The organism is Bacteroides sp. BFG-637, assembly GCF_024793605.1.
GTDB classification, from domain to species: domain Bacteria; phylum Bacteroidota; class Bacteroidia; order Bacteroidales; family Bacteroidaceae; genus Bacteroides; species Bacteroides vicugnae.
Genome location: NZ_JANUPD010000002.1, coordinates 3633300 through 3748642, shown reverse-complemented (window position 1 = coordinate 3748642; position 115343 = coordinate 3633300). Strand labels below are relative to the sequence as shown.

Sequence of the window (115343 nt, the reverse complement as noted above, 5' to 3'; positions counted from 1 at the left end):
TCGTATTCTCATTAGCACTGAACTCTGCGTCACAGCACCACGGTTCATTCGCAGGTATACTATGCTCAGCAATTGTAGGTGGTGCCGGTGGTCCGATGATTGTAAGTACGCTGGCAGATGCAACATCACTTCGCACAGGTATGCTCTTTATCCTTGTTTTCGTAGGATATATCACCTTTATTGGTTTCTGGGCACGTCCACTGATTAATAACAAGACTATTCGTCTGAAAGATTTGTTCAAACAACGCTGAACAACAAAGCGATGAATAATAAAAGCAAAGTTATATGATGAAACAACGAATATCTATTTTCCTCTTGTTCACCCTTTTGCTATTCGCCAACGGGTATGCACAAAAAGGAATCATGCATCTGACTCAACAGACCTTGATGCATGAAGTCCGCGAAACGCCTTCGCCCCTGGACGGACAGCATATTACCGTCAATCCTCCGCGTTTTATGTGGCCGGATAAGTTCCCGCACCTCGGTGCCGTATTGGACGGAGTTGAAGAAGAGGACTACAAACCGGAAGTAACCTACCGCATCCGTATCGCACGCGACCCCGAATTCAAATCGGAAGTGATTACCGCCGAAAGAAAATGGGCCTTTTTCAACCCATTCAAACTCTTTGAAAAAGGGAAATGGTATTGGCAACATGCCTACGTTGACAAAGAAGGAAAAGAAGAATGGTCACCTGTTTATCATTTTTATATAGACGAACACATACGTACATTCAGCCCTCTTTCTCTACAGGAAGTATTAGCCAAATTACCCCAAACCCATCCCCGCATCTTGCTTGATACCGAAGATTGGGATAATATCATCGAACGGAATAAAAACAATCCGGAGGCACAGGCTTATATCCGAAAAGCCGATAAATGCCTGAACCACCCGCTGAAACATCTGGAAGAAGAAATTGATACAACCCAGGTTGTCAAGCTGACAAACATTGTTCAATATCGTTCTGCCCTGATTCGGGAAAGTCGTAAGATTGTAGACCGTGAAGAAGCAAATATCGAAGCCATGGTACGCGCTTACCTGCTAACGAAAGACGAGGTATACTACAAAGAAGGTATAAAGCGGCTTTCCGAAATTCTTTCCTGGAAAAACAGTAAATACTTTGCCGGAGATTTCAATCGTTCTACTATCCTGTCCATGAGTACTTCAGCGTATGATGCATGGTACAATCTGTTGACTCCGAATGAGAGAAAACTACTCCTAAGAACGATTCGTGACAATGGAAAGAAGTTCTATCATGAATATGTCAATCACTTGGAAAACCGCATTGCTGATAATCATGTCTGGCAAATGACTTTCCGTATCTTGAATATGGCGGCATTTGCTACGTATGGTGAGCTACCGATGGCTTCCACCTGGGTGGATTATTGCTACAATGAATGGGTATCCCGTCTTCCGGGCCTCAACGCTGACGGAGGATGGCACAATGGTGATTCCTATTTCCAGGTTAATCTTCGCACATTGATTGAAGTTCCCGCTTTCTACTCCCGTATCAGCGGATTCGATTTCTTCGCTGATCCGTGGTATAACAACAATGCATTTTACGTCATCTACCAGCAGCCTCCATTCTCAAAATCTGCCGGACAAGGCAATTCACACGAGAGCAAGATGAAGCCGAACGGTACACGAGTAGGTTATGCGGATGCCTTGGCACGTGAATGTAATAATCCGTGGGCGGCCGCTTATGTACGTACTATTCTGCAAAAAGAACCGGATATTATGGAAAAGACTTTCCTCGGAAAATCCGGAGATTTGACCTGGTATCGTTGTACAACCAAGAAAACTCTCCCCAAAGAAGGACATACTCTTGCCGAGCTACCCATGGCGAAAGTATTCAATGAAACAGGAATCGGTACGATGAATACTTCTTTGGGAGATATAGACAGGAATGCCATGTTATCGTTCCGCTCCAGTTCTTATGGTTCCACTTCCCATGCACTAGCCAATCAGAATGCTTTCAATACATTCTATGGGGGTAAAGCCATTTTTTACAGCAGCGGACATCGTACTGGTTTTACGGACGATCATTGTATGTATTCTTACCGTAACACCCGTGCACACAACAGTATTTTGGTAAATGGAATGACTCAAAAGATTGGAACAGAAGGATATGGCTGGATTCCGCGTTGGTATGAAGGAGAAAAAATCGCTTATATGGTAGGAGATGCTTCCAATGCTTATGGCAAAGTGACTTCTCCCCTATGGCTGAAACGTGGCGAACTATCCGGTACGCAATATACGCCTGAAAAAGGATGGGATGAGAATAAATTGGATATGTTCCGCCGTCATATCATCCAATTGGGAACTACCGGAATTTTCGTGATTTATGATGAGCTGGAAGGAAAAGAAGCCGTAACATGGAGTTACCTTTTACATACTGTAGAATTACCGATGGAAATACTGGAACTGACTAATGAAGTGAAAGTAACCGGAAGAAATAAAGCCGGTGGTATCTCTGTTGCTCATCTTTTCAGTTCGGCAAAAACGGAACAGGCAATGGTAGATACTTTCTTCTGTGCTCCGACCAACTGGAAAAATGTAACGAATGCACAAGGAAAAGCGGTGAAATATCCTAATCACTGGCATTTCTCTTCTACAACAGTTCCTTGCAAAACCGCCCGTTTCTTAACGGTTATGGATATACATGGAAATAATCGCCCGGATATGCAGTTAGTTCGCAAAGGCAATACCATTCAAGTAGGTGACTGGACTATCACTTGCAACCTTACGGAAAAAGGAAAAGCCGCTATTCACGTTAGTAATAAAGTGGAAAAAGTTTCCTTAAACTATGATGCAGGTAAAAAGGAAGGTGCGACGACTGTTATTGACCAAGTAAAAGGGAAACAAGTTAGTAAAGTGCTGACAGACTATTTGCCTGATTTTGAAATTTAATCAATGCTCTTTATATCAAAATCAGCCCCTTCTTTTTTGATTATCAAAAGAAGAAGGGACTGGTTTTATAGTTATACGGATTTATAAATCATAAATAGACAATCTCGGATATTTCGAATAAAGTCCGGTATTCTGCAACTCTTCCTTTTCAGGAATGCGGAACAGATAATATTTACTATTCGGAACAAAAGGAGTATTATCTGGTAAACTAATAATAGTATGTCCCTTAACCGATATTTCTTTGCCACCCACAGTAATCTTTCCATCATATTCCTTACGTTCCACTGATTGTTGGTTACGGATAAGGTCAGTCAAAGCAAAACCTTCACCCCACAATTCTTTACGACGCTCTTTCCATATTTCCTGTATCAACGCATCACCGGTTTCCGTAACTGCATGCGCAGTTTTACCTTCCTTCATACGGGCATTACGCAAAGTCTGTAACAACTGTTGTGCTTCACCCTCTTTACCTGCTAAATGAGCAGCCGCTTCAGCTTTAATCAAATACATCTCCGAAGTACGCATCAATACTAAATCCGCCAACATATTGTCGAGGTCTTTAAATATGAATTTCTTATTCAACATAGCCCAGTCTCCATAAGCTGTCTGTCCCCAATCGAATAAATCCTTACGGTAGTCACCATCTTCAAACTCTTCCTTGAAATAAGGATCGGCATTGAGGTTTGTATAACCATCGGATGTGCAATCCTTGAAATAAAACAGATAACAGGGCATATTATCGTCAATTGTACATGACAATCCCCACATCCACTCTTTATTGGTATAATCATTAAAGCCACTCTTATATTCATTCTCATTCATTAAATAAGAATTGATAGCTAAAGCATCCGTCGCATAATCATACGCCTTCTGCCAGCTACGAGCATATAGATGAGTACGTGCCAACAAGCCCAATGCAACAGAATAATCAATCTGATACTGGGCATTCGCATCATTCCCATGTGAATAGTTTTCAGGAATAAACAACAAGGCATCTTCCAAATCACTCAGAGCTTGAGCAAAAACTTCTGATACACTAGAAGCAGGTTTTCCTGTCAAAGCTACTTCGTTATCTGTTGGTTCAGTATATATTGGAGCGCAAACAGCATTCGGATCTTTGTCGATGGCAAAAGAATAATGTGTAGCCAAAATCATATATGCGTACCCACGTGTAGCCAATGCCTGTCCTTTGATCCTGGCCTTATCTTCTTTAGTTCCCGCCACATCGTCTATATACTTCAATATGCCGTTACAATTATTAATCGGATCATACATCAAATCCCAAAGCACGCCATTATACTCGCCGCGTGAATATCCGTTTGTCAGGTTATAACTGCCGGAGAAACCATAGCTTCTTGTTCTGACAGCGTCTGAACCGGCAAAATCGTCATTCAACATTATGGAACCCATACCAATAGATGCATAAGTGGAGCCCGTATTAAAGATATAGTTCCATGCGCCCCTCAACACACGTTCCGCATTCTTCGTATCTTTATATACATTCGGAGCATCCAATGAAGTGGTAGGAGTAGTATCTAAATCACATGACACCACTACACATACCATCAAAATAAGTCCACATACATTTTTAAGTTTTATCTTCATTGTTGTATTCATTTTAAAGTTTTACATTGATACCAAATGAAATTGTCTTCATAGCCGGATAACGGAAAGAAGCCATACCACTGACCGGCTGTTCCGGATCAAGTCCCTGCTGCTTACTGAATGTCAGCATATTTTCACCTTGCACAAATACGCTTGCATCTTTCAAAGTCAGTGGGTGCAACCATTTCTTCGGTAAGTTATAGTTGAGTGTTATTGTTTTTAAACGAAGGAAAGAACGATCTACCAGCCAACGTGTAGACGAGGAAGTAAACTTGCTTGTACCATCCTGTGTCAACCGGGGAATATTTGTATTTGTATTTTCTGGTGTCCAACGGTTCAAGAGTTCTTTACTCATACTATCTCCATTACCACCGTTTACTCTCATCAGCATCGTTATATCATTATTATAGATTTTTCCACCGATACCATAAGAGAACAACATAGATAATGACAGATCTTTCCATGTAAGATCTGACTGGAAACCTCCACTTAATTTCGGCAAAGAGCTACCAGCTTTTACCTTCTTATCAGAAGTCAGAGCCGAATAGTCATCTGTTAAATGCCTCATGCCGTCAGCATCATAATAAGCCCATTGCGCACTTCCGGTTTCGGGATCTACACCACCCCATTCATACAACCAAAAGTCATACAATGAACCACCCTGTACCCATTTCTTACTACCTTGCCACATTACTTCCGTGGGCAACTGCACTATTTTATTTTTATAAGTCGTCATATTAACCGACAACCGCCATGTCCAGTCACGAGTCAATACAGGTGTAGCATTTACAGTAAATTCCCAACCGTAGTTTTTCAATTTTCCAATATTGGCATCAATAGAACTAAAACCGGAGGAAAGTACTAAATCACGGCTGAACAGCAAATCTTTGGACGCACGGTTAAAGTATTCAATCGTACCATTGATGCGGTTATTCAAAAAACCGAAGTCCAAACCGACATTAAAGTTCAAGTTCGTTTCCCACGACAAATCAGGAGTTGCCAGACGAGAAGCGTGAAGAGTAGTCTCACCCAAGAAGCTACCGATACCGTATAATTCTTGATACGCATAATAACCCACATTATCATTTCCCTGAGCACCATAACTGGCACGAATACTTAGGTTTGACAGCCATTTGTCAGCAACACCTTTCATAAAAGACTCCTGATGAATTTTCCAGGAAGCCCCAAACGACCAAAATGTTCCACAACGATTGTCGGGATGAAAACGTGATGATCCATCAGTACGCATGGACGCCGATAAGAAATAACGCTGATTGAAAGCATATTCGGCACTTCCGAAATAACTAAGTAATTTATACTGATCGCTATTTCCACTGAAACCTGTCAATGTAGAAGCTGCGTCCGGTTCAAAAAAGCCATCAGTAATGACACCGGAACGTGATCCTCCGAAGTTGGAAGTATTGTACTCATAATATTCTTGACCTGCCATCAAACGAATATTGTGGAGTTCTTTGAATTTATGCTCCCAATTTACCACATTATTGAATGTCATACCTGTAGTCCGATAATTGCGCTTACTAACCGAACCTACCAAAGGTTCTTTTCCATAAGTGGGATTAGTATAATCATGCGAAAATTTACTGTTGTAATCTATGCTCAAAGACATCTTATAGGATAATCCCTTAATCGGAGCAATCTGCAAATATCCGCGTACCGAAGCCGCATCCCTCTTTATCTCATTCTTGTCATAGGGCATAGATTGAACAAAATTATAACCGCGGTAAGAACTCTTGCGATAATTTCCGTAATCATAGATTTTATTTCCATCGTCACCGAGCAAATACTCACCGGTATCGGGATTCCGCTCGTAAACCGGATAGAATGAAGGTAATGAACGTGCAGCCAATACAATATTACCGATTGCAGTATCATCCTGCTTCGGATAATCCTGAATAGAATGGGTACCCGAAACGTTCAAACCCACCTGTAACCAGTCACGCAGATCGGAAGTGATATTAGAACGCAATGTATAACGCTTGAAGCCAGAACAGATATATGCCCCTTGATCGTCCAGATACCCCAACGAGAAGTAATATTTCGTATTCTTACTTCCACCTGAAATTCGAGCACTTAAATCCGTATAGTGTGCGTCTTGCGTTAAAGCATCCTCCCAACTGTCGTCCCACAATGGTGTAGCTCCTGCCACCAATTTACCATCTACCCCCACCGGCTGGACATATTTGCTTCCATAAGGATTAATGCCAATAGCAGATATTAACTCGGATGAAGATCGCTGTGCAGCATCTTCTGCCGAATGACCATCGTTTATATATTTATTACGCATAGCTTCCCATTGCAACATAAAATAATCATTGGTACTTAACTGGTCATAATCTCTTACCGCACGACTTGAAAAACCGAATTTAGCAGACAACTCGATAACCGGAGCAGACTCGACTCCCTGTTTGGTGGTAATCATGATTACACCGTTTGCAGCACGCGATCCATACAACGTAGCAGCCGCAGCATCTTTCAACACAGTAATAGAAGCAATATCCTGTGAAGAAATGGAAGACAAAGCACCGTCGTAGGGAACGCCATCCACTACGTAAAGCGGAGTGGTAGATGCATTGGCCGAACCAATACCACGGATATAGATACTAGCATCTTCTCCGGGTTGTCCACTCGTTGAGAATGATTGTAAACCTGCCACACTTCCTTGTAATGCTTTTGAGACACTACTTACTTGTGATGACGCAATCAACTTTTTATCAACAACTCCGGCCGAACCGGTAAATGTAGATTTCTTAACAGTTCCGTAAGGCACAGTAATGATTACTTCATCAACAGCCAAAGAAGTTTCTTTCATCTCCACATTGATCGTAGTACGCCCTTTTACCGGAACCTCCATTGTTTCACAACCAATATACGAAAAGATAAGAGTTCCTTTACTATCCACTTTCAATGAATAATTGCCATTAACTGAGGTTACTGTGCCCTGCTGTCCATTGCTACCTTTCACAACAATAGTCACACCTGCCATTTCCTCTCCATGAGTAGAAACTTTTCCTCGTACAGTGACATCCTGCGCGTAGCTAGCCATACATAGGAAAAGAGCACATAAACAGCCGATACTTTTAATAAAGGCTACATTCAAATAAGAAAACAAAGAATTGGGAGCATGATAATTCATTTGCATGTTATTTATGGCTTATAGCCTCCCCGGATTGAGCAGTAAATAAAAAAAGGCATGGGAGTCTGTACTTCTGCTTATCCCGAACTCAGGCTCTCGCATTGCCCATCTACAAGGATAAGCAACACAGCTAGCCCACGCCAAGACGAGATATACAGAACATTATGCAAAGCACAATGTTTGATAACACATCCTTAGTGAACGCTTCCGTTGCCTTATCTTCTTGTAGATTTCAAATTTGCGAGATTTGAGTTCAGAAGATAACGTTTGGTAAACGCCTTTCTTAAATAAAAAAAACACCCCACCGCCCCCTCCGGAGCTAGCTGGATATCGCAAATATAGAAAGTTAAATTAAGAACTACAAACTTTATTTCACTTTTTTCCTTTCTATGAGCGTTTTGAACTAAATTCATAGTTACAAGGATTAATCTAACGCAATAGTATTTTTAGTAACTCTTCTTGGAACTGCTATTTTCTTCATTCCTATGAATTTACGTTCAACAGTTGTGGAACGTAAACTAGAATGCAGTTCAAAGTATTATTAGTAAAAAACAGGAAGTTAAATACTGCATTAAGACAGCTTACCTCTTACTAACTATTGGAAGCTACCATTTAGTTCATCTCCACTCCTATTAAAACATTTTTGGTGCAGTCGACCTACCCTAATTGTTTTTTCAAACATTAGTTCTTCCAAAAATGTTATATTTGCAAACTGGAATCAGATTAAAAAACAAAATATGAAATATATCGGAGCACACGTTAGCGCATCCGGTGGCGTTGAATTCGCCCCCATTAATGCGCGCGAAATAGGAGCAAATGCTTTTGCATTATTCACCAAGAATCAACGTCAATGGGTAAGTAAACCTTTAACGAAAGAAAGTATCAACCTCTTTAAAGAGAATTGTGAGAAGTACGGTTTCCAACCGGAATATATCCTGCCACATGACAGTTATCTTATCAATCTGGGGCATCCGGAGGAAGAGGGACTTCAAAAAAGCCGTGCCGCTTTTCTGGACGAAATGAAACGTTGCGAACAGCTTGGTTTGAAACTTCTAAATTTTCATCCTGGTAGCTCTCTCAATAAAATATCAACAGAAGATTGCCTGTCGCTTATTGCAGAAAGCATCAATCTTGCTTTAGAAAAAACAAACGGAGTGACAGCCGTTATTGAAAACACAGCCGGACAAGGTAGTAATTTAGGAAGCGAGTTCTGGCAACTGAAATATATCATCGACCGGGTAAACGATAAGAGCCGGGTAGGTGTTTGCCTCGATACCTGTCATACTTATACTGCAGGTTACGACATTGTCAATGAATATGATAAAGTTTTTGATGAATTTAACAAGGAAGTGGGATTCAACTACCTCCGCGGTATGCACTTGAATGATTCTAAAAAAGCATTAGGTACCCATGTTGACCGCCACGACAGCATTGGTGAAGGATTGATTGGCAGAGCTTTTTTTGAAAGATTGATGCAAGATTCCAGATTTGATAATATTCCGTTAATACTCGAAACCCCAGATGAAAATAAATGGAAAGAAGAAATTGCATGGCTAAGAAGTATGGAATAATGAGACAAAAAGAATGGAAAATACAAGTTATAGAACATATTTTTGAAAATTATTCAACTTTTCTATGATTGTATTGAATAATATATATATCTTTGCACCCGTAAGCTTTTGAACTTTAAAGAGCTTACGGGTTTCTTTTTAAAACAAAACGAACTAAATTATTGCATAAACAAAAAACAACACATATGAAGAAATTTTGGTTAGCATGTACAGTGATTATTGCAATGGGTGTAAGCAGCTGTGTAGACAGTGATAAAGACTTATACCAAGAAGCTCCAGGAGCAGAAATTAACCCCTCTAACTTTTCTACTATACAAAAAGTACAAGTAGAAATTGACTATTCTAATTCTGAATCAAGAGTTCCTTTCTCCATTTATGATGGAAATCCATTGATTGAAGGTGAAAACACTACTATTCTAAAAGAAAATGTTCAGCCATTAGATGGTGCATGGACAGATGAACAAGGCAAATTCACTACAACAATAGAATTGCCGGCTTATGTATCTAATGTGTATATCGTTTCTACATCACCTTTTGCCAGACAGGCAATACCCGGAAAAATAGTTAACGGTGTTTTAAAGGTATCAGACACAGATGAACAGCCTACGACTAGAGCGTCTTATAAAGAATCAACAAAATTTGATGGAAATCGGTTTAATAATCTAGGATGGAATACTAATCTCGGCTCATTTGATAAACGTAGTGGGGTTATTGATTATGCTTATAAAGGTAACGATCCTAAACTCACTTTGAGTAAATCTGAAATGAATGAATTGCGTACTACTGTAAATAAAGTATTAAATACATTAGGAAGTTGTCCAGAGGGATTTCGCACTCCTGCCGATTTATATGTTGAAAAAGACGAAACAGCCGTAGTTCTAACCGCATTAAAAGGATGGACCTGTTGGAACAGTTCATTAGGCTACTACTATTACCGACTTGACCAAGCTCCTGCTAGCCTGAAAGATGCAAAGGTATATGCTATATTCCCAAACACTCAAATGACTTGGAATAACGGAAGCCTTCAAGCTTCTCCACAAGGCGTAAAAGAAGGCACTGCTGTACAGCTAAAATATTTTGATGATCCTGAACATCCGGAAGGGACAAATTTCCCCAAAGGATATAGCATCGGTTTTGTTCTAGCATGTAACGCATGGAACACCTATTTTACAGGCTTCAATAGCTATACCCAAACCGCAGGATTTTATGCTAGCTCCACCAAAGGATTTAGCACTAAAGTGAATAGCAATATAGATGTACGTACGGCTATGTTTAAAGATAAAAACAACAACATTGCTATCGCTTTTGAAGATTTCATGGATGACCAGAACTTTACAGATGTTGTGTTCTCCTTAAAAGCCAATCCTGAAATCACCAATGTTCCTCCTGTAGATGAAGATTTAAATACAACCATCGAAAAGACAGGTGTATACGCATTTGAAGATGAATGGCCTAAAGCTGGTGATTACGATATGAATGACGTATTGGTTCAGTATACTTATCAAAAAGTTTTCAATATATATAATGAAATTTTAAGCGAATCATTTACGCTTAAAACTTTATATAATAAATCGACTGTATTTACTAACGGATTAGGTTTCACTCTTTCAAATGAGGGAAACGCACAGTCAACTGAATACTTTATTAGAAAAGAAAATGAAAAGGACTTTACTGTAGCTTCGGGAGCTGACAAATTTACTCGTGAAAGTAATGCAATCATATTGACTGATAACGTCAAAACAAACCCGAATGCCGAATATAAAGTAACATTCAAATACGGAGATAAAAACTCGAATAAAAAGCAGGAAACATCAATCGATGCATTCATATACCGTCCTAGTAAAGAAGGTAATCGCCTGGAAGTTCATTGTCCTATGAAGAAACCAACTTCTAAAGTCGATACTTCTCTCTTCGGACAATATGAAGACTGTTCTAAGCCTAATGAAGGCATTTACTATGTATCGGATCAAGAGAATATTTATCCTTTTGCATTCTACCTGTCAAATGCCAATGCAAATGATATTGCAGAATTAAAAAACTTCGATAAAAACGAGAAAAAACCTATCAGTGAAATCTATCCTAAATTTATAGACTGGGCTAAATATGGTACAAACCCCGATTGGTATAAGAAAAAATAAGTATTTAATATACTGAAAGAATAGCTGGAAGAATCTCTCTTTCAGCTATTTTTATATATCAAGGACCAGAATCTAAAGATGAAATACTTAATAAATATTCGCCATACTTACTAAAGGTTCATACAATTTTTCTATATCCTGTGAGTCCATTTCTATTTGAACCTGATCGCCAGGCATTAATTTCTGCCCCTTGGGAGGCCAGTTCTTACGATCACGATGTATATTAATGATCATACAACGTTCTGGCAAACGAAGTTCGTCCACCATCTTTCCATCCAAATAGGAGCCACTCATTACTTCTACAGATAGTGTATAACGGGGTTCTTCCGTAAATGCCGGTGAATGAATCATATCGTCATACAAAATAACATTAAACGGCTTGATCTGAAGCATTTCCGTAAAGTAATAAGTTAATCCCCCTACAACAATGGAAGGATAAAAGACTTCCAAATGCCCTGTAATCTCGGTTATTAGTACAATAGCTGTCAAAGGGGTGCGGATTACTGCTACAAGGAATGCAGACATACAAATCAACATGATATAGCTGATATTCTCATAAGCAATAACACCTTGTTGAACCATAATCAATCCTACTATTTGTCCAAGAAGTCCTCCCGTCACCAGTGTCGGGATAAAACTTCCTCCCGGTAAACCCGAAGAAAAAGAAAAAGTGCTAAAAACAAAATGCAATAACATCATGCCAACAATCCAGAGGATATGTGTGTCCGGATGCATAGCTTGGGATAACAAGAACTGTTCGCCTCCTCCGGTCAGATTAAACTCGGCCATAGAAATTAGAAAAGCTATAAAAAGCAAATACAGCATCTTCACGTATTCCGGATGCTTAATGCCAGGGTAAATACGTTTCACCTGAAGAGTGGTGACAGAAAAGAACTTTCCAAAAACAGAAACGACTGCTGCCAACAAAAGAAACAATTTCACTTGTCCCCAGAAAGTCATTCCCGGTACAATAGCATCAATATGAAAATAAGGATTAATCGGGAAAATCCAACTGGCAACTCCACCTGCCACTACTCCTGCCAGAAGTGTGGTAATAGCTGTTTTAGGTGCATCGAACCGCTCGATAGATTCGATCACCAACAATGACGAAGCCAATGGGGCAGCAAAAGCTGCCGCTAACCCGGCACCGGCACCAGCGGACAATAACTGTTTCCGTTCACCGCTAAGCACCCTCCCCCATTTGGATACCAGATATCCTACATACGAACCTATTTGTACAGAGGGACCTTCACGCCCCAAAGACAATCCGGTACTTAATGCAAGTATTCCACCTACAAACTTTGCCACCAATTCCAGAAAAGGATGTTTATAATCAACCCTCCCATTGATAACTCCACGTGTTTGTGGAATACCCCCACCGGTAATAAGCGGCATTTTCTTTACCAACCAGGATACGAATACAAGTATTCCCCACATCAAAAGAAAAAGAGGTATGTACCAATACCATTTGGGACGAGAATCAAAGAAATCGTGACGGAGATTAAAGAAAAACTGTAATAGGTAATGATAAGGCACAGCTACAAGTCCTGTCAGTAATCCTACGAAGATACTGACAAAGTACAGTCGGGCATCAATCAACTTCAGTTTAAAAATACGCCAACGACCTTTATCTTTTATCTTTCTTATCAGTCGAAACATTCAGCCAGCCTTACATTGTTTTTATACGTAGGACATACAACAATCAAAACCCTGCTGTGGTTTTCGAACTAATGAAGATTTAATTTCTAATTATTTTCCCATCATATTCAAACGAAGTATAGCATGCACCATAAAATAAGAACCCAGTGCATTATAATCAGTGTCACGAATGGCAGTAGCGGTTATCGTGCGTATCATGGAAATGTCCTGATGAAGAATATCATATATTTTGAAGCGGATTAGTAACTGTTTCCTCTTCAAAAAGGCTTTTGACAGCTGGCAGTTCCACATGAAATTTGCTTTGGCATAACCCTCATAACCATATCCGGTACGGAGAAAATAAGTCAAGTCATTATATAACTCCATCCCCCAGGGAAGATAAAGCTGCAATTCGGTCCCTGCCTGATAATCAAAAGTTTCAGTACGCTTCTCCCGTACGTCATTATAAGAATTGTTATAAGTCAGGCCAACAAGCCCTGTAAGTTCCATTTGGCGGGTACGATAAGTAATCCGTAGACGTTCGCGTCCCGTTAAATGCTGTACGGAAGTTTTCACCGGTTCTTCTTTATTCAAGGTTGTATAGCCATTCTGATTCCGGTATTGCAGATAGGAGTAAGTACGAAATATCCAGTTACGATTCTTAAAAGGGGTATTGAGAGAAAAAGAACCCATGGCCCGCCAATTACCATTCATATTGACCGGAGACGTAGTTCGTACACCAGTTTCACTATCATAAGTCACCTGATTGGTTACATTGTTAATGGTATTCTCGAACAAAGCGGTAGCTACCATATTTCGCTGATGTCTGGTATTGTAAGAATTGAAATTCAGCGTAAAAGTATTCATATATGAAGGCTTCAACGAAGGGTTTCCGACACGGATATTCAAAGGGTTGGTACGGTCGGTCACAGGTTGGAGATCACGTATATTAGGCTGTTTCCCTTTTCCCCTATACACAATTTGCAAACGGGTGCGTTTTGAAAACTTATAGCGGAAATTGACAGTAGGCGAAAAATTCATGACCGTTCTTTCCAACTGATCTTCGGGAGCATCACTCAACAATGAATGGCTAACAGACTTTTGAGGTTCAAAATCAACACCAATATTATAATTGTACTTTTTTTGCGAGGTACGTATCGCAAGATTTACTAAATGATTACTATATTGATTCTCAAAACGGTTACTGGATTCTTCATCAAAGTCAGGAGCAAACTCTTCCAATTCCTTATCCCAGTCATAGACAAAGCGATCAGAATTGTTCACTCTATACTGATAACTGTAACGCAGTTGCAGGAAATGCCGCCACGGTAATGGCTCTACATACACCAACTGCACCCGGTAATTGAATCCGTCAACATCATCCTCTATTTTCTGATTCTGAATCTTCTTCGTATTATTTTTGAAGTACCGGGTAGTAGAAAGGTTCGTCCGCTCTGTAGCTGAAGCATTAGCACCATAGTCTACCTTCAAAGCAACATTTCTCCCCAGACGACTCAATTTCCGACTAAGCTGCAACATCAGTGCCAGATTATACCGGGAATTATGATTAGTGCCGGAGGACTCTCTCTCATTCAGCAACACATCATTCCCCCACCCTTCCTGAAAGCCATTATTCTCTCTATCATTGGCTGCGAAACGATATTGAGGACGGAAAATCAATGTAGTAACAGAATCCATTTTCCATTCAAGAGAAGCATTGGCTACCAGTTCGTGATTCTGTTGCCGGCTATGACTTGTGCCCAGATTGATTGATTTATCTTCCCGGAGAAAGTTGTCGACTGTGGTGCGGCTATCTTCCAAACGATCGGTGCCAACATATTGAATATTTGAACGTAATTTAACGCGCTTCCAGTCATAAGTTGCATTAAGCCCCAATGAGCGGGAGGTAGTCAGTCCCATCCGGCTACGGATATTGCCTGTTGAACTGGAAGATTCATTCTGTAATTCCGAGAATCCCTGGTTATTGGTATTATTCAGATTCCCGATAATGGTTAATTGAGAGTTTTCACGAAAACGGTTCAAGGTATTGGCTAATTCATAACGGTCTTTACTTCCATATCCTCCCATAAAATTCTCCATCCAGCCCCGTTTCATATTTTTTTTCACAGACAAGTCCAGAATCATCTCTTCCTCTCCGTCATCTATTCCCGTAAGACGTGCCAAATCTGATTGACGTTCATACGCTTTTAACTTCTCCACCATCTCCACAGGAAGATTTTTAAGAGCGGCTTTCGGATCATCAGAGAAAAACTCTTTACCGTCCACCAAAATCTTTTTTACTTCCTTGCCATGTATCAGCAACTTACCGTCTGCATCTATTTCACCTCCCGGAAGCTGTTTTACCAATTCTTCAAGCATTGAACCTTCGGGAGTACGATAGGCAGAAGCGTTGAATACCGTTGTATCCCCCTCTGTCACCGCCATTGGAGCCTGCCCCACTACCACTGCTTCATCCAAAGCATAACTTTCCGGAGTCAGATTTATATCCCCCAATTCATAAGAAGAACTTTTGCTGGAAATGGAAACGGGATGAAAAACCGGCTTATATCCGATATATGAAACCTGTAATAATAAAGACTTCGCTTTAGTTGCATGATTAGGAATGGAAACGGAAAGTTGAAATTTACCGATAGCATCCGTAGCGCCGCCGCCCAACAATGTACTATCCGGTAAAGCTAAAAGCCGGACCGTAGCAAACGGTACCGGCTGATAAGTTTCAGTATCAATCACACGACCGGAAAAACGTTCTTTGCCGGACTGAGCAAAAACAGTCAAACTAATCAGTAACAAGACATAACAAGTAATCAAACGGTACTGAAAAGAATAAATATGGCTGTCTATGTTCAAATTGTGTTGATTTAGTAAAATAAAACTATAATAAAATAAACCTAATCTTTATTTCTGGTCTGAACGCGGACTACGAGTTCTTTGTCCCTGGTGGTGTCCTTGTCCAGGTTTCTGTCCTTTTCTGCGGTCAAACTCTTTCTTAAACTTATTAGCATTCATCTTTTCCTGCTGATAAATCTTCAGAATCTGCTTCTGCGAAAGTATCTTACTGAATTCATTGTAATACTTTTCACGAACATCCAGCATTTTACGGCTTTGAGTAAACTGATTCCGCAACATGGTTGCAATCTGGTCGTCAGTCATGGACGACCGTTCCTGCTTAGCATTGGCATCCGTCCCTTGTTTTTTCGCTTTTTCGGTTCTCGGTCTGGACATCATACGACATTCGCGTAACTCTTTCAGATATTTCTCATAAACCGGAGTAAACTTGGTAGCAGTTGCATCATCCAGCATCAGTATTTTCACCATCTGGTTAGTCTGCATCTGCACCATTTGTTCCGGTGTAGGGCGTTGTTTCTTTTCTTTGTTATCTGTATTCTGTGCAGACAAAGTCATCTGGCTTCCCATCAATAGGACAGCCAAAATTACATAAATAAATTTAGTCTTCATAATCTTCACGTTTAAAATAATAATTGAGTTACTTAATTCAAAAATATATCATTTTCAGAGAAGTTGACGAGCTCCTCCAACTCCTCATCCGATAGTTCTTTAATCCATTTATCTACAGATTCTGTACCATTAGCTAATACTTTCGAAGAAGACGTTTTCGCCTCATCTGCCTGTCTCAAAGATGGAACAAACAGAAATCCGATCAATACTGCCGCCATGGTAATCACCGTAGAAATAATCAGCTTCATGTGAGATTTCCGCTGTTGCTTCACTCCGGCGCGTTCCATCACCTTTCGTTGCACGTCCTCGAAGAATCCATCGGGGGTACGGTAAGGTGTCCGTTTACCAATATCGTCAAAATCAAAATCCTTTTTCATCATTCTATCTGTTTAATATATATTCCTTAATCTTCTCTTTCGCATAGTGGTAATTCACCTTTAGTGTATCCACTTTACTATCCAGTACACGGGCAATCTCTTCATATTCAAGTTCATCGTAATAACGTAAGTTGAATACAAGCCGTTGCTTTTCAGGCAAACTTAGAATGGCTTCCTGAAACTTCACTGCCAACTCATTTTCATAATCAATATAATCGGAAGCCTTCAACTTGCCCATCAACTCTTCCTGAACATCTTCTGCAGAAACAACTCCCTCATCTTTACGACCGTTCAGCAAGCGTAAACTCTCATTCGTGGCAATCCGGTAAATCCAAGTTGACAGTGAACTTTCTTCGCGAAATTGATCGATATGCCGGAACACCCGGATAAAGACTTCCTGAAGCACATCCTCCGCATCTTCATGAGATACGACCAGTCTACGAATATAATTATATATCGGTACCTGAAAAGATTCCATCAGCATCTTGAATCCCCGTTCGCGATTCGAGGCACAAGCTTCACGAATTTTATTCTCGTTTATCATCAATTCTTTTTCTAAGCTTTATTAGTTAGAACGCAGAAGAGCGGGGAAGTTAAATACGGGAATCCGCATTTTGCTTTTATTAACAAGAAAGAGTAAGAGAGAAGCTGCGCATAAGATATAGAAAGTGCCTCCATATCCTTTGTAAAGGCGATGAAGGCACTTTTAGTAGTTTATCTATAAGTTATAAACAAGAAAATGATTACCAGAACTTATTGTGTTCCACACTATATTCAAAGCCCACGGCTTTCAACTGATTCACTAATTCATCCTTGTCCACATTCATATCTTCACAAAGTTCGTCAAGTGAAGAATAACAATCACGTAACTTCATATTGATGACGCTGAACAACATCATCGGATCTTTTGGTAATTCCATAACATACAATCTTTTAAACCGGATGCAAAGGTACAGCAATCTCATTGAATGACAAAACAAATCAATCACCTATTTCTTCTATCTTCAAAGAGATCTTTTCTATCAGTTTACTGATTTCCTCTTCCAATGGGATCACGTTGAAGTCCTTCCAGAAGTTCTCATCATATTTGAAATTGGTGTCAGAGAAGATGGTACGGGTGGGCAATCTGTCTGTACGGGGAAATACGACCACTTGTTCGGTATCCACCTTGCAAGTAATCATCTCAAACCAGATATGAAGATCCCGGCTGCCGAACAGCATTTTTGTCCGTTTCACTTTGAAATGAAGATCTCCACGGATATGGTGTATGTAATAAGTCCCTTGCCACGGTTTATAAGAAATTGTATATACCACCTTTTGAGGAATCATTCGCACGTTACGCGTACGCCTTTCGACAAACATACCTGCCGCATAACAGCAAAGAGGAAAATAGTAACGACGAAAAAGTTCCTCAAACGCTTTCATGTCACCTCCTTTTATCTTTTTTAGTATGAGCAGTTCATCCAGCATCTTTATGATTGACCTCAAATATAAGAAAACTATCCCTGTTTCAATTCGATTGCTTTTTTAATTTATCCACTGCGTGCTCTAAAGATATCACTCGCTTTCTGGCTAAGCAGGCGACGTCCCTTCACCACCCTTACTTTGTCATGATTAGTATTTCTATTAGTGTAGGCTGTTTTGGACACATCGATCACAGCCTCCGATATACCAATATACCGACGCCCTTTCTGTACAGTCTCCCGATAAAATCCCGTCAGCATATCACGCTTATCACTATAATTTAGAGGAATCTTACTGATTGCCTTCTCTACAATCATACGTGGATTTTCAGCAAACACCACCACTTCATTCAGCAGGTTGGCATGAGGTGTCAGCCAAACCGTCAACTTAGAGGGTGTTTCTTTCTCCAGAGAGATATGATTATTTACATAACCTATATGTGAAATCTCCAGTTCGCGCGACGCTTCTGTTTTTTTGATTTTCAAAGCAAATTCTCCTTCCGCATTCGTCACAGTGCCGATATTACTGCCATGCACAGATACATTTACGTTCTCCAGAGCTTTTTTATTTTGCTTGTCTTTCACCATACCAACGATTGTTAGATAATCTCCGGCATCTCCTTGCGCCCACACAGGAAAGCTACAAAGCAGCAAACAAACTGACAGCCATCCAACCAAGTGTTTTTCTACATTCTTCATACTGATGCTTTTTAAAGGTAAATAAATTACGTTTCTATTTATAAGAGCGCTCAGACTGGAAATACCCTACAGCTTTTACAAAAAAAAAAAAAAAGAAATCATATTCCAATGTTATATCCGGGAATTAATAGTAAATTTCCCGGCAAATTAATGATAAAAGCAATCGCCATGATACGCAAATTAGACAAGACCGAATACGACCGGGCTACCTCATTAGCATTGGAGGTATATATACAATGTGGAGCGGAAGACTCCGATGAAATTTACGATAAGCAACTTCAAAGAATAATTCCCGGTAATCACTGATATAATTGTTAATTATGCTTGTGAATATGTATTTCATATAAAAATAGTTTCTACCTTTGCGGCGGTTATGATGAAGTACATATTTTGTATACTATTAGGCGTATTTCTGTGTTGGGGATTCCATCTGATTTCCGACGAAGCACAAGAGGCATACCGGTTAGAAGCCGGTAGTAACGGCATACAAACCTATTCCAATTCATATACCTCTAAAGCTAGCATTATACAACTGGATCAAGAACAGAAACTAGTCAAGACAAAAGAATACGCCGGAAAGCAAAATTACAATAACGATAACGGCGTTTTAAATCCATTTTCCTTCCGCCACCTCTCTCCCTTAAAAATACTAAGATTCAATATTCCTTCTGTCACTATCCGCATACTAAGCTCGCTAAAGATTCAACTTCCTCAAAATCAATGGACAGGTTTTTCATATTATACCAATCTTTTTAAATATTCCGATAGATATCATATCTATTCATTAGGACACATACTCATTTAGCCATTTTATATCTTTTTTCGGCATAGGACAATTCAAGTCTTTTATGCCCCACTTTCTGTTTGCATCCACCATTTGAGTGAAAAGAAAATTCACTATGGTCTGGAAGCCTATAACATTCTTTCATTACAATAATAACCAAAGTATATAAAATGGACTTTTTATTGGATTTTATACTTCATATCGATCAATATATGGTGATGATTGTGCGTGATTATCATGCCTGGACATACGCCATCTTGTTTTTTATCATCTTCTGTGAAACCGGATTAGTGGTCACTCCTTTTCTTCCCGGTGATTCTTTACTCTTCGTTGCAGGAGCCATTTCAGCATTACCCGATATGCCCATCAGCGTGCATATACTTGTCATTATCTTATTTGCCGCTGCCGTATTAGGCGATTCCTGCAATTACATGATAGGACATTTCTTCGGTCGAAAGCTGTTTAATAATCCCAACTCCAGGATATTCAAACAAAGTTATCTGGAGAAAACACACGAGTTCTATAAAAAGTATGGTGGGAAAACAATTATTCTAGCCAGATTTGTCCCGATAGTACGCACGTTTGCACCTTTCGTAGCAGGAATGGGAAAGATGAATTACTACTATTTTATGATGTATAATTTAGTTGGTGGTGCGCTCTGGGTTGCCGTATTCTGTTATGCTGGTTATTTCTTCGGCGACCTTCCGTTTGTGCAGGAAAATCTGAAGTTACTGATTGTAGTCATCATATTTATCTCTGTATTGCCTGCCATTATAGAGGTAGTACGTGCCAAACTAAAATCTTAAAAACAGCAAACTATAATCTGTATTCATTTGTTACTAATATAAATAGAGAAGAAAAAACAATTTAAAGTTTTTACACTTATGAAAAATTCTTTTTTTAGTCGGTTTACTCCAAAGGAGCCCAAATTTTTCCCTTTACTGAAACAGCTATCAGAAGTGCTCTGCGAAGCATCAGTTGTTTTAATAGAAAGCTTGCAACATGACTCACCTACAGAACGTTCGGACTACTACAAAAAAATCAAAGACCTGGAACGGGAAGGCGACAGACTGACGCACCTGATTTTTGATGAATTAGGTACTACCTTTATCACTCCTTTCGACCGCGAAGATATTCATGACTTAGCTTCCTGCATGGATGACGTCATTGACGGAATAAACAGTTGTGCCAAACGAATCTCTATTTACAATCCCCGTCCTATTTCAGAGAATGGCAAAGAGTTGAGCCGTTTGATTCAGGAGGAAGCGATCTATATATGCAAAGCCATGGACGAACTCGAAACATTCCGCAAGAAACCGACTCTTCTCCGTGAATACTGCTCCAAACTGCATGAAATCGAAAACCAGGCGGATGATGTATACGAATTCTTTATCACCAAACTTTTCGAAGAGGAAAAAGATTGCATTGAACTTATCAAAATAAAGGAGATCATGCATGAACTGGAAAAAACGACCGATGCCGCAGAGCATGTAGGCAAGATTCTCAAAAACCTGATTGTAAAGTACGCATAAAGCAAGCCGGAACACATGGAATTATTAGTGACTATCATCATTCTGGCTCTGATATTCGATTATATCAACGGCTTTCACGATGCAGCAAACTCAATAGCTACCATCGTATCTACCAGGGTGCTTACTCCCTTTCAAGCTGTAATATGGGCTGCTTTCTTCAACTTCGTAGCCTTTTTCATTGCCAAATATATAATAGGTGGATTCGGTATCGCCAATACAGTATCCAAGACTGTGGTAGAGCAATATATCACCCTGCCCATTATATTAGCAGGAGTTATAGCGGCTATCACTTGGAACCTGGTTACCTGGTGGAAAGGGATTCCGTCTTCTTCCTCACACACCCTTATCGGAGGTTTTGCAGGAGCTGCCATTATGGCAAACGGATTTGAAGCAATTCAGCTTAACATCATTCTTAAAATTGCAGCCTTTATCTTTCTGGCTCCTTTTATCGGAATGGTCATTGCTTTCGGTTTCACCCTGTTTGTCCTCTACATCTGCCGACGCGCACATCCCCACACAGCCGAGCAATGGTTCAAGAGGTTACAACTCGTATCCTCCGCCCTCTTCAGCGTCGGACATGGCTTGAACGATTCACAGAAAGTAATGGGTATTATTGCCGCTGCCATGATAGCCGGCCATTCAATGGGATTGGGCATGGGCATCAACAGTATCAATGACCTTCCCGACTGGGTTGCTTTTTCGTGCTTCACAGCAATTTCACTCGGTACGATGTCCGGTGGCTGGAAGATAGTGAAAACAATGGGAACAAAAATTACCAAAGTAACCCCACTGGAAGGAGTGATTGCCGAAACAGCAGGTGCTTTCACTCTCTACATTACGGAAATGTTGAAAATCCCCGTTAGTACCACACATACTATCACAGGAGCAATTATTGGAGTAGGTGCAACTAAACGCCTCTCTGCCGTTCGTTGGGGAGTAACCAAAAGCCTCATGACTGCCTGGATTCTTACAATTCCAGTCAGTGGACTCTTAGCTGCAGCTATTTATTATATTGTTTCCATCTTTTTATAGATGGAAACATATTATCTATCAGGAATGTTATAATAAATAAACCCACACCTAATGTCACACTTGCCAACTTTGATTGCCGACCTTGCGCTGATATTAATATCGGCCAGTATCATAACCTTGTTGTTCAAATGGCTAAAACAGCCTTTAGTCTTAGGTTACATTATTGCCGGATTGCTGGCAGGTCCTTATATTAATATTTTCCCTACAGTGGGAGATATTGAGAATATCAATATATGGGCAGAAATAGGTGTTATATTCCTGCTCTTTGCACTCGGACTGGAGTTTAGCTTTAAGAAGCTCATGAATGTAGGTTCCACAGCTTTTATTACGGCTATCACCGAAGTAATCAGCATGTTACTCATTGGGTATTTGGTGGGACAATTATTAGGATGGGGCACCATGAATTCCATTTTCCTGGGAGGAATGTTGTCTATGTCATCCACTACAATCATTATCAAAGCCTTCAATGATCTGGAATTGCGTAACCAACGTTTTACCGGTATCGTATTCGGTACTCTGGTAGTGGAAGACCTGATTGCTATCTTAATGATGGTGCTTCTTTCCACAATGGCAGTGAGTCAGGACTTTGTAGGTGAAGATTTGCTGATAAGTGTGCTCAAGGTCGTTTTCTTTTTAATCCTGTGGTTTCTCATAGGTATCTTCGTTATTCCGGCTTTTCTCAAAAAAGCAAAGAAGTTGATGAATAACGAGACTCTTCTGATTGTTTCTCTCGGTCTTTGTCTGGGAATGGTAGTATTGGCTACTTATACAGGGTTTTCAACAGCACTGGGAGCATTTATCATGGGATCTATCCTTGCCGAAACTATCGAGGCCGAACACATCGAACATATCATACAACCGGTAAAAGACCTCTTCGGAGCTATCTTTTTCGTTTCGGTCGGTATGCTGGTGAATCCGGCTGTATTGGTAGAATACGCCTGGCCTGTCATCATCATTACACTGGTTACCATTATCGGCAAAGCCATTTTCTCTTCGTTTGGCGTACTCTTATCCGGAGAACCACTGAATACTTCCATCAAATCCGGATTCAGCCTGGCACAAATCGGAGAGTTTGCTTTCATCATTGCCGGACTGGGTGTTTCGCTCAAAGTGCTTGATCCGTTTATTTCACCTATCATTGTGGCTGTATCTGTTATCACCACTTTCACGACTCCTTACTTTATCCGTTTAGCCAATCCTTTTGCCGAATGGCTTTACAAAATATTGCCTACTAAAGTACAGGAGACATTAGATCGTTATGCTTCCGGCAAGAAGACCATGAACCACGATAGTGACTGGAAGAAATTACTAAAAAACATGATTGGGAGAGTTGTTATCTATAGCGTACTGCTCACTGCTATTTGGCTGCTGTCGATACAAATCATTTATCCCGCCATCAGCGAAATGTTTGCTCCTGTCACTGTATGGATCAACCTGGTGATGTGTCTGGGTACTCTTCTACTTATGACTCCTTTTTTATGGGCGCTCATCTCCAACAAATACAACTCTTCGGAATTATTCCTGAAGCTATGGAGAGACGAGAATTACAATCACGGACGCCTGGTTTCCCTGGTTCTGGGACGTGTATCTGTTGCTCTTTTCTTTATCACTAGTGTAGTCATCAGCTACTTTAAACTAAACTGGGGAATAAGTGTGATTATTGCCATAGCCGTGGTAGCATTGATTCTTATTCTTAGGGAAGACCTCACGCAATATTCACGATTGGAAACAAGATTCCTTGCCAATCTTAACCGACGGGAAGAGGTAGCTAAAAAACGGCACCCGCTAAAAACAAGTTTCAATAGCGAATTCAATGATAAAGACCTTGATTTGACATCTATCCTCGTATCGCCTTATTCCGATTACATCGGCAAGTCTTTAGGAGAACTTTCATTCAGGCAAAATTTTGGAGTAAATGTCGTCGCAATCACTCGTGGCGATCTGAACATATATATACCGAAAAGCTCTGAACACATCTATCCGCAGGATAAATTGACAGTAGTTGGTACAGATACGCAATTACAGGAATTCAGAAATAGAATAGAAGATGTAAAAAATACATCAGATATGGATGCAGTGGATAAAAAGATAACTCTCCACTCTTTCACGGTAGACGAAGAATTCCGCTTTTTAAATCAGACCATCGCGCAGTCTCATTTAGGAGAGAAGCATGACAGTATTGTTGTAGCTATTGAACGAAATGACGAACTGATTCCCCTGGATAAAGACACAACTTTCCAATTAGGAGATCTCGTTTGGATTGTGGGCAACCGGGAAAAGATTAGAAAAATACTGTACTTAACGTAATTGGTATCTAAGCCAGAATGGAATACATCTGCTTTACTTATCTAACATTCTATTTACAAAGTGAGGACGTGTGAATGGCTTACTTGGTCCTACAGTTGATTTAGCACTGCGCGTTTGTGATTTATTCTGCAAATCAAATACGGCAAACTCCTCATAAGACATTTGTTTACCCAAACTTCTTTCCATTATTTTATCATATATCGCTTTACGGGAAGGAGCATCAAAAAATAAGCTACATTTTCATTACCTGAAAATTTATTCGACAAATTGTCCCCAAAAAGACGTACGGACTTTTTTTTTGAACTTTCCGATATAGAATAATAGTCATTCAAAAATAAAAAGGAAACGGTCATTTTAACAGATTATTCAGTTTTATCCTTACCTTTGTATGTAATACTGGGGTATTATACCCAAACAACAATAAGAAAACGATGCAGATACATAATAAGTTCAAATTATAAAACAATTTATTATATGTCAATATGGAGCAGACTCATAGGAATCAAGAAAACTGAGGATAGAAACAATGTCATCGGTAATAAAATTACATCAGTACCATTTAGTGCCCCAAACTATGCCATAGTAGATGTTGAAGTTGGCTTGAAAGATCATAAAATTCATGATATAGGGGCACTCCTACACGATGGCACGACATTCCATAAAACTTCCAAAGATGAATTGTTTGATTTTCTTTGTGATATAGACTACATCTGCGGTCACAATATCATTCATCATGATGCCAAATATCTGTTCACAGACAAAACATGCCGCTGGATTTTAGTTGATACACTTTATGTCTCGCCTTTATTGTTCCCGGAACGCCCTTACCACAGGCTTGTGAAAGATGACAAACTGATTAGTGAACAGATGAACAATCCGGTGAACGATTGCAAGAAAGCAAACGACTTGTTACTGGACGAAATAGCATGCTGGAATTCATTGCCGAAAGAGAAGCGCATACTATTCGCATCGCTACTAAAGGGCAAAAAAGAGTTTGAGGGATTTCTCAGCATAATGAATGCGGAGTATATCAATGAAGGAATACCTGAACTTATAAAAAAACTGTATGTAGGAAAGATTTGCCAACATACTGATCTTGACATGTTCATCGAACAATATCCATGCGGATTGGCATACGCATTGGCTCTAATTGATACTACTGATTATCGTTCCATCACTCCCGGATGGGTACTTTACAATTATCCGGAAGTGGAATTTATTGTAAAACTCCTGCGCCACACCAGTTGTCGGGAAGGCTGTGACTACTGCAATACGCAACTGGACGTGCTTCATAACTTAAAAATATTTTTCGGATATGAACGCTTTCGAACATACGAAGGCGAGCCACTGCAAGAACAAGCAGCTCAAGCTGCGGTAAAAGGCAAATCGTTGCTGGCGATATTTCCTACTGGTGGAGGCAAATCACTTACCTTCCAGTTACCAGCACTCATGGCAGGACGTTCTGTGCATGGGCTTACGGTTGTTATCTCCCCCTTGCAGTCACTAATGAAAGACCAAGTAGACAACCTTGCCGATAGAGGCATCACGGATGCCGTGACCATAAATGGAATGTTAGACCCCATCACAAGAGCACTGTCCATACAAAGAGTCCAAGACGGAGAAGCCTCACTTTTGTATATATCTCCCGAAATGCTTCGTTCAAAAACTATCGAGAAAATATTGATAGCACGCCATGTTGTAAGATTTGTGATAGACGAAGCGCATTGCTTTTCTTCATGGGGGCAGGATTTCAGGGTTGACTATCTCTACATAGGTAAATTCATCCGGGAATACCAGCAAAAGAAAAAATGCAAGAATCCAATACCCGTATCCTGCTTTACGGCTACGGCAAAACAAAAAGTAGTACAAGACATCTGCGACTATTTCAAACAAACATTGAATTTAGACTTAGAATTATTCGCATCAACAGCCTTAAGAACAAATCTGCATTATTCCGTCATACATGCCGATAGTGACAATGATAAATATTTAAAGTTAAGAGAACTTGTGGCTGAATCCAATTGTCCGACAATCATTTACGTATCACGTACCAAACGGACTGAAGAACTGGCAATCAAATTGACTCGTGACGGTTATAAGGCACTACCTTTCAATGGTAAAATGAAATCAGATGAAAAAATTGCCAACCAAGACGCATTCATGAATGACCAAGTACACATCATCGTAGCTACGTCTGCATTTGGTATGGGAGTCGACAAAAAAGATGTCGGTCTTGTCGTACATTATGACATTTCCGATTCGCTGGAGAACTACGTTCAAGAAGCAGGTAGAGCCGGTCGTGATCCCAGCCTCAGCGCACGTTGTTATGTGCTTTATAGTGACAATGATTTGGACAAGCATTTTATACTATTGAACCAAACAAAACTAAGCATCAGTGAAATACAACAGGTATGGAAAGCCATAAAAGACCTTACCAGACAACGTATGAAAGTCAGCTGTTCTGCATTGGAAATTGCCCGGCAGGCAGGATGGGACGATTCGGTATCTGATATTGAAACCCGCGTACGAACAGCATTAGCAGCTTTGGAACAAAGTGGATACTTGATAAGAGGAAATAATGTGCCTCACGTATATGCCACAGGCATCACGGTAAAGAATATGGATGGAAGCAAGAAAGCGTATATCAATGTCATTACTCTTCGACCGTGACGAAATAGAAAAGGCAGTCCGAATCATCAAATCATTGATATCCCAAAAACACATTGCCAAAGCCCAAGATTCAGAAGCAGAGTCGCGGATTGATTATCTGGCAGACATTTTGGGAATAAGCAAAAAAGAAGTAATATCCGTAGTGGAACGAATGCGACAAGAAGGCATATTGGCAGACAGCAAAGATATATCTGCCTATTTGCTGGATGCAGGTGACTCGGAACGAAAGTCGCAAACACTCCTCGAACATTTTGCAAAACTTGAACAATATATCCTCAGCCATATTCCTGACGAGTCTTTGCGAATATCATGCAAGCAATTGAATGACAATGCAGTAAACAACGGGATCAATACATCCAAAGAAAAAGATATTCGGACACTACTCTATTTCCTCACTATCAAGGGCTATACTCGCAAGAAAGAAGATGCGGTTCGCAATATAGAAATAAGTCGTCAGACAGACTTGGAATCAACCATCAAGCGTTTTGAAAAACGATTGGAAATAAGTCGTTTCGCCATAGAATGGCTATACAGGATCGCCTCAGATACGGAAAAGGAAAATTCACCCAATAAGGCTATCCAATTCTCTATAGTAGAACTTCTGAATCAAATAAAATCAAGGCCCCAATCCCTTTTCAGCGGACTTGATGACATTCAATTGGAAGACGTGGAAGAAGCACTTCTGTACTTATCAAAAATCGGTGCACTAAAACTTGAAGGCGGCTTCTTGGTTCTTTATAACGCCATGAATATCCAAAGAATAAAGGATAACAAATCAAGATACAAGCAGGATGATTACCGGATGCTCAACGAATTCTACAAGCAGAAGATTCAGCAAGTACATATTGTGGGCGAATATGCCAATCTGATGGTGAGGGATTACAACGCAGCCTTACGATATGTTCAAGACTATTTCCAAATGGATTACAGGAAGTTTGTCACAAAATACTTCAAAGGGGACAGAGTAAGCGAAATACAACGTAACTTGACGCCACAGAAATACAAGCAATTGTTCGGGCAGCTATCCAAACGTCAAATGGAGATTATTTCCGATAAGGATTCACGTTGCATTGTGGTTGCAGCCGGACCAGGCAGCGGAAAAACACGAGTATTGGTTCACAAACTTGCTTCACTTCTGCTACTTGAAGACGTAAAACACGAGCAACTTCTGATGTTGACATTTTCAAGGGCAGCGGCTACTGAATTCAAACAGAGACTCATGGAATTGATAGGCAATGCAGCCCATTTTATTGAAATAAAGACATTCCACTCCTATTGTTTCGACCTTTTGGGGCGGATAGGAAATCTTGAAGATGCAAAAAGTGTCGTTGCAAAAGCAGCCGAAATGATCTGTCAAGGAGAAGTAGAGCCAAACAAAATAGGCAAGACGGTACTGGTCATAGACGAAGCTCAGGATATGGGAGTCGAAGAATATACACTGTTAAGGGCTTTGATGGCCAACAACGAGGAAATGCGTGTGATAGCAGTGGGAGATGATGACCAAAACATCTATGAATTCCGTGGATCTGATTCCGACTATATGTACCGACTAACACAAGAAAGCGGAAGTAAATTTGTCGAGATGACCGAAAATTACCGCAGTGCACACCATCCGGTGAATTTTGCCAACGGATTCTTGAGAACCATTGATAAAAGAATAAAAAGTACGCCAATTATCTCCATGAGAAAAGAAGAGGGTTGGGTCGAAGTAACACGCCATCAATCAAAGTATATGTATCAGCCGCTCGTTGAAAAATTACTTCAACATAAAGACAAAGGTACTTCGTGTGTACTCACCCAAACAAACGAAGAGGCTGTTATCCTGATGGCTCTTTTGCGGAAACATGGCATAAATAGCAAATTAATACAGTCGATGGACGGTTTGCGCTTCTGGAATATGGCCGAAATAAGGTATCTCTTGCGGTACATAGACAAACGAGCAAAAACGCCTCTAATTCCAGAAGAATTATGGGAGGAAGCCAAACATGCAACCTTTTCTGCTTATGATGGTAGTCTAAGTCTGACATATGTAAAGCGTTGTGTAGAGCAGTTTGAACAAACCAACAAAGCAAAATACCTCTGTGACTTCAAAGAGTTTGTATTTGAATCATCGGTGGAAGACTTTTGTGATGTTTCAGGAGCAGAAGTAGTGGTATCAACCATTCATAAAGCCAAGGGTAGAGAGTTTGACGACGTGTATATACTAGTATCTGATAATTATTCAAAAGATGCCTATCTGATGCGCAAATACTATGTAGGAATAACTCGTGCGAAAAACCGGCTGTTTATACATACGAACGGTGACTGCTTTAATCGTTTAAGTACAGACCGATATTTTGTCGACCAACGACAGTATGACATGCCCGAAGAAATTGTACTACAACTCTCTCATAAAGATGTCTATCTAGGATTCTTCAAAGAACGTAAGCAGGAAGTTTTAGCATTAAGAGGTGGAGATTCTTTGAATTATAATGATTTCTTTTTGTATAGCTCATCAACTAATAAACCTGTAGCAAGGTTATCATTAAAAATGCAAGACACATTATCAGAGTGGGAAGAAAGAGGTTATAAGGTGAAATCCGCATCTGTACGGTTCATTGTAGCATGGAAGCCCAAAGATGCACCAAAAAATGAATCAGAAACAGCCGTTCTTTTAGCAGATTTGGTTCTTTCTTTGTAAGTCTAGATAATGCCAGTGGAAGAATAGAAAGACTTACTTAGTTTACTCATATTTATCTATTTATCCTTAGTGAATGTAACCATAAACTCTTTGCATTTACGTTTATCCGGCCGAGTGGCTGCAACAGAATACGGACTATATTTCTCGTATATATCAAGTCCACGCCCCATTGAAATTACCCAACCATTGTCGGTCTTGATACAACGATCGTGAAATTCACGGAAGTTATAATCAAACTCAATGCCATAGCCAATCATATCGTCTTTTATGTCATCCAGTTTATCTATGAGATCAGGTAACTTATCTTCTTCCTCATTGGTCACCAGATGCACTTTAAGGTCGTCTACGTCGCGGGTATCAATGAGCATCGTCAGAAACTCCATGAGATTCTTTACTTGCCAACTCGTTCGGATGAACGGGTCTTCAATCGTAATTTCAGTTGCATCCTTGAGATATTCGGCGAAGAGAGACTGATAAGTGACACCGGTCTGTCCCAGACGGAAGAACAGATTCTTTTCCTGCAAAGAAATGAATCTTTTGCGAGACTGCCGTTCTGAAGAAGGCTCTACTTGTATTGTTGTTTCAGTTCCTTCATTGCTCACCTTCTCCAAAGTCTCCACACTAATCTCTACACCATCCTTCTCACGTACATATCTGAACTTAGCAGGCTCTGCATTAAACGTCTCATCCACGATATACAACTGATCTTTGACGCGCTTTCGGCTTTCGGCAGCAAAGTCTATCAACTCAAATGCCTCTTCGTCCGTCATGTTACCATCCGGATAAATCAACTTCACCATGCCGGAAAATGTTTTCCGAATAGCCAAGTGATCACGTTCAGAAAGGGAACCATCAAACTTAGCATAATCCTTCAATAATGCTGTCAAATCTTTATTGCGCAGTTCGTGCATAATGGCTGCTATGTAATCGGTAATCAGACCGTATCCTTTTGAGAAGCTATCTTTCTTCAGCATCCTAATCTCCCAACCCGGGTTGTAGAGGTGGATACGATCTAAAAAAGCCCCCTTGATAAACGAGGTAGGAATTGATTCAAAAAGATGGCTATTCTTTAGCATATAAGGAACCGTATGCTTCGTGTTACCCACAAAGCAAATAGAAGCGGAAGCCTCATGCGTACCCTTACCACGATTGAATGATTTATTGGCCAGATAATTTTGCATGGTATCAATCAATACCGCATCTATGGCGCGACCTTTTTGCTGCTCAAATTCGTCCCAAGCCACTACATCCCAGTAGCCCACCAGTCCTAAAATCTCTTTATTACCGCTCATTTTAACAAACAGACGAGGACTGGTCACATCACCACCACTCACTAAAACACCGTATGGTGACAGCTCCTGAAAGACATGGCTCTTGCCAGTGCCTTTAGGCCCCAGCTCCATAAAGTTAAAATTATTCTCAACGTGAGGGAGCAGACGAGCTAACGAAATGAATTTCTCACGACGATTTAAGGTGTCGGGGTTCAACCCAACGGTATGCATCATGAAGTCCAACCACTCCTCCGTGGTAAAGTTCTTGCGTTTATCTATATAATCTTGAACATCTACATTGGATATTTGTACAGGCTTCAGGGTTTGAATTTCCCAGCGCACTTTAATATCTTCGCCTGATATATAGCCAATAGTGACGATACACCAAACACCATTTCCTGATAAGAGCTTGGGATTGTTTGTCACATATTGAGTGCCAATAGGCACATTAGTAAGACCTAAGTTAGCAAAATGAGCTTGGTATTCGTCCGCTTTTTCATTGAGAGTAACAGTCACCTTATCAATGATACGATGGCGACCCTGCTCACGGATTTTACCCTTAATGACTTCTGACTCCGCGCGATGCACATAATTGTTTTGAATCACTTGTCTCACTTTTTCCAAGCCTTCTTCTATGGTTGCTTCGTCATCACAGGCGCAATACTGCCCAAGCAGATACTCCAATACGTATGTAGGTACAGGGAGCCCTCCCTTTACAAGAAAAGCCAAATCTTTACGAACCACTTTACCTATGAAAGCATTCATTATTTTCTGTTGTAGTGTCATATCAAAAAACTTAATCACTAATACTTAAAAGTCTTGTTCTATCATTGTATTATTCTTCACCACTTCACGAATAAGTGGATTCAAACAGTCTTCTTCATCATACACACGTAGTTGTAGCATACCTGAATGTACTGAATGATTCAAGGTCAGCACAACCTCGTATACTCTATTATTCAAATTGATCGTATCAGCACTGTCAAGCATAATGGTTTGCTTTCCGGTTACGGGTGTATCGCCTTGATACACTTGACAAACGACCTTACGTTCAACTACCGTCATGGAAACCGCTTCGCTTTGTATCAATTGAAATTTCAATCTACTGCTTACCATCACGAGGTTGTGATCAACCAATGCCACACCCACTTTATTAGTCTTATCAGAGCGTTTCTGCGAACTATGAATCACGGGAATAAGCATTTCCTGCAAGGTCGCTCCGCCATGGGCAAAGCTGTATCCACCAGAAGCAGCCAAACGGTTGGTACCCATAGGTACTCCTATATATATAGGAGTCTCGGCTTTCATACCCGATACTTTGTCCAATGGCACTGTCACCACCCCTTCTTGCGCGCTAACTTGATCACTCACGTAGTAACGCGTTTTCTTCTCGATAATACCCGCAACCGTCACCGCATGTTTATCCTTCTCTGCAAATTCCACGTCATTGTAGAGAAAACCATGGTCGGCTGTCAGCACAACATTCGTCACATTCCAAGAGGCATGAAGACGACGAATCAGCACAGCGAGCTGTTCAATAGCCTTGCGACATGCCGCAATTACATCTCCGGATCCAGCCCCATGACTAGCAGCGTCAATTGTATCATGAAAAATATAGACTAACGGACGTTTAAATAGTTCACGTGCTGTCTTTTGATCTGCTTTTATAATTGTTTCGTAGTCCACGCAACAAGCCTCTTCTTTGTATTTGTCCACCTGTGCCGATCGACTCTCTAACGTATCTAATACTATGCCATCTACCAGCATTTCTTTATTCTTCCATATCAACGAAGTATGAGGCAGAAGAACCGGCTTGCAGTATTTGGTTTCAGTAGGCAGCATTGCCCGATAAGCAGATAGTTTCGCTATATGTTTCTCTTTAGCCAGTTCTTGCATTAGTTCCGCCGCCACTTCATAGCGTAGTGCATCAGAGATGATTACTACCTGCTTACTGTTGCTGACACATTCATTTGCATAAAAATCCTCTTGTTTTTTCAACGACAGGTCGTTAAAGTAGTTCCCTTTTTCTATCACACAGGTCATCCATTCCAGATTGAAGACATTGACCATACGTGCATACTCTCCATCAAACTGTTGTTTCAGTCCATTCAAACAAGTAAGTATAGGAACATCCTTTGACAACAATTCATGATATTCTTCCAATGCACAACGATAGAAGGTGTCAAGCCTATACAAGTCGTTCGTATAGAGTTGCACATAAGCTTCCGGAGTATTCAACTTCAAGCTGCCCAGTCCTCTTACCATTTCATAATAGAAGGCCATTTGCATCAAGAAGCTTATAGCTTGTTGAAGCACACTATCGGCAGGAAGTTTTTGGGAAAGCAAGCGCAAACGTTCTTGCATTTCTGCAGGTTCTGTCACGAGTTTGCTACCGGCAATTTCTTGCAATATAGGCCAACCTAATTCTTCCGTCAAGTAATAGAAGGAGGCATCCATACCATAAATGGTAGTCAGCTCCCTTTCACGAATATCAGCACCTAACTCTTTCATCACTTTCATGAATTTATCTACAAACTCCCGGTCATGTGTGCCCAGTTCATAGATACGATTCATTTGTTCAAGTGCTATACTGCTCTTTATTTTGTAAGCCTTGTAGGGATCATCGGCAATCACATCAAGAAGTTGGGTGATGCTATTATACTTCAAACTCTCCACCAACTCTTTCACCTTCGCCTCTTGGTTGGGTTTGTAACTGAATCCAAATATCTTAGTCAAACGCTCATCAACCGCTGTCTTGGCATCCTTGTTTCGCTCCAACTTATGATAGAAATCCAACCGTTTCTTATTTTCTGAATCCAATCCGAGTATGAACATTCTTATGATAATGTTTTCCCATTCCAAGAGTCTCTTTTCACCCAGATAAGAAGAAATAAAACCACAAAGCACTACATCCTCACTGAATGCTTCCGGCGTAAACCGGTCTTTCAGCATTGCATTTATCTTATTCGACATCAATTCACCGATATGGCGGCTGATAAAGCCTCGATATTTCTCTGGAAGTTTATATTGTTGCATGAACGCGGCATAATCTTCCTCTTTATATTCCATGTTAGCTTTCAACATGTCCATAAGAGGGAATCTGAGCTGCTGTTCCTCACTTATGGGATAGGTGCCTAACGGGAAGAGTAATACCACACGTTTCTCTTTCCATGCGTATTCAATGTTGTATTTAGTGTTGAACCAAGCTCCATCAAATACTTTATAGATATATTCAGTTTCCCACGAACAGTCTGCCAAATCATTCATAATGATATTCGCCTTGTCGAAGATGAAAAGCACATGCAACTGTGGGTTACGCTGAAAATAACTGTATATTCTTTCTTGAGTCATAATGATTGCTTCTTTTTATACTTTTGATTCATATCAAAAGGGTTATCGGGAATGGTTCGCTCCAAATACCCTGCATCTACTAATTCAGTAACATATCTTTTGATATTACTATTATGATATTTCACTCCTACCCTCTCAAGTATCTCCCGACTACTTCTCGGTACACTACAAAAGTTTACTATATCCTTTTGTTTATTGGTAAGTTTCATCTGATGAGTGTTAGGGCATTCATCAGAAGTGTTAGGGGTAATGTCTAAGTGCTCCGAAAAAGTGTTAGGGCATTCATCAGAAGTGTTAGGGGTAATGTCTAAGTGCTCCGAAAAAGTGTTAGGGCATTCATCGAAAGTGTTAGGGGTTATGTCTGATTGCTCTGAAAAAGTGTTAGGGGTAGTGTCAGAGTCAGCTAGATTACTATCCAAGTCTTTGTTCCTCTTTATGGTAGTTAGAAACTCATGTATCCGTTCATCATTCGTAAACTCTACTTGCACTCCTTCCTCCAAGGCACGTTGAATACCACTACCTGCACCTGTATAGGGAAGAAGATAGACATTGCTAAAAAGGAAGTTGTTACGGGGCATCGAGGTGCCATTGGTAATATCTTCTACTTGCAAGCCGTTAGGCAACGTGCCCGGACTGTGAATTTCCACTCTGTTATCAAAGATAAAGATACGTATGGGAACTTTCCAATTCAGCGAACGATGGACCAGTGCATTTACTACAAACTCCATCAGGCTCACGTATGGAATCTCAAGCTCGCCCAATGAATTGAACTCTTTTTCCACTTGTACATTCTTGAGGTTGCGAGTGAAGAAAGACATAATGGTCTCAAATTGGTGCAGAAGATTTCCTTCCATTATTGCATCGTTCACCTTGTCTCGAAAGACCTTGCCTCCAATAGAGTTACCGACATAGCTGATACACTTTGCTGTCATCACAGGTAACCAACGCTGGGTGTACTTACCAAACAGTAATATGGCAGCCACTGTAAGGCTCCCATCCGGACGGATAAAACGCAAGTTGCGCATCAGTTTATTAAGATCATGTCCTTTGGCAATCGCATTGGCTATCTCATCAAGTGACGCTTCCTGCAAAGCATCGCCAATCATTCCTTTTTTCTCCAATACCATAGCAAAACGGTTTTGCAGGAACTGCTTGATAGTGTCTTCATCCAAATCATCCAACGTGGCATCTCTAACGGCGGCTTCATCGGGAGTAAAACTACCGCACTCGGTCATCATCTCCGCCAACTCCGCATTATCAAAAACCTTACGCTTATCCGCTCCATTTTTCATCCACACGATACCTTTATTGTCATGGTAGGGCTTGTTAATTCCTTCCTTAATAGTAGCTATCACTACACTGCCGCCTTCAACGCTGACCGTATCTATCTCAAGTAGGATATTGGGCACCACATTCTCCGAAGCCATATTGCTCAGAAGATTGGTGGTTTCCTGCACTTCGGCATACGACAACGGATTAAAAGCTCCTGTCTTGTCGTTAATACCAATGACAAGTTGCCCTCCGCGAGCATTACTCATGCCAACCAGCTCACAGCCTATATCATATTTATCCAAGATACGTTCTTTGAACTGCACCTTGCTCACTTCGCCGAGGTCTCTGAGTTTCAGTATGTCTTTTATTGTCATCGTCTCCTTTTTTATACGTTTAAGATACTCTAAATTACTATTATTAAAATAGTTTCTTAATCGCATCTTTGATATTATTAGGAATTAGTTGCTCATCTTCCTTGTCTAAATGAAAAGCATGGTAAACATTTTCGCTTTCTCTTTTGAATTCGATGTATTGATTGTATTTCGCATCATAAAAATATAATGTTCTTAAATCTTCGCCTATCGCCTTTTTTAACAAGATACCAGCTTCACCCTTGCTACACATTAACACAGATACTTTTTCTCCTTTGTTTGAAGGATGTGCTCCTTTGCCAAATTCACCATGTTTAGGATTCAAATGAAATGTTCTTTGGGGAATCCGATTGATTTCAAACCATTCTGCTATAGACTTTATTTCAGCTTTCCCAACTTCAATTTCAAAGTCCTCATCATCACATTTTGTTTTAATTCTGTCTTCAGAGCAAGAAAATGCTTCATGATTTATCAACAAAAACGTACTTTCATCAGCTGAATCTTTTTTACGTTTTGTCAATTCACAGAGGGTATCATCCTTTATTTCCGTATGATAATAATAATAATTTTCAGTATCGCTTTGTTTTCTATCATTCCGCCAATTTTCGCCCCATCTCCCCATCAATACACGAAAACGAGTTTTTATATTCGGATAATAATCTTCGGCTATTTCAAATGGAAAAAGGAATGCCTGTACATTCTTTCCATCGTAATAACCATCATAATTCTCATTTTGAAAGAAATGAATCATTTCATCCAAACAGTTAACTATTTTACTGATATCTTCCATAGACATCACATCTACGGATTTTAGATAATGCGGTTTCTCTTCTACCTCTTTATAAGAAGGGAATATTATAAAAAGTTCACTGTGCTCCATTTTAGAATCCTGTCAAAGTTTTCAAATCAATGTCTATCTGGTCAAAGAAACCTTTTGGAGGACGTTTGATATGACCATTCTTTGAAATTTCTAATGGGTGAGAAATAGCCACATGCTGATGCTCTTCTCTGTTGAAATAATAAATGGATAAGAGTTCAGGTGTAATCAACCCATTACTCACAGCTACAAGGCTGCCATTAATGATATGGTCACTATGTGACTCTAAAATGATTTGGATACCATTAGCAACAGCTTTTGCCATCAGTTCCATCAGTATAGCCTGACCTTTAGGATGAATATGAGCTTCCGGATTTTCTATAAGAATGACAGCATCTTTCTGCGCACTCAGTATGGCTATTAAAATAGGTAACACATAAGTAACACCAAAGCCCGTATTGAGTGCAGTTATATCTTCAGTAATCGTATTTTCTTCTCGATTGAACTTGTATTTCAATTTAAAATCTTCACCCGATTGCTCAATATTAATTTTTATATTAGGAGAAATCATACGTAACCATCGTTCTACTTGCACAATCAACCTTAAATCGGGTGTTACATCATTTTTATCTATCAGAGCCAATTCCTTCACAGGAATATCCGTATTCTTATATTGCTCTAAAAAATGCACAGCATATTCGCACTGCCCCATAATTTTAGAAATCTGTTTCTTTGTTACCACTAAAGAGGTATCTCGATTATAACTTTTCTGAGGACCAAACCGGAAGGCACTCAAATACTGGAAATATTCATTGAATAATGAATACTTTGATAGAATATTCTTATCTACTATATTGCCTTTTACACTTGGCAGCAACGTATCCATTATATTATCCGGATAATTAAAAACATACGTCAAATCATCCTGCTGCGAGAACTTCAATTCAATCTTTAATGAATGCTCATCAGATGATTGACAAGCCAACTCTCCTGATATTCCAGCATCACACAAATCTCCTTTTAAATTGAGACCAGCATCCAAGTCATTCATCATAAACGACTGACGTAATAAAATCAACGACTGTATAACAGTTGATTTTCCCATCCCGTTCATTCCTGTTAAAATAGTCAGTCCCTTTATATCAAGCTGTGTTTGTTTATGCAGCTTGAAGTTATTGATGTTTAAGTTCGTAATCATGATTCAATTATTTTTCTGATTAATTCTTTTACCCGTGTAAAACGTAACTCAACTCTATATTTTTGACCTGTACCTGTAGTAATTGCAGAGTTAAATGATTTATCGTTAAATAGCTCCATCATTCCCTCTTTGAATATATCCGCATTGGCCATTAACTTACACCTTTCTTCATTTGTCAACCAGGCTATATTTACGCTCAGCGTATCATATACAGCTTTAGAAATAGGTTTTCTGGAATCATTCTCGTTGAGTCTTCTTCTAAAAGAATCATCACCGAAAATTTTATAGCAGCATTTCATTGACTTATCAAAAGCTTGCCGTATGGATTCTCGCTGCTCCGGATTCATTCTGTTCACTTCACCCATCTTATCATTTAAGAAAGCATCCAATTCTCCATTGTATTCGCTATAACCAATAAAGAATGCTACAAAGCGATTGGCAAAATCACGATCTTCCATTCTTTTGGTTTTTACCGAATGCTTGGTCGCTTTTACAAAAGAATCCATTTCTGCCAACTCTTTTATAAAGGAAGCCGCTTCTCCTTGATTTAAGGCATGACGCATTTCTTGTTGAGTCAAAGGTTCTCCTGCGGTGTTTACACGTTGGAATATAATGAACTTCACTTCATTTGGTGTGGCCTTACGAAGTATATTCATTGTTATTTTTAATGCTTTTATACGCCTTACATCGGGGCGTTCCAACTCCGAATAAGTTTTCCCTTCAAAGTTTTTCAAAAATTGCAAGTTTTGTAAAACCAAAGGATTCTCGTCTTCAAGCTTATTGTCATTCTCCTCTTTGTCCTTGCCCTTTAGTATAAAATCACGAATAGCACACAGGCGTTGCAAGCCATCAATCACGGATAACTTTTTAGTTGCAGAATCCTCACTAAAATAGAAAGAAGGCAAGGGTAGTCCTAATAATATGGATTCTATCAATCTACTTTTCTTTGTGTTATCCCAAACATCTGCCGCACGCTGAAAATCCGGCTGGAGCTCTATTTCTTCATTCTCCAACTGCTCTATAACGGAACCAAGATTGACCGTAGCAATATCTACATCAATATCATTAGGATTAAACGGCTTTGTTATGACATCAGCATCCATTTCACCATTTATGTCCTCTTTCTCTACAAAATCAATATCTAATTGATTCTGAGTAATATATTTCTTATCTTCCATATTTTACGTTTTTATTTCAACTTTGCTACAACATCCCCCAACTTTGCATAGTTCACCACCACACCATCATCGAGATCAAGCGGAATGGCTTGTTCGGCTACTACCGCCAAACGGTCGTGGTATTCGCGACACTCTTCGAGCTGTTTGTTCAGGGTATCAAGCTTCTTGCGCTCAACCGTGCTAAGGTCGGCAGCACGAGTAGTGAGTTCAGCAATCTTGCGATTCAACGTTTCAATAAAGGGCAGCAAGTATTTACTGCGAATGCGCTCTGGGGTATAAGGCGTCATGCGATGCAGGTAGGCAATGCATTGGAAGGTACCTTTCTTGCTTGCAAAGAGCCAGTAGATGGGGCGATTCTGATACATCTTCTTATGATCTTTCCAAAACTCCTTCTGCCAATACTGCTCGATGGTCTTGCCGAGGGTGCGTTCTATATAGTTGAGGTTCTCCACCTGATATTCTGCGCCAAACACATCGCTCACAAACTGGGCGGTGCGCAGGCAGGCATTATCGGTGAAGGCACTATCAGCGGCCATCAAGGGGAAAATGCCGTCATCATCTATCTCGATGATGTGACCGTAGTAGGTATAAGGAACCAATTCTTCGGTTATGGGATTGGAGTGAGCGATATGCAGCCCCAGCTTATCAAGACGGTAGCGGCCCATCCATACACCAGCGGCGTAACTGAGGAGTTGCTTCAATATTACTTCATCGTGCCACTTCACGACATTGTCCTCAATGCTCACCTCACCTTGTTGCAAGATGGTAATTTCATTCAAAGGCACATCGGGAGTAAGCTCATCTTGCAGACCGTAGATGTCAATGAACTGACGATTAAGTTCTTCTTCATTGGCGTGAAGCTGCATAAAGAGGGTACTCCATTTCTGATGATAACATTCCATCAAATCCTGCAATCTGACTTCACAAGGGTTTTCGTCTGCTTGCTGTGCTCCTACATCACTATGTGCAGTAGTACTACGTAAAGCAGTCAATGATTCTGTTATAAGGTCTTGTTCTGTGAATTTTATAAGGGAAATAAGTTCGTTCTGTTGAAAATCCCAGGAAGTTTCATGAGCGTCCCAATCGAGTTTGCTGATAAAAACATTTTGCTGAACCTTATTATCAATCGCTGCAGTTTCTTCAATCTCAATGTACGGTATTGACGTTACGGGACCAATCATATAATTTAATGTAGGTGCAAGTAATTCAAGATATTTTTTTGATAACGGAGAGTTCACAAGCCCTAGCATATATTTCATTGTTTCAACATTAGTTGGATAAAGACTAAAACCTGCCATATCAGACAAATACCCATTGGATTTATATCTAAAACAAGGTGATGCCGTAGATATTCTAGACCATGTTATCATTGGTTTAAATTTCAGTTTATCTGCGTATTGTTGACAATGATGACTTGTAACTTTGCTATTGTTGATAATATCCTCACCATCATTACGCCAATTGATTACATACTCATCATTCCCACTCCATTTTCTATAGGAACCACCTTTATTATATGGAAACCATTTGTTTAACTGATACGTTTCATCTTTGGACAAAATATTAAAAACAATAGTAGTATATGCCACTTCCCACCAAAAGTGAAGAAATCTATCATTGTCACCCGTTTGTATTCCAACAGACGAATCCACAAATTTAGAAAGCTTTTCATTGGAAAAAGATGAAATTATCTTCTCACTCACCCAATATCCAATCGGGCATCCCGGAATCTTCTCAAAGTTAGCCTGCGGCACATTGGGATAGTATATCTTTGTTTCTTGCCCAGCAACATGCAAGAACATCTGTTCCTTATCCGCACAGCACTTCCCATCCACCAAACGAAAATACATTCCACCTTGGTTAGAACTATGCTTTACAACTACAAAAGCTGTATTCTGAACTACTTCACCACTTAGTTCATCGAAGGTGCGAGGACCAAGGTGAAGCATATTCTCAATATGATAATGGTCGAGCAAAGTCTTGCGAAGTTTCTCGAACGAAGAAAGAAACATCCAACTCTGCATATTAATCATGCCATAACGACCGTGTACTTTTAGTTGTTCAATGGCAACCTCCATAAATACAGAGAAAAGGTCGGCTTTGGCCTCCTCATAATTCTTCTTCACATATTTACTCAACACCTCATTCATATTACCTCCCCCCATATACGGCGGATTCATCACCAAAGCATCATACTGCTCTGTCAACGCTATCACCAACGCTGCCGCTTCATTCTCTTCAGCCCGCGATGCCACCCATTCACGAGCAGCAGGTGTAAGGTCAAACTTCATGATGCTACCTAAAGACTCGGCATCCTTCAACAAAGTATTGACTGCATCAATCTCAACCGCTAATCGAGTATCAGTGGGCAAAGGCAATTGTACCTTCGGCATCGTCAGCACCCGTGGCAAGCAATGTGCATCTGCAAAGCTATGATCGCGTTGGCAAGCCTTCAGCGTCAATGCAAAGAGCGAAAGTTGTTGTGCGCGAGGATCGAGATCGATACCCGTGAGGTTATCTTGGAAGATATGTGTTATGGCTTCGACACGAGTATAACCTTCAGTGATATAAAGATCATAGAGTAAATCGAAGCACTCATTAAGGATATGTCCCGAACCACAAGCAAGATCAGCCACTTTCAAATCGGTCAGTTCATTATAATGAAGAATAGCTTCAGCAGGAGTCGGCTCTGCAGGCTCCACGAGGTATTGCCACTTCTCCTTATAAGCCAAAGTGGTATAAGGATTGTTATCAAGATAGATGCGTCCCACCGTATTCTGCACCATGTACTTCACAATCCAGTTAGGCGTAAAAATCTGTGTGGCGGCAGGAATCTCATCAGCCTCAAACTTACCTTTCTTGGCAAACACCTCATCCTTACGCTCACTGATGTAGAACTGATAAAGCCAACCAATCAGTTCGGGCGAACGAAACTCCTCATCGGTTATAAACCCGGTGTGGTTCAAGAGGTCGATAAAACCATTCTCCGCCAAAATATTGGCGGGAAGCAACAGTTCAGTATAGTCCTCCATAGTGCCAAAGCAGCGTTGCAGGATAGGGTTGGCATGGCACCATGCCACCAAAAGCACAGCAAATTGTTCAGTAACTTTCGTATCGTCATCAAGGAGTTCCAAGAGGTGACGTTTGCTCGCCTCCTCCATTGGTGGGAAGAGCCCTTGCCGGGCTTGGTTTACAATCTGCGGGGTATGTGCAGAGTCGGCGTATGTACTTACCGGTTCGCAAAGTCCGTTCTTCTGTAAGATACGAATGGCTACCAGACGATTAAACCATGTGTAAGCTGCTTGCTCGTATACTTCGTTCACACCCTTAGCCTGCACCTCCTCATAGAGGCGCATCCATTGGTGAAAGAACCCTTCGGAAAGAGTCCGTCCGTTCCAAAGCGTACCGCCCTGCAAGAGTTGCGGACGTAAATTCTCAGCCACTTCGCCTTTGTTGTCGAAGCCCAAGCTGGTGAGTTTGGCGGCAATACCCGCCTTTAGTATATTGCGTGCTTCAATAGCAAATTTCTTTAATCTATTAGTATCCATCTATCTCATTCCTTCATTTCATTATTTGATAATCATTACCGTCTCGCCTTTGTCAATATGTGCCATTAGCTGCTTCTTGAGTTGTGCCAAATACTTATCCACATCAGCCTCTGAGCCAATAGGTAAAGTAGTACGAGTGCTTAAAGCTACCTGTGTAGGATACTTTTTATCGAAAGTTTCTTCCTTCTTGTTTTTGTCATCACCAACCATAGGTTTAGGCTTCGGTTTTGCAGCCAATATCTTCGCCGTTTGCTCTGCAAAGAATGCATTGGTATCGAGGTTGGTCTGCAACACAGGAATGCTATCCGATTGTGTTTTGAGTTTTACTATAACCTCTTGATCTGAAAGAATAGAAGTCGATACCTCGTTTTCCTTGCAGCCTTGCTCCAACTGGGCATACGTTTTGGCATATTCTTCAGAAATTTGTTTGCGAAGTTCTGTTCGCTTAGCATCGATGGCTCCGGCAAGGGTGTTGCGAAGCTTCATATAAGTACGTATACCGATAGGCCATGTTGCATTCTCTATTCCCATCAACTGCGTAACTGCCTCGTGAAGCTCTACAGGTACGAAGCTAAAATTATCCCGATTATCGCGTACAAAGTGAAGCACATCCTTATAATTGCCCATCTGATCCTGGACAAACTGCACGACTTCTTTACAAGTATCGAAGAGGGTGCGCGCCTGCTGCTGTTCATCAATCACACGACGGAAATACTTCAACGGATCGCGCTCGGCAAGCCAACCTTCGAGCAAGGTCACCATATCGTCGAGCGGTGCACTGAAAGAGTATGCGGCAATATCCTTGTAGAGCAGCTTGTAGCGTGCTACTACATTCTCCACACTTCGTACATTCTCTTTCTCACGACTGAGACGGAATAGTTGTGTACTATCGGTAGTGGAGAAAGATTCGCTCACACCAAAGATGTTCTTCCAAGCGGCAATGAAACCATTAATCACCTCGGACGAAATGGTTATAGCCGGACGAATGGTAAACTTGTTGGTTTCGCTCAGCAAACGGTTTGCTACAATACTCACCTCCACATTGGGATTATTGCTATAACTATAGTCACGCCTATGCCGGCGTACGAGTTCGTTCACTACATAAAGAGTACAAATGCCATCCCAACCGAACGGAGCTTTAGAGAACTTGGCTACCACATCACCCACATTCAACTCCTCGTATTGCTTGTTGAGGTAAATTTCCACCTCATGTTCTGCTTCGGTAAGCGAGTCATTTAATCCCTCGTAATCACCCGGATTCACGGGACGAAGGATAGCTGTCTTGAGTTTATCGCTGTTTCGGGGGGATTTGCGGTAAATCTACCAGTCCTGCTTTGGTATAGATACCGGAGAGGTGTTTCTCTATAGCAGCCAAGTAGCGGTCATTCCCTTTTTTATTACCCAACTCTACATCATCAATCACAGAGAGACCACTTACTAGAGGACAGGTGTCGAGAATCTTTTGGAACTCTCTCTCAATAATGCCAGTCATCACTTCGCTGGCACGTTTTTTAAATTCTTCGCGCACAGCAGCATTCTCGTCGCTGGTAGCAGGGTTGGCGGTCATATAGCTCTGCACCTTGCAATACCAATAGAAGTTGTTACGCAAACGAGCATTGGCACGGAACTGTGGCCCCACATAATACACCAACCGATTGGTCTGGTTTTGCAGAGCAAGTTGTTCAGGTGTATCATAGTCGTCATCCATCATAAATTCCAGCACTACATCGGGATTATTACTGAGGTAGTTGCGCTGATTGATGGTCATTCCCACGGCAAACGAACGAGTTTTATATTGTTCCTTGTTCTTCAATCCTTTCAAGTAGCGATTGAAGATTTCTTTCAGCTCACCGGCTTGTAGGTTGTTATCAGCAGTCTGACTTTTAATCAACTCGGCTACCTTCATTTCCTCTTCGCTATAGAACGAGAAGAAGTCGGGTGCACCCTGACGGCCTTGTTCACGACGGATGATGTTGTTGTCGCAAAGGAAATCGACCACCTTTTCTACCTCATTCTTCAGATTGAGGCGAGGCGTGGTCATATCGTTAATCAGCAACGTGGTGATATTGTCGAGCGTTGCCGGGAAAACTAGTTGGTCAGTTTGCGAAATATTGCAAACCATAAAGAGGACATTGGCTACACGTACAGCCAATTTCGGGTCAGCATAGGTACGGGCAATGCGGATAGCATTATCCACAGCCTTCTGTCCACGGGCCTGCAAACCCTCCTCGAACATATTGTTGTAAAGTTCATCAAACGAAACGAACTTACCTACTTCGGCCTGAGCATTGTTGGAAGCCTTAGCCGTAGCGTGAATCACCTTGATGATGCTTCGTTCGTTACCTTTCACCTCCTTAGCCACATACCCCAAAGCAAGGAAAGAGTCGAACACCTGCATGATAAGCTTAAACTGATAAGGAACAAAGGGGTAGAAGTCGATAAAGTCAGTCTCCGTATCGTAACTCTTATACGCATTTGGTAACTTAAACTGGAGACTGAAGGCTCCTTGCTGCTGCTCGTACATGGCAGCTAAGTCGGTTTTCACCTCCGGCTTCTTTTCCAAGATACGCTTCTGTGTAATCACTTCGGGCTGCGTGCCTTTGAGTGATACTTTCACTTCAAAACGACCTTTAATCTTTCCTTCCTTGTCCTTTTCTTCACCAATATTACAGTCGTCCATAATCTCGCTGAGGTCCTGTTGGGCTGTACAAGCCACCCACACCTGATTGTGGCAGGATTCAGAGAGTTTAGTGATAATCTCTTGCAGATTCAAGTAACGGTCGCGTTCCTTATTGATAAACTGGCTCACCTCATCGGCAAGCAATATCAAACGATAATCTTCGCCTTTGTCCTTGATATAGTCTGCCAGTTCCATGCCGAAGCGTTCGATGCTGATGGCATAGTCACGCTTGTCGATATGGTTGTAAAGGGAGTTGCGGTCAAACTGTGGATTAAGTTTGGTAGCGGCATCTACAACCATCTCCAAGGCTTGATCCACCAAATCGGCAGCCTCGCTAGGATTATTCCAATCGCCACCCATCTCGGCAATTACCTCCTTAAATTGTTCCAACAGCCCACGCTCCATCAGCGGTTTTTCCAAAAGCTGTGCTAAGGTGAGATTAAACTTGTTCAGTCCACGTTTGCCATTAAACTCATCCCAAAATACCTGCAAGAAGGCCTTCTTCTTGTCGGTAGCCGCATTGTAGGAAGTTTCTAGGTTGAAGATGCAGGTATCGATAGTTGCAATCTTGAGCCACGAAGCAATATCTTGAATCTGTGAAAACTCAAACTGAAGGTTATGCTTACCATCAAAAGGATCAATTTCTTTCACAGCATCAAGTAAACGCTCTAAGGCTACATCGCGGGTTTCGGGAGTGATACAGTAGTCGAGGTACTTTAAGAAGTGAGATTTACCCGAACCGTAGTAGCCATCAATCCAAATACCTACATGATCATAAGGCTTGTTGTTCTTAATAGCATTCAGAATGCGATAAAGTCCATTGAGGATTTCATCGGTAAAAACGTATTCCTTGATTTCAATATCAATGGTATCTTTATCGAACTTGGTAGCGGAAACTGCCGGATTGACCGGACGATTAATGGATTTGATATACAGGTCTTGTAGTTGCATCGTTTTATTCGTTTATTAAAAGGGTTGCACGATAAGTATGATGGTCATTTAAGGTATCAAAGAGTTTGAATGAATTTTGTTCCCGATGTCCGGGATAAAAGAGAATGATTTTATAGCGTCCGGTCTCATTGTAATCCTCGTACTTTGCCAAAAGTTCATTGGCACGTAGATAAGGATACATGGTGCCGATGCCATACATAAACACGTATGGGCGACGGTATTCATCATCAATCGTGATATGCGCCACGATCCGTTCATGCAGATATTTCACGAACTTCTCACTATGGGCATGACGCTCCAATGTGCTAAAAATCTTATCGCTCGTATCGGGCTGCTCCTGTTCTTTCTCGAGCAAATATTGCAGCATGGAGTCGAACTTGAGAAACTTTTGTCCATTGAGGTAGTTACAGAACTCTTCAAACAAGTCGAGCGTGAGCACATCCACATAATTCGTAGGACGGATAAGGTTTTGTTTAAACTCCTGTATCTGCTTACGGATATCATATTCCTTCTCTGCCGGATATTGGTAGATGAAGAAGTTATAGAATAAGTCGCCGTTTTCTGTATCCTGAAATCCGGGACTATTAAGTTTATCATCCAGTTCTTTTATCGTCATAGCAAACTGTTTTTAATCTTTTCAATTTGATAGGGCTGCAACAAACATGCTTCCAGAAACCAAGGTTCGCCAATCTGCAAATAGTACGGATAATTGGTACAATAGGGCACTTGTAGTTGGTAATCCCTGTTGAGCATTCCTATCTTTCGCAAAATTGATAAATAAGCACTAATCACTTTGTTCTTCGTTGCTTCACTCCATGAATCAACAAACGCATCACGAGCTGAAATCTCATTAAATTCCATGAGGATATCATCGTTGTTTACAGACTTAGCAACGCTGTTCCAACGACGTATCGTTACGTTTACATGAAAGTCAAAGAGTATTTTGTACGTTTTCAACAACACAAAGAAGAGGGCGATGGGCTGTTCTACCGAAGTCATCACCAAGAAGTCCTGCCAAAAAGCAGGAGGCATCACATCATAACGGCGGCTAATCTCTGCAATAGCTCTTTTCCTCGATGTTTCAGCATTAATCAGCAGTACGCGGTTGTTCAATCGTTCATCTTTGAGAAGTTCTTCTCGATCTTCACTTTGCAAGAGAGGAAGCAGAGCAAGCGTCTCATTAAGTAAAAAACCTCCACCCGTAATTGCAGCCGTATAAGGGCTATTTATCTTCATTGCCATATTGTTCTTTTATTCTTTCGATTTATTTATCAGTTCTCGCACATCAATCTCCAAAACTACTTTAATGCGATTCAAATCTGCCATAATTGCATACATAACGCAAATGTAATGAAGTTACTCGGTTGAACCATAAATTTTGCCGCCTTTTTTTAACACAATAAGTGTATTTCCCACTTCACTAAACCATTGATTCCAAATAGCGGTTGGAAAGGATGCCAAAAACATTATCTCAATCTCTCCGACTCCTAAACGTAAAAAGCGTGCAACTCATTGAGCTGCACGCTTTTGTTTACTGTTTATTATCTGTTTCCTTATCGGAATTATTTCACTTCCTCGAAGTCAGCATCCTGAACGTTATCTCCGTGCTTGCTGTTATCTTGCTGGCCAGCACCACCGTTCATATCAGGACCAGCCTGTGCTCCACCTTGTGCACCGCTCTGTGCATACATTTCAGCACTTGCAGCCTGGAAAGCAGTATTGATTTCTGCCATAGCAGTATCAATAGCAGCCAAATCCTGTGCCTTGTGAGCATCTTTCAATTTCTGCAAAGCAGCTTCAATCGGAGCTTTCTTGTCAGCAGGCAACTTATCACCCAATTCCTTCAACTGATTTTCAGTAGAGAAGATTACGCTGTCAGCCTGGTTCAGCTTGTCGATCTTTTCACGTTCTTTCTTATCTGCTTCAGCATTAGCTTCAGCTTCAGCCTTCATCTTTTCGATTTCTTCCTTGCTCAAACCGCTGGATGCTTCGATACGGATAGCCTGTTCTTTACCAGTAGCCTTATCTTTTGCAGATACTTTCAGGATACCGTTGGCATCGATATCGAATGTAACCTCAATTTGAGGAACACCACGGCGAGCCGGAGCAATACCTGTCAAGTTGAACTGACCGATTGATTTGTTCTGCGCAGCCATCGGACGTTCTCCCTGTAATACGTGGATAGTAACTTCCGTCTGGTTATCGGCAGCAGTAGAGAATGTTTCACTCTTGCGAGCCGGGATGGTAGTGTTAGCGTCGATCAACTTAGTCATTACACCACCCAGTGTTTCGATACCCATTGACAACGGAGTAACATCCAACAATACTACACCTTTGATTTCATCTGTCAAAACAGCACCCTGTACAGCAGCACCAATAGCTACCACTTCATCCGGATTCACACCTTTAGAAGGAGTCTTGCCGAAGAAATCTTCTACCAACTTCTGAACAGCCGGAATACGGGAAGAACCACCAACAAGGATTACTTCATCAATATCAGCATTGTTCAAACCTGCATCGCTCATTGCTTTCTTACATGGTTCAAGACAAGCCTGAATCAATTCGTGAGCCAGAGATTCGAATTTTGCACGAGTCAAAGTCTTCACCAAGTGCTTAGGCACACCACCTACCGGCATGATATACGGCAAGTTGATTTCTGTACTTGTAGAAGAAGAAAGCTCAATCTTAGCTTTTTCTGCAGCTTCTTTCAGACGTTGCAAAGCCATCGGATCCTGAGTCAGGTCAGCACCTTCGTCATTCTTGAATTCCTGTACCAACCAGTTGATGATTACCTGGTCGAAGTCATCGCCACCCAGATGAGTATCACCATTTGTAGAAAGTACTTCAAACACACCACCACCAAATTCAAGGATAGAGATATCGAATGTACCACCACCAAGGTCGAATACAGCAATCTTCATATCTTTGTGAGCCTTATCCAGACCGTAAGCAAGAGCAGCGGCTGTCGGTTCGTTTACAATACGTTTTACTTCCAGACCGGCAATCTGTCCGGCTTCTTTAGTAGCCTGACGTTGAGAGTCGGAGAAATATGCAGGAACGGTGATAACTGCTTCTGTCACTTCCTGTCCAAGATAGTCTTCAGCAGTCTTCTTCATCTTCTGAAGAATCATAGCAGAGATTTCCTGCGGAGTGTACAGACGTCCGTCAATGTCAACACGCGGAGTGTTATTGTCACCTTTCACTACTTTATAAGGAACACGAGTCACCTCTTTTTGCACCTGATCCCAAGTTTCACCCATGAAACGTTTGATAGAGAAGATTGTACGTGTAGGATTCGTAATAGCCTGACGTTTTGCAGGATCTCCTACCTTACGTTCACCGCCATCTACGAAAGCGACAACAGAAGGAGTCGTACGTTTACCTTCACTGTTTGCAATTACTACAGGTTCGTTACCTTCGAATACGGCAACACAAGAGTTTGTAGTTCCTAAGTCAATACCAATAATTTTTCCCATGATCGTTATTTTTTATTTATTATTTATTCTATGATTTCTTTTTGTCCGGTTGTTTCTCCGGCTCTTATCAGCGAGCCTCGTCGCGAACGGACGCTTACTAAAAAGCAAACCGTGTGCCAAAAGGAAATTATACGAATGCATGACATAATATCTGCCAAAAAGACAGTTTTAATAAATAGACACTGCTGACATAGTCATATTCAAAGCCAGTCAGCAACTGTTTCTTTAAACAAATGCAGACGGCTCTGGTTCGATGAAAAGAAAAAAAAATGCCTGTGTCATCATGTGCGACACAGGCATATCCTATTATATAGATAATCTATTTATTACTTTTCCAGCACGATGACCAATGCGCCATTTGCATCATACAAGCCAATGCCACCACCGGACAACACATCGAATGACTTCACCTCATTGATAGCTTTCAGCACCTTACCTTCTGTTTCCATATCCGGACAAGCCATCATTGTGCTCGCTACTCCCGGGAAAGAATAGATTTGGCATTACTGGTACTGGTTTCAAAACCGCCATTAATCAGATTACATCCGGCATTGCCATGAATTGTCTTTTTCTTCACATCAAAAGCAATGAAAGGTTGTTTTTCCATTCCGGAAGGAATTGCCTCACCATTCACTTCTTTAATTTTCCATTCTCCATTCAAAACCGAAAGTTTCACATCAGCCTCCTTCTTTTGTAGAACGACAACCGGGCGGTTGGACGAATTGCAAAGATACATTTTGTCTTTACCTGCCTTCTTATATCCTTTTACTTGCGCAAAAGCATTCAATACATTATTTTCAGTAGTCATATCCGGACACATCATCCGGGTACTAGCCATTCCTGTAAGTTCAAGACTTCCCGGCTTCGCATTTACATCGAAGCTACCCATCATCCGATTACAGCCGCTATTGCCGGACACACGACCGGTTGCTGTATCAAAAGCGATAAAAGGAAGGGATTTACTTTCGCCCGGAGTGATTTTCGAGCCATTGACTTCTATGATATTCCATTCACCATTGATAGATGACAGGGGAATTGCCTTCTCAACCGAACGGCACGAAGACATTGCAAGTGCTGCACCAGCAATGCAAATTGAAACAAATACTTTCTTCATATTGTTATAACGTTTAAGTTAAAATCGGGGGCAAAGATATCAAAAGATTGGGAAATAATATCCAATGCAACATAAAATATATACATTTGCCAATAAATATACAACAAACGAACAATTTACATAGTTCACCTAAAGTAAACAAATATGAGAATAATTGTCCTGTCTTTGATTCTATTCTGCTGTGTTACGCCTCCTATCACAGCTCAAAGCGATTATATCGTCACTACTCCTTCCGTACAGGAAATCCCTGTAGGTCAAGAAGAACAGTTTATCAGGAGTAATTTTCCGCTGCTACCGCTGGGCAAATGGACACCCGGAATGAAATTTATGCTCGTTCCATCTCCACGGAGCATGTTCCTTCCCACCCTTTCCAGCTATGACACCGAGAAAGGGGTAGACAACAGCCTGCTGAAACATAAAATACTCACTTTCACAGGAACTGAAGAGAAAGCTCAAAATATCTCCAACGGGACTAACTACTCCACCCGCTTCATCTTCGAATGTGAGGGAGGAAAATATTATTATGAGATAAAGAATATGCGGCTGGAGGAAATCTCAGAAAAGGCTCCCCGTGCCGGTATCAACGGATTGGTCTATCTGAAAGATGTGGATACAGCAAAAGAGCTGTTGGTAGGAAAAACAGTCTATATACAAGCAGAAAGTGTCCGGATAGACGATGCCAACAATTATTCCGGCTACCGGGATATAGCCATTCCCGTCAATACGGAAGCAACGATTACCGCTATCGGAGTCGGCAGTCAGGCATATCCGGCAAAAATCGTATTTAAAGATACACAGGGGCATTCTTATTATCTGGAAGTTGCCCTCTCACGAACAAACTCCGGCATGGACCTGAATGATTTTCAAGGAGAAAAGAGAATGAAATATTTCTCAAATGCATTCAGTTTCACCAATAAGAGCCTGGGCACTATCGAAAGCCTGAAAAACAAATATATGGGAATGACAGTTTATCCTAAAAAGGTGCTGCCAGCCAAAAGAATCATATCTTTTGAAGACAAGCAGACCGAATCACGCGTTCACCTGCCCCGATATACAGTTCTGCAAATCAAAGATATTAGATTATCTCCTCCCGGCAGTCTGGCTGTTCTCTCATTAGAAGACAAGGACGGAGCAATCTATGAATTGGAAACCGATCTGAAATATGATGTTATCGTCAGAAATGAAAATTATATCGAAGACTTTTTCGGATTCGAAGATATACATAAAAAATATCCGGGTATCACAGAAAATCGTTGGCAGATTATCTCCCGGGGAGATCTGGAGACGGGCATGAGTACAGTGGAATGTCGTTTATCCATTGGTGATCCGATAGAAATCGAGCTAAAAAAAGACAATCGTTTCGAAACTTGGTTCTACAATGGCAAAACACTGGATTTTGAAAATGGAACCTTGCAGCGTTACAAATAAAAAGGAGTAGCTGCGAATGATTATCTGAAAATAATCACGTATATTTGCAAAGCTAACAATTCCAATATTCTTAATATTTTAATTCGCAATTAACGAAATGGGTAGAGTTCTTATTATTGGTGCGGGCGGTGTTGGCACTGTCGTTGCGCACAAAGTGGCACAAAATGCCGATGTATTTACAGATATCATGATTGCCAGCCGTACGAAAGAGAAATGCGATAAAATCGTCGAGGCAATAGGTAACCCCAATATAAAAACAGCTAAAGTTGATGCAGACAATGTAGATGAGCTGGTAGCCTTATTCAACGATTTCAAACCGGAAATGGTGATTAATGTGGCTCTCCCTTATCAGGATCTGACTATTATGGAAGCTTGTCTGAAAGCTGGAGTGAACTATCTGGACACCGCTAACTACGAGCCGAAGGATGAAGCTCACTTTGAATACAGTTGGCAGTGGGCTTACCACGATCGCTTCAAAGAAGCAGGTCTGACAGCTATTCTCGGTTGCGGATTCGACCCGGGAGTAAGTGGCATCTATACCGCTTATGCAGCTAAACATTATTTTGATGAGATTCAATATCTGGACATTGTAGACTGTAATGCGGGTAACCATCATAAAGCATTTGCTACGAACTTCAATCCGGAAATCAACATCCGCGAAATTACGCAGAACGGACGCTATTATGAAAATGGCAAATGGGTCACTACCGGTCCGCTGGAAATCCATAAAGACCTGACATATCCGAACATCGGTCCCCGTGATTCTTATCTTCTTTATCACGAAGAACTGGAGTCATTGGTGAAACATTACCCGACCATCAAACGTGCACGTTTCTGGATGACTTTCGGACAAGAGTATTTAACTCACTTACGCGTTATCCAAAACATCGGTATGGCACGAATCGACGAAGTTGATTACAACGGAGTGAAGATTGTGCCGCTGCAATTCTTGAAAGCTGTATTGCCTAACCCGCAGGATTTAGGAGAAAACTACGAAGGAGAAACCTCTATCGGTTGTCGTATCCGCGGTTTGAAAGATGGCAAGGAACGTACTTATTATGTATACAACAACTGCAGCCATCAGGAAGCTTATCGGGAAACTGGTATGCAAGGTGTGAGCTACACCACCGGAGTTCCGGCAATGATCGGAGCCATGATGTTCTTCAAAGGTGAATGGAAACGCCCGGGTGTAAACAACGTAGAAGAGTTCAATCCGGATCCGTTTATGGAACAACTCAATAAGCAAGGTCTTCCCTGGCATGAAGAGTTCGACAAAAATCTGGAATTATAAGAGTAGACCTGTTCATTAAAAAGATAGTTATGATAAACGTAGGAGATAAAGCACCGGAAATCTTAGGCATCAATGAAAAAGGCGAAGAAATCCGTTTAAGTGCTTATAAAGGAAAAAAGATTGTGTTGTACTTCTACCCGAAGGACAGTACATCGGGTTGCACCGCACAAGCGTGTAATCTACGCGACAACTATTCCGAACTACGTAAAGCCGGCTATGAAGTAATCGGTGTCAGCGTAGACAATGAAAAGTCGCACCAGAAATTTATCGAAAAGAACAATCTTCCTTTTACCCTGATTGCTGACACTGACAAAAAGTTAGTGGAAGAGTTTGGCGTATGGGGAGAAAAGAAACTGTACGGACGTGCTTACATGGGTACTTTCCGCACTACTTTCCTGATTAATGAAGAGGGAATCGTAGAACGGATTATCACTCCTAAAGAAGTGAAGACCAAGGAACATGCCTCACAGATTTTAAATCAATAACTCCATTAATTATATTAGATAAGGTATGGCAAAGAAAGATGAACTTAATTTTGAAACAGATAATAAAATGGCATCAAGCGAAAAACTAAAAGCCTTACAGGCTGCCATGGAAAAGATAGAAAAGAGCTTCGGTAAAGGTTCTATCATGAAAATGGGTGATAATAGTGTTGAACAAGTAGAAGTGATCCCGACAGGTTCTATTGCCTTGAACGTGGCACTTGGCGTTGGAGGTTACCCAAGAGGTAGAATTATCGAAATCTATGGCCCGGAATCATCCGGTAAAACGACATTGGCTATTCATGCCATTGCTGAAGCGCAGAAGGCTGGCGGTATCGCTGCTTTCATTGATGCCGAACACGCTTTCGACCGTTTCTATGCATCTAAGCTGGGAGTGAACATTGATGATCTTTATATCTCTCAACCGGACAATGGAGAACAGGCTTTGGAAATTGCAGAACAACTGATCCGTTCTTCTGCTATCGACATCATCGTTATCGACTCTGTAGCCGCACTGACTCCTAAAGCGGAAATCGAAGGTGACATGGGTGACAATAAGGTAGGTCTTCAGGCACGTTTGATGTCTCAGGCACTTCGTAAGCTGACAGCTGCAGTAAGTAAGACACGTACGACTTGCATTTTCATTAACCAGTTGCGTGAAAAGATCGGTGTTATGTTCGGTAACCCGGAAACAACTACCGGTGGTAACGCTTTGAAGTTTTATGCTTCTGTACGTTTGGATATCCGTGGCAGCCAACCCATCAAAGATGGTGAAGAGATTCTTGGTAAACTGACCAAAGTGAAAGTAGTGAAAAACAAAGTAGCGCCTCCTTTCCGCAAAGCTGAATTTGACATCATGTTCGGTGAAGGTATCTCCCACTCCGGAGAAATCATCGACTTGGGTGCTGACTTAGGGATCATCAAGAAGAGCGGTTCATGGTATAGTTACAACGACACCAAGCTAGGACAAGGACGTGATGCTGCTAAACAATGCATTATGGATAATCCTGAACTGGCAGAAGAACTGGAAGGACTGATTTTTGAAGAATTGAAGAAGAAATAATTCGCTTTGAATCTGCTTATCCGTAAACTGAAAGCTAAATAAATAAAGGTGGGAGAAAGTCGTTTACGATCATTCTCCCACCTTTTTCTCTTTATATCATTCTCTCTTTTATCTCTCTTATACAAAATAAATGTATGCCAATGTACTCAAGCTGATAATTACCCAAAGCAATATTCCTTGAATCAGAGGTTTAATTCCAACAGCTTTCAAAACATCAATAGAAAGAGAAGCACCGATAAAGAACATAGTTATCGTCAAAGTCTTACGGGCAATACCGTTGATAGCTGCTCCTAATTGTGGCACTCCATCCAGCAAATAAGTATTTACCACCAATGCCAATACAAAAAAGAGGATAAACCATGGAATACTGATCTTTTGTCCTTTGCTCTTGAATATAAATGAGGTAGCAAAAGCCATCGGGATAATCCAAAGAGCACGGGTCAATTTGATAGTAGTAGCCACTTTCAATGCTTCTTCTCCATAGGCAGCTCCCGCACCTACTACAGAACTGGTATCATGAATGGCAATAGCTGCCCATGTTCCGAACTGTTGTTGATCCATATTCAATGCATGACCAATGGCAGGGAAAATGAAAAGTGCAATAGCGTTCAAGATAAAGATTGTACCTAATGCCACAGACATTTCACTGTCCTTCGCTTTCAACACCGGTCCCACTGCTGCAATAGCACTACCGCCACAGATAGCGGTTCCCGAACTGATAAGATAAGCTGTATTCCGGTCTATTTTAAACAACTTACGTCCGATGAACCAGCCAATCACCAATGTTCCGATTACTGAAATAACCGTAAATTCCATACCTTCCTTACCGGAAGCTAAAGCAGAATGAAGATTCATACCGAATCCCAGTCCTACTACTGAATACTGCAACAGATATTTCGATGTTTTCTTATTAAACTTTGGATGCGCTTGTCCGCAAGTTAATGCAAAAATAAGTCCGAGGAACAAAGCAACCGGAGGAGTTACCCAAGCCGACCATGCTTCCAATCCCGGAATATAGTCTAAAAACAGGAAAAAAGTCAGAGTGGAAAGCAGTGCAACATAAATCATTTTATTATTTGACTGCAAAGTTTTTGTAGCTGTTGAAATCATATCTTTTTATCTTTAATTGTTTTCCGGGCGCAAAGGTACGGTAAACAATCAAGACCCGCCAATAGTTTCTAATTATGCATTATAACTTTTAATTATAAGCAGATTCTCTCCCAACTACTCTTACACTGTTACAATGTCTTTCCCAAAAGGTGATAATGCCAAAGCTGCCAACTTGAAGTGTTGCAATCCAAAAGGGATTCCGATAATGGTAATGCACAATACAGCCCCGAAAACCAAATGTGACAGACAGATCCAAATGCCACCCAGAAATATCCACAGGATATTCATCAATATATAGAGGCAGCCACCGGAACGGTTCCCACTTCTGACTTCTTTACCGAAAGGCCATAAAGCAAGTCCGGCCAACTTCAATGTTTGCATTCCAAAAGGAATGCCGATAATGGTCAGCATCATCAATAAACTCGAAATGAGGTATTCGACAGCGGTAAAGATACCACCAAGCAACAGCCATAATAGATTCATTAAACAGCCCATATAAATTAGTATTAGTTATTATTCCAATTTTCTTTTTGTTGTCTCATCCACTTTACCCTGATAATAACGGTCGATCACTTGCTGAAACAAATCATCCGAAGCAACTTCATTAAAAAGCGTCATGCATGACAATACTTTCACCGCATCTAACGGACCGAAAACTTCCTGCGCCGTTTTATTTTTCAATTGAAGAAAAACAGACGTTATTTCACGCAGTCTTTCTCCCAAAATTGGATGGGCAAGATATGCTTCAGCCTCTTCTTTGCCGCTAAGACCATAATACTGTGAATTATAACTCATGCCCAATCCTTTCAGTTGAGGAAATATATACCAAATCCAATGGGAATATTTCCGCCCGTTTCTAACTTCTGCAAGGGCTTGTTCATAATCCCCTCGCTGAGCATCTAAAAATCGTTGTAAGTTATAGTCAGTCATAGATACTTCTCGCATTTTTTTAAGTTATCATACTTTCAGGAGATAACAGAATCAAATAAGTGATTTATTTCGAATCACAGCACTTTTTTCAATTCTATTAAAGCCGAGACTTCGTTTTCCTTATTAATGTACTTCTCTATTTCATAGGGTTTATATCCTAATTTAGTATATAACAGAAGCCCATTCGTATTAGTATCAAAGCAAGACAAATGAAGCTCCGATACATTATATTTCTTTTTCCCAATATATTCCATAGTATTTATCAGAAATGTACCAACGCCACGATTACGAAAACAAGGACTTACTATTACATTTCCAATAGCACAATATTGAGATTCTCTTACCTCATAGAAGTTTGCAAACCCTACTACTTCATTATTAAATAAAACAACAGTCGAATCAAATCTATCTTTTATTGTATTCTTTAATTGATCGATTGTTAAAGGAAAATCAGCTTTAGGAAACATAAAAAACAGTTCCTGCTTGTTTCGAGGTAATTTACAAACAGTTTCTAAATCGTCAGACGTAAAATCTCTATAAGTAAGTTTTTCTTTTTCCATAATAATCATGCTGATACCCTCCATTTCTTTTCTACATACAATATTATAACCGACTTTGCTATATAGATGCAAAGTATTGGGTGTCTCTTCGCCCGTAAAAAGAGAGAACTTATGACAGTGAGGAAATAATCGTTCTATTTCAGTCATAAGTTCTCTACCTATGCCTTTATTCTGAAAATCGGGATGCACTATCAATTTACCAATATGACATACTCTATTTTCATCCATACATCCCCTGACAGAACCTACAATCTGTCCATCATCTGATACGTATTTTAGAATAATGCCTGTCTGATACTCATCACAAATCTCATCCTGATTTTGCAACAAAGGGGGAAGATCGAATTTATTCATTCGTTCGGCCACCACCATAAAAGATTTCTTTTGCAAAGATAAAATGTTTACCAAATCATTTTCTTCAGCTTGCATGATATTAGTATGTCCCATTGGTCCACTTTCTAAATTTAATAGCAACAATCTAAATAGTCAGAATCTTTTCTCCATCTTTTATATATTGAGTAAATGGTGCACCCATATATTTAACATCAATGCCTAGATTCTTTATAATCGAAGTCACACCAAATGTTTCACAACAATCTTGACAGGCTTCAATAGTTATACCAGTTTGTATCATTTCCAAAACTTCAGTTTGTACTTGGGTATCATTAGCTACCAACTTCACGGATGCTCCCCAAAGAATAATATTCAGATGCTTCCACCAACCTCTATTAACAGAGTTTATCGCATACATAGAGAGCATATTAAAAATGGTGTCTCTGTTATCAGTGGTCCACAATATATTCAATTTATCATCCATCGCACCTAATTATTTATCAGTTATACTTTATGATTCATAATATCACAAATATACACTTTTCTAAAAACTAACAGAAACATTGCATCCACTTTTTAGGAAATAATATATTAAGCATAAAATCCCGCTATATCCTTTCTCGTTAATCATCTTCATTCCCTCTCAAACTATTAATAGAAAACTTCTTCTTTATTAAGGATAAACTTCTTTTTGTCAAATAGAAAACTTATCTTTGCATAGGAACAAACTATAAATGCAAGCTTTGATTATAAAAATGAAAGCTTTGTTTTTATAAATGCAAGCTTCAATTATAAAAACAAAAGTTGCATTTATAGTTTATAATTAATCAACAAGAACTTTACTATTAGAAGAAAGGAAGTTTGCCTCTAATACAAAAGAACTTATCTATTAACACTTTAAACAATAGATGATATGGCAAGATATATCATAGAGGAGATGCCCGATCTTCAGAAAACAGGCAAAAGAATTACTTATCCTAAATTTGCGCGGATAGATAATGCAAGCATAAAAGAGTTAGCGCAACGAGTTGGTGACGTCAGTGGATTCAGTGCAGGAGACATAGAAGGCGTACTACTTCAAACCGCCATTGAAATGGCGCATTTGATGGCAGAAGGACGTTCAGTAAAAATAGACGGAATAGGAACGTTTACTCCCTCTCTTACCTTAGGCAGAGACAAGGAGCGGGAAGATCCGGAAGAAGGTGGAACTCATCGCAACGCACAAAGTATCTTTATAGGAGGTGTAAACTTTCGGGTAGACCGAGAAATGGTGAGAAATATCAGCGAAAGATGCCAACTGGAAAGAGCACCCTGGAAAAAACAACGCTCCTCTAAAAAATTCACACCGGAACAACGACTGGCATTAGCTTTAAAGTATCTGGACGAACATCCCTTCCTGACTGTTTGGGAATATCGCAAACTAACAGGATTGTTGCAAACAGCAGCAACCAACGAACTAAGACAGTGGGGCCATCAACCGGATTCTGGAATAGAAATCACTGGAAGAGGAGCACACAGGGTATATATAAAGAAAAAAATAGCTGAACAAAGTGAATAACAGTATGAGAAATACCCCGGAAATAGATGAGAAATAACTGTTTTGAGGCCTATTTCACTAAAGAAACTATGAGAAATAGGCTTTCTCAAAACGTTTCTCATTCGGTAATCAACTGGTTATAAAATTATTATATAGTGATTATGAGAATATGAGAAATGAAAATCATTTTTCTGATTCTGGAGACCCTAAGCCTGCACGAGAGAAAAAGACAAACTTACAGGCTTTTACTATGATGTCCGGCGAAACGCATAAATACCTGTGACAATCCTCCCTCCTGCCCTTGCAGTTGTACAAAGTTAAATTCGCGCAGCATCGGCATTCCTTTTATTTCGACTACACGGAGATTACCAGCTACAAGCTCTTTATGCACCGAACGGATAGAAACAATTCCCATACAGTCTGTATGTTCCAAAAAAAGTTTGATACTCTCTGTACTACCGAGATACATCAATACATTTAAAGAAGAAAGTTTGAGATTATGTTGCAATAAGGCACGTTCAAATACATCTAATGTACCGGAACCCCTCTCCCGCAAAACCAAAGGAATATTCAGCAAATCTTCCGGAGTAATCTCATCCGAGACAGCTAACTTACTCTGTGTATGCACCACGGCAACCAGTTCATCTTGCAAAAATGGAGTATATTTCAGATTAGGTAAGCGGAAGATCCCTTCGACCAGTCCCAAATCAATCCGATGCTCTTGCAAGGCAGCTTCCACTCCCCGGGAATTTCCATTAATCAAAGAAAGATTGATTTGCGGAAACTTGGCTATAAAGTTCGCTAACAGAGGAGGAAGTACATATTGTGCAATCGTAGTACTGGCCCCCAATTTCAGTTCGCCGATGTATTCATTATGCAACAGATGCATCTCATATTCTAATTGTTTATAATCGTCCAGGATTTTCTCGCTATGTTTCAGCAGCAATTCTCCGGCCTTAGTCAGTGAGATTTTGCTCCCTTGACGGTCGAACAAACGAGCTTGATAGTAAGTCTCCAGTTCCTGAATATGTTTGGTGATAGCAGGTTGGCTGACAAACAATTCTTGCGAAGCCTTCATAAAGCTTAGATTCTTCGCTACGCTCTGAAATACTTTTAAACGAAAATCGGACACGGCAATTATGATTAACAGTTAAGAAATCAATGACGAATAATGAATTACAGAAAGAATAAAAACACAATAGTTATTGCAACTCTTCCGCTTTTATCCCCAACGCCTGCATGACAGGGAAAGCCAGCATATCCCATTTATAATCCACCGGAAGTTCCGGCTCATTCATACGGAATTGAATGACCTCTTTGCCTTTCACTTCATGCAAAGCATCAGTCACTTTCTTTCCATACTCCTCATTGAAAGAAATAACGATCATCCTTTTCACGTCTGCCGAATCGGAAACAATAGAGAGTAAATCCAAAAACAAATCTTCTCTTGACACCATTCCTTCCGACGGAACGCTAGCAAAAGAATATTCACCATAAGGGCTCTGAAACGCAACTCCATTCAATTCTTCCTGCAAATCGGAAGGTTGGCAATATTGCAATCGACTGGATTCTTTATCATACACAAAAAGAAATTGTACCTCGTTCTTCCCTTCTGTAATCCCTGCATCCAAGGTTATATAGGTAGTCAACATCGAAAGGTCTATCTCTTGTAAAGAACGATGCAAAGTTTCTTCAAAATATCCTTTTATATCCGTTATTACAAAATTCAAAAAAGCAGCGTCAATCAACACCACTGTTTCAGCAAGTTTTATTTGGGGCTTATCACTCATATACCATCTATATTATTACAGCGGATAAAGATACTACAATACTTTTATTTATCCACTTTTCAATATTTATTTTCTTTCATCACAGGCCAAGATTACACAAACAAGCGTATCATGTAGCAAATGATATTTGATAGCAAATTCGTCAGTTACTCCCGGATAAAAAAGGTCATTTTGTCCTTTAACTCCTTAATACTCATGCTATTTTGTCATATTTTCATACTTGGCAAATCTTTTGCGCCCTCTTAGGTGTTATTAAAACGTGAAATAAGAAAGGAGAACAAAGATATGAACTTTAACAATTTTACCATCAAATCTCAAGAAGCGGTACAGGAGGCCGTGAACCTGGTACAAAGCCGGGGGCAACAAGCCATTGAACCTGTCCACATCATGCAGGGAGTAATGAAGGTAGGTGAAAATGTCACTAACTTCATCTTCCAGAAACTTGGCATGAACGGACAGCAGGTAGCTCTCGTTGTCGATAAACAAATCGACTCCCTGCCCAAAGTATCCGGCGGAGAACCGTACCTAAGTCGTGAATCCAACGAAGTATTGCAGAAAGCAACGCAGTATTCTAAAGAAATGGGCGATGAGTTTGTTTCATTAGAACATATCATACTGGCATTGCTGACTGTAAAAAGTACCGTCTCCACTATCTTGAAAGATGCCGGTATGACGGAAAAAGAATTACGCAATGCCATCAGCGAGTTGAGGAAAGGAGAAAAAGTAACGTCACAATCCAGTGAAGACACTTATCAATCATTGGAAAAGTACGCTATCAACCTGAATGGAAGCTGCCCGTAGCGGAAAACTGGATCCTGTAATCGGACGTGATGAAGAAATCCGCCGGGTACTCCAGATATTGAGCCGCCGTACAAAAAACAACCCGATTCTAATCGGTGAACCGGGAACTGGTAAGACAGCGATCGTAGAAGGCTTGGCACATCGTATTCTTCGAGGAGATGTACCTGAAAACCTGAAAAACAAACAGGTCTATTCACTGGATATGGGGGCACTGGTTGCCGGTGCAAAGTATAAAGGTGAGTTTGAAGAACGGCTGAAATCAGTTGTCAATGAAGTGAAGAAATCAGAAGGTGATATTATTCTGTTCATTGATGAGATTCATACACTGGTAGGAGCCGGCAAGGGTGAGGGCGCCATGGATGCCGCAAACATTCTAAAACCTGCCTTAGCTCGTGGAGAATTACGTTCCATCGGAGCAACAACCCTCGACGAATATCAAAAATACTTCGAAAAGGACAAAGCTTTGGAGCGTCGTTTCCAAATCGTACAAGTGGATGAACCGGACAACTTGAGTACCATTTCTATCCTTCGTGGACTAAAAGAGCGTTACGAGAACCATCACCATGTACGTATCAAAGATGATGCAATCATTGCAGCCGTCGAATTGAGCAGCCGTTATATCACCGACCGTTTCCTGCCGGACAAAGCCATTGACCTGATGGATGAAGCCGCAGCTAAACTGCGTATGGAGGTAGATTCTGTTCCTGAAGAACTGGATGAAATCTCCCGCAAAATCAAGCAGTTGGAAATCGAACGGGAAGCTATCAAACGTGAAAACGATAAACCGAAACTGGAAATCATCGGTAAGGAGCTTGCCGAACTTAAAGAACAGGAAAAGTCCTTTAAAGCCAAATGGCAGAGTGAAAAAACACTGATGGATAAAATCCAGCAGAATAAGGTTGAAATAGAGAATCTTAAATTTGAAGCAGAAAAAGCAGAACGTGAAGGTGACTATGGTAAAGTAGCCGAAATCCGTTACGGTAAACTTCAGGCTTTGGACAAAGAGATAGAAGATACTCAAAAGCAACTACGTGATATGCAAGGCGATAAGGCCATGATTAAGGAAGAGGTAGATGCGGAGGACATTGCCGATGTTGTTTCCCGTTGGACAGGTATTCCTGTCAGCAAGATGCTGCAAAGTGAGAAAGACAAACTATTGCACCTGGAAGAAGAACTTCATCAACGTGTAATCGGTCAGGATGAAGCGATTGAAGCCGTGGCAGATGCCGTGCGCCGTAGTCGTGCCGGATTACAGGATCCGAAACGTCCGATTGGCTCGTTCATTTTCCTCGGAACCACCGGTGTAGGTAAGACCGAACTGGCGAAGGCATTGGCGGAATTCCTGTTCGATGACGAAACGATGATGACTCGTATCGACATGAGCGAGTATCAGGAAAAGCATAGTGTTTCCCGTTTAGTCGGAGCGCCTCCGGGATACGTAGGATATGATGAAGGCGGTCAGCTGACAGAAGCTATACGTCGGAAACCTTACTCTGTTGTCCTGTTTGACGAAATAGAAAAAGCCCATCCGGATGTTTTCAATATCCTGTTACAGGTATTGGATGACGGACGACTGACTGACAATAAAGGAAGGGTAGTCAACTTCAAGAATACCATCATCATCATGACTTCGAATATGGGTAGTTCTTATATACAAAGTCAGATGGAAAAGTTGCACGGTTCCAATAAAGAAGAAGTGATTGAAGAAACGAAGAAGGAAGTCTTGAATATGTTGAAAAAGACGATTCGCCCGGAATTCCTGAACCGTATTGATGAAACGATCATGTTCTTACCATTGAACGAAAAGGAAATCAAGCAGATCGTACTCTTACAAATCAAGGGAGTACAGAAAATGCTTGCCGAAAACGGAGTGGAACTAAAACTTACGGAAGGAGCATTGGACTTCTTATCTCAAGTGGGATATGATCCTGAATTTGGAGCTCGTCCGGTAAAGAGGGCTATTCAACGTTATCTGTTGAACGATTTATCCAAAAAGTTACTTTCCCAGGAAGTCGACCGCAGCAAAGCAATTACCGTTGACGCTGGTGGAGACGGATTGGTATTCAGAAATTAAGAGTTTCCATTTAAATAGAATGCCGGTATGCTTAATAAGAAGCATACCGGCATTATTTATATCCCTGAATATGTAAACCTCCGGACTTCCGGTTGGCAGTTCGGATGACTCATTACCAAAACATAGGTACCCTGTTGAGGGATTTCCATAGTCAATGAAGGCAAAGCAAATTTATGTTTGCCTTTTAGCTCTCCCTGTGAATCGTAAAGGAATACCATTGTACCTGCCAACAAACGCGTCAGGCATAATGTCCCTTTTTCATTGTCCAAATGGACGTTTACTTCTTTATTTGTTATTGTCTCCATACCCAATATTTACCTATCATTCTCAAGAATAGTGAACAGCGACAAAGATACATAAAAAGCATCATTATTTACAATATAAGTAGAAGATATTTATTATAGTAAAAGATAACCCAAATAATACTAATATTTTCCGAATTCACAAGCATTTATACAAAAAAAACATGATAACCACCTCAAATGATTATCATGTTTTTATTTCGTTTAAATAAACGATACAAATTATTCTGCAGTCACTTCTTCCTTAACTTCGCCTTCCGGTTTGAATTCTGTAATTCCATTAGAAATCAAGATGTTATACCAGGCTACCAATTTCTTGATATCGGCTACATATACGCGTTCACGATCAAAGTTAGGCAATACCTCAGCCAAGTATTCACGCAATTGTTCAGGTGTAGCCTTTTTAGGATCGATAGAAGCCTGCGCTGATTTTTCTTTCTCTTTTATAGATTCCAGCACATCATACAAAGGAACTTCTGCATCGTCCGTGTACATTGCTATATCGGCCAAAGAAATAATTTTTTCATTACCATAAGCGGGGAAACGTTTCTTCTCAGCATTGACTGATTCAACAATCAACATATTTTTTCCTTGCGAAATAAGTTTGTATAATCCCGGTTTACCTGAGATAGACAAGATAGTCTTCAACATAGTATATATCCTTTTATTTATTAATTATTTTTTTGCGGAGCAAAGGTAATGATTATTTTTAGATAGCAAAGAAATAAGCTCCAAAACCTGCGGAATTAACGCTGTTTCATCATCATTGACTATCACGAAATCAGCATGACTTCTCTTAACTTCATCACTCATTTGTGCTTCAATACGCTTCATTACCTGTTCTCTCGATGAACAATCCCGCTTTATGGCGCGCTCCAGTCTCACTTCCAACGGCGCATACACCATAACCAGAAAATCAACTTCATTCCTGAAACCGGCTTCCACAAGTATGGCAGACTCCATACCGACCAATTGTTCACCCCCGAACCGGGCAGTCCACCGACGAAAATCTTCTTTCACCTGTGGATGAATAATTTCATTCACTTTCTGCACACGATCCGGATGACCGAACATATAGGATGCCAGCAAAGAACGATTCAACACACCATTTTGAAACACATTCTGACCGACCAGCGCACAAAGTTCCCGGCAAATCACCGGGTCTGTCTGCGTGATACGCTTTGCTTCTATATCTGAAATATAAACAGGAATTCCCATTATTCCAAATAGCCTGGAAACTACACTCTTTCCGCTACCGATACCACCGGTTATACCAATCTTAATCGACATTAGAAGTAATTTGTTCTATCAAGAAGTCTACTTGCTCAGGAACAATACGGATTTGATTGATTCCGCTCGGAAAGGACTTCAATTTAACCGTATATTTATCAGAACCGAGCTTCAACAACTCTTCGTAAGAAATATTGATGATAAAATCGCTTGCTTTTATGCTGCGAAACCGCTTCAACCCCACCTGAAAAGTAATCTGAACTTTGGAAGGGAAGGTACGCAATGCCTTATCGGCCGGGAAGTTAACTCCGTGCAATGGCACCTCTACTGTTTTCTCCGTATAAATATCTACCGGAAAGGTCATTTCTACCGAAGCCGGAACAAACTTCACCCCTCTTTCTGAATTCAGCGGAATTCGTCGCCGGGTTGTATCTGAAATATTCTCCAGATTTATCTTTTGAGTATATGCGGTGGTGATAGTATCCAGAATTCCTTCCGGAGCATAAACCAATACAGAGTCCGGATTGCAAATCGTATCTGATACATAATATTGAAGTCCGGCTGTCACTTTCCCCTGAAAGCGGACAGGTACTAACTTTGACTTTCCTTCAGAATAAATATACTCTAATGTATCCGGCTTGATTGAAAGTATTTTAGAGGACACATTCAATTGGCTCAATATCTTTTTCTCAAAATCAGATGCGTAAATCTTCACATGATTATCTTTTCCTTTATAATCAAGAAAACCTAGATTTACCGGAAAAAAACTTTTCCCCAGCATATAATTGAGAAGCACCGTACCTTTATCTTTCACTCTGACTCGAAGTTCGGAAGGTGGTTCTGAAGTCAGCACTACATTATTGGGAACATCTTTCATTCGTACCGGAATGGAGAACTCCGCTTCATAGTCACTATTCAGAGTCTGAAGCAGCCAAAATCCACCGGCTATCAGGAAGAAAAATAAAAAAATTAAGAACTCTCTGCTCTTATCACTGAGCAGAAAATCCTTAATTTTCTTTGATAGTTTTAAATATGTATATTCTATTTTCCTACGATCAAACATAGGCACTTATTTATCAACTATTATTTAGATTGATTGCTAGCAGCTGAAGCATCAGCGAAAATAGAATTCTTGTCTATTTTAATCCTTACATTAGAAGCAATTTCAAGTACTATATAATCGTCAGTAATTTCCTTGATTGTTCCGTGGATACCACCTGCAGTAATCACATTCTGATTTACCTGAAGAGATTTACGGAAATTTGCTATTTCTTTTTGCTTCTTATTCTGAGGACGGATCATAAAGAAATACATGATAACAAACATGGCTATCAGCATGATCCACATCATACTTCCACCTCCGGCAGCACCGGCAGGAGCTTGCAATAATACAGTCAATACGTTCATAAATAATCTGTTTTAGTTTCTACTATATGGACAAAGGTATCAGTTTTTAGTCAACTTACCTTCTTTTTTTAATTGATTAACTATTCCATCCAGCGTACCGTTGATAAAGCTACCGCTTTTAGCTGTGCTATACAACTTCGCTATCTCTACATATTCATTTAACGAAACACTGACCGGAATGTTCGGGAAACTAAGAATTTCTGCTAATGCAGTCTGCATAATGATAACGTCCATAAATGCAATACGGTCCAGATCCCAGTTTTTCGTATTCTCACTAACCAAATGACGGTAATAGTCGGAATTCAAAATAGTACGACGGAACAAACGACGTGCAAACTCTTGGTCTTCGTCATCCTTAAATTCCGGAAGCAGTTCCTGGTTGGCACCCTTCTTTTCATCAAAACGTTTGATTGTTTTCAGGACGAATGTATCTACAATTTCTTTGTCATCATTCCAATACAGACTCTGATCTTCCAATACCTGATCAAGAGAATCATTATTAAAGATGTATGTTTTATAGAGTTTTCTCCACAATTCACGATCGGCCTCGTATGAGTGATCGTCAGAAGCCATATAATCTTTATAGATATCGGTTTCCTACAATTTTCTCATAAAGTTCCTTGATGAAGTCCTGGTCGTTTGCCCAGGTTCTTTTTTGATTGGCTATAAACTCTACCAATTGCTTATTGACTTCCAATTGAGCAATAAATTTGTTATCCACGAATTTCTTGTTGGGGTACAACTCTTCTTTCGTAGGTGCCAATTTAGCTTTTGCCGCATCAATACGTTTTTGTGCATACTCTGTTAATGCTATCATCAGCATTAGCAAATAATTATAAAGGTCATACGCCTTTGAAAGACTAAAGAATAACTCTTTCTCCGCTGAGTCTAGATTTTTGCTGCCATTTTGATAATAGGCATATACTATTTGTATAATCTTAAGACGAATAAGAACTCTGTTGATCATAATTCAAATTAATACTGTTGTTATCGAACTGCAAAAGTAGATATTTTTAATGAGTTTCCACTAATAAATCACATTTTTTAATGCAGTATTTGATTCTCTGCGCTTTTTCTTTTGACAGTTTAAAAAAAATATCCAATTTTGAAGCCGATTATAAACGGACCGAAAGATATGGAAGATTTAAAAAAGAAAATGAGCGCAGACATGAATGATAAGGAGATTGTATTCTCCAAGTCCATTAAAGCAGGTAAACGCATCTATTACCTTGACGTAAAGAAGAATCGTAAAGATGAAATGTTCCTGGCTATTACAGAGAGTAAAAAAGTGATAACGGGAGAAGGTGACGATTCTCAGGTTAGTTTCGAAAAACACAAAATCTTCCTATATAGGGAGGACTTTCAGAAGTTTATGGCAGGACTCGAAGAAGCAGTCAATTTCATCGAGTGCAGTGATGTGAACGAATACATCGCCCGCCTGAACACCGAAGCTGATGAAGAAAGTGAACAGAAAGCAATCGAAGAAGCCCGGGAAAACAAGTTAGAGAGCGAAATTAAGATCGATATTGACTTTTAAGAAAGTAACTCTTTGATATTTCAAAAAAAGACGTACTTTTGCACCGCTTTTTTGCAACATCGTGTGATAATCCACATCGTGTGATGGTGAATTAAGCAAACTAACTTAATTTAGAGTAACACAAATTTTTAAAGAAATGAAATCAATTGAAGTAAAAGGAACTGCAAGAACAATTGCAGAACGCTCTTCTGAACAAGCTAGAGCTTTGAAAGAAATTCGTAAAAACGGTGGTGTACCTTGTGTACTTTACGGAGGTAATGAAGTAGTTCACTTCACAGTGACTAACGAAGGACTTCGTAACTTGGTTTATACTCCGCACATCTACGTTGTAGACCTGGTTATCGATGGCAAAAAAGTAAATGCTATCCTGAAAGATATTCAGTTCCACCCGGTAAAAGATACTATCCTGCACGTTGACTTCTATCAGATTGACGAAGCTAAACCTATCGTAATGGAAGTACCTGTACAGTTGGAAGGTCTTGCAGAAGGTGTGAAAGCCGGTGGTAAACTTGCACTGCAGATGCGTAAGATCAAAGTGAAAGCTTTGTACAATGTTATTCCTGAGAAACTGATCGTTAACGTTTCTCACCTGGGATTGGGTAAGACTGTTAAAGTTGGCGAATTGAGCTTCGAAGGTCTTGAACTGATTAGTGCTAAAGAAGCCGTTGTATGTGCAGTTAAGTTGACTCGTGCAGCAAGAGGTGCAGCAGCAGCCGCTGGCAAGTAATTTGAGATTATCCCTGTAAAGAGATATACTTCAAACGCAGATTAATGCAGATTAAAGCAGATGTTCAGTCTGCATTAATTTGTATTAATCTGCGTTTCTCTTTCTATATTAATGAACTGTTTTACGGAAAAACGATGATAAAATATTTAGTTGTCGGACTGGGAAACATTGGTCCCGAGTATCATGAAACCCGACATAATATCGGATTCATGACAGTAGAAGCATTGGCCAGAGTCAACAATGCTCCTCCTTTTATGGATGGGCGCTATGGATTCACCACCAGCTTTTCTATCAAAGGACGTCAGTTGATCCTGCTCAAGCCATCGACTTTTATGAACCTGAGTGGATTGGCCGTTCGCTATTGGATGCAGAAAGAAAATATTCCACTGGAAAATGTGCTGATCGTAGTAGATGATCTGGCTCTTCCTTTCGGAACGTTACGTCTAAAAGGAAAAGGAAGTGATGCAGGCCATAACGGATTGAAGCATATTGCCGCCACTCTGGGCACCCAAAACTATGCGCGTCTGCGTTTTGGAATCGGGAGTGATTTTCCACGTGGCGGACAAATTGATTACGTACTCGGTCACTTCACTGATGAAGACTGGAAGACAATGGATGAAAGACTGGAGATGGCAGGGGAAATTATCAAAAGTTTCTGTCTTGCCGGTATCGACATCACAATGAACCAGTTCAACAAGAAATGATGAACCTGTTCCATAAAAATAAAAATAGCAATGAACGGTTAGCGATCAATGATAACGTCCACTAACCGCCTAATTACTGATCACTAAATAACTAACTAAAATGGCTGAAGCAAGAATAGATAAATGGATGTGGGCTGTCCGCATCTTCAAGACACGGACGATTGCAGCAGAAGCCTGCAAAAAAGGACGTATTACCATCAACGGTTCGCTGGTCAAAGCCGCCCGTATGATAAAACCGGGTGATGTTATTCAAGTGAAGAAACCACCTATCACATACTCATTCAAGGTATTACAACCGATTGAGAAACGTGTAGGAGCCAAACTTGTATCGGAAATGATGGAAAATGTAACGACGCCCGATCAATATGAATTACTTGAAATGAGCAAAATCAGCGGGTTCGTAGACCGGGCACGTGGAACCGGACGCCCGACCAAAAAAGATCGCCGGGAACTGGAAGAATTTACAACTCCAGAGTTTATGGATGATTTTGACTTTGATTTCGATTTCGAAGAATAGTTCACCACAGAGGACACGGAGGACACAGAGGAATATCAAAGTATACCTACTGGTATCCTGTAATTGTAATTAAGAGTATAATTCGTAAAAGACTTTTTCCCTTTATTTCCTCCGTGTCCTCAGTGTCCTCTGTGGTGAATTGTAAAATACCATTTACAGATTTGCTTTAACAGCATCAATCAGTTCCTGATATTCTGCATCAGTCAGATAAACCTTTCCCGGGTTCATTTGGAATATACCGCCATAATCAGGTCCATCCACATATTTAGGTGCCAAATGAAAATGCAAATGAGACAATTTATCCGAGTAAGCACCATAATTAATCTTTTCCGGCTGGAAAGCTTTTTGCATGGCACGAGTGACACGCGCTACATCTGCCATAAAAGCATTACGGTCTTCATCACTCAATTCATTCAAATCGTTCACATGGTCTTTATAAGAAACAAGACAACGTCCACGGTAGGTTTGTTCCTTAAACAAAAACACACGTGACACACTCAATTCCGCAATCTCAATCATCAGATTATGCAGCGTTTCATTGTTCTGGCAATACAGACATTCTTTCGGATCACTCTTCATGATATTATTATTTTAAGTTTTTATCGTTGCAAAAATAGGTATTCCATTCTTATCCGGCTTGTACTTTTTCGTTTTTTTGATCGACTAATTGGTACACATCCTCTTTTTCGCCTACCACCCAGACAACATCTCCTTCTTCGAGCGGAGCATTTACATCAGGAACCATCAGTGTACCGTCTTCACTTTCAACACCAGCTATCATACAATGATATTTGTCGCGGATACCCGATTCACGAATCGTTTTACCCAGAAAAACAGAATCACTGTCAATGATAAACTGCTTCAAAGCCATCTCGCTCTTTTCATAGACCTCCCAGTCTATCTTCGCTCCGTTTTGCATCGCCTCATTAAACACACTTAATTGTTCATCCGTACCTATCACCTGTATCTTATCCATCGGAAACAGGCGGACAGAACCACCGGGGATATTAATCCTCCTCTTTCCACGAAGAATAGAAGCAACATGAACTCCAAACTTCTTCCCCAGATTCAGCTCCATCAATGTCTTTCCCGCCCAACTGGATTCACCCGGAATTTCCATATCGGCAAGATGCAAATCATGCGACAACAAACGACCGGCATACTCCGGCTTTTTCTCTCCCAGATACTCTGCACGTACATCTCTGGAACGGAGATTCTGAAAGAAACGACGTTCAATCAATATCGATTGCTTTTTCAAACGGCGAGACCATACCATCAACAATACAACAAGTACAGCCACTCCAATAATCAATCCGATAGACGCCTTAAATAATCCGGAAATAACAAAGATGACGAAAAGTGCCGCTATCATAATACGAATCACGATTGTCGATACCAGCGGTGCACGGTTGGCACGGCTGTCATGCCATAAGGTCATAAACTCAACCGAATGATTTTTCTTCACCATAATGGCACGCAAGAAAGGAGCAATACACAGAATGATAAATACCGCTCCCAACAATGATGCCCAGAAATGAGGCAGATTCTCTTTAAAGAATGGCACGACAAAACGAAAAGAAAGTGCAATAATCGACATACTGACAATTGAATAAACAACTGTTATACGTACCATTGACAAGATGAGCTTCTTCCACAAATTCTCGTGATTCAGGGCTGTTTGCGAACCGGAAGAATAACGCATCATTATTTTTTTCCATGATTCCGGAAGATGAGCATCCACAAAAGTAGAAGCCGGCTCGGCAAAACGAATCATATAAGGAGTCAGGAAAGTAGTAATCACAGAAACCGCTACCACTATCGGATACAGAAAGTCACTCGTCACATGCAAAGAGACTCCCAAAGAAGCAATAATAAACGCAAATTCTCCGATCTGCGTTAAACTAAAGCCGCATTGCATAGCTGTCTTTAAAGGCTTTCCGGAGAGAATAACACCGAATGTTCCAAAAACAGCCTGCCCCAAGATAACAGCCAAAGTAATAACTATAATAGGTACGGCATATTCTACAATCATTGCAGGATCCACCATCATACCGACCGATACGAAAAAGATAGCTCCAAAAAGATCCTTTACCGGTTTCACCAGCCGGTCTATGGATTCCGCCTCGATTGTTTCCGCCAGAATAGATCCCATTATAAATGCACCAAATGCAGCAGAGAATCCTGTATGAGCCGCCATCACTACCATACCGAAACAAAGTGCCAACGACACAATAAGCAGAGTCTCCTCTCCCATCAATTTCCGGCAGCGTTTCAAGAATTCAGGAATCAGATAGATACCGACAACAAACCACAGAATAAGGAAAAACAACAATTTCCCGATACTCTCCAACATCTCGGTACCTTCAAAATGTTGGCTCACCGCCATGGTGGAAAGCATCACCATTAATACAATGGCCAAAATATCTTCCAAAATCAAGATACTCAACACTAGTCCGGTAAACTGCTTCTTCCTTAATCCTAAATCATCAAAAGCTTTATAAATAATAGTAGTAGACGACATCGCAATCATACCGCCCAAAAACAGACTGTCCATCCTGTGCCAGCCGAAACCCATGCCGACTCCTATTCCTAACAAAATCATACAAAAGATGATGGTACAGGCAGCAATGATGGCAGAACCACCCACCTTGACAATCTTCTTAAAACTAAATTCCAAACCAAGAGCAAACAGCAAGAAAATAACACCAATATCCGCCCAAGTCTTAATATTGGCAGTATCCATCACTGAAGGAGTATACGGCATATGCGGACTTGCCAGAAATCCGGCAACTACATATCCCAAGACCAGAGGTTGTTTCAACTTCTTAAACAACAAAGTCATAACACCGGCACAAATCAATATAAGTGCGAGGTCAGCTATAAGAGTAGGTAATTGAGACATTATTTTATCGTATTTGATGACAAAATTATATTATTTCTATGGGATAAACAACATATTTACGGATATGTTTTGTAATAACCATCATAAAATAAGTTAGCCCCGGATAGAGTCGTAACTTATCCGGGGCTATACACAATAACAAGCCTATTTTTTACTTTCTAAAAGGTGGTTTCACTACCACAGCTTTCAATTTCCGACCACGCATATCGATACAGATTTCCGTACCCACCTTACTATATTCCGGTTTCACATATCCCATACCGATACCAATCCTACGGGTAGGCGACATCGTACCGGAGGTCACTACTCCGACTTTCCCGCCTTCATCATTCACCAGTTCATAACCATGACGGGGAATTCCTCGATCAATCATTTCAAAGCCAACCAGTTTACGGGTAACACCTTCCGCTTTCTGTTTTTCCAGCATCGGACGATTGACAAAATCCTTGCCTTCCACAAACTTAGTGATCCATCCCAATCCGGCTTCTATCGGAGAAGTCGTATCATCCAGATCATTGCCATACAGACAGAAGCCCATTTCCAACCGGAGCGTATCACGGGCACCCAAACCGATAGGTTTAATGCCATACTCTTCACCAGCCTCAAAAATAGCCTTCCATATAGAATCAGCCGCAGACGGATAGAAATAAAGTTCGAAACCTCCCGCACCGGTATAACCCGTATTGGAGATAATCACATTCTCTTCACCTGCAAACGTTCCAACCTTAAATGTATAATAAGGAATAGAAGCAAGATCAATATCCGTCAACTTTTGCAGAACCGAAATAGCCTTCGGACCCTGTATAGCAAGTTGAGCTATATTGTCCGACGAATTTTCCAACTCGGCTCCCTCCGTATTATGAGAAACACACCAATTCCAGTCTTTTTCCGTATTGGAAGCATTCACCACCAACATGTATTTTTCCGGTTCATACTGATAAACCAGCAAATCATCTACAATACCTCCATCCTCATTAGGAAAACAAGTATATTGTATTTTACCCGGAGTCAGTGCCGCCACATTGTTAGATGTTATTTTCTGCAGAAAGGCCAACGCTTGCGGACCTTTCACCCAAAATTCTCCCATATGCGATACATCAAATACACCGGCACCCTGACAAACAGTTATGTGTTCATCAATGATACCGGAATATTCAATAGGCATATTATAACCTGCAAACTCGTGCATTTTAGCACCAAGTGCTATATGTTTCTCTGTAAACGGAGTGGTTTTCATTATTTTAAAGTATTAAGTTTTAAGTATTAAGTATTACCGGAGCTTACCGTCTTTTTATTTGGAAGCCACCAGTTCTGCTATTTTCACAATCACTTTCATTGCTTTCTCCATATTCTGGATAGGCACAAATTCGTAACGACCGTGGAAATTCAGCCCACCGGCAAAGATATTCGGACAAGGCAATCCCTTGAAAGAAAGCTGCGCACCATCCGTACCTCCACGAATCGGTTTTACATTCGGTTTCACACCCACAGCTTCCATCGCAGCAAAAGCGGTATCGATGATATGCATTACCGGTTCTATCTTCTCACGCATATTATAATACTGGTCGCGCAATTCGAGAGTTGCAGTACCCGCTCCATGTTCAGCATTCATTTGAGCAACCAGACGTTCCATCTCTTTTTTACGGTTCTCAAATTTCGCACGGTCATGATCGCGGATGATATAAGATACAGTGCTTTGCTCCACATCTCCCTGAATACCGATTAAATGATAAAATCCTTCGTAACCGGTCGTATGCTCCGGTCTTTCCTGAGAGGGTAGCAATGTGATAAATTGATTGGCAAGATAGATTGAGTTAATCATCTTATTCTTGGCATATCCCGGATGCACATTACGTCCTTTAAAGGTAATTTTAGCAGCGGCAGCATTGAAATTTTCAAATTCTAACTCCCCTACTTCACCTCCATCCATCGTATATCCCCATTCGCAACCGAATTTCTCTACATCAAATTTATGAGCACCTTCACCAATTTCTTCGTCCGGATTGAAGCCAATACGGATTTTTCCGTGCTTGATTTCCGGATGTTCCTTCAGATACACCATTGCAGATACAATTTCCGCAATCCCGGCTTTATCGTCAGCACCAAGCAACGTCTTTCCATTGGTCACAATCAAGTCTTCCCCCTTATGATCCAGTAATTCCGGGAATTGTGACGGAGAAAGAACCACCTTCTCTTCAGCACAAAGCACAATATCCGAACCGTCATACTTTTCCACAATGCGTGGAGTGACATCCTTACCCGTCATATCAGGACTTGTATCCATATGGGCAATAAACCCGATAGTGGGTACTTCTTTATCTATATTGGCAGGAAGTGTAGCAAAAAGATATCCATGCTCATCCAAAGTAATATCTTCCAATCCCAAAGATTCCAACTCTTTTTTCAAGTATTCAGCAAAAATCATCTGCTTCGGAGTACTTGGAGTAAGCCCTGTCGATTCATCAGATTGTGTATCGAAGCTTACATACTTTAAAAATCTGTCTACTAAAGTCATATTGTTTTAATTACAAGTTACTAATTACAATTTACAAATTGATAGTTTATAGTGCCGTAAAGGTAAAAAAGAGCCGTGAATTACAAAGCAATTCACGGCTCTTTTTTATTGTATACTTTTATCCGGATACTTAAATATCCTATCTGACTACTTTAAAAATGGCTGCTACCATCAAAGCAATGTGTACAAACCTTACATTTAGGTAATCCGATAGCCTCAATCAGCGTTTCCAGCGTATTAAACTTCAATGAACTGAGACCGAAACGCTCGGCAATAATGCTAACCATTTTTTCGTATTCCGGCGAACCGGTAGTAGCATATTTCTCCAGGTTCTTATTCTCGTCCCCTTCCAGTTCCTTGATAATGCGACGGGTAATCAACTCCAATGCATTTTTGGAAGCCGAAAAGCCAACAAACGGACAAGCGTAAATCAATGGCGGACAAGCGATACGCATGTGTACCTCCTTCGCTCCGTAATCATACAGAATCTTCACATTGTCACGCAATTGAGTTCCCCGTACGATTGAATCGTCACAAAACAACAAACGTTTATTTTGCAGCATGGCACGGTTTGGAATCAACTTCATCTTGGCAACAAGCGAACGCATCTCCTGATTGCTCGGAGTGAAGCTACGAGGCCATGTCGGTGTATATTTGGAAATAGCACGATGATAGGGAACCCCCTTTCCTTCGGCATATCCTAAAGCCATACCCACTCCCGAATCAGGAATACCGCAGGCACAATCCACTTCCGATTCATCTGTCTGTCCCATTTTCAATCCGCTGGTGAAACGCACTTCCTCTACATTCTTTCCTTCATAACAAGAAGTCGGGAACCCGTAGTACACCCACAAAAACGAACAAATCTGCATATCCTCGTTGGGCTTGCGAAGTTGGTCAACATGATCGTCATACATACGGACAATCTCACCGGGACCTAAATATTTCTCAATCTCATAATCCAGATTCGGAAAACTGGACGATTCGCTTGTTGCAGCATAAGCACCGTCTTTCCTTCCAATCACCACCGGAGTACGTCCCCACCAGTCACGTGCTGCGATGATACTTCCGTCTTCCGTCAGAAGCAACATCGAACAAGACCCCTTAATGTGCTTAAACACATTTTCGATACCTTCCACAAAAGTTCTACCTTGTATAATAAGCAATGCGATAAGTTCCGTCTGGTTGGTGTTGCTCGAACTAAGTTCGGCGAAGTGCATGTTTTGACTGAGAAGCTCTTCTTCCAATTCCTGGATATTGACTATTTTAGCGACTGTGACAATGGCGAAGCGCCCGAGGTGAGAATTGATGATGATAGGTTGTGCGTCTGTGTCGCTAATGATGCCGATTCCGGCGTTTCCTTTGAATTTGTCGAGTTCTCCTTCAAACTTGGTTCGGAAATAAGTACTTTCCAAATTGTGAATGGAGCGTATAAAACCTTTTTCCTCACTATATGTTGCGAGTCCTCCCCGCTTGGTACCCAGATGTGAGTTATAATCTGTGCCATAGAATAAATCAGTCACGCAACTAGTTTTCGAGACTGTTCCGAAAAAACCTCCCATGTTGTTCTCTTTATTGATGATGTTTTAAAAAAGATGGCGCAAAAGTACAAAAAAGAATCCATCCTATAAAAAAAGCGCTCCGCAAAGTTTTAGTTTTCTTTGCGAAGCACAACTAATATTTATTAAAAAGCGGGGAATCCGTAAACAATCTTTTTACCTGAATCTTATTTCCATTTCTTGATCGTTTTCAAGTCAGCGGGAGTTGCTTCAATCAGACTTACCGCAAATCCTCCGCTGCGTGCCAGCTTCACAGACATCTTATTCTTGTTTGTTACAAGTCCTTTTTTTATCTGGTAAGAAGTAGGATTCTTTTCAAAATCCGCCTCCTTTCCGTCAGCGTAGAGAGTAGCTACATATTGTTTTCCCGGTTCGAGAAAATCAAGTGTAAAAGCAGAAGTACGGGGATTCTCATCGGTGATACCACCTACAAACCAGTTATCAGTACCTTTTGCCTTACGTGCTACGGTAATATAATCTCCCGGTTCCGCTTCCAGATACTTGCTGTCATCCCAATCAACGGCTACATCCTTGATAAATTGAAATGCATCCATGTGACGTTCGTAACTTTCCGGAAGGTCGGCTGCCATTTGCAAAGGACTGTACATCGTTACATAAAGTGCCAATTGTTTTGCCAAAGTAGTACGTACAAAGCTATGGTCGCCCGACAGGAAAGAAAGTTTTGTATCAAAGATACCCGGTGTATAATCCATCGGTCCACCAATCTGACGAGTGAAAGGAAGCAAGGTAGTATGGAACGGCTTATTCCCTGCAAAGGCTTCATATTCCGTGCCACGAGCCGATTCATTACCGATCAGATTCGGATATGTGCGACATAATCCTGTCGGGCGGGTTGCTTCGTGAGCATTTACACAGATCTTATATTCGGCCGCTTTTTCCACCGCATATAAATAATGATTGTTCATCCACTGCCCGTAATGATGTTCTCCACGGGGAATAATATTACCTACATACCCGCTCTTCACAGCATTGTATCCGTTATCTATCATAAACTGATAAGCTTTATCAAGATGACGCTCGTAGTTACGTACAGAAGCGGAAGTTTCGTGATGCATCATCAGCTTCACTCCTTTTTCCTTTGCATACGCATTAAGCATCTTCACGTCAAAATCAGGATACGGAGTTACGAAATCAAAGACATAATCCTTCGAATTTCCGAACCAGTCTTCCCAGCCTTCATTCCAGCCTTCCACTAAGATCTGGTCGAATCCATGTTCGGAAGCAAAGTCAATGTAACGCTTCACTTTGTCATTATTGGCCGCATGACGTCCGCTCGGTTTTGTTTTGGAATAATCCGTCTGTCCCAGTTTCACAGAATAAACATCATCCGTGTACGACCATGAACTTTTTCCGGTAATCATTTCCCACCACACACCGATGTATTTCACCGGCTTAATCCAAGAAACATCTTCGTAGGCACAAGGCTCATTCAAGTTCAAAGTCAATTTGGAAGCCAGAATATCACGAGCATCATCACTGACAATCACCGTGCGCCAAGGTGAACGGCAAGGCGTTTGCATATAACCTTTATCCCCTTTTGCATCAGGAGTCAACCATGATTCAAAAATCAGATTCTGATCGTCAAGGTTCAGATGCATACAAGAATAATCAACCAAAGCCGCTTCATGCAGATTGATATATAACCCATCGGCCGTCTTCATTTGCAAGGACGTTTGTACCCCCGTTGGAGAGAAAGATGTTTGAGAAGCATTGCCGGTGATTGCGCCCTGCAGCAATCCGCGAATTTCAGAAAGCTTGGATTCGGTATAATCATATTCCTGCGTATCATAATCGCCAGGAATCCAGAATGCCGTATGATCGCCGGCCATAGCAAACTGCGAATGTTCTTCTTTTATAACGAAGTAATTCAGATTCTTTTGTTGCGGGAACTCATAGCGGAAGCCCAAGCCATCATTATAAAGACGAAAACAAATAATCAGATTACGATCTTGTGCCTTTTGATTCAGGGTAACAGCCATTTCATTATAATGGTTGCGGATTGATTTCACCTCTCCCCACACCGGTTCCCATGTTTCATCAAAAGCTGAAGTTTTAATATCGGCCAGAGTGAATCCGTTCATCAGTCCGGGATCATTTTTCAATTCCAGTCCCAGTTTCGAAGGTTTAATCACCTCTTTTCCTTTATAAGAGAGTTCATACACCGGTTCTCCTTGCGTGTTGACAGAGAAATTTAGTTTTAATTGTCCGTCAGGAGAAGTGATACTTTCGGCCTTTGCTGATGTGCCGAAGAAAAAAGAGAGCAACAGGCAGACCCATATTGCAGTTCCTATTTTCATGTTCTTCATGATATAAATGAGTTAGTTAATAATCGTATGGCAAAGATAGACAGGAATGACAAGCATTACTCCGGATTATAAATAAAATATAGTATTTCCGAATATCACAAAAGAGATAAGAAGCTATTAATAAGCACAATAGCAAAGTCATTCAACAGAAAAAATATAGTATCTACATGGAATAACAAAGCATATTATCATACTGAAATAGCCTAAAAATCCATGTCTAATAAAAAAATAGAGGCTAAAAAGTTCAAAGAATACAGTGATATTAATATATAATTGATAAATTTGTAAGCAAAATATCTTACTTTAAAAAACACATAATCTAATATTATTATGATACAAGATCTTAGATACACGATATTGTTTCTCTTTATATTATCTACAACTTATACCTCCGCTCAATCCCTACGAAAATTAATGGAGATGCCTCCCCGTATCATTGAATCGAAATGGGAACAGACCCCAGAGGGAGGGACAGAATTAAACTATTACAACGAAGACCTGTGCAGCTATTATCTATTTCGCGAAAACGACCGTTCATACAATCTAAATCCAGGGAAAAACACGGTATTCAGAATAGAGAAAGGTTCCAATGCCAATAATCCCTTCAAGAATTCAAGCAGATATATGTTCTTTCGCGGACAATTTCCTAAAGATTTTAAAATCAGCACTCCTTACGCACTTCCCGTAAAAGCTGGTAAAGAAACAAAATGGCAAATCGCCCTGCAAGAATCTGCAAAAACGATGATATTCCAAATTCAGGAAGGTGACACCATTTATGCCACCCGCAGAGGAGTGGCATGTACAACAGTGTTACCACAACAATTATTAATATACCACCCCGATCACACTTTTGCCGCATACCTTATGATGAGCCAGAATTTCATCCAAGGGGGTGAGGAAATCATGACCAGGCAACCAATAGGAATAGCCGGAGTACTTGGAGTATCAATCTCCTACTTTTTTCTAGATAACAATAAATTCGATTCAAATGGTCCTCTAGGTTATCCGTACTCTCACTTTACTCCTGTATTCCGTACAGATAAAGGAGATATCAAACTAGATGAAAAAGTTGCCTATAAATCGGCTATAGATGACGAGCTGATCATGCTTGAAATGACGAAACGTGAAAAAAAGAATTTCAGAAACAGAAATACTCAAAATAAAGAAAAGAATATGCGTGTATTTCATCTAATCCTCCTTTGGGTCTGTTTTTGCGATTTACTTCATGCACAGACCGTACAAATCACTTATGAAGGCGACCCGCTTACTGACAAAGAACGCCGGAAGATTGAACAGACTCTCCAATATGAAGTTGAATTCTACTCACAATTCGGACTTCCTGATACGCTTAACCTCAAGTTAACAGTGTTCAACAAAAGAGAAGACGCTCTAACTTATCTGGATAAATTCAACATTCATCCCCCCAAAGGCACAAACGGTTTATATATACCCAGATTACAGAAAGCTATTATATTAAGCAGAGAGAAAGAATATCAACAAGGCCTTGGCATCATCTATCACGAACTGAGCCATCACCTCACCTTGAAAATTACAGCAGGGCGTCCTCCCATTTGGTTTAACGAGGGACTTGCTGAATACTTTGAGCACTGTAAAGCCAATAAAAAAGGACTCCAACATACATTTACCGAATACGAAAAAGGAAGAATCCGCACTATATATATGTTAGGGGACATTGATTTACTCACCTTCATCAACAGTCGCCAGAAAGAATTTATGCAGCAACAAAGAACCGATGAGCAATATGCCTATATCCTTTCCCATGCACTTGTTACTTTTTGGATTGAGAAAATTCCCCGGCAGATATTCCATGATTTTGTGCACTCCCTCCAAAACAAAAACAATTCGTCCACAGTGTCCGAACAGATAGATCAGATTTATACCGGAGGCTTCAAACAATTTGAAAAAGATTTTGAAGCTTTCTGCAGATAGTTTTATCTTTTTTCTATCTTTGCATCGGCTATGGGATTAGCCTTTAACCGCCCTTTGGAGCTGATGATCCCTACAATTTGAATGTATAACTCTTAAATTGTCAGCTAATGCTCAAAACTTTATTATTTATCGGTATGGGAAGTTTCACTGGAGGCATACTACGTTACCTCATCTCACGCTATGCACAGAATTATCAGATCACTTCCTTTCCTTTAGGAACCTTTCTGGTCAACGTACTCGGTTGTTTTGCCATCGGTCTGTTTTATGGACTCTTCGAACGAGGGAATCTGATGAACTCCAATCTAAGAATGTTTCTTACCGTAGGGTTCTGCGGAGGATTCACCACCTTTTCAACGTTCATGAATGAGAACTTTCAACTAATTAAAAATGATAATTTCTTCTATCTCTCGCTTTATGTTACTCTTAGCTTGTTTTTAGGATTTGTTATGTTATACCTTGGGCATGCACTTACAAAATTATTCTGAAATGGAAACGATAAAAACATAACATACTGACATATTTATGATTAAAAGAAACCCAACCAAACCCGTCCGCGTTGTTCCTCCCATGATGGAAGAGCAGGAAGTCAGTACTACTACCTTACAGGAATGGCTCGACAGAGAAGAAACCGTCTCTCATCTTTTATTCTGCAAAGGAAAAGAAGAAGGCATCGACAAATCTTATAAAAGTTTCAAGAACTGCACCTTTCAGCATCAGACATTCAGCGAATGTAAATTCCGTTCCTCCCAGCTGACCGATGTCAGGTTTGAGAACTGCGACTTATCCAACATTTCTTTCGCTGAAAGTTCTCTTTACCGGGTAGAATTCATTTCCTGCAAACTATTGGGTACCAATTTATCGGAAACAACGATGAATCACGTCTTGCTGCATGACTGCAACGCAGGTTATATCAATCTGGCTATGAGTAAAATGAACCAGGTACGTTTTGCACACAGCCAGCTCCGCAACGGAAGTCTGAACGACTGCCGTTTTTCATCCGTCGCATTTGAGAGTTGTGATCTCGTGGAAGCCGATTTTTCACATGCTCCGCTTCGTGGAATAGATTTGCGCACTTCCCGTATCAGCGGAATCACGCTTAACATCAGTGATCTGAAAGGGGCTGTCATCACTTCCCTGCAAGCAATGGATTTGCTTCCATTGTTAGGGGTTATTATCGAAGATTAAAATCCTGCAAATTCACCCCTTCGCACTCAAACAAAAAGCATCGTCCCATTGTTATAATATAAGGTCGGACTAACGACATATAGGGAATAGGCACAAAAAGAATACCTATTTATAGTGATTTCTCACTCCCCGTCAAGTCCGTACTTTTGCAGAAATCTTATTCAAAAACAATAGAAACGATGAAAATTGAAAAAATTGTAGCTCGAGAAATTCTCGATTCAAGAGGTAACCCCACAGTAGAAGTTGACGTAGTATTGGAATCCGGCATTATGGGACGTGCCTCTGTGCCGTCGGGTGCTTCCACAGGTGAACACGAAGCATTGGAGCTTCGCGATGGTGACAAACAGCGCTATGGTGGAAAAGGAGTACAAAAAGCGGTTGATAATGTAAATAAAATCATCGCTCCGAAGCTGATTGGTATGTCTTCACTCAATCAGAGAGGTATCGACTACGCAATGCTGGCATTGGACGGCACTAAGACTAAATCTAATTTAGGTGCTAACGCTATTCTTGGTGTATCTCTTGCCGTAGCCAAAGCTGCTGCCAACTATCTGGACCTTCCTCTATATCGCTATATCGGTGGAACAAATACGTATGTAATGCCCGTACCGATGATGAACATCATCAACGGTGGTTCACATAGTGATGCTCCTATCGCATTTCAGGAATTTATGATCCGCCCCGTAGGTGCTCCTTCTTTCAGAGAAGGTTTGCGTATGGGCGCCGAAGTATTCCATGCCTTGAAGAAGGTTTTGAAAGACCGTGGCCTTAGCACTGCCGTAGGTGACGAAGGTGGTTTCGCTCCTAACCTGGAAGGTACGGAAGATGCTTTGAACTCTATTATGGCCGCTATCAAAGCAGCAGGATACGAACCGGGCAAGGACGTAATGATCGGCATGGACTGTGCTGCTTCCGAATTCTACCACGATGGTATTTACGATTATACCAAGTTTGAAGGTGAAAAAGGTAAGAAACGCACTTCCGCAGAACAAGTTGACTACCTGGAAGAACTAATCAACAAATTCCCTATCGACTCTATCGAAGACGGTATGAACGAAAACGACTGGGAAGGCTGGAAAAAGCTGACTGAACGCATCGGCAACCGTTGCCAGCTGGTAGGTGACGACCTGTTCGTAACCAACGTAGATTTCCTTGCAATGGGTATCGAAAAAGGCTGTGCCAACTCTATCCTGATTAAAGTAAACCAAATCGGTTCGCTGACAGAAACACTGAACGCTATCGAAATGGCTCACCGTCATGGATACACTACTGTTACTTCTCACCGTTCGGGTGAAACGGAAGATGCTACTATTGCAGACATCGCAGTAGCTACCAACAGCGGACAGATCAAAACCGGTTCTTTGAGCCGTTCCGACCGTATGGCGAAATACAACCAGTTACTCCGTATCGAAGAAGAACTGGGAGATTTGGCTGTATATGGTTACAAGAGAATTAAATAATTCAATATTCTCTTACTTGAATAATTCATCCCCGGACAATTTGATTATCCGGGGATTTTTACATATTAACCATTCACTAAATCTTTTTGCATTGTAAGAAAACTAGCTTCACTAAGCATCAATAAATATCTCCAATATTTTGCGAATTGAATTAATAAGGCTACATTTGCAACGTCTAACATATTAACAGACGGTGGGGAAACCTGCCTACTATCGCAGCGAGCATTTTTATGTTCGTATGTGAACTCTTATATGGGCGGTTTCGTACCCCCATAGAGAGTGTTAATGCACCTCTAAACCTGCCGTCGGTATGTTAGACAATGGGACAGGCGAAACCGCTTCTTTATTAGCACTTCTTCCTCTCCCATCAATCTAATTATTCATCTTTTAAATTCTAATGATTATGGAAAACAGTCAATTAAAAGACTTACAGGAAGAGGTTTCAGAAGCTACGAAACAGTATATCCTGACTACATTCAATTCTGAAAATGGAATGAAAACGTATTATTTGCAGATGTCAAACATAATACGCTCTGCGCACATTAATCCTCCCATTGACACCGAATACAACAGTTTAAAAAAGCTAAGCAAAAAGCTCAAGCAATATTGTACTTTCATTCAAACACTTGGCGAACATGAATGGGATAAGGGAATAGCTGATATTCAGAAAGCATTAGGCATTTATCTAATGCAAAATAACATCGAAAGTAAAGAACGCAAACAAACGAATCAGGAAATTGCCTCTCAACTGCAATTCATCGTTTTTCTCTCCGGGAATATAAATATCATCAAGCAACTTCATGGAATATTGCAACGCCATTTATCCAATGTTATGCTTTTACTCAGATCCTATCCGGAGCATAATATACAAGAATGAATAACAATGATGAATCAAAAAGAAACTATAAATATTTGCTTTTCTTAAAAATGGAATATTACAACAATTAGGGAACTGCGTATTTCGATAATATGCAAATATATAAAAAAAGCATCCAGACTAATACCTGAATGCTTTTTCTTGGATTTGTTATATATCCTTTTTTTGAGCCTCTTGTCGGATTCGAACCAACGACCCCGAGATTACAAATCACGTGCTCTGGCCAACTGAGCTAAAGAGGCGGGTGGGTAAGCTATCTATATCGCGCCGCTACAACCAACTACCTTTGCTGCGATCAAGCCCTGGAGGATTCGAAGGGAGCTGGCCGTATAGGACTTACCCGTTTTGCGGTTGCAAAGGTAGACATTTTTATGTATTCTGCAATAGCTGCAGACAACTTTTTTACTAATAAAAGACTAACAGGCTACATTTCAGGCAATTAAAATTGCAAAAAAATATTCAGACAGCAACTTCCTCTGCTTTATTAACTTTAACAACCAGATTTCCCCTACCAACCGATATTATTTGTACCTTTGTGCGCAATTTATAAATGAAGATGACAGAGAACAGAAGCTATTTACAAAAATATGCCATGCATTTTGGCACGTATATGGGAATCTACTGGATATTGAAGTTCATATTATTTCCGTTGGGATTCCACATACCTTTCCTTTCGCTTTTATTTGTAATCCTGACATTGTCCGTACCTTTCATCGGATATCACTATGCGAAAATGTACCGGGATAAGATTTGCGGGGGAAGTATCCAATTTTCGCATGCCATGCTCTTTACCATATTTATGTATATGTTTGCTTCTCTGCTGGTAGCTGTGGCCCACTACGCCTATTTCCAATTCATCGATCATGGATTTATCATCAACTCTTACATCCAGTTGTGGGACGAACTGATGACCAACACCCCGGCTCTGATAGAAAACAAAGAAGTTATAAAAGAAACGATAGATACCGCCCGTTCACTTACTTCCATCAATATCACCATGCAACTATTGTCATGGGATGTATTTTGGGGAAGCATCCTGGCCATTCCCACCGCATTGATGGTAATGAAAAAGGCCAAACCGGAAAATGACGGAGTGTCTCAATCGTAATTTGTAATTCGTAAGTAATTAGTAATTAAAAAATGGATATATCAGTTGTAATCCCATTATTCAATGAAGAAGAGTCACTACCCGAACTCTATGCTTGGATAGAACGGGTAATGCAAGCCAACGGATTCTCATTCGAAGTGATTTTCGTAAACGATGGAAGTACCGACCATTCATGGGAAGTGATCGAAAAGCTTAAAGCTCAATCGGAACATGTAAAAGGTATCAAATTCCGCCGTAACTACGGTAAATCACCTGCACTCTACTGTGGATTCGCTGAAGCGGAAGGAAATGTAGTCATAACGATGGATGCCGACCTGCAAGATAGCCCGGATGAAATCCCCGAACTTTACCGGATGATTACAAAGGATGGCTATGACCTGGTATCCGGCTGGAAGCAAAAGAGATATGATCCTATTTCAAAGACACTGCCCACCAAATTGTTTAATGCTACCGCCCGCAAAGTATCAGGCATCAAAAACCTGCACGACTTCAACTGTGGTCTGAAAGCATATCGAAAAGACGTTGTAAAACATATCGAAGTCTATGGCGAGATGCACCGTTACATCCCCTATCTGGCAAAGAATGCCGGATTCAAGAAAATCGGTGAAAAGGCAGTACACCATCAGGCACGCAAATATGGAACAACTAAATTCGGACTAAACCGCTTTGTAAACGGATATCTGGATTTGATTTCCTTGTGGTTCCTTTCCAAATTCGGAGTTAAACCGATGCATTTCTTCGGACTGCTGGGATCATTGATGTTCCTGATCGGTATGATTTCTGTCATCATTGTAGGCGCCAGTAAATTATACGCCATGTCCAACGGTCTCCCTTACCGACTGGTGACCGACTCTCCCTATTTCTATTTGTCACTTACGGCAATGATTATAGGTACACAATTATTCTTAGCCGGATTCCTTGGCGAACTCATCTCGCGCAATGCACCGGAACGGAATAACTATCAGATAGAAAAGAAAATTTGATTCACATTCAATAAACTGACTATGAAGAATTTAATTCGCATCTTTCTCATATTGACTATCATTGGCGGTGCAGTCAGCTTACATAGTGCCTGCTCGGATGAGAACGATTGCTCATTGGCAGGACGTCCGATGATGTACTGCACAATATATACCATTGATCCGGATAATCCTACTGTTGCATTAAAAGACACGCTTGATTCATTAACAATCACAGCATTGGGCACTGACTCTATCATCCTGAACAATGAAAAGAATGTGCATACCCTGATGCTGCCACTACGATACACAAGTGACACTACTGTGTTCATATTCAGATACGATCCCAAACGTAGAGAAAAAGATGTTGACACATTATACATTGTACAACAGAATACCCCTTATTTCCAGTCCATGGAATGTGGTTATATGATGAAACAAAATATACTCAGCGCCAAATTTGGAAAACCGGGAAGACCGGGCAACCCTCCCCCTCCTGGCAACGGGCAGCCGGACCAGATAGATTCTCTTCATATAAAAAATAAAGAAGCCAATACAAATGAAATCGAGAACTTGCAGATATTCTATAATTATCGGCCAGAACGCACACCTGATGAAACGACTAATTAGTCTGCTTCTACTCTTTTGCATTGGGCTTCCGTTGCTGGCACAACAGCAACGTCCGGTGCAAACGCCTAAAAGAGACCAGAAGAAAAAAGAGGTTGCCGAGATAGATACCATTCCGCTTTACAATGGTACGTATGTCGGTGTGGATTTATATGGTATTGGAAGCAAGCTGCTGGGAGGTGACTTTATGAGTTCCGAAGTCAGTGTAGCCGTTAACCTCAAGAACAAATTCATCCCTACCATTGAGTTTGGTATGGGAGGAACAGATACCTGGAGCGAAACAGGCATACACTACAAAAGCAAAATGGCTCCATTCTTCCGAATCGGCGTGGATTACAACACCATGGCAAAGAAAAAAGAGAAGAACAGCTACTTGTATGCAGGACTTCGCTATGCATTCAGTTCATTTAAATATGATGTTTCCACGATGCCGGCAGACGATCCTATCTGGGGAGATGCGATAAGCAACCCGAGTTTGGAAGACGGTTATTGGGGAGGAAGTGTGCCATTCAGCCATCTGGGCATGAAAGGATCGGTGCAATGGCTGGAAATCGTTTTAGGCGTCAAAGTACGTATTTACAAAAACTTCAACATGGGGTGGTCAGTACGTATGAAATACAAAACCAAAGCATCTACCGGAGAATATGGAGACCCATGGTACGTGCCCGGTTACGGAAAATTTAAATCGAGTAACATGGGAATCACTTATTCCCTTATTTATAAATTGCCTCTTTAGAATACAATGACAGGACTAGAGATTTGGCTGCTTGCAATAGGTCTGGCGATGGATTGTTTCGCTGTCTCAATTGCAAGCGGTATTATTTTGAAACGTACCCGATGGAAACCCATGCTAGTCATGGCTTTTGCTTTCGGCCTTTTTCAGGCAATCATGCCATTTATCGGATGGATATGTGCAAAGACATTCAGTCATCTTATAGAAAGTGTAGACCATTGGATTGCTTTCGCGATCCTTGCCTTCTTAGGCGGACGAATGATTTTAGAATCTTTCAAAGAAGAAGAATGTTGCAAACTGTTCAATCCGGCAAATCCGAAAGTGGTATTGACGATGGCAATAGCCACAAGTATTGATGCATTGGCAGTCGGTATCTCCTTTGCTTGTTTAGGAGTGCAGGACTATACAGAAATCATCTCTCCTATCCTTATCATCGGATTTGTATCTTTCGCCATGTCGCTCATCGGGCTGATCTTTGGTATCCAATGTGGCTGTGGCATCGCCCGGAAACTGAAAGCGGAGTTATGGGGAGGTATCATTCTAGTCATTATCGGACTAAAGATATTAATTGAACATTTATTTCTTCAATAAAACGAGTTTTCTCATCAAATAGAAGAGCGTATGAAAACAAAGAAAAGTTTCCTTTGGCTGGCTTTCTTGATTTTGGCAACTATCTGGATATTAGTCAGACATAATCAACAAGTTGGCTATTATAGTGTCAAAGGTTTGGTATTTGGGACAGTGTATAAAATTACTTATCAGCATGACGGTGATTTAAAACCGGAAATAGAAGCTGAACTGAAACGCTTCGACCAATCTTTATCTCCATTCAATGACAGTTCTGTCATCAGTCGCGTCAACCGCAATGAAGAGCTGGTGACTGATAGTTTTTTCCAGAAATGTTTCAACCGCTCGATGGAAATTTCCCGCGAGACAAAGGGTGCTTTCGACATTACAGTGGCCCCTCTTGCCAATGCTTGGGGATTCGGTTTCAAAAAAGGTGCTTTTCCTGATTCATTAATGATAGACAGTCTGTTACAAATCACCGGATATGAAAAAGTGAAAATGGATAACGGCAAAGTCATCAAACAGGATCCTCGCACTATGTTAAGTTGTAGTGCCGTCGCCAAAGGGTATTCGGTAGACGTAATCGCACAACTGCTCGACCGTAAGGGAATAAAAAACTATATGGTAGATATAGGCGGCGAGGTGGTAGTGAAAGGGAAAAATCCTTCCAAAGGCTTATGGCGCATTGGAATCAATAAGCCCGTCGACGATTCACTGGCCGTAAACCAAGACTTACAGACAATTCTTGAGATAACAGATTTAGGCTTGGCTACTTCCGGAAACTATCGTAACTATTATTACAAGGATGGGAAGAAATACGCCCATACGATTGACCCCAGAACTGGCTATCCGGTACAACACAACATCTTGTCCTCTACGGTAATCGCCAAAGACTGTATGACTGCCGACGCCCTTGCCACCGCCTTCATGGTGATGGGACTGGAAGAAGCGGAAGCTTTCTGCAAAGCGGATACAACGATTGACGCCTACTTTATTTATAGCGGAGAAAATGGAGAGTTCAAGACTTTCTACACGGAAGGAATGAAAAAATACATAGCTACTCCATAATAATATATATTTTATACAAGCAGAGGCTCTATTGGACATTAATAGAGCCTCTGCTTGTATAAAATAGAGGTTCTACTTGAGTAAAACAGAGCCTCTATTCAATTGGCAAATATCTATTTCATAAACACGAAATACACTGCTGCAATCAGACAAACAAATGCAGCCAGATGATTCCAATGTAAAGCCTCACCTTTAAAGAAGATTGTAGTGAACACTGTAAAAATAACAAGTGTTATTACCTCTTGAATGACTTTTAGTTGCATCAATGAAAACGGGCCTCCATTACCTATAAAACCAATACGATTGGCCGGTATCTGACAGGAATATTCAAAAAAGGCGATCGCCCAGCTGAACGCAATCACACCGATCAGCGGAAGAGCCGCAAACCAACTGTACTCCTGTTTCATCTTTAAATGTCCGTACCAAGCGAATGTCATAAAGACATTAGATACGATCAGCAACAAAATGGTATAGAATCCTTTCATAACAATCTATTCAAATTAATCTATTTTATCTGGTAATAATTCCTCCTGTACATTAGTCATGCTACCCCAAAGGCTATAACGAGCTTCCGGGTTCATCGCTTCCAACTGCCGTAAAATTCCTTTCATATCACTCCGGCTGGACTGCGATTCATAAGGACAATTCTTCACTTGCTTCTGATAATGTCGCAAAGCTGCCAATTCTACCAAATCGGCTTCATGAACCAGACACATCGGACGAATAATTGTCATATCAAACTTCTTCATCACCAACCGGGGCGGCATTGTACTGAAAGCTCCCTGATAAGTGATATTCATCAATAATGTTTCCAAAATATCATCCATATGGTGACCGAGAGCGATTTTATTGCATCCGTGTTCCTTGGCAACTGTGAACAAGGCTTTCCGACGGTTCCATGAACAGAGGAAACAGGGAGATTTACGTGTGTCGGTAGCAGGATCAAAGGCAGTCTCATACTGCACAAAGGGAACTCCATACGCTTCACAGTGCGCTTTCAAATATTCAGTATCACTCTGATAAGGAATATTCTTCATCACTACATGGACGGCAACGACAGAAAAGCGAGGTTTATAGATACGTGCGCGTCTCCCCAACAGTTCCACAAGCGCCAACGAATCTTTTCCTCCCGACAGTCCGATAAGGATTTTGTCTCCTTCTTCTATCAATCCATATTGCACCACTCCTTTGCTAAACCGCCGTTCAATGCGGCGAATAGTTTTCTCTTCTTCCGTAAATTGTGTCATATCTTTGAAAATCGGCTGCAAAAGTAAGCGAAAAGAATGATTTAAAGAAGAATTAACATAATAGAATCACTGAAAAAGGGTTTATTTCTAATAAATTTGTACTTTTGAACAATTGATAAATGGACCGGTGCCCGAAAGCAGCAATGTTTTCAATCTACCCGTCACTCATAAACGCTCAAAACGATGAAAGGAAAATATATTCTATTTTTAATTTGCAGCCTCTTCCTTTGCGAAGTCTCTGCACAAACGTTGGAACAGGCACGCACCTTATTTACCAAAGGTGAGTACGAACAAGCCAAACCAGTTTTTAAGAAGTATGCTAAATCACAACCGTCGAACGGGAATTATAATTATTGGTATGGCGTATGTTGCCTGAAAACCGGAGAGGCGGAAGAGGCGGTGAAACCTCTTGAAATAGCAGTAAAGAAACGTATCACCGGTGGACAACTCTATTTGGGACAAGCATATAATGAGACGTACCGCTTTGAAGACGCTGTGAACTGCTTTGAGGAATATATCGCAGATTTAAGTAAACGTAAAAAATCGACGGAAGAAGCGGAAAAGCTTCTGGAGAAAAGTAAATCCGACCTCCGTATGTTGAAGGGAGTTGAAGATGTGTGCATCATCGACAGCTTCGTTGTGGACAAGGCGACTTTCCTGAACGCTTACAAGATTAGCGAAGAATCGGGCAAGCTGTTTACTTTCAATGAGTTCTTCAAGACAGAAGGAGATCATCCGGGAACTGTTTATGAAACAGAAATCGGAAATAAAATTTATTATAGCGAAAAGGGTGAGAAAGGTAATCTTGACATCTTCTCAAAGAATAAATTGTTGAATGAATGGAGTGACGGACGCCCGTTACCGGGTAGTATCAATGCTTCCGGCAATGCGAATTATCCGTTTGTCCTATCGGACGGAGTCACCGTTTATTACGCCAGCGATGGCGAGGGACTGGGTGGCTATGATATTTTTGTCACTCGCTACAACACAAATACCGACACTTATCTTGTTCCGGAAAATGTGGGTATGCCGTTCAACTCGCCGTACAACGATTATATGTACGTCATTGATGAATACAACAACCTCGGATGGTTTGCTTCCGACCGTTTCCAACCGGAAGGAAAGGTATGTATTTATGTATTCATTCCTAACACTTCCAAACAGACTTATAATTATGGAAGCAATGGAGCAGCAACAGATCATTCGTCTGGCGCAGATTCATTCGCTGAAAGAAACCTGGAAGGATAAACAAGCGGTTACCGAAGCACTGCAACGATTGGAAGCTGCTATCAGTCATAAGCCCAAAGAACGCCGTGCCATGGATTTTGAGTTTGTCATTGACGACCATACGACTTACTATCTGATGAACGATTTTAAATCCGCAAAAGCCAAGACACTTTTCCAACGCTATCAGCAGATGGAAAAAGACTATTATCAACAAGAAGAAAAGCTGAACAGCCTTCGACAACAATATGCCGGTGCCAACCAACAGGGAAAAGCCAAAATGGCTCCTGCCATTCTCGACCTTGAAAAGCGGATATTGCAAATGTCCGAAGAACTGGATGCTCTCGAAGTGAATGTACGTAATGCAGAAAAAACAAAATAAATAATAACTCTGAACTATGGATATACTCATTATCGCCGTTCTCATTATTGCCGCAGTCATACTGTTTTTGGTAGAACTGTTCGTCATCCCGGGCATTAGCCTGGCCGGAATTTCTGCATTGGTTTGCATCCTGTATGCCAACTACTATGCGTTCGACAAATTAGGTATGGCAGGAGGATTCGTCACTCTTGGCATATCAGCGGTTGCCTGCATCGGATCTCTGATCTGGTTTATGCGATCGAAAATGCTGGATAAACTGGCGTTGAAAAAGGATATTGATTCAAAAGTAGACCGTAGCGCAGAAGATAGCGTCAAAGCGGGTGACACAGGAATCAGTACTACACGTCTGGCACAAATCGGTTATGCCGAGATAAACGGAAAAATTGTGGAAGTAAAGTCTATGGACGGATTCCTCAATGAGAAGACTCCGATTATTGTAAACCGTATTACCGACGGTACAATCATGGTTGAGAAACGCAAAGAATAATATTCACTTAATACAAATTATCAATGGAAACATCTCTGTACTTACCTATCCTTCTGATTGTTGGAGGTATTATTTTCCTAATACTATTTTTCCATTATGTGCCGTTCTTTTTATGGTTGTCGGCCAAAGTATCTGGTGTCAACATCTCGTTGATACAACTATTCCTGATGCGTATACGTAATGTTCCGCCTTATATCATTGTGCCGGGAATGATCGAGGCTCACAAAGCCGGATTAAAAAACATTACCCGTGACGAACTGGAAGCCCATTACCTGGCGGGAGGACATGTGGAAAAAGTAGTCCATGCCTTAGTATCCGCATCAAAGGCAAATATAGAATTATCGTTTCAAATGGCCACTGCCATCGACCTCGCAGGGCGAGATGTGTTTGAAGCAGTGCAGATGTCCGTAAATCCTAAAGTGATTGACACCCCTCCCGTTACGGCTGTTGCCAAAGATGGTATTCAGTTAATAGCTAAAGCCAGAGTAACAGTACGTGCCAGTATCAAACAGTTGGTCGGTGGTGCAGGTGAAGACACAATTCTTGCCCGCGTAGGCGAAGGTATCGTTTCGTCTATCGGTTCTTCTGAAAATCATAAATCGGTATTGGAGAATCCGGATTCTATTTCTAAACTGGTACTTCGCAAAGGTCTGGACGCAGGAACTGCTTTCGAGATCCTGTCTATTGATATTGCGGACATCGACATAGGTAAGAACATCGGTGCGGCCCTGCAAATTGACCAGGCTAATGCAGACAAGAACATCGCACAGGCAAAAGCCGAAGAGCGCCGTGCTATGGCAGTAGCTTCCGAACAGGAAATGAAAGCAAAAGCACAGGAAGCCCGTGCCAAAGTGATCGAAGCAGAAGCTGAAGTTCCTAAAGCAATGGCTGAAGCTTTCCGCAGTGGAAACTTAGGCATCATGGATTATTATCGCATGAAGAATATCGAAGCTGATACTTCAATGCGTGAGAATATCGCCAAGCCTACAACAGGCAATACAGGCAACCAGCCATTGAGCAAATAATCTATTACAAACGCCGGAATCCGATTTCATTTCAGTTGCAAGACGTACTCCACTTTTCCAAAAGAAAAAGATAGAGGCTTCTTCTGAACTTAAATCCGGTTCCGGCGTTTCTATTTATAGATACAATCCTATTATAAAACTAAAACCCTTCAATAACATGAAAAAGTACTTTCCATCCTCTGAATTGATAATCAATGAAGACGGTTCAGTATTCCATCTTCACGTAAAACCCGAATGGTTGGCAGACAAAGTAATTCTGGTAGGTGACCCCGGACGTGTAGCACTCGTAGCTTCTCATTTCGAAAACAAAGAATGTGAAGTGGAAAGCCGCGAATTCAAAACCATCACGGGTACTTATAAAGGTAAACGGATTACGGTAGTCTCTACCGGAATCGGTTGCGATAACATCGACATCGTGATGAATGAATTGGATGCACTCGCCAATATCGACTTTGTCACCCGCGAAGAAAAGGATCAGTTCCGCCAACTGGAATTAGTGCGTATCGGCACATGTGGCGGTCTGCAGCCCAATACTCCTGTCGGGACTTTTGTCTGTTCACAAAAGTCCATTGGTTTCGACGGATTACTGAATTTCTATGCCGGACGTAATGCCGTATGCGATTTACCTTTCGAACGTGCCTTCCTCAATCACATGGGTTGGTCGGGAAATATGTGTGCTCCCGCTCCTTATGTCATTGATGCCAGTGAAGAATTGATTGACCGGATTGCCAAAGATGACATGGTACGTGGAGTGACAATCGCTGCCGGAGGTTTCTTCGGTCCTCAAGGACGTGAACTTCGTATCCCGTTAGCAGACCCGAAACAGAATGATAAGATTGAGACATTCGAATATAAAAGTTACAAAATCACCAACTTCGAAATGGAAAGTTCGGCTTTGGCAGGACTTAGCCGGTTGATGGGACATAAAGCAATGACCGTCTGCATGGTGATAGCCAACCGACTTATCAAAGAAGCCAACACCGGATATAAGAATACAATCGATACGCTGATTAAGACAGTACTTGACAGAATATAAATCATCTATATCCAAAAGGATTAAATTGTAATCGAAAGCACAAAACTGTCATCGAAAAATAGATAATGGCTTGAATCTTCCACTGATAACGTATAGATTCAAGCCATTTTTTATCATTTACATCTTTTCAATATAGCATCATTATATTACACAGCTATTTTTGATTTGTTATTTTATCAATAACCAATCGTAAATCTCTCCTGATGATGTTTCGGATATTCCAACTCATCGATCATGGCGGCGGCATAATCTTCCACAGAGATATGGCTGTTGCCTACGACATCTACAATCATATCATCTTTTCCCAGCCGGTAACGCCCTGTACGGACTCCCGGACGCATATCTGCCGCCGGAGAGAAAAACACCCAGTCTATTTCTTTTTCTTTCTTTAAAAAGTTCAGATAGAACTCTCCTAAAGCTTTCACTCCCGGCAATATATTTTCAGGTACTTCACCGGAATCCATCAGACGCAAGCCCGGAGCAATAAACAAAGAACCGGCACCCCCAACCATCAAAAAACGATTGACGCCAGCTTTCTTCACTCCATCAATAATGGTCAGATAGACTTTAATCGTTTCATCGTATATATCAGGATTATTCCATCCCGGATTGAATGCACTAATAACAGCATCTGCACCTTTACAAACGCCAACCACTTCATCAAGCACAGAAACATCGGCTTTCACCACTTTCAGATTTTCATTCTTTATCTTTATCTTTTCCGGATGACGAACCACAGCCGTAACTTCGAAACCACGATTCAAAGCTTCATTCAGAAGCGCAGAACCCACAAAACCACTTGCCCCGATAAGGACAATCTTTTTCACTTTCTCCATATTCCAATATATTATAATGTTACTACTATATGACAAGTAACACTACAACATCCTGAATGTTAGTTCTTTTTCAAAAAATTAATTATCCGATATAAGATTCTATCGTCTCTTTTAACCTCTCTAAAGAATAAGGCTTTGAGATAACAGCGTTACATCCTGCCTGAATAGCCTGTTGCTGTTCAGTATAGAAAGCATATGCGGTCACTGCAATAATAGGTACAGTCAGGGAAATAGCACGGATCTTTTCAGTGGCTTGAATACCGTCCATGATCGGCATACGGATATCCATCAGAATCAAATCCGGCTTTTCACGGATGAAACTATTAATGGCTTCCTGTCCGTTGCGCACCCATGAAATAATATATTCCTTATTCAAAAGAATATTAAGTTGAGCAAAATTCGATTCAATATCCTCTACCACTAATATATTCTTACGTTTATCCTCATCGACATTCTTCTTATGCTGAAGCCTTCTTTCGACAACCTCCTTCGGTATTTCCTGATAAGGCAAATAGAGTGCAAACATACTCCCCTGCCCTAACTCTGAAGTTACTTCGATGCGACCGCCCAACCGTTCTACAATGCTTTTACAAATTGAAAGCCCTAATCCGGTGCCCTGCACAAAGTCATTCAGCTTCTCAAAACGGGTAAAAATTTGCGGGAGTTTCTCTTTGGATATACCGCAACCCGTATCGCTGACATACAGTTTCAGCCAGGGTCCTTCATGTTTCAAGCCTAAGGTTATACTTCCCTTTTCCGTATTTTTAATCGCATTCGACAAGAAGTTGAACAATACTTGCATCACACGGTTACGATCGGTAGAAGTCCAGTATTCTCCTTCGGGGCGAATCACTTTCAATTCTACATTCGACTTCATCTTCAGTTGGTGCACTTTTTCCACTTCTTCCACTAGCCCCGCAATCTCAACCTGCTGGAAATGCATTTCCGATTTACCGGATTCAATACGGGAAAGGTCTAAAATATCATTAATCAGCTGCAGTAACAGGTTACTATTTCTCTGGATAATCTCCAGATACTCCCTTTTCTCTTCTTCACCCTCCGTCACCGCAATAATCTCCGAAAAGCCAACAATAGCATTCAACGGGGTACGAATCTCATGGCTCATATTCGCCAGGAAAACCGACTTCATCTTATCAGCATCCTCTGCACGACGTTTTGCTTCAATCAATTCCTGCGAACGCTGAATCCGATCTCCAATATCATGTATCAACGCCAACACTCTGTTCCCCTCAAAAGGGGCGATACGCGCCTGAAAATAATGTACACACCCATCCACTTCAACCGGATATTCAATTTCTTTCAACTGACTATCTTGCAGACACTCGCGAATGTTACAGAGGAATAAGTCACTAACCTCCGGTGAATAAATAGATCGCCCGTCTGCTCCGCGTAACACTTCTACCGGATGAAGTAAAATCGTCCCCGGTGCCATCAGGACATCGGTAATAAAGAAATTATCATCAAAAATAAAAATGAATTCCGGCAGTGCCTCAATAATTTTGCGGTTATATTCTTCCAGATATTTGATATGTTGCTCTTTTTCGCACTGTGAAGTGACATTCACCGTGTACGCCAGCACTTTACCCGGATGGCTTGCACAACTCTCTTTATAGGACAAGAAATGATCTTCCAACCAAACCACTTTCCCCTGTTCACCAATACAACGGACTCTGATTTGTGAAGTCTTAGAGTCTGATGAAAGCATCTCTGCAAAAGCCTGTTTGTAAGCTTCAGCATCTTCCGGATGAACAAACCGATAGAAACTATCAATATCTTCAAAAAGAACTCCGGCATTTTTCAGTCCAAGTGTAGAGAAATAATCGTCAGAAAAAGAGCATTTACCTGTAATGATATCATACTCCCATAAAGCTATTTGATGAGCTGCAAGGACAGATAGAATTTCTTGTGAGTTCTCCCGTATGAGTTCACTCTTTTCATTGGAGGAATATAAATTGATCGCTGGTTCCATAAGCATTATTGTTTTATTTTGTTTGGTGTACCACTGCACGGCAGCAAATATAAACAAATAAAGTATAAGTTGTGCTCATTTTTCTGTTTTTTACTTAGAAACAATTATCTTTGCTCATCCAAAACGAAAAAACAATGATTCAAGATACTATCTGCGCCATCGCTACCGCTCAAGGCGGTGCTATCGGAAGCATCCGTGTTTCCGGTCCGGAAGCTATTTCCATCACCGGCAGCATCTTCAAGCCAGCCAAAGCAGGCAAATTATTGAGCGGACAAAAACCATATACTTTGACATTCGGGCGTATTTATGACGGAGACGAAATGATTGATGAAGTACTCGTCAGCCTTTTCCGTGCTCCTCATTCGTATACGGGAGAAGACAGCACGGAAATCACGTGTCATGGTTCTACTTATATTCTTCAACAGGTGATGCAGTTGCTTATTAAGAACGGTTGCCGCATGGCCCAGCCGGGAGAATATACGCAACGTGCTTTCCTCAATGGAAAGATGGATTTAAGTCAGGCAGAAGCCGTGGCGGACTTGATTGCTTCTTCATCTGCTGCCACTCACCGATTGGCAATGAGCCAGATGCGGGGTGGATTCAGTAAAGAGCTGACAGATCTACGCAACAAGTTGTTGAATTTCACCTCCATGATCGAATTGGAGTTGGATTTCAGTGAAGAGGATGTGGAATTTGCCGATCGTTCGGCATTAAGGAAATTGGCCGATGAAATTGAACAGGTCATTTCACGGTTGGCTCATTCATTTAGTGTCGGCAATGCCATTAAGAATGGTGTTCCTGTAGCTATCATCGGTGAAACAAATGCCGGAAAATCGACTTTACTGAATGTATTATTGAATGAGGATAAAGCCATTGTCAGTGATATCCACGGGACAACACGTGATGTAATCGAAGATACTGTCAATATCGGAGGAATCACTTTCCGGTTCATTGATACCGCCGGAATCCGGGAAACCAATGACACGATTGAAAGTTTGGGTATTGAACGTACTTTTCAGAAGTTGGATCAGGCGGAGATTGTCCTTTGGATGGTAGATGCTGTGAATGCCGCCTCTCAAATTGAACAGTTATCAAAGAAGATAATTCCACGTTGCGAAGGAAAACATTTGATTGTTGTATTCAATAAGGCTGATTTGATTGAAGGCAAACAGAAAGAGGATTTATTATCTTTATTAAAAGACTTCCCCAAAGAATCTACAGAATCAATTTTCATCTCGGCCAAACAACGGGAGAATACAAGTGAGCTACAAAAAATGCTTATTGATGCAGCACACTTGCCTACAGTGACACAGAATGATATTATTGTAACAAATGTAAGACATTACGAAGCTTTAAATAAAGCTTTGGAAGCTATCCATAGAGTACAAAACGGACTTGATTCGCAGATTTCCGGGGATTTTCTTTCGCAAGATATACGTGAATGCATTTTCTTTATTTCGGACATAGCGGGTGAAGTTACGAATGACATGGTACTTCAAAATATCTTTCAACATTTTTGCATCGGTAAGTAAGAGAAGTGCATGCTATCATCGCTGCAATAAAATAGATCATTTCAAGAAGTCACTATGCCTATTATAGAAATATCATCCTTAACAGACTCCGGAGTAGAAATATTCAGTACCCTCACCGAAGCTCAATTACGCAATCGTATCGAGCCTGATAAGGGATTGTTTATTGCAGAAAGTCCCAAAGTTATCCATGTAGCTCTGAATGCTGGTTATGAGCCTTTAGCCCTCTTGTGTGAACAGAAACATATCACTGGTGATGCCGCTGGCATTATTGAACGTTGTGGTGATATACCAGTCTATACTGGTGAAAGAAAGTTACTTGCCACATTGACCGGATATACACTGACGCGCGGTGTCCTCTGTGCCATGCGTCGTCGGGCACTACCAAGTGTAGAAGAAGTATGCCGGAAAGCCCGGCGGATCGTAGTCATTGAGGGTGTGGTGGACACTACTAATATCGGAGCCATCTTCCGTTCCGCAGCCGCCTTGGGAATAGATGCTATATTATTGACGCGTAATTCCTGCGATCCGTTGAACCGACGTGCAGTCAGGGTTTCGATGGGTTCTGTCTTCCTGATACCATGGACTTGGTTGGACGGTTCTCCCAATGAGTTGCGCAAACTGGGTTTTCGTACAGTCGCTATGGCACTCACGGAGAAATCAATCTCCATCGATAATCCTATCTTAGCAACCGAACCCAAGTTAGCCATCGTAATGGGAACAGAGGGAGACGGTCTTCAAAACGAAACAATTAATGGAAGCGGACTATGTAGTCCGCATTCCTATGGCAAACGGTGTCGACTCTCTCAATGTAGCCGCCGCATCCGCTATTGCTTTCTGGCAACTTCGCGTTCAAAATGACACAGATCTGCCACCATCACCGGATGATGTACATACATGATTTTACTTATATTCCTACTCACACCTACAATACGTATTTGCGCCACAGGAACAGCGAGGCAATAATTTTTCCATCAATTCACTTCGAAAGAACTCATACAGTTCTTTATGCATGATGTCATATAGTGCTCTAACCCGTTCTTCCTGCTCATCTTCTACATGAATTCCTCCCTGAAAGGGATCTGTAAAGTTGAAAGAAACGTATTTTCTCACTACACCCTGCATTTCCTTTTGCACTTCCTCCGCTTCCGGACAAAGGGTAATGACATAATCCCATGTCTGTTGAGCATATGTCGCAACATCACAGGGCTTTCTACGCGAAAAGTCATATCCATTTTGTTCCATCACTTGGCAAACAACGTCAGGGACAGAATTTCCAGCCAAAATACCGGCAGTACTAATCTTCATCCCTCTACCGAAGGAGTTCAAAATTTCCTGTGCCATACGACTGCGGCACATATCATTATTACTTACTATCAGTATATTCTTCATACACAAATTCTATTTTTACTTACTTCCTGATATAGCTACTTTAATAACCCCATCCAACTTGTTCTCGAAAATACGGTAAGCTTCCTCAATCTCATTCAACGAAAACCGGTGCGTAATAAGAGGAGTAGTATCAATTTTACCTTCCTCAATCAGCGCAAGGATTTCGGCACAGTCGCAGCCATCCACTCCCCCTGTTTTGAAAATCAAATTCTTGCCATACATATCAGGTAAAGGAAGAAGCTGTGGTTTATCATAGAGAGCTACAATCGTGACAATAGCATTAGGACGGGCGCAATCCCAAGCCAAATAAAAAGAATCGTCACTCCCTGCTACTTCCAAAACAACATCTGCACCACCATGGTCACTGTTCTTGAAAACAAAATCCTTGCAGTTTTCCGGTTCAGTCACCAACACATCAGGATAATGCTCGCGGACAAACCGAATTCTTTCAGGAGACTTCTCACAGATAATAATGCGTTTTGGCTTCTTCAGCATCACACACAACAAAGTACAAATCCCGGTAGGTCCAGCACCGATGATAAGAACAGTATCTTTCTCGGTAATTTCCGAGATGCGTGCTGCCCAAAAACCTGTTGCAAGCACATCACCGACAAACAAAGCTTGTTCATCACTCACTGTATCCGGAATACGGTTCAAACCCTGATCCGCATAAGGAACTCTGACATATTCCGCCTGACCGCCATCAATTCGACAACCTAAAGCCCAACCGCCATTAGGGTCAGTACAGTTATTCACATATCCATGCTTACAGAAAAAACACTCACCGCAGAAAGTTTCGACATTCACAGTCACCCTGTCACCAGGCTTCACCGAAGTGACATCAGCCCCCACTTGTTCTACCACACCTACCATCTCATGCCCGACAGTTATTCCGGGCACAGCACGCGGCACACTGCCATGTTTAATATGAAGATCACTGGTGCAGATGCTACCAAGTGTTACACGTACGATTGCATCCCGTGAATCCTTTATTTCCGGTCTCGCCTTCTCCTGCAATTCAAACTTTCCGTGTTCAATATATGTATATGCAAGCATAATATCCTCCTCGTTCATTAATATATACCTTGCAAAGATAATGATTTCATTGGCAAAACAAATCTCTTTTATCACGTTCAATACCCCCAAACCAAATCTCACTCTATATTTATAACAATACAAAACTGAATAAAGTCATTCACTGTTTTTTCTACTTTGGTTTTGATATTCTGGAAAATATTCTTACTTTTATATCCAAAATAATAAATAAGAACAGCAGCACGACTTATTATATTTACACACAAGCCTATGATAGATACCTCCGAAAATCTGATTATTATAAAAGGTCAAATCAAGACTCCTGAAATAGAAAGCTGCCAGAATCATAATGGCAACTATAAAGTAATATTCCGGAATATTCCCAGTGCGTATACTTACAAAGAAGAAAATGTCCTTTGGCTGACTGATCCGGACAAACCGGCCCCCAATAATTATCAAATAATCAGTAAAGGGAGAACTTTATCAAACATTAAAGCCTTATCTATTTTTAAAGCCGGATCACGCTACTATTGGCACATTCGTTTTCAGAATGGCAAAGAGTATGATTACAGAGAAAAGGACTTAGAAATTATCGAATCATGCTTGGGAGAGAGTCGTTCGAAAAGCATATTCGAATATTTGAAGAAAGTTGCCGATGCGAATGAATTGAAAGCTGATGACGGAACGAAGCTATTAGCAAAACAATATGAAAAGATTCATTTCATCGCAAACAACAGAGCTATTGCTGTATATCTGAATCCTCAAAAATATAAAATGCAGACCCAGACTGCCTCAACCTTGATTTTTCCTTTCGGTTGTAATGCAAGCCAACAAAAAGCAGTCCAGGCAGCTTTTGAGAATCAAATCAGTGTTGTGCAAGGACCTCCGGGAACCGGAAAGACACAAACGATTCTGAACATCATTGCCAATATCCTTGTGCGTGGTAAGACTGTTCAGGTAGTATCTAATAATAACTCCGCCATCGTCAATGTACTTGAGAAGTTATCCAAATACGATATGGGTTTCATTGTTGCATTGCTTGGCAGCACAGCTAACAAAGAGAAATTCATCGAGACTCAAGAAGAGGAAAAACAATATCCGGAGAACTTTGAGTCATGGCATGATGCGGATGCCGACCAACCTCAATTTCTCAATCAGATACATCATCAGACAGAAGAACTCAAAAGCATATTTTCCAAACAGGAACGCCTTGCCATGGCAAGACAGGAAATACAAGCTTTAAAAATAGAGTGGCAACATTATCTGCAAGAGTTCGGAACAAAAGAAATTACTCTCAAACAACGAAAGAGTTCCAGTTCGGCAGACCTTCTGAATTTATGGAATGAATGTCAGCAATTTGCAGAAAAAGAACAATCATCAAGTCTTCGGGGAATAGCAGCTTTTATTCAACGGTTGAAATGGTTATTCTTTAAATTCAGGAGCAAAGCGATTTGTAAAATCCCCGATAAAGGTTTCTATAAACGGGAGATGAGTTTGATTATCGCCGACTTCCAAATCTTATTCTACCAAACAAAGTACGCAGAACTAGAAGTTGAAATAGACACATTAGAAAAGGAACTTGCCAACAAAGATGCAGCAGAAATGGCTAGACAAATGGCTGATACATCAATGAAATATCTAAAGAATCAGTTATTTCACACCTATGGCAATAATCATGACAAACCCATCTTTACGCTCCCTGATCTAAGAAATAATTGGCGAGAGGTACAAAAAGAATACCCTATTATCTTAAGTACAACCTTTTCATCATTAAGCAGTCTACAGCGAGATGCTGTATATGATTATATCATTATGGACGAAGCGTCGCAGGTTTCCGTTGAGACCGGAGCTTTAGCCTTGTCATGTGCTAAAAATGCAATCATTGTCGGCGACACCATGCAACTTCCCAATGTAGTCACGGAAGAAGATAAGGAAAAGCTAAACTTTATCGCTAATGCCTGCCTGATTAAGCCGGAATATGATTGTGCCAATATGAGTTTTTTGCAATCCATCTGCAAAGTTATTCCAAATGTACCGCAGACCTTGCTACGGGAACATTATCGATGTCATCCTCGAATCATCAACTTCTGCAATCAGAAATTTTATGGTGGAGATCTTGTCATCATGACACGTGATAAAGGAGAAGAGGATGTCATTTGTGCCGTACGGACAGCCAAAGGTAACCACTCCCGCAGTCACATGAATCAACGGGAAATAGATGTTATCAAAGAAGAAGTACTACCGAATCTATCTTATGAAACAGATGAAATTGGCGTCATAGCTCCATATAACAAACAAGTAGATGCAGTAAAATCCGCACTTGAAGAGGATATTGATGTCGCAACAGTCCATAAATTTCAGGGAAGAGAAAAGGATGCTATCATTATGACTACTGTCGACGATGTCATCACTTCCTTTTCCGACGATCCCAACCTGCTCAATGTTGCTGTTTCGCGGGCTAAGTCACAATTCTACTTAGTAGTATCGGGAAACGAACAACCCAAAGACTGCAATATCAGCGACTTGATTGCTTATATCGAATATAACAATGGCACTGTTTCCACTAGTAAGATTCATTCTATATTCGATTATCTATATGAGCAATATACAGATGCTCGAATTGCCTATTTGAAAAAACACAAGAAAATATCCGAATACGATTCCGAGAATCTTACATTTGCATTACTCGAAGATATCCTGAAAGAAAATATCAATATGCGTCATTTGAATATCATTTGCCATTTACCACTCTATATGTTGATTCAGGATTATTCTCTATTGAATGAAGAGGAAAGCAAATATGCTGCAAATATAAACACTCATATTGATTTTCTGATTTATAATCGTGTGAGCAAACAACCGGTATTGGCTATTGAGACGGATGGTTATACATTCCACAAATCAGGGACAAGTCAGTCTGAACGTGATATTAAAAAGGATCGTATTTTAGAGTTGTACGGAATTCCGTTGGTGAGATTGTCTACTATAGGTAGTAATGAGAAGAAAATTATCGGAGATAAGTTAAGTGAGGTATATTACAAGGCATAAAAATTAGTAGCAAAACATACCTAAATAAAATTTCTCAAGAGAACTACTTTTAATAAAAAACAAAAGTAATATCCTTTTTATCTTGTTCATAAAAAGATTAATGTATCTTATTCATTCATTCAAAATTTATACATATGATATACGGATACATTAGAGTAAGTAGCGATAAGCAAACGGTAGAAAACCAACGTTTTGAAATCAACAAATTCTGTGAACATGAAAAAATGGAGATCGATGGCTGGATAGAAGAAACCATCAGTGGTACTAAAGCATATAGTAAAAGAGAATTAGGCAAACTTCTCAAACAAGTGGAAAAGGATGATCTTATTATATGTGCAGAACTGTCACGTCTTGGCAGGAATCTTTTTTATGATTATGGAAATACTCAACATTTGTATGACCAAAGAGTGTAAAGTATGGACTATAAAAGATAATTATCGCTTAGGTGAGGATATACAAAGTAAAGTATTAGCATTTGCATTCGGACTATCTGCCGAAATTGAACGTAATCTTATTAGCCAGCGAACAAAAGAGGCATTATCAAGGAAAAAAGCAGAAGGTATTATACTTGGGCGTCCTAAAGGAAAGAAAAGTGCACCTGATAAATATAAATTACATAATAAAAGAAATCTAATACAAGAATTATTAAAAGCAAACATATCACAACGTAAGATTGCCCAAATTTGCAATGTCGATAGAAATACCCTCGCACGGTACATCAAAACTTTCATAGCTGAAAATTAATGAGCGATTTTATACAGCAATGGCACATTGAATGTGCATTTAGAAGTTCCGATAGTTGGGTTATATTATCTCCCATTGAACAGAGCATTAAAAGAAAGATTGAAGCAGTAGGTACACCACTTAAGAATTGGAATATAAATATCAATTATGGAATTAAGACTGGCTATAACGATGCGTTTATTATAAATACAGAGAAGAGAGAGGAAATATTGCGTAATTGTCGAACGGAAGATGAGCGCCAAAGAACGGCTGAACTTATACGACCGATTCTTCGCGGCCGAGATATTAAGAGATACGGATACAATTGGGCAGGACTGTGGATTATTGCTACATTTCCGTCACGTCATTACAATATTGAAGATTTTCCAGCTGTGAAGAGTTATTTTCTTTCTGTTGGAATAGAACGTTTGGAACAAACTGGTGAAGTTCATACAGTCAATGGTGAAAAGATAAAAGCTAGAAAAAGACCTGTAACAAATGGTTTGAGACCCAAGATAGCATTAGCTATTGGGAGGATTTTTATAAGCCAAAAATTGTGTGGAAAATTATTGGAAATCAGATGGCTTTTGCCTATGATAAAAATCAATTTATTATGAATAACGCATGTTATATAATGACAGGAGAGCATTTGGATTATCTTTTATCTATTTTAAATTCTCAAGCCATATTATGGTATAGCTATGTTACTAATATGAATAAAACAGGAGTTGGAGATGTACAAGTTGGCGGACAAAACATTATAACATTTCCAATCCCAGCTTATAGTGATAACAAGAATATTCTTGCTAAAATGGCTGATTGCGTAACGAATCAAAAAATATCACTTAAATCAGTTGATTACCAAATAGAAAATACAATTTCTGAAATATTTGGATTTACAACCGATGAAAGAAATTTTCTAAATACATTTGCTAATTCTTTGCGAAAAAAGGGATGATTTACGTTCTGTGTTATTTGTTCGAGAAAGGTAAAGCTTTAACTTCTACCTTTCTCAATATATCGAATTTCATCATCTGTTAATTCATAAAGATTGTATACTAGTTTGTCTATACTGCTTTCGTCCTTTGAATTTACACAAGCTTCAAGATATTCTATTGTCTTGCAATCAATATTGTTAGGTACTGGAAGATTTTCAACAAACATTGGTTTATACTCAAAGTAACCACCATTACGCGTTACTCCTAATTGCCTGATATAATAATCTGCAACTTTACTGTTTAATATAGCTAAGAGGTATTTACTCGCTGGCACTATCATAGGACATGGAGCATTAACAAATATTCCGTCCCCAGCAATAGAGTAAGCTGCTGACAAATTTAAGTTTCCCCACACAATTTTTGGCTTATAAAAATCCTCCATATAAGCGCAGTTTCTTAAATTGTAAGGTGTGTCTCCTTTGTCTGCGCGCTTTGAAATCTTATCCCAATGTTGGTCTAAGTAGGCTTTTACAGCCGAATATTCATTTATGTTAATACGAGGTTTTACACCTTTTATACCATTGTGGGTATTGATTAACCAAAGGTTATCCCAATTGTATCCGTATCTCTTAATATCTCGGCCGCGAAGAATCGGTCGTATAAGTTCAGCTGTTCTTTGACGTTCTTCCTCCGACTGACAGTTGGCAAGAATTTCGTTACGCTTCTCTGTGGAAATAATGAATGCTTCATTATAACCAGTAAGCACACCTCGATAGATATTTATATCCCAATCTTTCAACGGAGTTCCGATAGCTTCGATTTTCCGCTTGATACTTTGCTCGATAGGCGAGAGTATCACCCATGAATCAGAGGAGGAAAACTCGCATTCCACGCCCTGTTGCTGTATAAAATCGCTCAATTTACTTAAGCCATTTGTATCTGAAAATATACAAGCTAAAGTAGAATATTTGTTAGCTTCTTTATTTGTCAGGAGAATATTTGCTTCCACTGTAGCTGCATCAAAAATTTTAACTCCAGCAAAATCAACTAATAAAGTTGGATTTGTTTTAGTCGCAAAATAATTACGAAGATTTTCACCATACCCAGCTCTCATCCACTTGTTCGAAGTAATATAGCACAAACAGCCATTTTCTTTCAACACGTTCATTCCTTGTTCATAAAATAAACAATAAATATCTCCGGTACGAGCATAGGTCTCATATTCCATTCGTTCCAATATATCAGCATCATGCTCTATAGATTGCAATTGAATATATGGTGGATTTCCAATTATACAATCAAAACCAATAAAATTTCCCTCATCATCTAAAACTTCAGGAAATTCAAGACGCCATTCAAATGCACCTAAGTATATTTTATTAGAACAAATTTCCTGAAAATAGTCTTCTAATACTTTGATTCCTCTATGTAGAAATTCAATCCGTTTTTGCCTTTCCTTTTGTTCTTTCTTTGTAAATTCAAACAATTGGGGGAGTCAACAAATCATTCAACTCTGCCCGGTATCTATTTAACTTGACACGTTTAGGTTCTTTTTGACCTATTTCTGTTTTTAGCTTTGATTTTATTTCAGAAATCAAAATCTCTAACTCTTTCTTTTCTTCTTTATCTTGAGCATTCTTATACTTAGCAACACCATTTTTATATTGCTTAATAGTTATACCCGTTTCTCTCAATACTGATTTTATACTATCTTCCAAGTTAAACCGATATACAAGCGAATTACCACACTTTATATTTATATCAATATTTGGCAAAGTTTCCAGATATTGATAATTGCTACTTTGAGTATAATATGCATTCTTCAACAATTCAATCCACAAGCGTAAACGGCATATTTTTACTGAATTAGGGTTTATATCCACTCCAAACAAACAATTTTCTATAATCAACTTTTTTTCTCGAAACAATGTTTCTTGCATACGCCTACTTTCTTCATTGCAAGGATTATAGGTAAATAGATTATTCTCGGAATCAGTTACGATTAATTCATCGTTTTCAATGGCAAATGTATAATCTTGCTTTCTTATGCGCTTTCCATTGACATCTACTAATATTCCCAACTCATACTTCAGATATATCAATTCATTTAATGCAGAAACAAGAAAATGTCCAGACCCAACAGCTGGATCACAGATTCTAATACTATTAATCAAATCATTGGCCTTAGATATATCATCTATCTTATTATACAAATCTATTACTGAAGTACAATTCCAACCATAAAAACCATTAAATTTTTGCAGCACCGTTTTTGTGATTGCTTCACGGCACATGTACATAGTTATAATCCCCGGAGTAAAAACAGAACCATCTTTATGTCCATTAATTTTCTCAAAGATCAGTCCTAACACAGAGGCATTTATTAGGGTCTTTGCTTCTTCCTGAACTTCCTCACTACCTTCACTTGCAAAATTATAGGAATCTAAAAAGGCAAACAAATATCCCAAAGTAGGCAAACTATCAACTTTCAAATTACCTTTCTTGTTTTTCAAAACGCTACTCGGCAACAATGGTAGTTCTTCACGTTGTGACAAACTATTTATTTTAATTGTATCACTTTCAAGCTCTGTAACTTCAAAAAGAGAACTATTCAAATATGGTACATATTCAAAGTTCTTTAGAATCGATGGAGTTCTATGTTCAAAATTCCGAGCTAAAACCTGAAAAAATAAAGTATTCAAATCATCGAAATCCCGTATTTTCTTTATCGTAAGAAACTTATAACACAGTTTTCCATTATGATATTTCAACATTTGAGCTTCTAAAAGCTTCAAGAATAAAATTCTATTAATCCATGTAATACATAATTCCATCGCCACATTAAATAGTCGTTCTTCACGAGTACTTCCATATAAAGCTATATTTTTAATTTTATACAGACAGTCTTCCGCATCAATTTGATTTATTGTATTCTCTAACAATGATGCTTCACTTCTCTTCTCGATAGATTTACGCACTATCACAGTTTTGTTACCCTCCTTCTTTTCTTCAATTCCTATGATATGTAACAATTCAGAGTAAAAACCTCTATTCAAAGAATTGCTATCGGTTTGAAATGAGAGTTTTAGAAGATGAGTGTCACTGAAAATCTTATAAAGTTCTATCAACTTCTTGGGAGCGTTATTACCATCTTCTCTCAAATATTTATGATAATCATAAATATTTAAATAAGTATATTCTAAATTCCCCTGCACCTCTTCAATAAAAGGAGAAGCTATTTCAGTATAAAAGAAGTCAGTCTTATTACTCGTTTTCCTACCATCTTGAAAGTCCTGAAACTCTCTACGTAACTTTTTGTTTTGATAGAATTTTTGTTCAAACTCTTGTGCATCAAAGATAAAATACTCACATATATTAGTAGCTATCAAATATTTTATATCTGTATTCTTCTTCGTTACCCTTTCCTTTAAATAATAAAGCAAGAGCTCTTGAAGAGCTTTCTTATTCAGATTATCTACAGAAATCATTTCACTCTTATTTGTCGTACTCTTAACTTCTATCAATAACCCAATATTAGATTTTGCGGTTTTATCTAGTCTAACAGCCAAATCTATATCTTCTTCTGGAGCCATATAATAAGGCTTATAGAATGTTTCACTAAGAAAATTTCTTAAATGTTCTTTTTGGGTTTCCTCTCGTTGTCCATCTGAAACATTGTCTAACAATATTTGCAATGCACTTTTAAAATGTTCGAAATCAGTAGTTTCTACTGCAATTTGTCTATATGCCTTATTCAAGACTTGAGTTGGTTTTAATTGTCCCATAATCATTCTTTTGATTAATCTGCTTACAAAAATAACTTAATTTACTGACAAATAGAAATTAAATATACCATTTGTAAAGTTCAAGATATGAATTCCAATTCATACCTCCATTTTATTAATATAAATACCTACTCTTCTTCTTTATAACAGTCTTGTTTTAACAGCTTCCCTACTCGTACTTTAGTATAACAATTAACCAACCTTACTCACTAAAACTATATACTCTATTTCCACAAATAATATTATCCCAACGCTTCCCATTCCCAAAATAAAGTCCTACTTTTGTGAAGAATTCTGTTTGCTATATCTACAACAGTATTTCACAAATATAATAAGTCCAACAAGATGAAAGAAGAACCCGACAGCCTGTCTGTCCCTTACAATTTTGCCCGTTGCTTCAACGATCAATGTCCACAAGCCTCAAAATGCCTGCGCCACATAGTTACACAACTTGATACAACTGACAACCTTTATATCTCCATCATTAATCCGGCACGTTATCCTGCAGATGGGAATCAGTGCGAATGTTTTAAAACTACTGTAAAAGTCCATGTGGCATGGGGACTTAAACAGTTGCTTAACAGAATTCCTTATGAGGATGCAGTCAGTATCAGAATACAACTAGTAGGACACTATGGGAAAACAGGATATTATAGATTCTATCGCGGAGAACGGGGGATTATGCCTAAAGACCAAGCCTATATAAAACAACTGTTCCGTAATAAAGGAATAAAAGAAGAACCAACTTACCAACGCTACACAGAAGAATATATTTGGTAAGTTGCTGTCATCTGTCACAGATTAGGGGTTAATAGTTTAGTAATTAACCGATAAGCCTGTGACAGCAAAAGGTGACGGCAGGGTGATGGCATTTTTGCCGTCACCGATTTACTAGTCTTACAACATGATAGAGTGTACCGCTACGCGTATGTTTGGAAGGGATTTCTTGCTTTTTCAGTATTCTCCCGAAGGAATTAACCCTCTTGACAGACATCGGAATTGAACTGCCTTTTTGAATATCCTCCATAATCTCGGCAGGAGATAGCCACTCCCCTTCCTCAGACTGTGCAGCACGGAAATAACGGAAGAAAAGTTGTTCTTCCGGCGGAACTAGTTCAAATTCACGGTTGTTTTCCACCATAATCTTTTCTTCCTCCTGGTCGAACCAGTAACGTTCGCCATGTTCCAGTTCGTACATGGCTTGTGCGTAAAGCTGCTCATAGTCTATCGGACGGTTGGTGTCAATGACTCCGGTCACTTCGATGCAAATAAAACGACGACTGCCGGAAGGGTCGGTCAACAGGTCTTTCTGGTTGCTTGTGGCTATGAATGAGGCATAACGGCGCATTTCGAGCACGGCACTGCCATGAGGTTTCTTCACATTCAGTACAGGTTTTTGCAGAATATGTTTCAGGAAACCTTGTTGTGTCGAACTTACCTGATCGAATTCATCAATATTAATGAGTGCAAAGCGATTGAGGTAAAGCTCGGCATCTTTCTTTCGGGAGAAATCAATACTGTCGGTGTAGTAGGAACGTTCGGAAGGGGGCATTATGCTCCGGCAAAAGTAGATTTACGTGTTCCTTGCGGCCCGACAAGTAAGGGAGAAACACTGTTTGCATACTTTTTATTGCTCCCTTTCCAATGAGAAACCATATTGAGAAACCAACGGTGGAACAAATCCATCCAATACGGATTCTTACAAGGGACGGTGGCTGCCAATGCACGGATACGATCTTTGCCATCCCATACCGGAAGCCGGTAGAGAAAATCTTCCAACGGGTTGAATACAGGCACACGGTTGGAGTAGATATAACGACTGATGTCCCTGTCCCACAATGGGATGCCTTCCATTTGCGCATCTAAGGCAATGCTGTTCAACGCACGTTTGTCAAGAGGATTGAAGCGGAAACGAAAAGAAAGTCTTTCACGATATTCTACCTCGCCAATTTGAGTGTTATGGCGAAATTCATAGCGACGTTTCATGAATTCTTCTGTCTGCAAGGCGAGTTGCTGCTCTTTAGTCAGGCTGATATTCTTACCAAAGCCTTTGCACTCGGTATATATATTGCCAATCATTTGCCGGATAAGCTCTTCCTGTTTATACATATAGAAGTGGAAAATGGTACGTTTCACAACTTCTTCTTGCGGAAGTCCCGAAGCAAAACAGTTTTTAGCCAGTTGGACAACTAAAGGATGCCATGTGTCTTCGCACAATTCGAGCCCCGCTTCCCTAAGATCGGCATAAGCTTTCCGAAAAGCGGCTTCGAAAAGCATCAGAAATGCATTTTCCGCATCATATCCCGGTACGGCACGGGTCAATGGAGATTTCTCCGCCTGAACCGCTTCACGGAAAGTGGTTTCTTCGGGCATTAATGATGGTTGAGAGAGATAAAATTGGACTGAATCCGGACGATATATGATGTCCGGATCGTGGGATAAGCGTGAATATTGTTCCAAAGTCGGTTCTTTGGGAAGTATATCGAATGGAATCTGGGGCTGATAACATTTCACAGCCAATCGATAAGCATGGGCGTGGAATAATTCCGCTTCTTCCCGTGTATTGGGAAGCGAGTTGTCCGGTCGGGTAAAGGTAGTCCATATTTTCACTGTTTTGCCACTTGAACCCATAAAAACACAACGGGTTTGCGGTTGCTCGCAGGCTTTTTGTTTCACTAAAGCGATTTCCGACTTATTGGATAAGGGACCGATGGTCAGTTCTACAATACCGTTGTAGTTTTTCATCTGTTTCTGACCGTTTACTCTTCGGAATTCGGCAGCAGGAATTATTTGGGGAAGTTTATTGGCAAACATACACCGTTCATCGGGAAGGGTATATCGCAAATGCTCTCTGAATGTAGAAACAGGACGGGATTTTATTTCTGTCTTTATCTTATTTACCAGTATATCAAGATCCATTACGCTAAGCGCTATCGTATCTTCGTTCTTACGAAATTGAGTAATTTTCATTAATTTGATAATAAATTGTTTTGTCAGCGCCTTTGTGATCGTTGAGACTGCTAAATTACTCATATTATTCGGGACCGACAAGAAAAACAAGATTTTAATATAGAAAATTATTGATATATCAAGTGCCTATTTAGCCGAAAGAAACGGGATCGTTATCACCCAATTACGGTTCAAGTTAGTTTTCTCTACTTGAAACTAAAGTTTCAGCTAGGAGAAACTCTAGTTTCATCGGTAAGAAACCAATGGTTTCAAGTAATTGGAACTAGAGTTTCAAGCCTATGAAACTAAAGTTTCAAACCGCAGAACCAACAGTTTCACGCCTTGAAACTGTTAGTTTAAAGGCAGGGCACAACTCATAAGTACGGGGATAATAAATTGAACGACTTATCTTTCTATGACTGATACTATCAATTTCCAAACAGTATCTTTGATTTTTTTTTTTTTTTTGGGGGTGACAGCATTATTACTATCACACTGCTGTCACCATGTGCTGTCACAGCATTAAGTACTTATACTCTGCAAGTTAGATTATAATCTGTGACAGATGACAGATATATTTTGTTTTTCATTTCATAGGGGGGCTGTGTAATTTCACAGGGGACAATTATTCCGTCATCGTATCATATTCCACAATCTTCTCTTTACATAAGCGTTCAGTAATATCTTTCAGAATATCTATGCGGGCAATAAGATATTCCAGTTGTTCTTGCGAGATACTGAAATCTTTGTTATAACGAGCTTCAATGTAAGAACGGCATAATAAATCAAAACATTC

General features: G+C 40.4%; 81 protein-coding genes, 1 tRNA gene, 14 pseudogenes and 1 riboswitch (2 of these 97 cut by a window edge). Of the genes and pseudogenes, 42 read left to right on the top strand and 54 right to left on the bottom strand.

Annotation, left to right across the window (positions count from 1 at the left end; genetic code table 11):
* On the top strand, positions 1–251 hold the 3' end of the coding sequence (locus tag NXX38_RS14450) for a sugar MFS transporter (RefSeq protein WP_167511733.1). Its footprint begins 1018 nt before the window's first position; 251 of the gene's 1269 nt are visible here — the last part of the coding sequence; its start codon lies off the left edge, out of view; the stop codon is at positions 249–251.
* Between the two features lie 34 nt (positions 252–285).
* Positions 286–2907, top strand: a complete 2622-nt coding sequence (locus NXX38_RS14445) for a DUF4962 domain-containing protein (protein WP_258979897.1) — start codon at positions 286–288, stop codon at positions 2905–2907.
* An 81-nt stretch (positions 2908–2988) separates the two neighbouring features.
* On the opposite strand, the gene NXX38_RS14440 is transcribed toward NXX38_RS14445, so the two are convergent.
* Complete coding sequence (locus tag NXX38_RS14440) at positions 2989–4512, bottom strand: RagB/SusD family nutrient uptake outer membrane protein (RefSeq protein WP_258979892.1); 1524 nt, start codon at positions 4510–4512, stop codon at positions 2989–2991.
* Positions 4513–4525: 13 nt separating this feature from the next.
* A complete protein-coding gene (locus NXX38_RS14435; protein ID WP_258979891.1) occupies positions 4526–7672 on the bottom strand; it encodes a TonB-dependent receptor in 3147 nt (1048 codons plus the stop codon).
* A 731-nt stretch (positions 7673–8403) separates the two neighbouring features.
* Between NXX38_RS14435 and nfo the strand changes: the two genes are divergently transcribed.
* Both nfo and NXX38_RS14425 read left to right on the top strand, forming a co-directional pair.
* The gene (gene nfo, locus NXX38_RS14430; RefSeq protein WP_217722961.1) at positions 8404–9237 is read left to right on the top strand and encodes a deoxyribonuclease IV; all 834 of its coding nucleotides are present in this window, start codon (positions 8404–8406) and stop codon (positions 9235–9237) included.
* Positions 9238–9422: 185 nt separating this feature from the next.
* Positions 9423–11375 carry an LruC domain-containing protein gene (locus NXX38_RS14425; protein ID WP_258979889.1) on the top strand — a complete coding sequence of 651 codons (1953 nt, stop codon included), beginning with the start codon at positions 9423–9425 and terminating at the stop codon, positions 11373–11375.
* A gap of 87 nt (positions 11376–11462) precedes the next feature.
* Here NXX38_RS14425 and NXX38_RS14420 read toward each other — a convergent pair whose 3' ends face one another.
* The 9 genes and pseudogenes from NXX38_RS14420 to NXX38_RS14380 form a co-directional block, all read right to left on the bottom strand.
* Positions 11463–13034 carry a ClC family H(+)/Cl(-) exchange transporter gene (locus tag NXX38_RS14420; protein ID WP_258979888.1) on the bottom strand — a complete coding sequence of 524 codons (1572 nt, stop codon included), beginning with the start codon at positions 13032–13034 and terminating at the stop codon, positions 11463–11465.
* A gap of 90 nt (positions 13035–13124) precedes the next feature.
* On the bottom strand, positions 13125–15881 hold the full coding sequence (locus NXX38_RS14415) for an outer membrane beta-barrel protein (RefSeq protein ID WP_258979887.1): 2757 nt from the start codon (positions 15879–15881) through the stop codon (positions 13125–13127).
* A 48-nt stretch (positions 15882–15929) separates the two neighbouring features.
* On the bottom strand, positions 15930–16490 hold the full coding sequence (locus NXX38_RS14410) for a hypothetical protein (RefSeq protein ID WP_234133325.1): 561 nt from the start codon (positions 16488–16490) through the stop codon (positions 15930–15932).
* A gap of 32 nt (positions 16491–16522) precedes the next feature.
* Positions 16523–16867: a hypothetical protein gene (locus NXX38_RS14405; RefSeq protein WP_148364586.1), complete on the bottom strand. Its 345-nt coding sequence runs from the start codon at positions 16865–16867 to the stop codon at positions 16523–16525.
* Between the two features lie 4 nt (positions 16868–16871).
* Positions 16872–17411: an RNA polymerase sigma factor gene (locus tag NXX38_RS14400; protein ID WP_217722969.1), complete on the bottom strand. Its 540-nt coding sequence runs from the start codon at positions 17409–17411 to the stop codon at positions 16872–16874.
* 199 nt (positions 17412–17610) lie between these two features.
* The gene (locus NXX38_RS14395) at positions 17611–17787 is read right to left on the bottom strand and encodes a DUF4250 domain-containing protein (protein ID WP_004302174.1); all 177 of its coding nucleotides are present in this window, start codon (positions 17785–17787) and stop codon (positions 17611–17613) included.
* Between the two features lie 61 nt (positions 17788–17848).
* Positions 17849–18238 (bottom strand): annotated as a pseudogene (locus NXX38_RS14390) (carboxypeptidase-like regulatory domain-containing protein); the annotation flags it as partial.
* Positions 18227–18337, bottom strand: a pseudogene (locus NXX38_RS26910) (RNA polymerase sigma-70 factor); the annotation flags it as partial. The pseudogenes NXX38_RS14390 and NXX38_RS26910, both read right to left, overlap by 12 nt.
* A gap of 86 nt (positions 18338–18423) precedes the next feature.
* A pseudogene (locus tag NXX38_RS14380) lies at positions 18424–19029 on the bottom strand (carboxypeptidase-like regulatory domain-containing protein); the annotation flags it as partial.
* Positions 19030–19197: 168 nt separating this feature from the next.
* Between NXX38_RS14380 and NXX38_RS14375 the strand changes: the two are divergent.
* From NXX38_RS14375 to NXX38_RS14350, 6 genes are all read left to right on the top strand, one after another.
* Complete coding sequence (locus NXX38_RS14375) at positions 19198–19335, top strand: hypothetical protein (protein WP_258979885.1); 138 nt, start codon at positions 19198–19200, stop codon at positions 19333–19335.
* Positions 19336–19402: 67 nt separating this feature from the next.
* Positions 19403–19834: a hypothetical protein gene (locus NXX38_RS14370; protein WP_122136839.1), complete on the top strand. Its 432-nt coding sequence runs from the start codon at positions 19403–19405 to the stop codon at positions 19832–19834.
* A 149-nt stretch (positions 19835–19983) separates the two neighbouring features.
* Positions 19984–20619, top strand: coding sequence for a DedA family protein (locus NXX38_RS14365; protein ID WP_234133327.1), 636 nt, complete (start codon positions 19984–19986; stop codon positions 20617–20619).
* Between the two features lie 78 nt (positions 20620–20697).
* Positions 20698–21345 carry a DUF47 domain-containing protein gene (locus NXX38_RS14360; RefSeq protein WP_004325331.1) on the top strand — a complete coding sequence of 216 codons (648 nt, stop codon included), beginning with the start codon at positions 20698–20700 and terminating at the stop codon, positions 21343–21345.
* 15 nt (positions 21346–21360) lie between these two features.
* A complete protein-coding gene (locus tag NXX38_RS14355) occupies positions 21361–22377 on the top strand; it encodes an inorganic phosphate transporter (protein ID WP_004305685.1) in 1017 nt (338 codons plus the stop codon).
* A gap of 51 nt (positions 22378–22428) precedes the next feature.
* A complete protein-coding gene (locus NXX38_RS14350; RefSeq protein ID WP_148364546.1) occupies positions 22429–24684 on the top strand; it encodes a cation:proton antiporter in 2256 nt (751 codons plus the stop codon).
* 33 nt (positions 24685–24717) lie between these two features.
* Here the strand turns inward: NXX38_RS14350 and NXX38_RS14345 are convergent, their stop codons facing one another.
* Entirely contained in the window at positions 24718–24870 is a 153-nt protein-coding gene (locus tag NXX38_RS14345; protein WP_233527283.1) for a hypothetical protein, read from the bottom strand.
* Positions 24871–25158: 288 nt separating this feature from the next.
* Here NXX38_RS14345 and NXX38_RS14340 point away from each other — a divergent pair.
* Positions 25159–30034: pseudogene (locus NXX38_RS14340) on the top strand (RecQ family ATP-dependent DNA helicase).
* Positions 30035–30090: 56 nt separating this feature from the next.
* On the opposite strand, the gene brxL reads toward NXX38_RS14340, so the two are convergent.
* The 13 genes and pseudogenes from brxL to NXX38_RS14275 form a co-directional block, all read right to left on the bottom strand.
* Positions 30091–32091, bottom strand: a complete 2001-nt coding sequence (gene brxL / locus NXX38_RS14335; protein ID WP_258979874.1) for a BREX system Lon protease-like protein BrxL — start codon at positions 32089–32091, stop codon at positions 30091–30093.
* A gap of 24 nt (positions 32092–32115) precedes the next feature.
* Positions 32116–34656 (bottom strand): BREX-1 system phosphatase PglZ type A, encoded by a 2541-nt coding sequence (pglZ, locus tag NXX38_RS14330; protein WP_258979872.1) that lies wholly within the window; start codon positions 34654–34656, stop codon positions 32116–32118.
* Positions 34653–36302 carry an RNA-binding domain-containing protein gene (locus NXX38_RS14325; protein WP_258979870.1) on the bottom strand — a complete coding sequence of 550 codons (1650 nt, stop codon included), beginning with the start codon at positions 36300–36302 and terminating at the stop codon, positions 34653–34655. The genes pglZ and NXX38_RS14325 overlap by 4 nt, the downstream gene beginning before the upstream one ends.
* A 43-nt stretch (positions 36303–36345) precedes the next feature.
* Positions 36346–37179, bottom strand: coding sequence for a hypothetical protein (locus NXX38_RS14320; protein WP_258979869.1), 834 nt, complete (start codon positions 37177–37179; stop codon positions 36346–36348).
* A gap of 1 nt (position 37180) precedes the next feature.
* Positions 37181–38314, bottom strand: coding sequence for a DUF3696 domain-containing protein (locus tag NXX38_RS14315; protein WP_258979867.1), 1134 nt, complete (start codon positions 38312–38314; stop codon positions 37181–37183).
* The gene (locus tag NXX38_RS14310) at positions 38311–39492 is read right to left on the bottom strand and encodes a DUF262 domain-containing protein (protein ID WP_258979865.1); all 1182 of its coding nucleotides are present in this window, start codon (positions 39490–39492) and stop codon (positions 38311–38313) included. The genes NXX38_RS14315 and NXX38_RS14310 overlap by 4 nt, the downstream gene beginning before the upstream one ends.
* An 11-nt stretch (positions 39493–39503) precedes the next feature.
* Positions 39504–43040 carry a BREX-1 system adenine-specific DNA-methyltransferase PglX gene (pglX, locus tag NXX38_RS14305; protein ID WP_258979863.1) on the bottom strand — a complete coding sequence of 1179 codons (3537 nt, stop codon included), beginning with the start codon at positions 43038–43040 and terminating at the stop codon, positions 39504–39506.
* 21 nt (positions 43041–43061) lie between these two features.
* On the bottom strand, positions 43062–44303 hold the full coding sequence (locus tag NXX38_RS14300) for a hypothetical protein (RefSeq protein WP_258979861.1): 1242 nt from the start codon (positions 44301–44303) through the stop codon (positions 43062–43064).
* A 25-nt stretch (positions 44304–44328) separates the two neighbouring features.
* Positions 44329–46671 (bottom strand): BREX system P-loop protein BrxC, encoded by a 2343-nt coding sequence (gene brxC, locus NXX38_RS14295; protein WP_258979859.1) that lies wholly within the window; start codon positions 46669–46671, stop codon positions 44329–44331.
* A 4-nt stretch (positions 46672–46675) separates the two neighbouring features.
* Entirely contained in the window at positions 46676–47287 is a 612-nt protein-coding gene (locus tag NXX38_RS14290; RefSeq protein WP_074557115.1) for a BREX protein BrxB domain-containing protein, read from the bottom strand.
* Positions 47284–47913 carry a DUF1819 family protein gene (locus NXX38_RS14285; protein WP_258979856.1) on the bottom strand — a complete coding sequence of 210 codons (630 nt, stop codon included), beginning with the start codon at positions 47911–47913 and terminating at the stop codon, positions 47284–47286. Before NXX38_RS14285 ends, NXX38_RS14290 begins: the two co-directional genes overlap by 4 nt.
* A gap of 320 nt (positions 47914–48233) precedes the next feature.
* Positions 48234–50147, bottom strand: a complete 1914-nt coding sequence (dnaK, locus tag NXX38_RS14280; protein ID WP_143260363.1) for a molecular chaperone DnaK — start codon at positions 50145–50147, stop codon at positions 48234–48236.
* Positions 50148–50473: 326 nt separating this feature from the next.
* Positions 50474–51261 (bottom strand): annotated as a pseudogene (locus NXX38_RS14275) (META domain-containing protein).
* A gap of 144 nt (positions 51262–51405) precedes the next feature.
* Here NXX38_RS14275 and NXX38_RS14270 point away from each other — a divergent pair.
* The 4 genes from NXX38_RS14270 (at position 51406) to recA (ending at position 55525) form a co-directional block, all read left to right on the top strand.
* Positions 51406–52689, top strand: a complete 1284-nt coding sequence (locus NXX38_RS14270) for a hypothetical protein (protein ID WP_258979854.1) — start codon at positions 51406–51408, stop codon at positions 52687–52689.
* Positions 52690–52786: 97 nt separating this feature from the next.
* On the top strand, positions 52787–53980 hold the full coding sequence (locus NXX38_RS14265; protein WP_004302080.1) for a saccharopine dehydrogenase family protein: 1194 nt from the start codon (positions 52787–52789) through the stop codon (positions 53978–53980).
* A 29-nt stretch (positions 53981–54009) separates the two neighbouring features.
* On the top strand, positions 54010–54465 hold the full coding sequence (gene bcp / locus NXX38_RS14260) for a thioredoxin-dependent thiol peroxidase (RefSeq protein ID WP_004325328.1): 456 nt from the start codon (positions 54010–54012) through the stop codon (positions 54463–54465).
* A gap of 25 nt (positions 54466–54490) precedes the next feature.
* On the top strand, positions 54491–55525 hold the full coding sequence (recA, locus tag NXX38_RS14255; protein ID WP_148364542.1) for a recombinase RecA: 1035 nt from the start codon (positions 54491–54493) through the stop codon (positions 55523–55525).
* Between the two features lie 117 nt (positions 55526–55642).
* Here recA and NXX38_RS14250 read toward each other — a convergent pair whose 3' ends face one another.
* The 5 genes from NXX38_RS14250 to NXX38_RS14230 all read right to left on the bottom strand — a co-directional run bounded on the left by NXX38_RS14250 (position 55643) and on the right by NXX38_RS14230 (position 58942).
* Positions 55643–56635 carry a YeiH family protein gene (locus NXX38_RS14250; RefSeq protein ID WP_148364541.1) on the bottom strand — a complete coding sequence of 331 codons (993 nt, stop codon included), beginning with the start codon at positions 56633–56635 and terminating at the stop codon, positions 55643–55645.
* A gap of 120 nt (positions 56636–56755) precedes the next feature.
* A complete protein-coding gene (locus NXX38_RS14245; RefSeq protein WP_258979852.1) occupies positions 56756–57130 on the bottom strand; it encodes a YccF domain-containing protein in 375 nt (124 codons plus the stop codon).
* Between the two features lie 18 nt (positions 57131–57148).
* Positions 57149–57580 (bottom strand): DUF1810 domain-containing protein, encoded by a 432-nt coding sequence (locus NXX38_RS14240; protein ID WP_258979851.1) that lies wholly within the window; start codon positions 57578–57580, stop codon positions 57149–57151.
* Between the two features lie 59 nt (positions 57581–57639).
* Positions 57640–58572, bottom strand: a complete 933-nt coding sequence (locus NXX38_RS14235) for a GNAT family N-acetyltransferase (protein ID WP_258979848.1) — start codon at positions 58570–58572, stop codon at positions 57640–57642.
* 31 nt (positions 58573–58603) lie between these two features.
* Complete coding sequence (locus tag NXX38_RS14230) at positions 58604–58942, bottom strand: DsrE family protein (protein WP_148364537.1); 339 nt, start codon at positions 58940–58942, stop codon at positions 58604–58606.
* Between the two features lie 429 nt (positions 58943–59371).
* Between NXX38_RS14230 and NXX38_RS14225 the strand changes: the two genes are divergently transcribed.
* Positions 59372–60016, top strand: a complete 645-nt coding sequence (locus NXX38_RS14225) for an HU family DNA-binding protein (protein WP_008651318.1) — start codon at positions 59372–59374, stop codon at positions 60014–60016.
* A 214-nt stretch (positions 60017–60230) separates the two neighbouring features.
* Here the strand turns inward: NXX38_RS14225 and NXX38_RS14220 are convergent, their stop codons facing one another.
* Positions 60231–61127 carry a LysR family transcriptional regulator gene (locus NXX38_RS14220; protein WP_258979847.1) on the bottom strand — a complete coding sequence of 299 codons (897 nt, stop codon included), beginning with the start codon at positions 61125–61127 and terminating at the stop codon, positions 60231–60233.
* A 70-nt stretch (positions 61128–61197) separates the two neighbouring features.
* Entirely contained in the window at positions 61198–61785 is a 588-nt protein-coding gene (locus NXX38_RS14215; RefSeq protein WP_004305640.1) for a DUF6621 family protein, read from the bottom strand.
* Between the two features lie 285 nt (positions 61786–62070).
* On the opposite strand from NXX38_RS14215, the pseudogene clpB reads away from it, so the two are divergent.
* Positions 62071–64660, top strand: a pseudogene (gene clpB, locus NXX38_RS14210) (ATP-dependent chaperone ClpB).
* A 56-nt stretch (positions 64661–64716) separates the two neighbouring features.
* Here clpB and NXX38_RS14205 read toward each other — a convergent pair.
* From NXX38_RS14205 to nusB, 6 genes and pseudogenes are all read right to left on the bottom strand, one after another.
* Positions 64717–64965: a hypothetical protein gene (locus tag NXX38_RS14205; RefSeq protein ID WP_074557097.1), complete on the bottom strand. Its 249-nt coding sequence runs from the start codon at positions 64963–64965 to the stop codon at positions 64717–64719.
* Between the two features lie 219 nt (positions 64966–65184).
* Positions 65185–65613 carry a DUF5606 domain-containing protein gene (locus NXX38_RS14200; RefSeq protein WP_074635621.1) on the bottom strand — a complete coding sequence of 143 codons (429 nt, stop codon included), beginning with the start codon at positions 65611–65613 and terminating at the stop codon, positions 65185–65187.
* A gap of 24 nt (positions 65614–65637) precedes the next feature.
* On the bottom strand, positions 65638–66252 hold the full coding sequence (gene coaE, locus NXX38_RS14195; protein ID WP_195649232.1) for a dephospho-CoA kinase: 615 nt from the start codon (positions 66250–66252) through the stop codon (positions 65638–65640).
* Positions 66242–67255 carry a CdaR family protein gene (locus NXX38_RS14190; RefSeq protein ID WP_004309789.1) on the bottom strand — a complete coding sequence of 338 codons (1014 nt, stop codon included), beginning with the start codon at positions 67253–67255 and terminating at the stop codon, positions 66242–66244. The genes coaE and NXX38_RS14190 overlap by 11 nt, the downstream gene beginning before the upstream one ends.
* A gap of 20 nt (positions 67256–67275) precedes the next feature.
* A complete protein-coding gene (gene yajC / locus NXX38_RS14185; protein ID WP_074635624.1) occupies positions 67276–67599 on the bottom strand; it encodes a preprotein translocase subunit YajC in 324 nt (107 codons plus the stop codon).
* Between the two features lie 39 nt (positions 67600–67638).
* Positions 67639–68566 (bottom strand): annotated as a pseudogene (nusB, locus tag NXX38_RS14180) (transcription antitermination factor NusB).
* 168 nt (positions 68567–68734) lie between these two features.
* Between nusB and NXX38_RS14175 the strand changes: the two are divergent.
* From NXX38_RS14175 to NXX38_RS14160, 4 genes are all read left to right on the top strand, one after another.
* Complete coding sequence (locus tag NXX38_RS14175) at positions 68735–69136, top strand: PUR family DNA/RNA-binding protein (protein WP_074557094.1); 402 nt, start codon at positions 68735–68737, stop codon at positions 69134–69136.
* A gap of 136 nt (positions 69137–69272) precedes the next feature.
* The gene (locus NXX38_RS14170; protein ID WP_004302060.1) at positions 69273–69863 is read left to right on the top strand and encodes a 50S ribosomal protein L25/general stress protein Ctc; all 591 of its coding nucleotides are present in this window, start codon (positions 69273–69275) and stop codon (positions 69861–69863) included.
* Between the two features lie 137 nt (positions 69864–70000).
* Positions 70001–70567: an aminoacyl-tRNA hydrolase gene (gene pth, locus NXX38_RS14165; protein WP_148364583.1), complete on the top strand. Its 567-nt coding sequence runs from the start codon at positions 70001–70003 to the stop codon at positions 70565–70567.
* A 100-nt stretch (positions 70568–70667) separates the two neighbouring features.
* Entirely contained in the window at positions 70668–71084 is a 417-nt protein-coding gene (locus tag NXX38_RS14160; protein WP_004302058.1) for an RNA-binding S4 domain-containing protein, read from the top strand.
* 153 nt (positions 71085–71237) lie between these two features.
* Here NXX38_RS14160 and NXX38_RS14155 read toward each other — a convergent pair whose 3' ends face one another.
* The 6 genes from NXX38_RS14155 to NXX38_RS14130 form a co-directional block, all read right to left on the bottom strand.
* Positions 71238–71663, bottom strand: a complete 426-nt coding sequence (locus NXX38_RS14155) for an HIT family protein (protein ID WP_074635632.1) — start codon at positions 71661–71663, stop codon at positions 71238–71240.
* Positions 71664–71712: 49 nt separating this feature from the next.
* A complete protein-coding gene (locus NXX38_RS14150) occupies positions 71713–73986 on the bottom strand; it encodes a cation:proton antiporter (protein ID WP_008644441.1) in 2274 nt (757 codons plus the stop codon).
* A 151-nt stretch (positions 73987–74137) separates the two neighbouring features.
* The gene (gene gcvT / locus NXX38_RS14145) at positions 74138–75223 is read right to left on the bottom strand and encodes a glycine cleavage system aminomethyltransferase GcvT (RefSeq protein WP_148364533.1); all 1086 of its coding nucleotides are present in this window, start codon (positions 75221–75223) and stop codon (positions 74138–74140) included.
* Between the two features lie 54 nt (positions 75224–75277).
* Positions 75278–76501: a peptidase T gene (gene pepT, locus NXX38_RS14140; protein ID WP_148364532.1), complete on the bottom strand. Its 1224-nt coding sequence runs from the start codon at positions 76499–76501 to the stop codon at positions 75278–75280.
* Positions 76502–76653: 152 nt separating this feature from the next.
* Positions 76654–78063, bottom strand: a complete 1410-nt coding sequence (locus tag NXX38_RS14135) for an amidophosphoribosyltransferase (RefSeq protein WP_148364531.1) — start codon at positions 78061–78063, stop codon at positions 76654–76656.
* Positions 78064–78227: 164 nt separating this feature from the next.
* Positions 78228–80387: a glycoside hydrolase family 97 protein gene (locus NXX38_RS14130; RefSeq protein WP_074557090.1), complete on the bottom strand. Its 2160-nt coding sequence runs from the start codon at positions 80385–80387 to the stop codon at positions 78228–78230.
* Between the two features lie 330 nt (positions 80388–80717).
* On the opposite strand from NXX38_RS14130, the gene NXX38_RS14125 reads away from it, so the two are divergent.
* From NXX38_RS14125 to NXX38_RS14105, 5 genes are all read left to right on the top strand, one after another.
* Complete coding sequence (locus NXX38_RS14125; protein ID WP_258979835.1) at positions 80718–82337, top strand: hypothetical protein; 1620 nt, start codon at positions 80718–80720, stop codon at positions 82335–82337.
* A 17-nt stretch (positions 82338–82354) separates the two neighbouring features.
* A riboswitch (Fluoride riboswitch) is annotated at positions 82355–82417 on the top strand.
* Between the two features lie 27 nt (positions 82418–82444).
* The gene (gene crcB / locus NXX38_RS14120; RefSeq protein WP_217723377.1) at positions 82445–82822 is read left to right on the top strand and encodes a fluoride efflux transporter CrcB; all 378 of its coding nucleotides are present in this window, start codon (positions 82445–82447) and stop codon (positions 82820–82822) included.
* A gap of 37 nt (positions 82823–82859) precedes the next feature.
* A complete protein-coding gene (locus tag NXX38_RS14115) occupies positions 82860–83522 on the top strand; it encodes a pentapeptide repeat-containing protein (RefSeq protein WP_009000687.1) in 663 nt (220 codons plus the stop codon).
* 179 nt (positions 83523–83701) lie between these two features.
* Entirely contained in the window at positions 83702–84982 is a 1281-nt protein-coding gene (gene eno / locus NXX38_RS14110) for a phosphopyruvate hydratase (protein ID WP_148364527.1), read from the top strand.
* A gap of 403 nt (positions 84983–85385) precedes the next feature.
* The gene (locus NXX38_RS14105; protein WP_004309775.1) at positions 85386–85859 is read left to right on the top strand and encodes a hypothetical protein; all 474 of its coding nucleotides are present in this window, start codon (positions 85386–85388) and stop codon (positions 85857–85859) included.
* Positions 85860–86027: 168 nt separating this feature from the next.
* On the opposite strand, the gene NXX38_RS14100 is transcribed toward NXX38_RS14105, so the two are convergent.
* Positions 86028–86101: transfer RNA gene (locus NXX38_RS14100), tRNA-Thr, on the bottom strand.
* 308 nt (positions 86102–86409) lie between these two features.
* On the opposite strand from NXX38_RS14100, the gene NXX38_RS14095 reads away from it, so the two are divergent.
* The 6 genes from NXX38_RS14095 to NXX38_RS14070 are packed head-to-tail and all read left to right on the top strand — an operon-like array spanning position 86410 to position 90921.
* The gene (locus NXX38_RS14095) at positions 86410–86967 is read left to right on the top strand and encodes a DUF4199 domain-containing protein (protein ID WP_015532571.1); all 558 of its coding nucleotides are present in this window, start codon (positions 86410–86412) and stop codon (positions 86965–86967) included.
* 32 nt (positions 86968–86999) lie between these two features.
* On the top strand, positions 87000–87950 hold the full coding sequence (locus NXX38_RS14090; protein ID WP_148364525.1) for a glycosyltransferase family 2 protein: 951 nt from the start codon (positions 87000–87002) through the stop codon (positions 87948–87950).
* A gap of 21 nt (positions 87951–87971) precedes the next feature.
* Positions 87972–88556, top strand: a complete 585-nt coding sequence (locus tag NXX38_RS14085) for a DUF6452 family protein (RefSeq protein WP_258979831.1) — start codon at positions 87972–87974, stop codon at positions 88554–88556.
* On the top strand, positions 88540–89289 hold the full coding sequence (locus NXX38_RS14080) for a DUF6048 family protein (RefSeq protein WP_195649226.1): 750 nt from the start codon (positions 88540–88542) through the stop codon (positions 89287–89289). The genes NXX38_RS14085 and NXX38_RS14080 overlap by 17 nt, the downstream gene beginning before the upstream one ends.
* A 6-nt stretch (positions 89290–89295) precedes the next feature.
* Positions 89296–89877, top strand: a complete 582-nt coding sequence (locus NXX38_RS14075; RefSeq protein ID WP_148364523.1) for a manganese efflux pump MntP family protein — start codon at positions 89296–89298, stop codon at positions 89875–89877.
* Between the two features lie 30 nt (positions 89878–89907).
* Positions 89908–90921, top strand: coding sequence for an FAD:protein FMN transferase (locus tag NXX38_RS14070; RefSeq protein WP_148364522.1), 1014 nt, complete (start codon positions 89908–89910; stop codon positions 90919–90921).
* 113 nt (positions 90922–91034) lie between these two features.
* Here the strand turns inward: NXX38_RS14070 and NXX38_RS14065 are convergent, their stop codons facing one another.
* A complete protein-coding gene (locus NXX38_RS14065) occupies positions 91035–91406 on the bottom strand; it encodes a DMT family protein (RefSeq protein WP_004304892.1) in 372 nt (123 codons plus the stop codon).
* 15 nt (positions 91407–91421) lie between these two features.
* Positions 91422–92168: an ATP-binding protein gene (locus NXX38_RS14060; RefSeq protein WP_074708048.1), complete on the bottom strand. Its 747-nt coding sequence runs from the start codon at positions 92166–92168 to the stop codon at positions 91422–91424.
* Between the two features lie 183 nt (positions 92169–92351).
* Between NXX38_RS14060 and NXX38_RS14055 the strand changes: the two are divergent.
* From NXX38_RS14055 to NXX38_RS14040, 4 genes and pseudogenes are all read left to right on the top strand, one after another.
* Positions 92352–93774 (top strand): annotated as a pseudogene (locus NXX38_RS14055) (tetratricopeptide repeat protein).
* 16 nt (positions 93775–93790) lie between these two features.
* Positions 93791–94261, top strand: a complete 471-nt coding sequence (locus NXX38_RS14050; protein ID WP_148364519.1) for an NfeD family protein — start codon at positions 93791–93793, stop codon at positions 94259–94261.
* A gap of 23 nt (positions 94262–94284) precedes the next feature.
* Positions 94285–95286: a flotillin-like protein FloA gene (gene floA, locus NXX38_RS14045; protein ID WP_143258399.1), complete on the top strand. Its 1002-nt coding sequence runs from the start codon at positions 94285–94287 to the stop codon at positions 95284–95286.
* A gap of 157 nt (positions 95287–95443) precedes the next feature.
* Entirely contained in the window at positions 95444–96322 is an 879-nt protein-coding gene (locus NXX38_RS14040; RefSeq protein ID WP_148364518.1) for a nucleoside phosphorylase, read from the top strand.
* 176 nt (positions 96323–96498) lie between these two features.
* Here the strand turns inward: NXX38_RS14040 and NXX38_RS14035 are convergent, their stop codons facing one another.
* Both NXX38_RS14035 and NXX38_RS14030 read right to left on the bottom strand, forming a co-directional pair.
* Entirely contained in the window at positions 96499–97158 is a 660-nt protein-coding gene (locus NXX38_RS14035) for an NAD(P)-dependent oxidoreductase (RefSeq protein WP_139164924.1), read from the bottom strand.
* Positions 97159–97240: 82 nt separating this feature from the next.
* Entirely contained in the window at positions 97241–99148 is a 1908-nt protein-coding gene (locus NXX38_RS14030) for a PAS domain-containing hybrid sensor histidine kinase/response regulator (protein WP_148364516.1), read from the bottom strand.
* 134 nt (positions 99149–99282) lie between these two features.
* On the opposite strand from NXX38_RS14030, the gene mnmE reads away from it, so the two are divergent.
* Together mnmE and NXX38_RS14020 are read left to right on the top strand one after the other, a co-directional pair.
* Entirely contained in the window at positions 99283–100680 is a 1398-nt protein-coding gene (mnmE, locus tag NXX38_RS14025) for a tRNA uridine-5-carboxymethylaminomethyl(34) synthesis GTPase MnmE (protein WP_258979823.1), read from the top strand.
* Between the two features lie 54 nt (positions 100681–100734).
* Positions 100735–101578 (top strand): annotated as a pseudogene (locus NXX38_RS14020) (TrmH family RNA methyltransferase).
* A gap of 14 nt (positions 101579–101592) precedes the next feature.
* Here NXX38_RS14020 and NXX38_RS14015 read toward each other — a convergent pair.
* Positions 101593–102069, bottom strand: a complete 477-nt coding sequence (locus tag NXX38_RS14015; RefSeq protein ID WP_004302014.1) for a low molecular weight phosphatase family protein — start codon at positions 102067–102069, stop codon at positions 101593–101595.
* A gap of 15 nt (positions 102070–102084) precedes the next feature.
* Positions 102085–103125 (bottom strand): alcohol dehydrogenase, encoded by a 1041-nt coding sequence (locus NXX38_RS14010; RefSeq protein WP_409012882.1) that lies wholly within the window; start codon positions 103123–103125, stop codon positions 102085–102087.
* Between the two features lie 249 nt (positions 103126–103374).
* On the opposite strand from NXX38_RS14010, the gene NXX38_RS14005 reads away from it, so the two are divergent.
* The 3 genes and pseudogenes from NXX38_RS14005 to NXX38_RS13995 all read left to right on the top strand — a co-directional run.
* Positions 103375–106152: an AAA domain-containing protein gene (locus NXX38_RS14005; RefSeq protein ID WP_258979818.1), complete on the top strand. Its 2778-nt coding sequence runs from the start codon at positions 103375–103377 to the stop codon at positions 106150–106152.
* A 134-nt stretch (positions 106153–106286) separates the two neighbouring features.
* Positions 106287–106896: pseudogene (locus NXX38_RS14000) on the top strand (master DNA invertase Mpi family serine-type recombinase).
* Positions 106896–107833, top strand: a pseudogene (locus NXX38_RS13995) (TaqI-like C-terminal specificity domain-containing protein); the annotation flags it as partial. The pseudogenes NXX38_RS14000 and NXX38_RS13995, both read left to right, overlap by 1 nt.
* Before the next feature lie 38 nt (positions 107834–107871).
* Here the strand turns inward: NXX38_RS13995 and NXX38_RS13990 are convergent.
* Positions 107872–111598: pseudogene (locus NXX38_RS13990) on the bottom strand (Eco57I restriction-modification methylase domain-containing protein).
* Positions 111599–111943: 345 nt separating this feature from the next.
* On the opposite strand from NXX38_RS13990, the gene NXX38_RS13985 reads away from it, so the two are divergent.
* On the top strand, positions 111944–112378 hold the full coding sequence (locus NXX38_RS13985) for a DUF6078 family protein (RefSeq protein ID WP_258979817.1): 435 nt from the start codon (positions 111944–111946) through the stop codon (positions 112376–112378).
* A 100-nt stretch (positions 112379–112478) separates the two neighbouring features.
* Here the strand turns inward: NXX38_RS13985 and NXX38_RS13980 are convergent.
* A pseudogene (locus NXX38_RS13980) lies at positions 112479–114568 on the bottom strand (BT4734/BF3469 family protein).
* A gap of 604 nt (positions 114569–115172) precedes the next feature.
* Positions 115173–115343, bottom strand: a pseudogene (locus NXX38_RS13975) (HEPN domain-containing protein); it runs 718 nt beyond the window's last position.

Excerpts from the sequence above, each read along its gene's own strand:
- NXX38_RS14400 (WP_217722969.1), bottom strand. The coding sequence starts at position 17,411 with ATGATAAACGAGAATAAAATTCGTGAAGCTTGTGCCTCGAATCGCGAA.
- NXX38_RS14035 (WP_139164924.1), bottom strand. The coding sequence starts at position 97,158 with ATGGAGAAAGTGAAAAAGATTGTCCTTATCGGGGCAAGTGGTTTTGTG.
- NXX38_RS14310 (WP_258979865.1), bottom strand. The coding sequence starts at position 39,492 with ATGGAAGATAAGAAATATATTACTCAGAATCAATTAGATATTGATTTT.
- NXX38_RS14075 (WP_148364523.1), top strand. The coding sequence starts at position 89,296 with ATGACAGGACTAGAGATTTGGCTGCTTGCAATAGGTCTGGCGATGGAT.
- NXX38_RS14425 (WP_258979889.1), top strand. The coding sequence starts at position 9,423 with ATGAAGAAATTTTGGTTAGCATGTACAGTGATTATTGCAATGGGTGTA.
- pepT (WP_148364532.1), bottom strand. The coding sequence starts at position 76,501 with ATGACTTTAGTAGACAGATTTTTAAAGTATGTAAGCTTCGATACACAA.
- nfo (WP_217722961.1), top strand. The coding sequence starts at position 8,404 with ATGAAATATATCGGAGCACACGTTAGCGCATCCGGTGGCGTTGAATTC.
- NXX38_RS14190 (WP_004309789.1), bottom strand. The coding sequence starts at position 67,255 with ATGTTTGATCGTAGGAAAATAGAATATACATATTTAAAACTATCAAAG.
- NXX38_RS14225 (WP_008651318.1), top strand. The coding sequence starts at position 59,372 with ATGGCAAGATATATCATAGAGGAGATGCCCGATCTTCAGAAAACAGGC.
- NXX38_RS14160 (WP_004302058.1), top strand. The coding sequence starts at position 70,668 with ATGGCTGAAGCAAGAATAGATAAATGGATGTGGGCTGTCCGCATCTTC.
- dnaK (WP_143260363.1), bottom strand. The coding sequence starts at position 50,147 with ATGGGAAAAATTATTGGTATTGACTTAGGAACTACAAACTCTTGTGTT.
- NXX38_RS14355 (WP_004305685.1), top strand. The coding sequence starts at position 21,361 with ATGGAATTATTAGTGACTATCATCATTCTGGCTCTGATATTCGATTAT.
- NXX38_RS14350 (WP_148364546.1), top strand. The coding sequence starts at position 22,429 with ATGTCACACTTGCCAACTTTGATTGCCGACCTTGCGCTGATATTAATA.
- NXX38_RS14135 (WP_148364531.1), bottom strand. The coding sequence starts at position 78,063 with ATGGGAGGTTTTTTCGGAACAGTCTCGAAAACTAGTTGCGTGACTGAT.
- NXX38_RS14395 (WP_004302174.1), bottom strand. The coding sequence starts at position 17,787 with ATGGAATTACCAAAAGATCCGATGATGTTGTTCAGCGTCATCAATATG.
- NXX38_RS14215 (WP_004305640.1), bottom strand. The coding sequence starts at position 61,785 with ATGAGTGATAAGCCCCAAATAAAACTTGCTGAAACAGTGGTGTTGATT.
- NXX38_RS14080 (WP_195649226.1), top strand. The coding sequence starts at position 88,540 with ATGAAACGACTAATTAGTCTGCTTCTACTCTTTTGCATTGGGCTTCCG.
- NXX38_RS14070 (WP_148364522.1), top strand. The coding sequence starts at position 89,908 with ATGAAAACAAAGAAAAGTTTCCTTTGGCTGGCTTTCTTGATTTTGGCA.
- eno (WP_148364527.1), top strand. The coding sequence starts at position 83,702 with ATGAAAATTGAAAAAATTGTAGCTCGAGAAATTCTCGATTCAAGAGGT.
- NXX38_RS14115 (WP_009000687.1), top strand. The coding sequence starts at position 82,860 with ATGATTAAAAGAAACCCAACCAAACCCGTCCGCGTTGTTCCTCCCATG.
- NXX38_RS14060 (WP_074708048.1), bottom strand. The coding sequence starts at position 92,168 with ATGACACAATTTACGGAAGAAGAGAAAACTATTCGCCGCATTGAACGG.
- NXX38_RS14085 (WP_258979831.1), top strand. The coding sequence starts at position 87,972 with ATGAAGAATTTAATTCGCATCTTTCTCATATTGACTATCATTGGCGGT.
- NXX38_RS14435 (WP_258979891.1), bottom strand. The coding sequence starts at position 7,672 with ATGCAAATGAATTATCATGCTCCCAATTCTTTGTTTTCTTATTTGAAT.
- NXX38_RS14345 (WP_233527283.1), bottom strand. The coding sequence starts at position 24,870 with ATGGAAAGAAGTTTGGGTAAACAAATGTCTTATGAGGAGTTTGCCGTA.
- NXX38_RS14315 (WP_258979867.1), bottom strand. The coding sequence starts at position 38,314 with ATGATTACGAACTTAAACATCAATAACTTCAAGCTGCATAAACAAACA.
- NXX38_RS14245 (WP_258979852.1), bottom strand. The coding sequence starts at position 57,130 with ATGGGCTGTTTAATGAATCTATTATGGCTGTTGCTTGGTGGTATCTTT.
- brxC (WP_258979859.1), bottom strand. The coding sequence starts at position 46,671 with ATGCAACTACAAGACCTGTATATCAAATCCATTAATCGTCCGGTCAAT.
- NXX38_RS14090 (WP_148364525.1), top strand. The coding sequence starts at position 87,000 with ATGGATATATCAGTTGTAATCCCATTATTCAATGAAGAAGAGTCACTA.
- yajC (WP_074635624.1), bottom strand. The coding sequence starts at position 67,599 with ATGAACGTATTGACTGTATTATTGCAAGCTCCTGCCGGTGCTGCCGGA.
- NXX38_RS14065 (WP_004304892.1), bottom strand. The coding sequence starts at position 91,406 with ATGAAAGGATTCTATACCATTTTGTTGCTGATCGTATCTAATGTCTTT.
- NXX38_RS14015 (WP_004302014.1), bottom strand. The coding sequence starts at position 102,069 with ATGAAGAATATACTGATAGTAAGTAATAATGATATGTGCCGCAGTCGT.
- bcp (WP_004325328.1), top strand. The coding sequence starts at position 54,010 with ATGATAAACGTAGGAGATAAAGCACCGGAAATCTTAGGCATCAATGAA.
- NXX38_RS14405 (WP_148364586.1), bottom strand. The coding sequence starts at position 16,867 with ATGAAAAAGGATTTTGATTTTGACGATATTGGTAAACGGACACCTTAC.
- NXX38_RS14410 (WP_234133325.1), bottom strand. The coding sequence starts at position 16,490 with ATGAAGACTAAATTTATTTATGTAATTTTGGCTGTCCTATTGATGGGA.
- NXX38_RS14320 (WP_258979869.1), bottom strand. The coding sequence starts at position 37,179 with ATGGAGCACAGTGAACTTTTTATAATATTCCCTTCTTATAAAGAGGTA.
- NXX38_RS14290 (WP_074557115.1), bottom strand. The coding sequence starts at position 47,287 with ATGACGATAAAAGAACTGGATGATAAACTTAATAGTCCCGGATTTCAG.
- NXX38_RS14105 (WP_004309775.1), top strand. The coding sequence starts at position 85,386 with ATGGAAAACAGTCAATTAAAAGACTTACAGGAAGAGGTTTCAGAAGCT.
- NXX38_RS14230 (WP_148364537.1), bottom strand. The coding sequence starts at position 58,942 with ATGGATGATAAATTGAATATATTGTGGACCACTGATAACAGAGACACC.
- mnmE (WP_258979823.1), top strand. The coding sequence starts at position 99,283 with ATGATTCAAGATACTATCTGCGCCATCGCTACCGCTCAAGGCGGTGCT.
- NXX38_RS13985 (WP_258979817.1), top strand. The coding sequence starts at position 111,944 with ATGAAAGAAGAACCCGACAGCCTGTCTGTCCCTTACAATTTTGCCCGT.
- NXX38_RS14125 (WP_258979835.1), top strand. The coding sequence starts at position 80,718 with ATGATACAAGATCTTAGATACACGATATTGTTTCTCTTTATATTATCT.
- NXX38_RS14270 (WP_258979854.1), top strand. The coding sequence starts at position 51,406 with ATGAGAATAATTGTCCTGTCTTTGATTCTATTCTGCTGTGTTACGCCT.
- NXX38_RS14200 (WP_074635621.1), bottom strand. The coding sequence starts at position 65,613 with ATGTTGAAGACTATCTTGTCTATCTCAGGTAAACCGGGATTATACAAA.
- NXX38_RS14040 (WP_148364518.1), top strand. The coding sequence starts at position 95,444 with ATGAAAAAGTACTTTCCATCCTCTGAATTGATAATCAATGAAGACGGT.
- NXX38_RS14365 (WP_234133327.1), top strand. The coding sequence starts at position 19,984 with ATGGACTTTTTATTGGATTTTATACTTCATATCGATCAATATATGGTG.
- NXX38_RS14170 (WP_004302060.1), top strand. The coding sequence starts at position 69,273 with ATGAAATCAATTGAAGTAAAAGGAACTGCAAGAACAATTGCAGAACGC.
- NXX38_RS14155 (WP_074635632.1), bottom strand. The coding sequence starts at position 71,663 with ATGAAGAGTGATCCGAAAGAATGTCTGTATTGCCAGAACAATGAAACG.
- pglX (WP_258979863.1), bottom strand. The coding sequence starts at position 43,040 with ATGGATACTAATAGATTAAAGAAATTTGCTATTGAAGCACGCAATATA.
- NXX38_RS14370 (WP_122136839.1), top strand. The coding sequence starts at position 19,403 with ATGATGAAGTACATATTTTGTATACTATTAGGCGTATTTCTGTGTTGG.
- NXX38_RS14445 (WP_258979897.1), top strand. The coding sequence starts at position 286 with ATGATGAAACAACGAATATCTATTTTCCTCTTGTTCACCCTTTTGCTA.
- NXX38_RS14005 (WP_258979818.1), top strand. The coding sequence starts at position 103,375 with ATGATAGATACCTCCGAAAATCTGATTATTATAAAAGGTCAAATCAAG.
- NXX38_RS14150 (WP_008644441.1), bottom strand. The coding sequence starts at position 73,986 with ATGTCTCAATTACCTACTCTTATAGCTGACCTCGCACTTATATTGATT.
- brxL (WP_258979874.1), bottom strand. The coding sequence starts at position 32,091 with ATGACACTACAACAGAAAATAATGAATGCTTTCATAGGTAAAGTGGTT.
- NXX38_RS14360 (WP_004325331.1), top strand. The coding sequence starts at position 20,698 with ATGAAAAATTCTTTTTTTAGTCGGTTTACTCCAAAGGAGCCCAAATTT.
- NXX38_RS14375 (WP_258979885.1), top strand. The coding sequence starts at position 19,198 with ATGATACGCAAATTAGACAAGACCGAATACGACCGGGCTACCTCATTA.
- gcvT (WP_148364533.1), bottom strand. The coding sequence starts at position 75,223 with ATGAAAACCACTCCGTTTACAGAGAAACATATAGCACTTGGTGCTAAA.
- NXX38_RS14050 (WP_148364519.1), top strand. The coding sequence starts at position 93,791 with ATGGATATACTCATTATCGCCGTTCTCATTATTGCCGCAGTCATACTG.
- coaE (WP_195649232.1), bottom strand. The coding sequence starts at position 66,252 with ATGTCGATTAAGATTGGTATAACCGGTGGTATCGGTAGCGGAAAGAGT.
- NXX38_RS14030 (WP_148364516.1), bottom strand. The coding sequence starts at position 99,148 with ATGGAACCAGCGATCAATTTATATTCCTCCAATGAAAAGAGTGAACTC.
- NXX38_RS14235 (WP_258979848.1), bottom strand. The coding sequence starts at position 58,572 with ATGGGACATACTAATATCATGCAAGCTGAAGAAAATGATTTGGTAAAC.
- NXX38_RS14440 (WP_258979892.1), bottom strand. The coding sequence starts at position 4,512 with ATGAAGATAAAACTTAAAAATGTATGTGGACTTATTTTGATGGTATGT.
- pglZ (WP_258979872.1), bottom strand. The coding sequence starts at position 34,656 with ATGACTCAAGAAAGAATATACAGTTATTTTCAGCGTAACCCACAGTTG.
- crcB (WP_217723377.1), top strand. The coding sequence starts at position 82,445 with ATGCTCAAAACTTTATTATTTATCGGTATGGGAAGTTTCACTGGAGGC.
- NXX38_RS14250 (WP_148364541.1), bottom strand. The coding sequence starts at position 56,635 with ATGATTTCAACAGCTACAAAAACTTTGCAGTCAAATAATAAAATGATT.
- NXX38_RS14285 (WP_258979856.1), bottom strand. The coding sequence starts at position 47,913 with ATGGCAATGAAGATAAATAGCCCTTATACGGCTGCAATTACGGGTGGA.
- NXX38_RS14130 (WP_074557090.1), bottom strand. The coding sequence starts at position 80,387 with ATGAAGAACATGAAAATAGGAACTGCAATATGGGTCTGCCTGTTGCTC.
- NXX38_RS14205 (WP_074557097.1), bottom strand. The coding sequence starts at position 64,965 with ATGGAGACAATAACAAATAAAGAAGTAAACGTCCATTTGGACAATGAA.
- recA (WP_148364542.1), top strand. The coding sequence starts at position 54,491 with ATGGCAAAGAAAGATGAACTTAATTTTGAAACAGATAATAAAATGGCA.
- NXX38_RS14265 (WP_004302080.1), top strand. The coding sequence starts at position 52,787 with ATGGGTAGAGTTCTTATTATTGGTGCGGGCGGTGTTGGCACTGTCGTT.
- NXX38_RS14095 (WP_015532571.1), top strand. The coding sequence starts at position 86,410 with ATGAAGATGACAGAGAACAGAAGCTATTTACAAAAATATGCCATGCAT.
- NXX38_RS14325 (WP_258979870.1), bottom strand. The coding sequence starts at position 36,302 with ATGACAATAAAAGACATACTGAAACTCAGAGACCTCGGCGAAGTGAGC.
- NXX38_RS14010 (WP_409012882.1), bottom strand. The coding sequence starts at position 103,125 with ATGCTTGCATATACATATATTGAACACGGAAAGTTTGAATTGCAGGAG.
- NXX38_RS14420 (WP_258979888.1), bottom strand. The coding sequence starts at position 13,034 with ATGTTTCGACTGATAAGAAAGATAAAAGATAAAGGTCGTTGGCGTATT.
- NXX38_RS14240 (WP_258979851.1), bottom strand. The coding sequence starts at position 57,580 with ATGCGAGAAGTATCTATGACTGACTATAACTTACAACGATTTTTAGAT.
- floA (WP_143258399.1), top strand. The coding sequence starts at position 94,285 with ATGGAAACATCTCTGTACTTACCTATCCTTCTGATTGTTGGAGGTATT.
- NXX38_RS14175 (WP_074557094.1), top strand. The coding sequence starts at position 68,735 with ATGGAAGATTTAAAAAAGAAAATGAGCGCAGACATGAATGATAAGGAG.